The sequence below is a fragment of the Roseivirga sp. AWQ4_251 genome (assembly GCF_056158225.1).
The window spans coordinates 227913-343255 of the sequence record NZ_JBSWSW010000001.1 but is presented as its reverse complement, the minus strand read 5'-3'; the positions used below and the strand labels follow the sequence as shown (position 1 = coordinate 343255).

Here is a 115343-nt window from a genome sequence, read left to right as displayed (position 1 = left end):
ATTCAATATTTCTCACTCCAAATTTTGTGTGATACGTATCTACAAGTTTTTCTCCCAAATACACTTTGGTTTCAGCAGTGTAGAGGTTTGGCGATTCAACATCCCATAATTGAGGAGTTGTAAGCTGAATAGTCACTTCTAAATCAGTCTCTTTTCCTTGCTTCGCTTTTCCAGATTTCGACTTTCTTCCTACTTCTTTGCCTGCAGGATTTAGAATAACCTGCTCAACTTTCACTTCTTGTTCTTGCTTTGAATCATTGACAATCGCAGCACTTAAGCGCACATCAGCATAATTAGGTTTGATGATTGGCGTAGTGATATACGTTCCCCAAACCGCAACGTGAACAGGGTTAGTTACCACCATTTGCACTTTTCGATATAATCCAGCGCCAGGATACCAGCGGCTATCGTGCTGACGGGTGTCTGCGTAAACGGCCAATACATTTTCTCCACCTACATTCAAAAAATCGGTAATGTCTACATGGAAAGAGTTGTAGCCATAGTCCCATTCTCCTGCCAACTTTCCATTGACATACACTTTTGGAAATGCCATTACTCCATCGAAAATCAAGCTGACTTTTTTTCCATTATAACTGGCCGGAATATTCAATTCTTTACGGTACCAACCTTCCCCTTTCCAAGGAAGTTTCCCCGTATTTCCATCTCCATTTACATCAAACGGCCCTGCAATTGCCCAATCGTGAGGAACCTGAACATCTTGCCAATTGGCATCATCAAAGGTAGAATTTGCTGCCCCAGATGGGTTTCCTTTACTGAACTTCCATCCCGTTTGCAGCACATGCGTTTCTCTTTCTTGAGCCTTCAAACTAGAAGAAATAAGCAAAAGAAGTCCCGCTACTGCTATTTGCAGCACATTTTTTATCGTATGGTTCATGAGTTTATCTTTTAGATTTGGGCCGATACGCTACTCTTCCAAAGCAGCATTATAAAACTTCATGCCCATAGTTACTTTGTTGTTATGATCGAAAAGTGTGGCATTGTCCCAATGTGAACCTTGCCCCCATTGCGTTTGGCAGTTTGTTGAAACCCAGGCTGGTTCCCAATACACCAAACCTTCTCCTCCTGCCGATTCAATTACATCTTGAAGTTTATTCAAGTAGCCTAACTGGCCTGCTTGAGTGGCTTGAAAGCCAGAAACCAAAGCATCGGAACCGAGGATGTTATTAGCAGCATCTGCATTTTCTAAAGTGAAAGGGTAGGCAGTTTCTACCACCATTAGCCTCTTTTTATAAGTATTGATTAGAGTTTGAAATGCACCACCTACATTTTCTAAAGTATATTCTGACCAAATTGGATAATAAGAAAGCCCAATCCAATCGAAGTCTGTTACACCATATTGAGTGGCTTGTTCGAACCACCAAAGTCCGTTTTCAGGTTGAGCAATGTGAAGCATTACTCCAATTTCCTTTTCATATTCATCGGAAATATCTCGAACGGCCTTAATTCCTTTATTGATTAAAGTTGAATTTCGAGCCCAATCAATTGGCCATTTCAAATCGCCCTGCTGCAGAATCATTCCGTTGATTTCATTACCAACCTGAACCATATCTGGCAGTAATTCTTCTGAGGCTAAATTCTCTAAAGTTTCATAGGTGTAGTCATAAAGCAAATTCCCCAAGGCAGAAGTATTATTGATTTGGCTCGCCCAAGCTGCAGGAATTTCCTGCGCAGAAGGGTCTGCCCAAGTATCAGAATAATGAAAATCGAGTAGAACTCTGAAACCTTCGTCCTTCGCTCTTTTTATCGTTTTCTTGACATCAGCATAATTGGAATAGTTTGTCCAAGTTGGGTTATGCCAAAGTCTAACCCTAATTAAGTTTGAACCCGCTGTTTGAAATATGCTAAACGGATCTTCAGCTTCCCCCGATTCATTATAATAAATCGCACCACAATCTTCCATTTGATTGACATATGATAGATCGGCACCATAGTAAAAACTAGGTTCGGTTGGTGGTTCAATCACAGGATCAGGAGTGCCTCCCGCACCATCGTTTGAGGTGCAGGAAGCAACAACTAGTAAACTTAATATGGAGAAAATTAGCTTCATGTTCAGTGTTTCTGAAAGTTAAAAGAAGGAGCTCAAAAGCTCCTCCTCTTTACTAACCGTTAAAAACTATTGTAATGTTATGGTTTTCTCTTTTTCGTTGAGCGTAAGCGTATAGCTTCCTGGGGTTCCTACAAATTGGAAATTAAGGTCGCCATCGTTCGCGTTTTCGAAATTAGAATCAATTGTATAACCCAAATCCTCATAGTAAGGAAAGTTATGTCCGCTATTCCAGTCATCATAATTAGTAAAGAAACGGAAAGCTCCAGTACTGAAAGTAAGAGTAGCTGTTCTTACATAAGGAGCCGTTTCGACAACCTCAACAGCATCGGCCCAATTCCATCCATTTGGCACGGCATCGCCTACTAAATAATAAGGAGTAGAAGCATTCAAAGTGATGGTTTTCTCATTTTTGTCGAGTACGATTTCGTAAATACCTGGAGTTCCGATGAATCTGAAGTTGTTGTCGCCATCGGCAGCATCTTCAAAATTGGCATCGATAGTATATCCTTCAGCCACAAAGTATGGGTAGTTTTGGCCAGAATCCCAATTTCCTTCTTGCTCGAAGAAACGGAAAGTTCCATTGGTTAAGGTTAATCTAGCACGCAAAATATCGCCTTCGCATTCCAAAACAACAGGAGTACTCCAAGCCCAACCAGCTTCTACTGCGGCTTCTCCAACAATAAACATTGAAGCACAGCCATCGCCCATTTTCTCAATCCATTTGATGCTCAAAGCTTGAATTGCTGAAACTTGTTCTACAGAATTTGCAGTACCAGAACCCGTAAAAGCTCTCAATCTGAAATAAACGCTTCCGGTGTTATTTGGAGCTCCTTCGTCATCAGTCGAAGAAGGGTCATCATCTAAACCTAGATCTTCAGCAAACTCTAAAAGTTGACCTACGCTTACAGCCACATTGTTTTCGCTGGTAGAACCCACTACTTCGTAGGTAGCAAATTCTGAATCAATTGAAGCTTGAAGTTCATAAGTGATATTCACAGGAGCTCCAAAATCTACTTCGTTCCAAACAAAACGTTCTGCAACGTTATCTTCTGTTTCGGCAGTTAGCAGATATTCCGAAGAAAAAGTATTCGTAAAAGTGATTTGCTCGTCACTCGGTTTTGCAACGAAAATTGGGCCTCCTTCTTCTTCACAGGCCATAAAGCCGAAAAGAGCGGCCAAGAATAATATAATAAGTGATTTATTTTTCATGATATAAGTCTTTAGTAGCTATTAGTAACCTTGATTTTGAGTAAGATTTGGGTTTGCGGCCAAGCTCGCTTCCGGAATTGGGAACACAGAGCGGTATGTAGCGATTGGAATACCATTGGCGGCATTGCCTTTCCAAGACCAATTGTAGCTACTACCTGTGTACTTATTGAAGCGGATCAAATCCTGTCTTCTATGTGCTTCCCAATGAAGTTCAACAAGTCTTTCGTCTAAAATCAAATCCAAATCAAGTTGAGAAGGAGTGATTGTATTTGGGTTGTTGGCTCTGTTTCTCAAATCGTTGATGTAGCCAGCTGCTGTTGTAGCGCTACCTCCACCGCCTCTCAAAAATGCTTCAGCATACATTAGGTAAGCATCGGCCAAACGGAACATTGGAAAATCGGTATCCACAATTTCATTGGCTTTACCGTTTTCACCCGTAGAAGTTTTATTCGACCATTTGGCTATAATGTAACCTGTATCTCGGTTAGCTATATCTGGAATGCTGATGGTTCTATCTTCAGTAATTAAGGTGTTACGATCGTCAGTATCATAATTACCATTCATAAAGATTTCAGAAAACTCCTTGGTTACTCGAATAGCGCCTGACCATCCTCCAGTATTTACACCAAAGTCAGCTCCGTTGGCCTCTTTAGAACCCACTTGACCATTTACCATTACGGTTGTAGGGCCATAGTTCTGAGTAGTTACACCATCTGAAACTACAGGGAAGATGATTTCATTGCGAGCCGCAGTTTTATCATTGTCCGCCATAAAATTCCACAAATAATTTGGCGCTAATTCATAACCCGAACCGATGATTTGCTCGCAATAACCCAGGCAATCTGAGTAACGATTTTCACCAATGTAAACCTCAGCATTCAAGTAAATCTTAGCTAAAAGCATCCAAGCAGCTGCTTTGTCGGCTCTTGCATATTCATTCTGAAGAGGATCTTTTAATTCTGGAAGAATCGCCAACAATTCACTTTCTATGAATTCGAAGAGTTGAGCTCTATCATATTTCGGAGCCTGAAAAGCTCCCACAGCATCATCTTCCGTAACAAATGGCGCCTGACCAAAAAGGTCCATCATGTGGTAATAAGAAAGTGCTCTAAGAAACCTAGCCTCGGCTCTATAAACCTGAACATCAGCTTTAATACTTTCTTCAACACCTCTTGAATCCAAAGCTGACTCAGAAGTTTTCCTCAAATATTCGTTTACGAAGGCTACGGAAATCATAGTTCTTCCGAACATCCCTCTCAAAATCACATTGTTTGCAGACCATGTGTTTCGGTTTAACTCACGAAGACCCGGGTCATTTTCCCATGACCAAACTGCACCATCGGAAGTCAATTCGTTCAGATTCCACAAACCACGGCCATACTGGCTAGTTCCAGCATCTAAACCACTGATAAATGAGCTACCCGCGCCATCTACTCCGGTAATACTGAGGTTGGCATAAATCCCAGCCAAACTCTGTTTGTAAGATTCAGGATTCGCGTAGAAATCTTCATCTAAAAATGCATTAGGATCTGAAGGACTTACATCCATTTGATCGACACAAGCCGTAAACAGAACCAAACAGCATAAACTATATATAATTATCTTTTTCATGTCTTTTGATTTCTCTGTTAAAAGTTCATGTTAAGTCCTAAGAAATAGGTGCGTGCCCTTGGGTAAATCGTATTGTCGATACCATTACCGAATACCTCAGGATCGATACCTGAATACTTCGTGATCACAAAAACATTTTGAACACCTGCGGAAACTCGAACTCCATTAATGCCTTTCCATGGTACATTAATTTTGTAGCCCAAAGTCACGTTGTCCATCTTCAAGAATGAACCATTTTCCATGTAGTAATCGGAAAGGATTACGTTTTCGGTATTGTTGAATTCAGTATCCAAAACCGAAACTGGCATGTTTGAAAGAACAGAATTCAATCTAATTAGGCTCAACTGAGAACGCGAAGAACTCACGTTGTTATAGATGTAATTGCCCAAACTTGCTCTTAAGTTGAATGACAGGTCGAAGTTTTTATAGGACATGTTCGACATGAAACCCATGGTTACATCAGGAGTACCGTTTCGATGCAAATACTTGTCGTCACCATTGATTACGTTATCGCCATTAAGATCTGCGTAAGCTCCTTCAATTGGCTTTCCATTTTCATCATAAACCTGCTTATATAAGAAGAACATAAATGGAGCATACCCTTCTCTATGGATTTGCGCGGTGTTACCTACACCTCCGCCAATTCCTCCAACGTATTGGTCAGCGCCCAAAGCCAAACGCTTCACTTTCTGTCCTAAGAAAGTAGTGTTATAGTTAAAATTCCAAGAGAACCCATCGCCTTGAGATTGAACGATATCGCCATTAATAGCAAATTCAACCCCTTGTGTATTGAAGTCTCCAACATTTTGGTAGCCTGAGTTTCCAAAGTTTGAGCCATCAGAAATCGCAGCAAAAGCCAGTAAGTCGGTTGATGTTTTATGGAAGTACTCTAATGAACCATAAAAACGATCGTTGAATAAGCTATAGTCAATCCCTACGTTTGCGGTTGCAGTTTGCTCCCATTTCAAATCTTCGTTTCTATATTGAGGAACACCGATACCAATTACTTGATTGCCGAACTGGTATTGAGAAGCTGGCTGGCCCGTGGCATATTTTGAAAGGAAAAGATCAGAACTGTTTCGTCCAATATCCTGCTGACCAGTAATTCCATAACCCACTCTCAACTTCAATGAAGAAACCACGGTAGAAGAAGGGAATAATGCATCTCTTACTTGATAAGAGAAAGCTGCAGCAGGGAAATTACCCCATCTGTTTTTAGGGCTAAATCTTGAGCTACCATCTCTTCTATAAGAAAGAGTTAAGAAATACTTCCCATCATAAGATAAGTTTGCTCTACCAAAATAACCTATCAAAACAAGGTCGGTGTCGGCATCATATACTGGCGCTGAATCTTCTCTGTCGTTCATCAATTCGCCAGAGTTCCATCTGTGGCTCTTGAATTTCTGAAAAGAATAACCACCTGTTGCTTCTACACCAAACTTGTTGAATGACTTATTATAGTTAAAGTAAGCATCCATCAATCGGTTTACCTGGTAACTCGTGTATTCCGATGCAGAACCTTGGAATGAACCATCAGGTTGAGAAGTAGGATTATCGGCAGACACTCTGTTATAACCTTTACCAGATTGATCATCGTAACCCAAGTTTACAGTAGCAGAAAGTCCATTTACAAAAGGAATCTCATATTCCAATTTGATATTACCGAACACTCTGTTTACTGTACTTCTATTGTTTCTCTGAAGAAGTTCAGCCACCGGGTTGAAAGGCGCCAATGGTGTTAAGTCATTAACATCGAAAACATCTTCATTACTATCAGGCGTAATATATTGGAAGAAACCGCCAAATGGAGAGTTAGGATCGTAAACTGGCTGAGTAGGGTCAAAAGTGATTGCATTTCCTTCTTGCCCACTCGCAAATCGGTTTTTCTCTAGTGTGTAGTTGGCGTTTACTGTCACTAATAATTTCTCTTTCAACAAAGCAGGCTTTAAGTTGATCGACCCAGTATTTCTTTCGAATTGAGAAGTAAGCCTAATTCCTTCTTGATAAGTTCTACTTGCGGAAGCCCTTACTGGAATTTTCCCGAAAGCGCTACCTTGAGCGGACACGTTTACATTCGAAGAAACTCCCGTTCTGTAAATTTCATCTTGCCAATTTGTATTGGCTGTTCCCAGCTGAGAAACCAAGTCTGGACGATATTCCTGAACAAAGTTTCTGTATTCATCTGCACTAAACACATCAAATTCACCACGCAACTGGCTAATGTTAGTTTGCATGTTCAAGTTGATTTGGAAATCCTTTCCAGCGCTTTTTGTGGTAATGATAATTACACCATTAGAAGCTCTTGATCCATAAATAGCTGTAGCGGAAGCATCTTTCAACACAGTGAAAAACTCAATATCATTTGGATTGATAGAACTCAAAATTGAGCGCGAACCACCTACAGAATTGTTATCAATTGGTAAACCGTTAATCACAATCAAAGGGTCGTTTGAAGCTCCAAGTGAAGCCCCTCCTCTAATTCTTATGGTAGCTCCAGCACCTGGCTCTCCACCTTGATTTATGGTTAATCCTGAAACCCTACCATTCAAAAGATTTTCGGGAGTAACGATGTTCCCTTTATTAAAATCTTTTTGCGAAATAGCCGCTACCGAACCCGTGGCATCTTTAATAGTAGTAGTTCCATAACCAATAACAACTACTTCTTCCAGTTCTGTGGCATCTTCAGACAAAGCCACATTTACCACTGCAGTTGTTACAGTTCTTTCTACAGTTACAAAACCTACATAAGAAAAAACCAAAACATCACCAGAATTCACAGTGACTTGGTATTTACCGTCAGCATCCGTAACGGCTCCCTTTCCCGTACTCTTTACTTGGATGCTCACTCCTGGTAGTGTTTCGCCACCAGAAGCAGAAGTTACAGTTCCTGTTACATCAATGGATTGTGCAAAAGCCGTCCACGACATGAAAAGAAACATGAGTAACCCCAATAATTTCCGCCCATTTAAGCGTCCTCTCATTTTTTCAGTCCTCATACAATTAGTTTTAAAAAAATCCTTTTGGTTCGCAGGTCTTGGCAAAGCCTCTTTAGTTTGAAAAGGCTGTACCTCTCATTTCTTGCAAACGATTGCAGCAATTAACATGAAACAGCCCGCTCAGAGGGGTGAGAAATCCACTTTTAAGGGGGGATAAATTCGTTTAAATAGCGAAGAATGGGCTATAAAGCCTCAAAGAGTCAATTTAGACTGATTAACCTTGATAATATTCGGAAGGGTTCTTGCCAAACTTCTGTTTGAACATTCTGCTGAAGTATTTCCTGTCGGCATAGCCTACTTTGTCGCTAGCTTCTGAAACAGTGTAGTTGTTTTCGGCAATCAATTTTTTGGCCGTATTCAATTTGAAATCGCGCACAAACTCCACAAAAGTCATCCCTGTCAGGGCTTTTGTTTTTTTATAAATAACCGAATGGCTCATACCTAATTCTTTGGCCAAGAAGTTGGCTCCAAGCTCCTCAGAGTCGAGGTTTTCGTGAATGGCTTTGATTAGCTTTTCGATAAATTCTCTATCGGTATTGTTGGTTGTGATTTCTGCAGGAGAAATTATGCCCTCTATCGAGAATTTCTGCCTTAAAATTTCTCTGCTGCGAATCAAATTCTTGATGCGTTGCTTCAATAAAGGTTCATTAAAAGGCTTGGTAACGTAATCATCCGCTCCCGTGTCGTAACCTTCCATTTTATGAACCATAGAGGCGCGGGCAGTCAATAAAATAACAGGAATATGGCTGGTTCGCATATCTGTTTTCAGCTGGCGCGTAAAAGTAACACCGTCCATAACGGGCATCATCACATCGCTTATAATCAGATCAGGCAAATTATCTGCTGCCATTTGCCAACCCAATTTTCCATTTTCAGCTTCTAATATTTTGCAAAAGGGTTCAAGCAACTTCACCAAATATTGCCTGATTTCTGAATTATCTTCTACAACCAGCAAAGTCTTTTCTGCCAAACTCTCAAGCTGAACATCTTCTTGAACAAAGCTCTGAACATTTTCAGATTCAACTTCGCTGAGGTATTGATCTATCAAATCTCCATCTGATGAAACTTGGAGCAATTCATTTTCATTGAAATGGGACCTCCCGAGCTTTAACGAAACTGAAAACGTGGTTCCTATCCCTTTTTCGCTATCCACCGAAATCTCTCCTTTATGCAACTCTACAATAGATTTGCTAATGGAAAGGCCAAGGCCAAATCCTGTTTCCTGAATATTATTCGAATTTTCCGACTGATAGAATCGGTTGAACAGCCTAGAAAGCCTCTTCTCTGTTACCCCAACACCAGTGTCGCGCACCTTTAGAATTGCCAAATCATTTTCATGTGTTAATTCTAAAGAAATCGTACCTCCCTTATGTGTAAACTTAAAGGCATTGGAAAGAAGGTTGTAAATCACCTTTTCCATTTGGTTTTTATCGAACCAAAGCGGCTGGTAAGGCTGATCTGTTTCGAAGACAAGTTGAATTCCTTTTTGATTAGCCAACTCAGTAAATGAAAGGTAAATCTCTTGGCAAAATTGCACCCAATCTCCCTTTTCTACTTTCAAACGAATCTCCTGACTATCGAATTTTCTAAAATCCAAAAGCTCATTTACAAGATTCAAAAGGCGATTTCCGTTCTTTTTAATAATATCTACAGAATCAACCTGATCATATTTAAGGTGAGCCCTGGATTCAGCCAATCGATTAATAGAACTCAGAATTAAAGTGAGCGGAGTCCTGATTTCGTGAGAAACGTTAGTAAAAAACTGCTGTTTTAAATCGTATAGTTCTTTATCCTTTTCATGGGTCAATTTCTCCAATTTCAGATTGGCTTTCATTTGCTCCCATGCCACAATGTATTTTCTAAACAGATAAAAAAGAGCCATAATCAGAAGCGCATACAGGCAGAAAGCCCACCATGTAAGCCAAAACGGTTTCAAGATTTCTATCTGAATCGCTGTAAATTCTGATCCCCAATCGGCCCCAGGCAAACGCGCCTTTACTTTAAAAGTGTAATCGCCTGGTGAAAGGTTGGTGAATGTTGCCGTTCTATCGCGCCCAATGTTCCTCCAATCTTCATCAAAATCTTCCATTTTGATTGCATACTCGCAGTCTGATGAAAATGGATATTGCAAAGCGGCAAATTCAAATGTGATTACGTCTAAATCGTGCTTTAGCTGAATATGATCGGCAATGGAAATGTTCTTTTTCAATACCTGATCTGGCCCAATAGGAAGTGTTTTATTGAAAAGCTTAAAATTGGTGAGCATCACCTTGGGCTGCTTATTTTCAAAAGTTATCTTGACTCGGATCAAACGAAAGCACGCCATTAATTCCTCCAAAATAGAGCATTCCTTGCTCATCTTTAAAAACAGAGTTGATATGAAATTCACCCGATAAATTTGGAAAACTGCTGAAAGAGGCCTTTGCGTAATCGTAGTTAAAAACCCCTTCTTTAGTACTGAACCAAATAGCACCAGAATCATCTTCAGTTATGGCCGTAACGGTAGTGTAACGAACATTTGGGCTGTCATCAAACCGCTCGAAAATCTTAGTTTGAGGATTGTATCGATTAATTCCTTCACCAGAAGTTCCGATCCACAGATAGCCTTTTGAGTCTTTAAACAGGGAGAAAATATTGTTACTGCTTGGGGAATTTGAATTGGATTCTTCATGAGCAAAATGACTGAATTGCCCCGAAAGTGGATCGAAAAGATCAAGTCCTCCACCAAAAGTTGCCACCCAAATTTTTCCATTATCTGGCTGTAAAGAAATTACATTGTCGCTGCTGATGGAGTTCGGATCATCCGCATTTTCTCTGTAGTGAACAAAGCTATTTTTTTGACTATTGAAGTAATTCAATCCACCACCCCAAGTTGCAATCCAAAGATTGTCTCCATCCTTTAACAGAAAGCGAACATCATTGTAGCTGAGTGAATTCGACTTTAGTGGGTCGTATTTAAATTGTTTAAAGCTTCCCGTACTTTCATTGAAATGAATTAGCCCGTTGGAGAACGTCCCCAGCCAGTAATCGTTTGCATTTCCCTCTAAAATATATTGAATGTAATTACCGCCAATAGATGAATTTTCTGATCGATTGAAATATTTTGTTCTATCGGATTTAGTATCGTAAATGGTCAATCCATTTCCATCAAGACCAAAAAGGAGCTTATTGTTCTTTTTATAAAGCGAAAGAACCGGACTGGGATTTTCGCCTCGAATATCGCTAAAGAAGAAACTGAAATTCTGTGTTCTGTTTAACACATCAACGCCATTCCAAGCAGTTCCAATCCAAATATTGGCTTCTCCATCTTCCATTATTTCGTAGACTGCATTGCCGGAAAGCGAAGAAGGCAACTGAGCATTATGTTCGTAATGTGTCAGTTTTGGAGACGTTAAAGGGCTTTCAATTTCATAAATCCCATTTCCATCTGAGCCTACCCAAATCGCGCCATTGTCGGCCTTCATAAGTGACCGAACAATATTCACTTCCTCAGAAACATTCATTTCCGCAGTGAAATAAGGCGAGTAAGTTGAATCTCTCAAATCATACTTTAGAAGTCCTCCTCCGCTGGTGCCAACCAATAGGTGATGTTCATCCAATTGGTTAATGGCATGAATATAGTCAGAAAGTATCCCTTGCTGAGAAGGCGCTTGCCAAAACGAACTTTCTTGCACATTGAAAAGATTCAGCCCTCCCCCAAAAGTCCCCACCCAGAGCTTCCCTTCTTCGTCTTGATAAATGCTAGTGACGCTGTTATGACTAATGGAATTAGCAGGATTTCGATGGGTGTAAGAAACAAAACCTTGCTCTGTGTATTCTGAAAGGCCATTTTCCGTACCCAACCAAATGCGATTAGAGCGATCTTCAAAAATTACATTTACATGATTTGAAGGTAAAGCAGATTGATCATTCGGAACACTTTTAAAAACGATAAATTCATCCCTTTCTCGATCGTAAAGGCTCAATCCTCCTCCCAAAGTGGCAATCCATAAGCGATTTTTACTATCGATAAGCAAATCCGCTATATCGTTAGAGCTGATGTTGCTATTCTGTTTATTGTAAACCCTGAAGTTTAGCCCATCATACCGATTCAAACCATTTTTGGTACCTATCCAAACAAAGCCTCCCGGCTCTTTTACAATACTTGTGACTTTTCCGTTGGAAAGTCCATTGCTCAAATTGATCTTTTTGAACACCGCTTGAGATTGAGCAAAAGATATTTGCCACGCTCCCAAAAGGAGCCATAAAGAGAGCAATATGGAAATAGCGCGGTTCATCATGACTTAAACCAAAGTTATCATCAATCGTTTGCAAAAAATAACTGTATTTTTTACGTTTATAAAAATTTCAGAGAAATAGCTGTTTTTCGTCAATAAATGCACTTTATAGAAATTCTATACTTACATGGACGGCACACAGAATTTTCTTTACCCTAAACTTCCACTCAAAACTTACTGTAATAGAATGGCTACAAGAAAGAATATTTTAAACTTTTTAAAAAGGGCATATCGGCACCAGCTGATTATTATTGCCAGCTTTTCCATGCTCTTTACGAACATCTTGTTGGCTCAAAAGCAGCCCGACCGTGGACAAACTTATGTGGACAACAAAGGGGTAATTCGATGGAAAAAAGACAAAGAAGAAGTACATGGTTTTGGTGTGAACTACACCGTTCCTTTCGCCCATGCTTTTAGATCTGCAAAACGCTTGGGCGTTGACCCGAAAAAGGCAATCGATCAAGACGTTTACCATTTTACACGTTTGGGTTTCGACTTATACAGAGTGCATGTTTGGGATACTGAAATCAGTGATTCTTTGGGCAATTTATTGCAAAACGAACATTTAGACACCTTCGATTATTTAGTCAAACAACTGAAGGACAAAGGCTTAAATTATGTACTTACGCCTATTGCTTTTTGGGGAAATGGATGGCCAGAACCAGATCAAGACACCCCTGGATTTTCCCATAAATATGGAAAAGGAAACAGCCTTACAAACCCCGATGCCATTAAAGCCGGAGCGAATTATTTGGCTCAATTCTTAAATCATGTAAACCCATACACAGGCTTGGCATACAAAAATGACCCAAGTGTAATCGCATTTGAGGTAAGTAACGAACCTCATCACGGAGGTGAAGCCCAAAAGGTAACCGAGTATGTAGAAACTATGGTGAAAGCCATGAAATCCACAGGCACAAAAAAACCGATATTCTATAACATCAGCCATGGCATTCAATATGAAGAAGCTTATTTCAAGGCAGATATTGATGGAGGAACCTTTCAGTGGTACCCAACGGGTTTAACTTATCAGAAAGAACTCTCAGGAAATTTACTTCCAAACGCCAACGACTACAACATCCCTTTCGATGATGTTATCAAGAAGAACAAAGGCGCTAAAATCGTTTATGAGTTTGACGCAGCCGATGTTGGCAAATCTTACATGTACCCTGCTTTAGCAAGAAGTTTTAGAGAAGCAGGCATTCAAATTGCCACTCAATTTGCGTACGACCCTACTTATTTGGCTTACGCAAACACAGAATACAACACCCACTACATGAATCTTTCTTACACTCCTCAGAAAGCCTTGAGTTTAATGATTGCGGGAGAAGTTTTTCATGAAGTACCAATGAATGCCGACTTTGGCAGCTATCCTGAAAATACCCGTTTCGGAGATTTTGAAGTGAGTTACGAAAAGGATTTAGCCCTATATAATGCCGATGACAAGTTCATCTACACCAATGAAACTTCACAAGCTCCAAAGAACGAACAAAACTTAAACCTAATTGCAGGTTACAGCAATTCACCAGTTGTGAGCTACGATGGACAAGGTGCATATTTTCTTGATAAAATTGCTGATGGTGTTTGGAGGTTAGAAGTAATGCCTGATGCCGTTTGGGTAGACAACCCCTTCGGCAAAAACAGCCCTAGAAAAACTGTTGCCGTAATTCAATGGGCAGAACACCAAATGAAAATCAACCTGAACGACCTTAGCGGCAATTTCAACCTAGAAGCTATTAACCAAGGAAATCGTTTCACTTCTACAGTAAGTAGCGGAAGTTTTTCAGTTAAACCAGGCACATACATGCTAACCAAAAGCGGAATCAGCAAATCATGGTCAGTTACGAACTCATTCAAGGCTGGACAATTAAAAGACTTCTACGCACCAGAATCGACTGCAGAAAAAGCATGGTTTAAGCATACTCCTTTGAAAGAAGTTACTGCTGGTGAGCCAGTGAAAATTGAAGTACAATATGTAGCTCCAAATCCAGCACAAAAGCTTCAAATCATGACTTCTGGCTTTAGAGGTGGGCCAATTGAAATGAACCAAGTTGACAATTACCATTATGAAGCCGTCATTCCTGCTGAAAGAGTAAATGAAGGCACTTTGAACTACACCATTCTGGTAACCGATACACAGGGAAATGCCACTACTTATCCTTCGGGCATGAGTGGCCGCTCTTTCGATTGGGACTTCTATGATTTAAGTAGCTACCAAACCAGAGTTATTGCTAGCGAAAAGCCTATTCTACTTTACAACACCAATGAAGATTCAGGAAACCTACTGCTTAGCAGATGGAGCCGCGGCTTCAAAGTTGTTCCTTTAGATAATCCATGGGAATCTGAGTACGAAATGAACATGGGTAAAATTGCTTCGAAAAACGGCCCTAATGATTATACCGTGAAGCATTTCATTTTAGATAGAATCAGCGGGCGAAAAGATGATCTTTCGCACAAATCCAACATTGTATTGAAGGGTAGAAGTTTGAGCAACAAGCCAACAAAAGTGCAAATCGCATTTGTTTTGGATAATGGAGCCGCCTATGGAGCCATTTTAGAGCTTCAACCGGAACTTAAAGAATATTCGGTGAGTTTAGAAAGCTTAAAAATTGTTAAAAATGTTACGATGCCTCGTCCTTACCCGGACTTTTTACCGTACTACCTTGAACATGACATCAATTCCAAGTTTGACATTAACCGCATAGAAAGTCTTCAGATTTCAGTTGGGCCAGGATTAAGCTCCTCAGAACTGGAATCGGAACAAGGAATCGGGCTGGTTAGTGTTTGGCTGAGATAAAGACAAGGTAACCTTTTCAGGTTATTCTTTTTCATACAATCATTTGGAAGATGCAGGAGACGCCTGCATCTTCTTTTTTTTGACCATAATCAAATATCCTTTGCGCAGCGAAAACCCGTATGATTGAAGCCTGAATCTCGGCTTGAGCTCATTCTTCTTGAAACACGGTAGCCACTGCAATAGCTGTCGTTGCAGAGAAATGAGCCTCCACGAATCACATGCTTGGGTGCATTTGGTTCATTCGGATCGAAATAGTGATTAGAGCCTTCAGGATTGCTTACCACGCCTTTATCTTCGTATTCATCGTAAGCTCTGGCATTGTATTTATCGCTGCACCATTCCCAAACATTGCCAGCCATATCGTATAATCCATAGCCATTCGCCTTAAATGACTTCACGGGAGCGGTTCCTTCATAACCATCCAATACATGGTTTTGATACGGAAAAATCCCCTGCCAAAAATTAGCCTTATCCGTTGCTTCCTCAACCGATTCATTACCCCACGGGTATTTTGTGCCTTTCAATCCGCCCATGGCTGCCCATTCCCACTCTGCTTCTGTGGGTAAACGCTTACCCGCCCATTTGGCGTAAGCCTCAGCATCATCCCACGACACATGCACCACCGGATGATCCATTCTGCCTTCAATAGAGCTATCTGGGCCTTCGGGATGTTTCCAATCTGCTCCTATGGTCCACTCCCACCATTGGCTATAATCGTTCAAGTTCACGGGAGCGTCTGTTTTTTTGAAAACCAAAGAACCTGCCATCAGTAAACTATCGGCTGGTTTGGGGGTATTGGGAGGAAGTTGTTTTTTCATTTCATCCCAATCTATATCCTGTTCCGCAGTGGTTTTATAGCCCGTGGCCTTTACAAACTCAGCAAATCCCCGATTGGTTACCTCAGATTCATCCATAAAAAAAGCAGAAACCTTTACCTGATGCACTGGAAATTCATCGTAAGAAGCCTGATCAGATTTACCTCCCATGGCAAACTCACCTGAGGGAATATAGGCCATACCTTTTGGTGCTTGGGTATGCTCTACTTCTTTTTTACTGGAACAGGCCAGCATAAAAAAAAACAATATAAACAGGGATAATTGAGTCTTTGGATTTTTCACTCCGCCAATTTAGAGGAATTGAGCTAAGTTGAAAGCGAAAGTCCATTGATGGAGATTCTAGGTGTTCTAATAAAAAAACCCACCCGGATTAAATCCAGATGGGTTAAAGTGGAGCCGGAGGGGTTCGAACCCTCGTCCAGATAAGGAACACTAAGTGCCTTCTACATGCTTATTTGCTGATTATTTTTCGAGCTTGTTAAGGACAGCAACCACCCTGACCCAAGCCTTATCCGCGATTAATTTCGCACCAAAGTCGCGATATCCTATGGTACTAGTTCCGCGTGTTGATGCCTCGTATTCCCACCCGGCAGAACGAGGGGTGAGAGAGACACATTGCTAACTAAATCTGATTAGGCAGCAAGGGCGTATTGTCTTTCGCCAATTATAAGTGTGAAAGTTTTATTTAAGGGAAATACTCACAACTCCCTGCATGCTTACACTTGCATTTCACCTACTGTCAATTCCAGTCGGCCCCATGTCAAAATAAGTAAAGGCCATTTGCCCTTCTTTAGTCTACAAAACTAAGGCCTTTTTTGTTCATTTCATTATAAAATTAGTCTCCAGGCGCTAAAAGCCTTTCATTCTGAGCCTTGCGCAAACGCTATATCAAACAAGACCACCTTTTTGACATACTCTTCAGATGAAAAGCCTATAAATAGAAAAAGCTGAAAGTTTATGGATGTTTTCACAAATCTAGTCTCTGAACATTGCTTGAATTATCCGCTACATTTCATCACCTTTGCGCTTCGAAAAATCAAATTACACAACATGACTTCAGATCAACTGAAAGATTTAAAGGCCAGAGTAGCGGCCTTGAGGGGGTACCTTTGACTACGATGTCAAAAAGCGTGAAGTAGAAGAAGAAGAACTGGTAACAGCCCAACCAGATTTTTGGAACGACCCAAAAGAGGCTGAAAAAGTACTTAAGCAAATTCGTTTAAAAAAGGTATGGACCAAAAGCTTCGAGGATTTACTCACAGCCTTGGAAGACCTTGAAACCCTTTACGAATTCCTTGAAATGGACGAAGCCACGGAAGAGGAAGTTGAAAAGGAATATAAAAGAACACTGGATATTCTTGAAGAAATTGAGTTCAAGAAAATGCTGAGTGGCGAAGAAGACCAACTAAGTGCCATGATTGAAATCAATCCGGGAGCTGGTGGAACTGAAAGTAACGATTGGGCTGAAATCCTCATGCGTATGTACATTATGTGGGGAGAAAAGCAAGGCTACAAAGTGAAGCAGGTCAACTATCAACCAGGTGAAGTTGCAGGCTGTAAATCCTGTACACTGGAGTTTGAGGGAGAATTTGCTTACGGGCAGTTGAAAGCTGAGTCAGGCGTTCACCGATTGGTGCGTATTTCTCCTTTCGATTCTGGAGGAAGAAGACACACTTCCTTCGCTTCGGTTTTTGCCTATCCTGTGGTAGACGACACCATTGAAATAGACATCAATCCAGCGGATATTTCTTGGGACACATTTAGATCTGGTGGTGCCGGTGGCCAGAACGTTAACAAAGTAGAAACGGGTGTTCGATTGAAGCACGCCCCTTCTGGAATCATCATTGAAAATACTGAATCCAGATCTCAGTTAGCAAATAAAGAAAAGGCGCTTTCTATGTTGAAATCTAGATTGTATCAGATGGAAATGGAGAAACGCAATGCCGAACGTGATAAAATTGAGGGCGAAAAAATGCGGGTAGATTTTGGTTCTCAAATCAGAAACTACGTTTTGCATCCTTACAAACTGATCAAAGACGCGCGAACAGGCTTCGAGCGAACAGACGTTCAAAATGTTTTGGATGGTGATCTGGATGATTATATAAAGGCTTATTTAATGCAGCAATAAATTAAGATGGAGCTTCGGCTCCATTTTTTGTTTACACCAATGACGGAGAAAAAGAAAGTTTATACCCTGCAGTTTTTTCTGCTTTGCTTCAGTTCATTTTTGTTCTTTGGCAGCTTTAATATGATAGTCCCCGACCTCTACAATTACATCACCGATTTAGGAGGTGGAGAGTACAAAGGACTGATCATTTCACTTTTTACTGTTACTGCCGGCCTTTCCCGTCCATTCAGTGGCAAACTTTCCGACACTGTTGGTAGAATTCCCGTAATGATTTTCGGAGCAGGGGTTTGCTTCGTAATGGGTTTTTTATACCCTATGGTTGGTACAGTATGGGCACTTTTACTCCTCCGCTTTTTACATGGTTTTTCCACAGGCTTTAAACCCACAGGAACTTCCGCTTACATCGCAGATATAGTCCCTGCCAACAGAAGAGGAGAAGCCATGGGGCTTTCTGGTTTCTTTGGAAGCCTAGGCATGGCGGCTGGCCCGGCCATCGGCCCAAGAATTGCGGACACATATGGCATCGACTTTATGTTCTACGCTTCTTCAATAGCCGCAATTGGCTCTGTGCTCATTCTAATTGGCATGAAAGAAACTTTGGAAGAAAGGATGAAATTCAACCCTAGACTCTTAAAAATATCCGCAAGTGAAGTAATAGAACCTCGGGTTTTTAATCCTTCTTTCTTATTTCTACTAACTTCTTTCTCCTTTGGGGCCGTACTTACTCTCATCCCTGACTTAAGCGTCAGTTTAGGATATAAAGAAAAAGAAAAAGGTATTTTCATGGGTGTTTTCGTAGTAGCTTCTTTGGTAGTAAGGTTGGTAGCAGGTAAGGCTTCCGATAAATATGGCAGAGTAGTAATCTTGAAAATCGCGGCCTTGGCCATTGCAATTTCCGACTTGTTAATTGCCTTCACTCACACTCAAGAAATGCTAATGATTAGCGCTGTTGCTTTTGGTATTGCTGTGGGCATGAACACACCAACCATTTACGCTTGGACCATCGATTTAAGTCTGGATCATTTGCGAGGCAAAGGATTGGCAACAATGTACATTGCTCTAGAAATAGGCATTGGATTGGGAGCCCTAATCGCGGGATGGATTTACAGCAATCAAATAGAAAATATCAGAGATGTATTTTTACTTTGTGGAGCCTTGTCTTTCATAGGTTTCTTATTTCTTACTTTTGGTTTAAATTGGTTGAAGCGGTTTGTAAAGAGTACGGTTCAATAGAATCGGGCCCTCCAAAAGTTGAGACTAAATTAACCACACCCTTCATTTGACCTGTAACCATTTATTATACAGAACTTTTGGAGGGTTGTCTCAAGAATTATAACACATGAAAACACAAAGACACTGCTCCCATTTTTTGCATTTGCCTTTCTCCATTTGTTGGCCAAGCTTATGGATTTTCCGACCATGGCAGATTTCACCAAACCACTATATAAAAGATATCCAACTGAACTGAAAACATGAAACTACCAAAACAGCTTATTCCATTTGTGGGCTTTTCGGTTGTCCATTTATTATCACATCTGCTGGACATTCCTGTGTTAGCCAATTTCACAAAACCATTGTTAATGGCCAGTTTGATGTTTTATTTCAATCAATCGGTGCCCAAAACACCCTTAAGCAAATTTGTGAATGCCGCTTTGTTTTTCTCCTTACTGGGAGATGTCTTTCTTATCTTTTCCAGTAATGAAAGTATTTTCTTTCTATTGGGCTTAGGCGCTTTTCTTCTCGCCCATCTTACTTATATCTTTCTGAATCTCAACTTAGTAAATACTGAAGACAGAAAAATCAAATTCAAGTGGCACGACCTCCTTTTTGGTGTCTACGGACTTTTTATGTTCAGATGGATAAAACCTGGCCTTGGCGAAATGATGATACCAGCCCTTATTTATACGGTTGTTATCTGCCTTATGGGGATTACGGCTAGTAAGCGATTGGGTAAAACAGACAAAACCAGCTTCTGGTACATTTTAGCAGGAGCAATTGCCTTTATTTTGAGTGATAGCCTTTTAGCCATCAACCAATTTGCCACCACCATACCTCAAGCTGGTTTTCTGATTATGCTCACCTACATTCTAGCTCAGTTTATGATTGTAAAGGGGATTGTAGAGTTTGTAAAGAGATTGGCTTAACCTAATTAGCTCTTCTCACTCTTCCGCTCCCCGCAACACTGGAATTCACTGAAGTTGGGTTACCGCTGTAGTAAACACTACCACTGCCGCTGATACGAGCATCTAAATCGCCATTAACCGTTATATTACCTCTACCCGATCCTGTTATACGAACCTCATAATCGCCAGCATCTAGTTTTTCGCCAATATAGCGGCCAGAGCCACTGATATGCAGTTGAGCCTTTTCGGATTTTCCGCTCAAGCGAATGTTCCCTGAACCAGAAATTCTGGCGTCAGTGTATTCTGCCTCGATGTCCAATTCAATATTACCCGAGCCAGAAACGGCCGCATCAAAGTCTCTTACTTTAAAAGTGCTCTCACCAATAATGTTTCCCGATCCGCTAACATGTGCGCCTTTTAATTCCTTTACAGTAACGTAAACGGTTAGCTTACCACGATTACTATTTCCCCAGAAATTCCAGCCATCTCTTTCTGATTTGATCGAAAGGCGACCACTGCGTACTTCTGTTTCTATTTCGTCCAGCAAATCTTTATCGCCTTCCAAAACTACTTCTGTTTTGTCTCCCTGTTTTACATATACTTTCCCTGAAACGCCCATGGCTATTTCATCAAAGTCGCCCACATTTCGAGTTTCTTTATTTTGAGCAAAAGCTGTAACAGAAAAAAGGAGTAAAAAAGACAGGAGGGTTATTTTATATGCATTCATAATTTTGAGTTTGAAGAAAGACAAACTCATAGCATAAAGGGTTGCATGGCATAGAAAAAGAAAGTCCCTCGCTTTAAAGAGAGATGAGCCAAAGCAACATACTCTTGACGAATTTTTCCAAAAAACATTTCTTTCTAAGCTAGAAAGACAAACTCTTTTGATTGGCTAGTTTTCTAAAGCGGAAAAACAGCAAAATTGCAGCAATTGATAAACCTGTCAACAACCCATACCAAATACCTTCGGGGCCAAAATCCAAAACAAACCCAAACACATAACTAATGGGTATGGCTAATCCCCAGTAAGCAATGAAAGTAATAATCGTTGGGATTTTAACATCCGACATTCCTCTTAAAGAGCCTAAACCAACAACTTGAACTCCATCTGAAAGTTGAAAAAAGCCTGCTACAATAAGCAACGAGCCTGCAATCAGAATAACTTCGGGGTCATCGATATAGAGTGAAGGGAAAAATTGATTGAAAACGATGTAAATCAAAGAGCAACAGGCCATAAAAATCAAGACCATCACAAAACTTGTATTACCTGCCTTCTTAAGGTTTTGAGCATCTCGTTTTCCCAACTGATTACCCACCCTAACGGTAGAGGCAGCAGAAATACCAGTAGCCATCATATAACTCAAAGAAACTAAGCTTAAAGCTATTTGGTGAGCTGCCAAAGGCACTACTCCTAATCTGCCCATAAAAATGGAGGCTATGGAAAAGGCCCCGACCTCGAACACGAACTGAGCCCCACTTGGCACTCCTATTTTCAGCATAGGTTTAAAAAATTCAGCCGAAATTTTATGCAACTGAAGTCCGGATTTGTATTTCTTCATCCGGCCTGACTTCAAAACATACAGCCACATACCTATGGCCATTAAAACCCTAGCCAATAAGGTGGAGTACCCCGCTCCCATTAAACCAAGTTCTGGGAAACCAAACTTCCCATAAATCAGAAGATAGTTAAAAAGAACATTGATCAAATTGGCTCCCACAGTAATAAACATTGTGGGTTTAGTAACTGAAAGACCTTCGGTGAATTGGCGAAAATTCTGAAAGATCATCATCGGGATCAAAGAACTGAGGATCACATAAAAATATGGCGTCCCCATGCTCACCACCTCTTCTGGCTGCGAAAGGTAGCCAAATGCAAATGACAGCGAGAAGCCCAAGATAAACAGCGTAATACCTGCCAAAAGGCATAGCAAAACCCCATGCCTTAAAAGTCGAATAATTTTAGGGGTGTCTCCTTCTCCATCAGCCTGAGCAACCAAAGGGGTAATCCCGTAAGAAACACCGATGCCAAACATTAGAAACACGGCCAACAAGCTATTGCCAAAAGAAGCCGCTGCCAAAGGCGCTGGCCCAATTTGCCCAACCATAATGCTATCGGCAATTCCTACTGCAACATGCCCAACCTGACTGAGCATAACGGGGTAAGCCAAAGTAGCAGTTTTGGCAAAATGCTGTTTATACGTAAGTTCCTTCAATTTACAGACCTTTTAAGCGAGCAAGTTTGTAAATAGCGGCCACACTAAGGCTATCGGTAATTCGTCCGTCCAAAACCATTTCTAGCACTTCAGCAAAAGGAAGTTTCTTAATGGCCAAATCTTCTGTTTCGTCAAAATTGGTTTCTCCCTGAGTAAGTCCTGTGGCTACATAGGCATAGCCAACCTCATCGGTAACGGAATTAGAAGTGTGGATTTTGCACAAGTATTCTAAATTTTCAGCAATGAGCCCTGTTTCTTCCTGAAGCTCCCTTTTTGCTCCATCCTCATTATCTTCATTAGGCGGAACCGCTCCCATAGGGATTTCCCAACTATACTCATTCAAAGTATAGCGATATTGCCCCACAAGCCACGTATTCATATCATCATCGAGCGGAATAACGGCCACAGCCTTCCCTTTAAAAGAAACCTTTCCGTAAATCCCCTTACCACCTGTAGGATTAATGACATTGTATTCATCTACCCGAATCCATGGGTTATCATAAATCATTTTTCCATCAAGGGTTGTCCAAGGATTTTTGTGCTCTTCCATGCTGTAAAATTAGAGATATGTTTCGGCTTCCAAATCAAAGTTTTAAGTTTGAAATCAAATCACATTTATTTCATAGCTTAAAATCAATTATGCTCTTATCGAATTTTGGTTCTGGGAAAATTGAAGCTGGCTGCGATGAAGCCGGTCGTGGACCTTTAGCGGGTCCCGTAGTTGCTGCAGCTGTTATTCTGCCCGCTGATTACAAGAACGATTTACTGAACGATTCGAAGCAATTGAAAAGAAAAGACCGTGAAGCACTGGAAATCCAAATCAAAGAAGAAGCCTTGGCTTGGGCCGTATGTGCGGTGAGTCCGGAAGAAATCGATGAAATCAACATATTGAATGCATCTTTCCTGGCCATGCATCGATCTATCGATCAGCTCGAAACCAAGCCTGAACTGCTTTTGATTGATGGTAATCGTTTCAAAGTTTATCAAAAGATCCCTCACGAATGCATCGTTAAAGGTGATGGAAAATACCTTTCCATTGCAGCCGCTTCAATATTGGCCAAAGTTGAAAGAGATAGAATCATGACTTTGGCGGCTCAGCAATACCCTGGCTATGGCTGGGAAAATAATGCAGGCTACCCTACAAAAAAACATCGTGAGGCCATTCAAAAATTGGGTGTTACGCCACTTCATCGCAAATCCTTTAAGCTTCTACCCGATCAACTAGAACTGTTTTAATCAGAATTTCTCAACTTCCACAGCATGCATCAAGAAGAACTAGAGCTAAACAAAAAGAAAACGCATTTATTAATGCTGCTCATGCTAGCCGAAGCAGATAACGAAGACCACCCTTTGGAGACTTTGTACATCTATAAAGTTGCGGAAAGGCTGGGCATTTCGAAGGAAGAAGTTGACGATATCGATAAAAACCCACAGAACCTCACTTTTGTGATTCCTAAAATGGAATTCGAGCGAATGGAAATCCTTTACGACTTGCTTTTTCTGATGCAGTTCGATCAAAAAGTGAGCAAGGAAGAAGTTGAGCTTATTCATCGTTTGGCATTTCATATGGGTTTCAGTCCTCTGATGACTGCAGAAATGATTAACACTATGACCCTGAGCATTGGCAAACAACTACCCAAAGACGAATTGCTCAATATCATTCGTAAATACATGAACTAACTCATGAGCCTGTATTCTGACCATATTCAGCAATTCAGCTCATTATTCAAAGAAGAGCAACATTTGCTGAATAGAGTAATGTTGGCAAAACGCTTTATGGACACTCATTTTTCAGAAATATTGGGCTTAGAAAATCTCGCACGAACGGCTCAACTCTCTCCTTTCCATTTTATTCGCATTTTTAAAAAATTCTACGGAAAAACGCCTCACAAATACCTTCAAGAAAGAAGAATTGAAGCTGCAAAAGAGCTTTTAAAGGCAAACACCAACGTTTCGGATACTTGCTTTTCTGTCGGTTTCAGCAGCATTTCTTCATTTTCACTTCTCTTTAAAAAGTCAACTGGATTAAGTGCATCTTCTTTTCAGAAGAGATTTTCAACAGCTCAAAATGCAGATCACTCACAACTTCAACCTTTATCTCAACCCGCCCTTCTCAGATTCCCGCAAAAGCAATTAGGTTAACTTGCAAGAGGTCAATCAAAAGCAATTTTCGATAAATGTGGGTCATATAAAATCGCCTTCTTTGTAGAAGATCGAATAAACATTTAATCTTTTCAAATCATGAAAATAAAGCTTTCTAGCATCTTCGTTCAAAATCAAGATCAGGCATTGAAATTCTATACCGAAACCTTGGGCTTTCAGAAAAAAACCGAAATACCAATGGGTGAGCATAAGTGGTTAACCGTAGTTTCTGCTGAAGAACCCGATGGCGTAGAACTCGTTTTGGAACCTTTAGGGTTTGCGCCTGCCACCACATTTCAAGATGAACTTTTCAAGGCTGGAATTCCATTTACGGCCTTTCAGGTAGAAGATGTTGATGCGGAATACGCCAAACTCACAAAACTCGGTGTGGAATTCAGCATTGAACCTAAAGAAGTAGGGCCAACTAAAATCGCTGTGTTCAATGACACTTGCGGAAACCACCTTCAGATTTACCAAATGCTCTGAAAGAATACGCAGCAAAAAACCTTACTAAACAAAAAGAGACTGTTTCGAAAGCCTCATGAATCACTTCATAATTAGGCCTTTGAGACAGTCTCTTCAATAAGTTAATTTGTTTACTATGCAGGCTCTCTCATTCCAACCCAAGTAAATCTTCGATTGATGTAGTCTGGGTTTGTAAATGAGGCATTTCCTGCCGGATTACCTCCCGTGACATGATAATCAGAGAACGCGGCATGTTGGTTCACATAAATACCACCCGTTAGGTTGAACGAAACTGGAGTAGCCACCAAAGACATTTCGTCCGCTATATATTCCTTTGTTTCGGCATCTGTTGTATAAGCGCCACAAGAAATCGCGCCATGCTCTTCCGCCATTTCCTTAGCCAAAGCCACTGATTCCTTAGTGTCTTTTGTCTTTATCAAAAGTGCAATTGGGCCGAAAAGTTCTTTCGAAAACTTGTCCTTGTCAGCAGAACTCAATTCAATAACAGTCGGGGTTTGGGTTCTTGTGGTTTTGAACATTGGGTTTTCAATTGAACAAGTCTCCAACCAGACTTTACCTCCCAAATCAGCAGCTGCGTTTTGGGTTCTTTCGCAAGTGGCTGGGTTTTGAATAGCCCCTAAAACAAATGGACCAGCTTTAGGATTATCGATCAATCCATTGGTGAAGTCCACAAATTTCTGAGCAATTTCATCGAAACTCACGACACCATTGGCCGTTTTGACTCCACCTTCAGGGATAAAGAAGTTTTGAGGAGCCGTACACATTTGGCCGGAATACAAAGAAACCGCAAAAGTAATATTCTGAATTACCTGATCAATATCTTCTACAGAATCCAAAATCATTGAATTCACACCAGTTTTCTCAGTAAAAACGGCTTTAGGTAAAGTTTCCAAGTATGAACCAAATTCAGAATTACCTGTAAAATCAACCAGTTTCACTCTTTTATCCTCTGCCAAATCCTTAGCAATTGGTGCATCAGGCGTATCTACTGCCAGTTGACAAGCATCAGCATCGAAACCAGCATCTCTTAAAGCATTTCGGATTTCAGCAACCATAATGGCCATTGGCAGAATGGCACCTGGATGTGGCTTTACCAAAACAGCGTTGCCAGTAATTAAACTCGCAAAAACGCCTGGCACAGAATTCCAAGTCGGAAAAGTAGAACAACCTATCACCAAACCAATTCCTTTAGGAACGGCTCTCCATTCTTTGTTCAGAACGATATTGAATTTGCCCATTGGCTTATCCCAAGTTGCTTTCGAAGTAAAACGTTTGAGCTCGTCATAACCCGCAGCAACAGCTTCTAATGCGCGATCTGCCGCATGAGGCCCTGAAGCTTGAAAGGCCATCATATAGCCTTGGCCTGTGGTATGCATAGTGGCGTAAGCATTCTCAAAAAAGCATTTTGAAAAGCGTTCAATGGCATCAATCAGCACACCTGCTTTATCGTCTAGTGATACCTTTCTCCAAGAATGAAAAGCTTTGTCAGCTCTATTGATCAACTCATCTTGCGAAAAAGAAGGATAGGTTACGCCCAACTTATCAATAAAATAAGGAGAGGCTTCTTCTCCAATCCAACCACTTTCGCCTTCTTGCTTCAACTCTTCAAACTTTTGGCCTAAATGCGCCTTAAAAGCTTTTTGTCCATCTGCATCGGCTGTTTCGCCATAGATTTTAGGAGAAGGATGTTCTGGATATTGAGCGTGGAAAACACGAGTGTGCAAAGCTTCAACGGCTTTGTTTAATATTTCTTGTTGTGAAGTTGTCAATGCCATAACGAACGTTTGTTTGGTTCGAATTTAAAACAATGGTTTGACAATTAACAATAGCCCGAGGGGAATGTTGGGCACTATGCAATCGAAAGGCATTTTAAACAAAAAATCCGTTGATGATAGCCAACGGATTTTCAAATTCATTTATCTGATTAAAAGTTATAGAGCCTTTTGTAGTATTCATCGGCCATACGAGCAGCCGTAAAATATTTATCTACATCGGCCATACTATTCCAATTTAACTCAACCCACTTGGCTTGATCTTGATAGTACATTGGAACAACTTCTTCTTTCAAAATACGCATCATATGATCTGCATCTTGCTGATCTTGTGCACCTTCAGGCAACGTAGTATCAACTTCAGGAATTACAAAACCATTGACTCCATGTTCTCCGAACTCTAAAATCCAGCCATCGTTGGTAGAAAAATTCAATGAACCGTTCATTGCGGCCGTCATACCGCTGGTTCCTGAAGCTTCCAAAGGAATTCTAGGGTTATTCAACCAAACATCCGAACCTTTCTTCATTAAAGCGGAAAGTCCGAGTTCATAGCCCGTAAGCACGGTGGCATTATGATATTTTCTAGTGAAATGAACGAGCCAATTGAAAGTGCTTACCGCGGAATGATCTAACGGATATGGTTTACCTGCCCAAATAACCTGAACAGGAAAATCCTTATTATTCAAAAGTCTCTCGAATCTTTCCGCGTCTCTTGCAATCAAGTCGGCTCTTTTATAACCAGCAAATCTTCTCGCCCAAACTATAGTCAGAACATTAGGATCGAATATTTTTCCTGTCTGGTCTGCCACTAATTCGAAAAGCTGCTTTTTGAGCTCCTTCTTACGGCTTACAAATTTCTTGTCATTCTTTTTGTCATAAGCCTTTTGAATCTCATTGTCTGTCCAATAAGCTTTATTTTGAGCATTTGTGATTGGAATGATATCACAAATATTCTCGAAGCCTCCCCACATTTCCTTAGAAACCTGTTGGTGCTTTTTAGAAACGGCATTGGCAATTTTTGAAAGCCTCAAAGCCGCCAAAGTATGATTAAACATCCCGTTCTCAAAGCCTACTAATTCTTCCATTTGTTGAATAGAAAAACCATTGAAATAACCGAGCTTCTGCAATAAGTTAGGATCATTCACCTCGTTTCCTGCTTTTACAGGAGTATGCGTAGTAAACACCAAACGTTCCTTTACCTTTTCAACGCTTCCTAATTTCTCCAACAACCTGAAAGCCGCAGGTAGTGCATGAGCTTCGTTGAAGTGATATAAATCAACTTCATGTCCGAGAGCCTCAAGCAGCTTAGCCCCACCTATTCCTAATAAAATGTACTGAGCAATACGCGTAGACAAATTGTTGTCGTAAAGCTTATGCGTTATAGTCTGAGCGAGATAATCATTTTCAGGATGATCTGTGGACAACAAGAAAATTGGAGCCGTTCCAAACACTTTTGGGTCCAAATAGAAAACCTTGACCTTCACTGGGTGATTATCTACACTAATTTCAATATCAATATCGAGTTCTTGAAGGAAGTTATAGTGGCGTTCTTGCCACAGAACATCCAATTCATTGTTGTGCTTGCGCACCTGATCGTAATACCCATACTTCCACAAAATGCCAATCCCAATTACATTTTGCTTAAGATCGTATGCACTTCTCATATGCGAACCCGCCAGAAAGCCCAAGCCCCCAGAATAAATTTTCAAAGGTTGGTCTATGGCAAATTCCATAGAAAAATAAGCTACCGGCTTTTGATAAGCCTCAGCCACTTTATAAGGAAATTTGAATTTCATATCTATACTTGTCTGATTTTTCAGCGTATTCAAAATTACCCTTTCCTAAATTTTTTAAAGATTTCAGAGTATAAAAGTTTTATGCAACCGTTTGAAGATTAGGAAGTAATACATTTTTCTTCCTATATTTGAATAAGGTTGTATTCACCACAATTTTGAGTTTGAAATCCCATTTTAATTCTTCAAACCGCACTTTACCGAAAACAACCTTCTAACCACTACCAAACCACTCGTTTCTTCAGGGCTGTCAAAAATTCATGTTGGAATTTTAGGTGTAGCAGAATGAAGAAAATCTTATTGGTTGAAGACAATCTTATTATCAGGGAAAATGTAGGGGAAATTTTAGAACTGCGAGGTTTTAAAGCAATCCTATCTGCAAATGGTAAGGAAGGGCTCTACAAAGCACATACTGAAGAGCCTGATTTAATCATTTGCGATATAGATATGCCCATTATGAACGGTTATGAGCTACTTCGCTTTATTAAGAGGCACGAAACACTTTCTCAGGTCCCAATTATCCTCCTTTCCGTTCGATGCAATGATGAAGAAAAGAAGCATGGCATTCAAATGGGTGCTGATGGCTATTTAAGCAAACCTTTTGATGTAGGGGAATTGTACGAGGCCATCGATAAATTTTTACCAGCTACCCGCAGAGCCGTTGTTTAGTCAATAAAAAAGGCTTTCCGTTTTCGAAAAGCCTTCATTGTATTTTAGCGGTCTAAATATTAACCGATAGCAACTCTTTTGAAGTCTGAAACAGTTAAACCTTTGTTTACTGAAGTTAAGTAACCTTGAACGGTTTCTTTAGGATCCTTCACAAATGCTTGGCTCAACAAAGTGTTTTCTTTGAAGAACTTGTTCAATTTTCCTTGAGCAATTTTCTCTAGCATTTCCTCTGGCTTACCTTCTTGTCTAGCGATATCTTTACCGATTTCGATTTCTTTCTCAACGATAGAAGCATCAACGCCATCTTTATCAACAGCAACTGGGTTCATTGCAGCAATTTGCATTCCTACGTCTTTACCAGCAGCAGCAACATCAGCACCACCAACGCCAGTTAAAGCTACCAATACACCTAATTTACCAGTAGAGTGGATGTAAGAAACAACTTGCTCAGCAGCTAGGCTTTCGTAAACAGTTACATCAAGTTTTTCACCGATTTTACCAAGAAGCTCAGTTACTTTATCTTGAACAGTTAGTTCACCAAGGCTAAGGGCTTTAAGGGCTTCGATATCTGCAGGCTTGTTAGCGATAGCAGCATCAGCGATTTGATTTCCAAGAGCTTGGAAGTCTTCATTTTTAGCCACAAAGTCAGTTTCACAAGTAAAAGCTACTAGAATTGCTTCAGAACCATCTTCGCTAGTTCTTACAAAAACAGCACCTTCAGTAGTTTCTCTGTCAGCTCTTTTTTCAGATAATTTCTGACCTTTTTTTCGAAGGATTTCGATTGCTTTGTCGAAATCACCTTCAGCTTCTACCAATGCCTTTTTACAATCCATCATACCGGCACCGGTCATTTGTCTTAGTTGGTTAACCTCTTTTGCTGTGATAGCCATTTGTATATGTTTTAAATAATATCCGAAATTATTTTCACTTGCAAAAAGTCCATTTTTATCTAGACTTCAATGCTTTAAAACAAAAATTGAACATCGAAAAAGCTTCAATGTTCAATTTTCTATATGAGTTAATCTTAATCGAATTAAGCTTCTTCTTTTGGAGTTTCTGCTTTGTCTGCAGCGATTTTTTCCTGCTCAGCTTTCTCTCTTTCTCTTTCTTCTTTCTCTTGCTTACGCTCTTGCAGGCCTTCTTCAATAGCTTTACCAATTGCCTTGGTGATGATTTCAATTGATTTGAACGCATCATCGTTACCAGGGATTGGGAAATCTACTTGGTTAGGATCTGAGTTAGTATCTACAAGTGCAAAAACTGGAATACCAAGCTTTTTAGCTTCATTAACAGCAATGTGCTCTCTTTTGATATCAACGATGAAAAGGGCGGCTGGAAGTCTAGTAAGGTCAGTGATACCTCCTAATACTCTTTCTAACTTTTCCTTTTCACGAGTCTTCATTAACCTCTCTCTTTTTGCTAGGTTTTTGTAAGACTCTTCTTTCATCATTTTATCGATGCCCTGAAGTTTCTTCAATGACTTTCTGATAGTAGCAAAGTTGGTAAGCATACCACCTAACCATCTTTCAGTCACGTAAGGCATGTTCAATCTATCAGCCTCAGCAGTCACAATAGTTTGTGCTTGCTTTTTAGTGGCTACGAACATTACTTTTCTTCCTGAACGTACGATGTTCCTAACTGCAGATGACGCTTCTTCGAGGCAGTTTAGGGTTTTGTTTAGATCTATGATATGGATACCATTTCTCTCCATGAAGATATATGGCGCCATACGAGGATCCCACTTTCTCGTTAAGTGTCCGAAGTGAACACCAGCATCAAGTAAGTCTTTATATTCTAATTTGTTAGACATATATAAATTTGAAAATTGATTCGAATTAACGCTTGCTGAACTGGAATGCTCTTCTTGCTTTTCTTCTACCTGGCTTCTTACGCTCAACCATTCTTGGGTCTCTTGTAAGGAATCCTTCTTTCTTCAAAGGAGGTCTGTTTTCAGCATCCACTTCGCATAGTGCTCTAGAGATTGCCAAACGGATAGCTTCTGCTTGTCCTTTTGGTCCTCCGCCATCTACATTTACTTTGATGTCGAAATTTCCAGACACATCAACAAGATTCAATGGCTGCTTCACAATAATTTGAAGTACATCAGAAGGAAAGTAATCCTCTAGTGTTTTGCCGTTGATAGTGATATCGCCATTTCCAAACTCCATGTACAATCTTGCAACAGAGGTCTTTCTTCTTCCAATTTTATTAACTACTTCCATTAATCAGTAATATTATAATTGAACTTCTTTTGGTTGTTGAGCGGCATGTGGATGCTCAGCACCTTCATAAACATACAAGTTATGGAAGATGGCTCTTCCTAATCTTGTTTTAGGCAACATGCCACGAACAGCTCTCTCTACAAGTAGAGTAGAAGATTTAGCCTTCAATTGTCTTGGCGTGGTTTGTTTCTGACCGCCTGGATAACCAGTATAAGTAAGATACACTCTGTTGTCCCACTTATCACCTGTCAGCCTTACTTTATCAGCATTCAGAACAATCACATTGTCACCACAATCCACGTGTGGGGTATAACCAGGCTTATTTTTGCCTCTGATTATCTTTGCAACTTCGCTAGCTAATCTACCTAGTGTTTTTTGACTGGCATCTACGATTACCCAATCTTTCTCTACGGTTGCCTTGTTAGCCGAAACTGTCTTATAACTTAGTGTATCCACTTCGGTATATTTAATTGACTTTTAATACTTTAACTCGTCCTTCCCTTAAAAAGGGACACAAAGATAGATGTTTGCTTTTTTAATTCCAACGTCCATCCATAAATTTATTGACTTTATAGAGCGTGTAACCCCTCTGAGCCGTACCATTTTAGCTATGCCATTAGCTGTAGGCTGCGCCCTGTTCTACTTGGGCATGCAAAAATAAAGGAATAAATCTTTGAAACTATTCCTTGAAACATCTTAGGGAAGATTCATATCTTGCAGCGATGGAAAATTTTGTTGTCTCAGCGCGTAAATACAGACCAGTCGGTTTTGAAGAAGTTGTTGGCCAGGAGCACATCACAACTACCCTGAAAAATGCCATTGACAATAACCAGCTTGCTCAAGCCCTTCTTTTCTGTGGGCCAAGAGGAGTTGGGAAAACCACTTGTGCACGTATTGTGGCTCGTATGATCAATGATCAGAATATCGAGAATCCACTTGCTGGCAACGATACCTTTAATATATATGAGCTTGATGCGGCTTCGAACAACTCTGTAGATGACATTCGAAATTTGATCGATCAGGTTCGATACCCGCCTCAGCAAGGCAAATTCAAAGTATATATTATAGATGAGGTTCACATGCTTTCGAATCAGGCCTTTAATGCCTTTTTGAAAACTTTGGAAGAACCACCATCATATGCCATTTTCATTCTGGCTACTACGGAAAAGCACAAAGTAATTCCAACTATACTTTCACGCTGTCAAATCTTCGATTTTAATAGAATTGAGGTAACAGATATTTCTGGGCAGTTGAAAATGATTGCGGATAAAGAAAGTATCGAAACGGAAGATGAGGCACTTCACCTGATTGCTCAAAAAGCAGACGGTGCCATGCGTGATGCCCTTTCTTTGTTCGACCTTATTGTAACTTTCTCTCATGGGCAGAAAGTTACTTACCAAAACACGATCAAAAACCTCCACATTCTGGACTATGATTATTATTTCAGAATGACGGAGTTTTTATATACTGAAGACACCTCAAATGTTCTTCTGACTTTTGATGACATTCTTAAGAATGGGTTTGACGGCCACAATTTCATTGTTGGTTTGGCTAGTCATTTCAGGGATTTGATGGTTTGCAAAGACACATCTACCATTCAGCTTCTTCAGGTTTCTGACAATATTAAGCAACGCTACAAAGCTCAGGCCGATGGAATCCCATTGTCTTTCTTGCTTACTGCGCTTAACATAGCCAGTGCTTGCGACCTAAATTACAAAGGGAGCAAAAACCAGCGACTCCATGTAGAATTGGCCCTTGTGAAAATGGCCCATCTTAAATCGGCCATTCAATTGGCTCAAGTGGACGTCTCTGACGATTCATCAAAAAAAAAATCCTAGTTGAGGAAAAACCAGAAAGTAAAACTCCTCAGAAAACTGAGGAGCCAAAGCCAGAGGCCCCAACAGAATCTACCATAGCTCATACTTCTTTAAAAGAAGAAGCCGCTCAAACACCAGCCACAGGCTTTGGTAGTGGAACTCGCCCAACTCCTAAAAAAACAGCGGGCAAGTCTCCTTCTAAAACCATAAGTATCCCTTCTCTTTCCGACCTAAAAAACAAAAGCTACCTAAAGGAAGAAAAGACTGAAGAAGTACAAGAAGTTGAAGTTTTTTCATCGAGAAAAAAGGCTTTTACTCCCGATGATGTCCGAAGAGTTTGGAACGACTACACCCGTAAAAAAGAAGAGGAAGGAAAGCCGTTCGAACTGCTCATTCTGAAAGAAGCATACCATTTGGAAGGTTCCGCTGTAACTGTAAACATTCCGAATGAAGCTTCAGAAGCCACCTTCGAACGTTTCAGAGGCGACCTGCTAATTGCATTGCGTGATGGTCTTCAAAATGATTCTATTCAACTGAAATCGAGAACCGTGGAAATCAACCAAGAACGGATGCTCTATACGGATCAAGAGAAATTTGAACACCTGAAAAAGAAATACCCTGCGCTACGAGACTTGCAAGAACGCCTAGGTTTGGATCCAGAATTCTGAAAACCGCAGCTAGAACCCGAAAGTAAAGCCCACGTTTATCACATTCTTAATCTGAATATCCCGTCCCCGCGTACCGTCATTTCGGGTAAGAATAATATCATCGTCATAAATCAATTGTGAGCTGATGTTAGAAGACAGATAGTCGTTCACCTTTAGGTTTAAAGTAGCTTCTAAGTTCACTACTGTGTTCGGGAATTTCTCATAATTAGAGAAGAGGTTGAAGTTTCCTAAAAGGGAAACATTGTCCCAAATGGTCTTTTTATAGCTTCCTGTAAAACTTATACCCGCCTCAGGCCTAATTCGGTCTCCGGGTCGAATACCAAAAGCCCCGGCAGCCGAAAGTGAATCTTCTAACACAAAAGTAAAACGACCCGTAAACGGAGCCAGAGTTGCGGTCAACACATCTCCTTCCCGATAAGAAATACCGAGCGAAGCAATAAGATACCCCGGAGCCATAAAATTGGAAATCAGCACCCTTCGGGTATCATCAGTTCCCGAAATTTTTTCCACCTTATAACCTTCATCCATCTGGGTCTGAAAATTGACGGAAGTAGATAAAAGCACGCTTTCCGAAAACTTCTGGCTGTATTTGGAACTGAGTATAATCTGGTCGTCTGTTTTCACGAAGCGGTTTCTTGCATCGCCATTTCGAATTAAACCATAAGCAATTTTAAACCTGTTTTGCCAAACCGTCCCTTCCTTTTCATAATCTGCGAAGGTCTCGATTTTAGCACCAATGGCCAATGAAGACTGACCTCCAGCTGCCCAATTGGTTAAACTTACTTGTTGAAGGTTGAAGTTGATTCTTCCTCCATCTTTCCAATATTTAATGGTATCGGGCGGAATCTCGGTGGTATCTCTAGGCGGCAGCAACACGACTCCACCTGGATTGACCTGAGCATTTAGGCTGCTCAAACAAACAACTAGTAGAAAAAAGGCTAATAAATAACGGTTCATTTTTGCGCTCTTCACTAAAATCGGCTCAAAACTATTCAATGATTCTTACAGGTTTTAATGGTCTTGAAGAATTTTTAGGCGTTCGCCCAAAGCAAGGTTGTTATCCGTTTTGCTGTTCCATTTAAGGATGTCGTCAACAGTAACGCCATATTGCCTTGAAATGGACCAAAGGGTTTCACCTTTCTGTACTTCATGATAAATTTCTTTCTGTGTTGTTGTTTGAGTTGTTTGAATTCTTTTCTGAAAATAGCCTTTCGGCACGACCAATTGCAACTTTTGGTCAATTTGCAGGCCATCCATTACATTGAGTCCGTTCCAATCTAAAATATCATCCAGTTCGATTCCATATTTTTGAGAAATGGCAAAAAACGATTCTTTAGGCAGTACCACGTGTGTAATAATGGTATCGTTAGCCGAAGCAACCAAAGGCTTTTTTACCGGAGGAACTAGCTGTTGCTCCACTTCCTCTTCAACTTCATTTTCCTGATTCTCAGTTACAGTTTCCTTCTTGGCTGGTTTTGGCTCTTTAACAGTAACGGTTTTTTCAGGAGCTATTACTTCTTTGATCAACTTATCTTCAGGAGTTGGTTGAGTTTTTTCAACCACCACATCGGCATATTCCACAGGCACTTTTGCTGGCCTTATAAACCTTAACCAGAGCACTCTGCCTACTTTCAGTTGTTCCACTTCTCTCATTCTGTTTTTCTGAAGAAGCTTCTTAAGCTTAATGCCATAATCTTGCGAAATACTCCACAAGGTTTCCCCTGGCTGAACAATATGGTAATGAACCTTGCCCCTATTCTTTTTATTCTTTAAGTAATAATAGCGTCCTGCTCTGACATTGCCTTTCGAACCAATGTCATTGTATTTCATAAGCTTAGAAACACTTTTGTCGACTCGAGCGGCTAAGGTTTTCAGATTATCATTTTGGGTTGCTCGAACTGCATTGATTCCATTCACCTCGATTTGGCCAGGCTCATATTCATTTCGCTGATTGCCTGTAATCCGAGGAAAAACACCCGTATTGCCTTCCACAGGCTTAATGTTATCAAAAAGTCTGTCGAACTCCGCTTTGTTTCGTGTTACGCTTCCTGTGTTTTTGGTGGTAGACTTGCTCGGCTGACTAACTGGAGTTTCCTTGCTGGGGTCTGGAGTAGCCTGAACAATAGGCTGCCCAGACTTTACTGGATAAATAACTGGGTAGGATTTTTCGCCTGGAATTCGCGAAGCAGAAAGCCATTTATTGAAGTCTTGCAGATCATTTACATCCACTTTTACTTCTTTGCTGATTTCCTTTAGGCTCTTCCCTTTGCCTTCATAAAAAGCCAACTGAACTTCTGGGTTTCTTCTGCCGCTCCCTACAAAATCTTGAAAAGCCAATTTATGAGCTAAATACTTTTTTACGTACCAATGGGTTTTCCCATCAATCTCCAACCTTTTTGCTCCATACCATTTTTCAGGAACCGACCGTTGCGTTCCTCCTAAACCCTGAAGGTAAGATTGCAACGAAAGCAGCCAGTTGTCGAACACGAAATTGCTCCGCTTAAAATATTTGGTTGCCCCAACAGTAGCAGCAATAATGTGCTTTCTTTCATCAACAGTTCCGTCTACGCGTAAACCTAACTCTTGTGCTGAAGCTTTTTTGAACTGCCAAAAACCTACGGCATTCGAAGTAGAAACCGCATCGGAAATGAATTGGCCTTCTTGAATCGCTAAATATTTGAAATCATCGGGAATCCCTTCTCTTTCCAGAACATCTTCCACAAACCCCATATAGAGGTTCGCGCGATCTACCAACAACTGAAAATGGTATTGACTTCGTGTAAGCAAGTCAAGCGTTTCTTCAATTTCCTTCTTGGCACTGTTGGTAATTTTGAGTTTGATTCCTGCAAACTCCATTTCGGAGGGGACAATCATCGGGGCTTGCGCTAAAGTATTCAACGAAGCCATCAGAATGATGATGATTGACGCTATGTATTTTGTCACGCTTATTTTTTTCTTAACACCATTAAGCCATCCCTGATCGGCAAAAGTACATTTTCAACGCGATCATCTTCATGGGTCAAACGGTTAAAATCCAGGATTGCTTGTGTATCCTTGTCTATTTTCTTTTCATTTTGAACGACTTTGCCGCTCCACAACACATTATCGGCTATAATAAAGCCTCCTGGCCGTACCTTATCGAGCACTAATTTAAAGTAATTGTAGTAATTAATTTTATCGGCATCCACAAAAACCAAATCGAAAGGCCCTTCAATTTCAGGAAGAATATCCAACGCATTCCCTATGCGATAATCGATCATATCAGAAAGGCCCGCCTCTTGAAAATAGCCTCGCACCATTTCTTCAACTTCTTCATTTTTATCTATGGTGAAAAGCTTACCGCCTTCTACCATACCTTCGGCCAAACAAATAGCAGAATAACCAGTATAAGTACCAATCTCTAAAACGCGAGAAGGCCTGAGCATATGGCTAATCATAGAAAGCGTTCTACCTTGCAAATGGCCCGAAATCATTCGGGGTTTCATCACTTTAAGGTTCGTTTCACGATCTAACTGAACCAACAAGTTCGTTTCAGGAGCTGTATGCTGTTCTACATATTTCCGGATAGGATCGGGAATAAAATCCATTAATTCTCTGGTAAAAAGGTTAGATGACTCAATCGGTTTTCCTCTAATTGATCGTTCGCAACTTCAATCAGTTTTTCAGAGCTAAGGCTTCTGATTTTCTCGAAAATACGGTCTAGGCTGTGTATTTTATCCATATCTAAAATACTCTTGCCCATCATCAACATAAGGCTGGTATTATTTTCTTCGGCCATAGCCAACTGACCGATCAATTGCTCTTTAGCCATGTGAAGTTGAAGCGTACCCAAAGGCACTTCTCTCAATTTCTGCAATTCCTTCAACACAAGTTTTCTGCCCTTTTCCAATTGGCTAGGTTCTGTTCCGAAGAAGATGGAAAAAAGGCCTGTATCAGAAAACGGATGATAGCCAGCCTCTATATTATATACGAAGCCATATTTTTCACGAAGCGCCATATTAAGCCTTGAGTTCATCCCTGGCCCGCCTAGAATATTCATAAGCATGAAGAAAGGCAACCTATTTTTGTTCCCGAGTTCATAAGCCGTGGCTCCAATTGCGCAATGCGATTGAGTGATGTTTCTTTTAATTACTTCTCTTCCCGGAATGTAATCACCGAAAAGAACGCGCTCTTTTTGTCCCTCATGATGCGGGATAGGCTGAAAATATTTCTCCGCCAATTTCTTCACCTTTTTTAAAGGCACATTTCCTACGCAGGAAAAAACCACCCTTTCGGTGTTCAAATTGCTTTTGATAAACTGCTTGAAATCGTCTCGGGTAAAGGAATTCACACTACTTGCTGTGCCTAGAATATTCTTGCCCAGCGGATGGTCTCCAAACACAACTCTATCAAATTCATCTTGAATGGCATCTTCTGGGCTATCATGATATAAGGACATTTCTTCCAGAATAACCCCTCTCTCCTTCTCGATTTGCTTTTCAGGAAAAATAGAGTCGAAGGTAATATCCTGAAGTAATTCGAAGGCAGAGTCCATGTGCTTATCAAGCACTGAGGCATAAAAACAGATTTTCTCTTTGGTAGTATAAGCATTCAATTCGCCACCAACGGCATCGAGCTTATTTAGAATATGAAAAGCCTTTCGCTTTTTGGTGCCTTTAAAAGCCATGTGCTCCCAAAAGTGAGCGATCCCCAATTGTTCTTCACGTTCATCGCGGCTTCCAATATCCAAGATAAATCCGCAATGGATGATCTTTGTATTGTTCACCTCCTTGTGCACCACACGAATGCCATTGGGCAAAGTAAAAAGGTTGTAGTCTACCATTACAGAATTAATCAAGCTGCAAAGTTATAAGAATAAGCTGTTGTGCTAACCATATTAATCAGTTAACTATCAAACAACTATTCTTAGTTAAATAAATTAGCTTACTATTAAGAATAAGATTCGAAAAGAAGTTCCTACTCCACTTATCTATGCATTTTCAACCTGAGCAAACTAGAACCCTTATATTTGCTTTCGAATGAGCTACAAGAAAATCCTTATTGTTCAAACTGCATTTATTGGTGATGTAATTTTAGCGACCTCGTTAATCGAGAAGCTAAACCAGTATTACCCTGAAGCGGCTATCGACTTTTTACTAAGAAAAGGAAACGAAGCTCTACTAAAGAATCACCCTAAACTGCAGCAAGTCCTGATTTGGGATAAAAAAGGAGGTAAGTACAAAAACCTTTTTAAGCTTATTAGCCAAATCAGAAAAGAGCAGTACGACTTGGTGATCAATGTGCAACGTTTTGCCAACTCCGGCTTTCTCACCGCCAGAAGTGGCGCCAAAGAAAAAATCGGTTTTGACAAAAACCCGTTTAGCTGGGCGTTCACAAAAAAGGTAAAGCATCAAATAGAAGAAGGTGTTCACGAAGTTCAGCGCAATAATGAACTGATCAAAGACATCACCGATGCTCAAATTCAACGCCCTGTACTCTACCCAAGCGAAGCCCACTTTGCTAAAGTAGAACCGTACAAATCAGAGCCCTTTCTTGTTATGGCTCCAGCTTCCGTTTGGTTCACCAAGCAATTCCCTAAAGAGAAGTGGGTGGAGCTTATTCAACACCTAAATTTTCAGGGGAAGATTTATCTGATTGGTGCGCCAGATGACCAAAAGCTTTGTGAAGAAATTATTGAAACCAGTGGTGCGCCCAATGCAGAAAGCCTCTGTGGAAAACTGAACTTGCTGGAATCGGCCGCACTAATGCGTGATTCCCAAATGAATTACGTAAACGACTCAGCACCCATGCATTTGGCCACGGCAATGAATGCAAAAACCACAGCCATATATTGTTCCACAGTTCCTGAGTTTGGCTTTGGTCCTTTGGCCGATGGCGCTAAAATCGTTGAAGTTTCCGAAAAACTAGACTGCCGTCCTTGCGGTCTTCATGGTTTTAGAGAGTGCCCAAAAAGCCATTTTAAATGTGGAAGAGATATTGAAGTAGAAAAACTGCTTTTAGACTAGTCTGCCACATTCTAACTAGCTTTCGATAAACATTCTCCACCCTTCAACGCTTGGTCTTGTAAACATTTCCTGCTTAATTCGCTCGAAACCAAAAAAGCACTGATCATGAGATACGAAGCTATAGGAAAAGACCTTTTCATAAAAAACAGAGAGAAGCTAAAAGCCAAACTCAAGCCTAATTCCGCTGTGGTGGTTTGCTCGAACGACATTATGCCCACCAATGCCGATGGCACCATGGTTTTCCGCCAAAACAGCAACATGCTCTACCTTTCGGGAATCGATCAGGAAGAATCAACTTTGGTTATTGCGCCCGATTTTCCTGATCCAAAATTCAGGGAGGTTTTATTCCTTAGAGAAACCAACGAGCATATTGCCGTTTGGGAAGGCCACAAATACACTCAAGACGAAGCCACCGAAACTTCAGGTATTACTACGGTAATTTGGAACGATAAATTCGAAAACATTTTCAACACCATTCTGGCCGAAACAGACAATATTTATCTCTACCAAAACGAGCATATTCGCAACGCTACAGAAGTTGAAACCCGAACTGACCGATTCAACAAATGGTGCCATGAAAAATATCCTAACTACGAATATCAAAGGCTAGCACCAACCATTTACGACTTAAGAACTGTAAAAGAAAGTCGTGAAATTGAACTGATGCAAACCGCATGCGACATTACTGAAAAGGCTTTCAGAAGAGTATTAAAATTCACTAAGCCTGGTGTTTGGGAATACGAAATCGAGGCTGAGTTTCTTCACGAATTTGTAAGAAATAAATCGAAGGGTTTTGCCTACACACCAATTATTGGAGGTGGGGCAAATGCTTGCGTGCTCCACTATATAGAAAATAAAGATCAGCTGAAAGATGGCGATTTGATGCTTTTGGATGTTGGGGCAGAATATGCTAACTACAATGCAGACATGACCCGAACAATCCCTGTAAACGGGCGTTTCAGCAAGCGCCAAAGAGAAGTTTACGATGCCGTTTTAAGAGTCAAAAAAGAAGCTACCGCCATGCTGACCCCGGGCAATCGCATTCCTGAATACCATAAAGAAGTAGGCAAAATCATGACCAGCGAACTGATTGGCCTTGGGCTTTTAGATCAAACTGATGTTAAAAATGAAAACCCAGATTGGCCAGCTTACAAAAAGTACTTCATGCATGGCACTTCACATCATATCGGCTTGGACGTACACGATGTAGCAAGCATTTACACCGAATTCAAACCTGGAATGGTATTTACTGTAGAACCAGGCATTTACATTCCTGAAGAAGGCATTGGTTTGAGGCTTGAAGACGATGAACTTATCACCGAAAACGGAACTCATAATTTAATGAGAAATATTCCGCTGGAAGCTGAAGAAATCGAAGAAGTAATGAACTCCTAAACCATGGAGATAGAAATAATAGAGGGCACATTAAAAGATGCCCTCTTTGTTTTAAATCAATTGCCTGAATTCGATCCACTCTTCTCTCCAAGTTATTACGAAGATAAAGTCAAGGGCAAAAACCACCTCATTTTACTAGCCAGAGCAGATGGGCAACTCGCGGGTTGTAAAGTAGGCTATGATAAATACAGAGATGGATCTTTTTATAGTTGGCTAGGCGGGGTTTCTCCGAAGTTCAGAAGACTGGGGATTGCTAAAAAGCTTGCTGTAGAGCAAGAAAATTGGGCAAAGCAAAAAGGCTACGAGAGTGTAAAGTTTAAAACACTCAATCGGCACAAAAAAATGCTAACTTTTGCCATCAATCATGGCTTTAACATCTACAACCTAAAGCCAAAAGATGAGTTAGAGAATTATCGGATTGAACTTATAAAACACCTTTTATGAACGCAGCAGCAGGAGCCGCAGCGCAAGCTGCCATTCAACAAGCCATTAAAGCCTCTGGCGCCATAGTCAAAATCGATCCCAATGATTTCACTCGATTAATAAGCAAAATGGACAACGGCTTGGTAATAGAACATCAAGGCACATTGCTTTTTAAAAGCGTTTTCAAATACAGCACATCTTACAAAGGCTTTATTTTCTATTGCCGAAGTAATGAGAAAATCTCTGTTCCTACAAGGCTAGAAAAAATCTCATCTAAACATTTCTGGGTTCCACAATAAATATCATGAGCAGCAAACTAAACTCTGAAAGAGCTCCCGAGCCAGTAGGCCTTTATCCACATGCTAGAACTGTGGGCAACTTGTTATTTCTCTCTGGCGTAGGCCCCAGAGAAAGAGGAACGAAGAAAATCCCTGGCGTTGAGCTTAATGAAGAAGGCGAAATAATCTCCTACGACATTGAAACTCAATGTCATTCAGTTTTCAAAAATGTAAGACTCATTTTAGAAGACGCTGGCAGTAGCTGGGATCAATTGGTTGACGTAACTGTTTTTCTCACCAATATGAAAGATGATTTTGCCACTTACAATAGAGTTTATGCCGAATATTTTAAAGAAAATCAGCCCTGCAGAACTACTGTAGAAATTAACTCGCTCCCCACACCAATTGCAATTGAACTGAAATGTATAGCAGTAATTTAGCAAACAATAAACAGTAATATTCAACCAAAGAAATCACACCAAGATCTTCTTTTGATTTGAATGTCAAAGTTTTATGAGTAGATTTTGATTCTCATAAATCTGACATGATTCATTTTTTCAAAAAGACGGCTCAAAAGCTAAAAGTATTTTTTCAAAAATTCACACCAGGCAAAAAGGCTTGGAAAGGAGCCAGCAAAGCCGTTGCTACAACAGCCATTGTAGCATGGATTATTGCATCCGCATTCATGTTTATTGTAGAACCCGGCACTTTATCAGGAGTAATACCTGTCATGCTCGGGCCAATCATCGCTTTCTTAATTAGCTGTGGCGTAATTTTGAGCTTATGGCTACTCAACAAACTCCCAAAGAAATTTCTATGGGTTTTACCGGGCAGCATTTTCTTAACCACGTTCTTTTTTGGAGATGAATTGCAATGGAAATTCCCATTACTTCTTATTGCATTTTCAGCTTTGGCCGGTGCAGGAATTTACGCCTTGGCTAAATCAAACCGTTCTGAATTGACTGTCATTCAAAAGCTCACTTCAGTATTTGGAATTTTAGCAGGTTTAGCAGGGCTTATTTGGGGACTCATTTGGATTTTTGACACTGGCAGCAAACCTGAAATCGAACATTTCAATGCTGCTATATTGGCCAATTATCAACCTCCGCACATTGATTATTATCATCCCGGAGAACCCGGAGAATTTGAGTTTGAAACCCTATTTTATGGTAGCGGGAAAGACAAACAAAGAGAAGAATTCTCCGAAAAAGTATCGATAAAAACCGACTCTATCGATGGCTCCAGACTGTTGGATAATTGGGAAGGCTTGTCAGGAAATTTGCGAACCAAATTCTGGGGATTCGATGCAAAAGCACTGCCGTTAAACGGAAGAGTTTGGTTTCCGAAAGGGGATGGAAGTTTCCCTTTGGCGTTAATGGTCCATGGAAATCACGGTATGGAAGATTTTTCTGATCCGGGATACGCCTATTTAGGAGAACTTCTTGCTAGCCATGGAATCATAATGGTAAGCGTTGACGAAAACTTCTTGAACAGTTCATGGAAAGACATGATTTCCGGTGGTTTAGATGAAGAAAACGATGCTAGAGGCTGGCTTTTACTAGAACACTTGAAAAAGTGGCAAAAATGGAATGAAGATTCAACTTCTGTTTTCTACAAAAAGGTTGACATGAAAAACATTGCTGTAATGGGACATTCTCGTGGAGGAGAAGCCGCTGCCATTGCTGCATTTTTCAATAAGCTAGACTATTACTCCGATAATGCGAAACAGAAATTTGACTTCCATTTTAACATTAAATCCGTTGTGGCCATTGCTCCTGTAGATGGTCAATACACTCCGGGAAACACGGGCACTCCGTTAGAGAACGTAAACTACCTCGTTCTTCATGGCGCCAATGATGGTGATGTTCAATCCTTCGCAGGGTTGCGCCAGTATGAAAGAGTTAAATTCACGGATTCACTTTACCATTTTAAATCAGCAGTTTACATATATGGAGCCAATCATGGCCAATTCAACACCACCTGGGGCAACTCAGATTCGCCTCAGCCTTTTGCCTCTCTGTTAAACAAAAAAGCACTAATGCCTATGGAAGACCAGCTGGGTATTGGAAAGACTTATATCAGTGCTTTTCTTCAGGCAACACTTCAGGAAAACAGAGCTTACGAGCCATTTTTCAAGGATTATAGGCAAGGCAGAGATTGGATTAAACCAACCATTTACTTAAATCAATATGAAAATTCTGACTGGCAGATTATAGCTGATTTTGAAGAGGATTTAGACCTTACAACCACTTCTTCGGGAGGAAAAATCAATACCGAAAACCTTACAGTTTGGAAAGAAAAAACTGTCGGAATGAAATGGGGCGATAAGGACACGAGAGCTGTCTACATAGGCTGGGACAGTCTGGCCTATGAAGGTGAAATAGCATCGATAGAGTTTGAAATACCGAAAGAATTGAATTTCACTGGAACTTCTACCTTAACCTTTGAACTTTCCGAAAGCGATGAGAACAGTTACCCTGACAAAGAAAGAGATGAAGAGCTAAAAAATGCGGCCAACAATTCTGAGAATGAAGAATTTACAGAAGAAAATTCAGTAGAAGAAAGTGAAAGCAATAATGAAGAGGATGAGGAAAAAGAAGAAGAAAAAGCACCTTTCCCTATTGACTTCAGCATTCTTTTAACCGATAGGCATGGTAATACGGCCGAACTAAAACTAAGCGATTACAGCTATCTTCAGAGGCAAATCACAGTTGATGTACTTAAAAATCCTGAACTGCAAACAAACGACAGATCGGAAGCTGTTTACAATACTTTTTTTATTGATCCTCGCTACATCGCTACAGTCCACGGACTATTTGATTTTGAGCGACTTCACAAAGTGAAATTCATTTTTGACCAGACCGCTCAGGGGGTAATAATTATCGACAAACTAGCAGTTCATTAGTCCCAATTTAGTCCCATTCAGCAACATTTTTCCCAGTATGGGACATCGCCCAATATATGTAGTATAAAATAAGTCATTCACAACGACTTAAGTAGGGTTTACATACATACATGCGTAGTTGGTACGTTGATTGATATTTTTTGTATCAAAAAACAACAATCTGTCATGAACACCACTACTGAAAAACACTTAGGATTTGGCCAAGACACCATCGTTAACATGGTGAGTGGGCTATTTTTAAGAATCCTGAAACCTTTCAAACAAGGTGACTTCATTGAAATCAAAGGAGAACTTGGTTCCGTTACTCGAAAAGGATGGATTTCTAGCGAAATCAACACTATCGATGGCGAAACCTTAACTGTTCAAAACAGCCGATTTTTCACAGAAAGCCTTCATAACCTTACTTCAAAAAACATTATCAGAATGGATTTCACTTTCAAAGTGAGCTACTCTGCAAATATGACCGAGGTAAAACAAGTGCTTTTCGATGCATTGAAAAAAGAAGAGCTAATCCTTGATGCTCCAAAACCAAAAATTTCTGTAGTCAAACTTCACCCAAACCATTTAGAAATTCAAGTAAGTCCATGGTGCTTACTAGACTACTACATGGATTTGGAAAGCCAATTAGGAGAAACTCTGAATGCGACAATGATTGCTAATGGCTTTGACTTAGACAATCAGGTTTTGAGAGGAATCGCTTAGACAGAGGAATAGAATAACGTTGGCAATTTCATAAGGAGATTGCTCTAAATAATATTGAAATATTGGGGTTGAGCTAAAGACTGCTTCTTCTTGAAAAACTTAAGACAACTTGATTTTACAAAAGCTAAGTGAATTGAGAACTAACGAGTTAGAAGAAAATTAAATTCACAAAAAAGTATGTGAAAAACATTTTTTTGTATATTTGACCGCCTTTCGCATAAACCCAACTCCTCATCCGGAATTGAAAGTGTCCACAGCTCTTTCAATTGAAGTTTCGGAGAGGCTTGACTTAGAATTCCTTTAACCAAAATGTGTGTCAATACAATGGAGAAATCCAATCTAAAGTCTCGCAAAAGACTTTTTTCATTTTTCGCTAAAAACGCTTTAACAGCAATGCTGCTCCTTGCATTGGCTGTTTTCGGCTTTAATGCCAATTCCCAAACTGTACTCAACCTGAACTCACAAGGTGTAGCAACCTTAGATGTTCAGTCATTAGGTTTGGACGATTGCTTATTAGGAAGTACTTACCTTCCAACGGGTGCTATAGGAGATGACCACGCTATGTGGTTAAGCAACAACCCAACTGCTGGAAGTTCAACTGACTTTACTTTTTTACCGGGGGCTGTTTTGACCACAGATAGCAACGGAAGCGCAACTTTGAAAGGGATTTTGGTTAACACTTCAAATTTGACAGACAAATGGAAAGTAACTCTTAACCTAACAGGGGCATACAATTGGAGTGACTGGAGTAACTTAGGAAGAACATACAAAGACGAACAAGGATTAGCGGGCAATAATTATACAGACTGGGCCTACTACATTATCGATCCTAATCAAACTAGCCAAATTGAAGGATTGGCTTTAAACGCAGGAAAAACTATTGAGCTTACACACATGCCTGCAAACTATAACTTAGGCTTTCAGCTTGGAGTTGGCGCTAACAATAAGAATTCAGGTTTTGGAATGTCTGGATGGTTTAGCTATTCTTTTGATGGACAGAATTATCACCAAGGGGATTTCAACTTAGATTTAACTGGTGTAACTCGTGAAATTTCTAGAAGCGCAAGCCAAACTACTTTTGGCTGTAATGATTTAGGACTAAATACCATCATTGTAACTTCTGAAGATCAATTCGGAAACCTATGCACACAAGAAGTTTTAGTTGATGTTAAAGATGTAACCCCTCCAACCGTTGTAACTAAAAACATTACTAAATACTTAAATTCAGTTGGATCAGTAACAATCAGCCCAACTGATGTTATTAATTTCAATTGCTTGACAGGAGGAATTTCAAGCATTAATGGCCCTGAGAAATTTGAATTCGGAAGCTTTATCGAAGCCACTCCAGGTGCTGGTGACGAAATCACATTCTTTGGAGCTCCTTGTACCACAGATAATTGTGGAATAGCTTCTTACAAAATCAGCAAATCCACCTTCTCTTGTAATGATGCGGGCGAAAACATCATTACTGTAACCGTTACTGATAAAAGTGGGAATGTAACTACTGAAACTGCAGTTGTTACTATTAAGGATAGTTCAATCCCTGTTGCTAAAGCGAAAAGTGCCATAATGGTTGAATTGGATGAAAATGGATTAGCCGTTATCACTCCACAGATGATCGACAATGGCTCTTACGATGCTTGCGGAAGCATCGAATTATCTCTTAACAAAACTACATTTGACTGCTCAAACATTGGTTACAACAACGTAACCTTGATCGTAAAAGACCCTAGTGGTAATACTAAAACCGCTACTTCTAAAGTAAAAGTTGTTGACAATATAGCTCCAACTGTAGTAACCCAGAACATTTCAGTTTCGTTAGGAGCCAACGGAAAAGTAGCGATCGATCCTTACAACCTTTTGGTTACATGTGAGAGTTCTTTACCAAATACAGGAACCAATGCAGGTGGTGTAACTCCTGACGGAAGTCAGATCGCTCCTATTGGTGTTCAACCATTCGTAAATGCTGCTGCTTGTACTTCAGACAATTGCTCAATTGCAACGGTTATGGCTAGTAAAGTTCAGTTTGACTGTTCTAATATTGGAGAGAATGTGGTTCAAGTTACAGTAAAAGATGCAAGTGGTAACGCAACTACAGCCACCGCAATTGTAACAATCAGCGATGTAACTCCTCCTGTGGTTAAAGCTAAAAACATTACCGTTCAACTTGATGAAAATGGTTTGGTTACTGTTACTCCAGAACAAGTTGACAATGGTTCTTCAGACAACTGCCAGGTTATTCTTTCTTTGGATCAATCAGCATTTAATTGCTCTGACATTGGAAGCAATTATGTAACTCTTTCTGGTGTTGACCCAAGTGGAAACCAAGCTTTGGCTACTGCCATTGTTACAGTAACTATTGCGGACGACTCTGCTCCTACTATCATCACTCAAGACCTTAATGTATACCTTGACGAAAATGGTCAAGCGAGCATTACTACTGAGCAAATTGACAATGGATCTTACGACAACTGTAACATCACTTTGTCTATTGATCAAACCGACTTCAATTGCTCAAACCTTGGAGCTAACACCGTTACTCTTACAGGAATTGACGCTTCAGGAAACTCGGCAAGCGGTACAGCTACAGTTACCATCTTAGATAGCATTGCACCAAATGCAATAGCTCAAGACATTACTCTTTATTTAGATGAAAACGGTAATGCAACATTAACTGCAGAACAAATCGACAATGGATCTTCTGACATTTGTGGCGTTACTTTATCAGTAGACAAAACTACTTTTGACTGTTCAGATTTAGGAACTCAACAAGTTATTCTCACTGTAACTGATGCAGCTGGCAACACTAGCACAGCGAATGCAAATGTGACTGTGATTGATAACATTGCGCCAACCGTTTCCGCCAAAAACATCACTGTTCTTCTAGATGAAAATGGCAATGCAACAATCACAGCAGATCAAGTGGATAACGGTTCTTCTGACAACTGTAATGTTATTCTTTCACTAGATAAAGTCTCTTTCAATTGTTCTGATATTGGAACTCAGACCGTAACGCTTTCAGGCGTTGATGGCAGTGGAAATGCTGCTTCTGACACGGCTATTATTACGGTAACAATTGCTGATGATACTGCCCCTGTAGTTATCACCCAAGATTTGACAGTGTATTTGGATGCTAATGGAAACGCTTCTATTACTGCGGAACAAATCGACAATGGATCTTACGACAATTGTAATATCACCTTATCATTGGATAAAACTTCTTTCAACTGTTCAGAGGTTGGAAATCAAACGGTGACGCTTTCTGCAACTGACGCGAGCGGAAACACTGCTTCTGCCACTGCTACTGTTACTGTAATTGACAACATTGCTCCAAGTGTAATTACAAATGGAAATATCACCGTAGCGATTGACGAAAATGGTGCGGCAAATATCACGCAGCAAGATGTTGTGGCCTCTATCGCTCCAGACAATTGTGGTGATGTAACCATTTCAATAAGCAAAACATCTTTCGACTGTACTAACCTAGGTCAAAATAGCATTACCGTGACTGCAACTGATGTTAACGGAAATGAAAGCACATACACAGTAATTGTAAATGTAGTAGACAATTCAACTCCGGTTTGGACTGCTCCTGAAGGAGGTTCTACTACACCAACTTCTCTTAGCCCTCTTGCTCCTGCTTTGGACTTTAACGTATTCATTAAAGATGATGCTACTTTAAAACAAAGTGAGACTGAAGGTGCCGTTGCTATCGGTGGTGATATGACTCACGAAAGCAACTACCAAATTTCGACCAACAGTGTTGGAACATTCAAAGTAGATGATGTACCTGTTTCTTTGGTAGTAGGTGGAAAAATTAACTTTGTAAGCGGTTGGGCAATTCAAATCAACCAAAACGGTTACGTAAAAATTGGTGACGCTAGTGGTTCTAAAGTTTGGTATACTGATAACAATGGTGCTTATTCTCCAATCAGAATCAACAAAGCTACTGACAGCTACTGGAGTGGACCACTAATCATGCTTCAAGCAAATGCTCAGCAATTGGGTGTTAACGCAAGTACAAACCCAGTTTTCGAATCAGGAGTTATTGATTTCGATGCTGCTTTTGCTCAGTTAGAAGATAATTCAGAGGCTTTAAGTCAATTGAGCAACAATGCTGAATTGACAAATCCTAATGGACAAGCGATCAGCAATACAAACCTTCCAAATCAGGTTAAAATCAATTTGCACGATGGACTGAATGTATTGAACGTTACAGGTAGTGATTTAAATCAAGTAACAAACTTCACTTTCAACAATCAGCCAAGCCAAAATAGAATCTTGGTTATCAATGTTGATAATCCTGGCACTTTCAACTGGAATGTGTTCAACACTGGTGGAATTGGTGAAAATGTAGCTCCTTATGTGATCTTCAACTTCTACAACACTACTTACCTTCAGGTTCAAGGAAATGGTTCTGTAATTGGTTCTTTATTGGCGCCTTTGGCTCACATTAATAAGACAAGCTGGAATAACATTTCAGGCCAAATCATTGGTAAATCAATGTATCAGGTAGGTGGTGAAAATCACAACTACGGATTTGCAGGAACAATCGAATCTGAAGGAACGGCTCAAGCAGTTATAGACGGAGCAACAGTTTCTAGAGAAGCTGACAATTGCGTTTATACAATTCAAGGTGATGAGTTTACTCCTTCTATTTCTGATAATAGCTGTGGAGATTTGGGACTTACTTACACATTATCAGGAGCTACAACTGGAAGCGGAACTGACCTTTCTGGAGTTCAGCTTAACGCTGGTGAGACCGTAATTACTTGGAGTGCTGGTGACAGCCAAAATGCAACAACTTTCAGTTTCACTGTTGAAGTTGCAGACAATACTGCCCCAACTGTAGTTACTCAAAACATCACTGTAGCTTTAGACGAAAATGGTAACGCTTCTATTACTACCGATCAAATCGACAATGGTTCTTCTGACAATTGTAACTTCACACTTTCTCTTGATAAAACTTCTTTCACTTGTGCTGAAGTAGGAAACAACACTGTAACCCTAACCGCAACCGATGCTAATGGAAACACAGCTTCTGCTACAGCCATTGTAACAGTAGTTGATAATATTGCCCCTTCAATCACGGTTAATAATGAAGTATCAATTGCAATCAATGAGAACGGATCGGCTACATTGACTCAGGAACAAGTAATCACCTCTATTTCTTCTGAAGCCTGTGGCAACGTAACTGTTACTTTCAGCAAAACTAATTTTGATTGCTCTGATCTTGGCGAAAACTTAGTTACTGTTACTGCAACTGATGCCAATGGAAACGCCACTACAGCTCAAGTAACTGTTACTGTAGTTGACAACTCAGCGCCTGTTTGGACTGGACCTGGAGTAAATACCGTTTCTGGTTCTATTAACCCTACTGCTCCTGCAATGGACTTCAACGTTTTCTTGAAAGAAGGAATTACTCTTCAAAACAACGAAACTGAAGGCGCCATGGCCGTGGGTGGTGATTTGACTCTTCAAGGAAGCTACCAAGTTTCCACTAACAGTAAAGGAAGCTTTAACGTAAATAATGTGCCTGTTACATTGGTTGTTGGTGGTAAAATCAACTATGAAAGCGGAAACGCTCTTCAAGTAAACCAAAATGGTTACATCAAAATTGGAAACGCCAACGGTTCTAAAGTTTGGTACACTGACCAAAACGGAGCGTATTCTCCAATTCGAATCACAAAAGACAATAATTATAACAGTAGCCCTTTAACCATGCTTCAGGCTCATGCCAACAGCTTAGGTGTTAGCGCTAACAACAACCCTGTTTTTGAAGCTAACGTAATTGACTTCGCTTCTGCTTTCGCTCAACTTGAAGCAAACTCAGATGCAATCAGCCAATTAGAAAACAATGCTGAATTGACCAATCCTAATGGCCAACCGATCAGCAACACAAGCCTTCCAAATCAGGTTAAAATCAATTTGCATGATGGAATCAACGTATTGAATGTGACTGGAGCAGACTTAAACAATGTTTCTGTGTTCACTTTCAACAATCAGCCAAGTCAAAACAGAATCTTGGTTATCAACGTTGACAATCCTGGCAACTTCTATTGGAATGTTTACAATACAGGTGGAATTGGTGAGCATGTTGCTCCTTATATTATATATAACTTCTACAACACTAGCTTCCTTCAAGTTCAAGGCAATGGATCAATCATTGGTTCTTTATTAGCTCCAAATACTCACATTAACAAAACAAGCTGGAACAACATTTCTGGTCAAATCATTGGCAAGTCTATGTTCCAACAAGGGGGCGAGAATCACATGTTTGGGTTTGCCGGAACTATTGAATCAGAAACTAGCACCAACACTGACCCAATCGCTCAAGGAGAAACTGTTACTAAAGAAGGCTGTAACTATACAGTTTCAGGTTCAGAATTCACTCCATCAATCAGTGACAATAGCTGCTCTGAGCTTAGCTTAAGCTATGCTTTATCAGGAGCTACTACAGGCAGCGGAACAAGCCTTTCTGGTGTAGTATTAAACGCTGGTGAAACTGAAATTACTTGGACAGCAACTGACGGACAAAACGCTACTACTTTCAGCTTCACTGTTGAAGTGGTTGATAGCACAGATCCTGTTATTGCTAACATTCCAAGCAACAAAACATATCAAATTGAAAACGGAGGTTCACAAGTAAATGCTTACTGGACTGCACCAACTGCAACAGACAACTGTGATGTTACACTAACGAGTAACTATAACTCTGGCGATGCTTTCCCAATCGGAACTACAACAGTAACCTACACCGCTACTGACGCTTCAGGAAACAGCACTTCAGCCAGCTTTACCGTTACCGTTAATTCAAGTGCAATGAATGTTGGTCTTCAAACTAAAACCTACAACACCAACTCAGGCATCTTCAACGTAAGTTGTTCAGACGCAACTGATGGTGAGGTTATGTTAGCCGTTTCTGGAGGAACTGCTCCTTATACTTACGCATGGAGCAACGGTTCTACTTCTCAGAATTTAACCAATGTTGGTATTGGCACTTACTCAGTGACTGTTACTGACCACAATGGAACTAGCATTCAGAAAAGCGTTACGCTAACTGCTCCTTCTGCAATCTCAGTAACTACTTCTGCTACCACAGAATATTCTTTGACTGGTTATGGCGATGCTAACACCATTTACTTAGGCTTTGGTGAGCAAACGGCTGTTCTTCAAGCAAACGCTACTGGCGGAAGCGGAGAATACACTTATCAGTGGTACCCAGAAGCAGAAATTGCTTGTGGATCAGGAAACAGCGTAACTGTTGCACCTCAGGCTACCACTACTTACACCGTAGTTGTTACTGACTCTAACGGATGTTCTTCTAGCGAAACTATCACTGTAAATGTGATTGATGTTAGATGTGGTGACTATAACGCTCCTGATGAGTTTGACAACGGCAATGGAGGCAGCGAAACTGAATTTGACTGTCAATGTGAAGGCAAAATGCAGAACTTCACAGTGGTTTATAATGGATTATCAGGTGTAACCATAAAAGCGGTTAAAAAAGATAGAAGCTCTGTGATTACTACTTTCACAAATGTTCAAAATGGAGATGTTATTCAAGTAAGTGGTTTCGACTTTAAAGGCAGATTGGATAGCAAAACTTATTTAGAGATTGATGGTGTACAAACAGAGATTCACACTTCTTGTTCAATCAACATTTTAGGTCAAACATATGGTCCATTCACAGTAACCGCATACACCGATGGTGAAGGTTCTAGCTGCTCAGTTTCTGAGAACGCAGGTTCGGCTAGCGACAGTAACTATGGTGGAGCAGGCAACTTTGGTGGATACACTTACGGTCAAGCTTCTGGTGATGATTATAAGGCCAACGGAGGAGAAAGTACTCAAAACAATACTTCTTCATCTGAAAATACTCAATCAGGAAGCAGCACTAACTCGGAAGGCTGTCAGTGTGAAGGTCGTATGGAAAACTTCACTGTTGTTTACTTAGGTAATTCTGGAGTGACTATTCAAGCTTACAACAAGAAGAAAAACTACCTTATTGCTACATACCAAAATGTGCAGTATGGTGACACAATTAAGGTTAATGGTTTCGATAATAAAGACAGGTTAGAAGCTAAAACTTATTTGAAGATTGACTTTACTTATTATGAAGTTCATACTTCTTGCTCAATCAATATTTTAGGTTCTGAAATCGGGCCATTCAAAGTTACCGCCTACACTGATGGAGAAGGATTTTCTTGCTCTCTTCCTTCTGAAAACAATGATAACGGTGGAAACGACAATAATGGCGGAAACGATAATAGTGGCGGATGTAATATTGAAACAATCCAATGGAGTGGAAATATCAGTATCTGCTTAAACGGAGAGTCTTTCTGCGTTAGCCAAAGTGAAGTAGCTGCATACCTTGCTCAAGGCGCTTATTTAGGCACATGTGATGGTTCTGTCTCTTCAACTTCGGTTTCTTTGAACTTAGGCACTTTAGGTGCTGAACCAGAAGAAGAGAAAGAAATTATCACTCAGAAAGAGGAAATCAAGGTAGAGATCAATGCATATCCTAATCCAACTTCAGATATAGCAAATATCAGCTTTAATGTTAATGTTGACGGCCCAGTTTCCCTAGCTGTTTACGACATGAGAGGTATGCAAATTGGCAAAACCCTTTTCGAAGAAGAGGCTCAAACCAATAGAAATTATGTAGTTGTGTTCGATGGATCTAGTGTAAAAGAAGGTATCTACCTTATTAAACTCAGAACGGCAGGTTACACCGAGACTAAAAAGCTGATGATTAAACGTTAATAGAAAACCAATCAATATAAATTGAAAGAGGTCTGCTACTGGCAGGCCTTTTTTATTGGCTCTACCTCTCTATCCATCATCTTCCTTCATATATACTTTACCCTGTTTCACCTCTCCTATCTACTACCCAAATCGGACTAGGCTGACTTAACTTTTCTTGCTCTTTCTTTTCTACGTTAATTAACAAAACAGCTCCCTGAGTTTTTCCTTGCGATAGAAACTCAACATAGTTGGCCAAAAACATGTCGAGATTCAAAAGCTTCAGAAGTATTTTTAAAAGAGTCATTTTGTTTTCTTTCTTGATATAAAAGTACTTCATCTCAACTTCTCAGCTATCAGCAAATTGCCAGAAGTCAAAAAATAGGTAGTTTTCTATTTTCATTAGGTGAATTACCTAACCACTGAAATGATCCAAAACTTACTTTGGTCAGAGCCCCTTAACAGCACTCAACCCCCAATTTAATTGGGTGACGATTCATATCTCTACGCTCTACATCGAACCAATGGGTTTTCAAATTATATTTGCAGCTCGAAAATTTTAGCAATGGAATTAACTGCAGATAATAGATTAAGAAAACTCATCATTGTTGGAGACAGGGTTTTAGTGAGGCCTAAGAAAAGCCCAGACAAAACAGAAAGCGGCCTATACCTCCCCCCTGGCGTTCAGGAAAAAGAAAAAGTCCAAAGTGGATACATTATTAAAGTGGGGCCTGGCTATCCTATTCCAATGGCTGTGGAAGAAGATGAGCCATGGAAAGAAAATGATGAGAAAGTGAAGTACATTCCTCTTCAGGCGGAAGAGGGTGACTTAGCACTATTTCTACAAAAGGGGGCGATTGAAATTGTATATGAAGGAGAAAAACTCTTTATCGTTCCACAGTCGTCTATCTTAATGTTAGAACGAGACGAAGATTTATAGTCAGTCTTAGATACATTGTTATGTTTCTTTTACGTTAAGAATAGGGAGTTTTAAGGCTCATTGAGATTTATGGCATACGATTTCAAATTAAAGAGTTATCTTACTGCCCAATTCAAATAGATAGTTAAATAGCTTCAATTTTGGTCAACTTTTTTCCATATCACCAATTGGGAAGAGGCTACAAGCTTAGGTCGGAATATATTCTGTCGAAAAGTACCCCCTTTGGAGGCAGAGCTTAATATCGTTTTATGAAATACAAATCCATTAAGTTTTCTAGGAGTAATCAGGCTGAATTTATCAGCGATTTGAGAAAGCGAGTAAAAGAGTACTTTGAAACCAACGAAATTTCCATTTATGGCAATGCCACAATGGTGAGCAAAACAGTTGTAATGTTTACACTCTATTTTGCACCGTATATTTTACTACTCGCAGGAGTTTTCACCAACCCATGGCTCATTTTAGTAATGTGGTCAGTGATGGGCTTTGGAATGTCTGGAATTGGACTTTCCGTAATGCATGATGCGAATCATGGAGCATATTCAAAGAACAAACACGTAAATAAATATTTAGGCTACGTGATGAACGTAATTGGAGCAAGTGCCTTCAATTGGAAAGTTCAACACAATGTATTACACCATTCATTCACCAATATTGAAGGAATGGATGAAGATATTGATCCAGGAAAATTGATGAGGTTATCTCCTCACGCCCCAAGATTAAAGGCCCATAGACTTCAGCACATATATGGCTGGGTTCTTTATGGATTAATGACTTTTTTGTGGTTAACTACAAAAGACTTCAAACAGCTTTATCGCTATAAAAAGTTGGGCTTGCTTAAAGCACAAAAAAGAACTTACACCAGTGTTTTGATAGAAACCATTATATCAAAAATCCTTTATTATGGATACGCTTTGGTGCTTCCTATGATTTTGATCCCTGGCCCTTGGTGGTTAACCTTAATCGGGTTCTTCATTATGCACTTCATCACAGGACTTTCTCTTGGTCTCATTTTCCAACCAGCTCATGTGATGCCAACTGCTGAATTCCCGATGCCTGATGACACAGGAAGTTTGGAGAATAACTGGGCTGTACACCAATTATTTACTACTACCAACTTTTCACCAAAAAGCAGAATTTTCTCATGGTATGTTGGTGGATTAAACTATCAAATTGAACATCACTTGTTCCCCAACATCTGTCATGTTCACTATAAGAAAATATCTAAAATCGTAAGAGCTACGGCTGAAGAATACGGACTTCCTTATAATTCAGAGAAGAACTTTGTAACAGCAATTATCAGTCATGGCAAAATGTTGCGAGCTCTCGGAAAAGGAGATCTGGCTTAACATATAAAGCTGAGAGAATTAATAAAAAGGCCATCTGAAAATCCAGATGGCCTTTTTATTTGCGTTTAGTGGCTTCCGAATTTTTCGGCAAATTCCTTCGCGTGATACGTTAGGATGATATCAGCTCCTGCCCGCTTAATACTCAAGAGCGTTTCTGCCATCACTCTATCATAATCCAACCAACCTCGCTCTCCGGCAGCATTAAGCATGGCATATTCCCCACTCACATTATATGCAGAAATCGGTTGAGCGTAATTATCCTTCAACAATTTAATGACGTCTAAATAAGCCAAAGCAGGCTTTACCATCAAAAAGTCTGCTCCTTCATCCACATCCAAATCAGCCTCTATCAAAGCCTCCCGTTGATTGGCTGGATCCATTTGATACGTTTTCTTATCTCCACTCTTTGGTGCGGAATCTAAAGCATCGCGGAAAGGGCCATAGAAAGCACTGGCATATTTAGCCGAATAACTCATAATGGAAACATCAGTGAAACCATGATCATCTAAGACCTCTCTGATGTAGCCCACTCGCCCATCCATCATATCCGATGGCCCTATAATATCTACACCCGTTTCGGCCTGAGCCAAAGCCATTTTCCCAAGAACCTCAAGAGTTTCGTCATTCAGAATCTTACCATCTCTGACAATTCCATCGTGACCATCGGAATTATAAGGGTCCAGAGCTACATCAGTCATTATTGCAGCTTCTGGAAATTCAGTTTTTATGCGTCTAAGTGCGGTTTGGTAAAAGAAGTCAGGATCGTAACTTTTTGTTGCCGTTTTATCTTTATAGTGTTCAGGCACTACTGGAAAAACATCGAAAGCCTTAATTCCCAGTTTCATACACGCTTCAATTTCAGGAAGCATTTTCTCGATTCCTAAACGAAATATCCTAGGCATTGAATCCACCTCAATCCTTCCATTTTCATCTTCTAACAAGAATAAAGGAAATATAAAATCCTTTACCCCTACTTGTGTTTCTTCCACCATTCTTCTAATGGCTTCCGACTTTCTATTTCTTCTTGGGCGTATATTCATCCATCAAATCTTTAGGCCTTCAACAGCATTCAAAACTAAGAAATAAGAGGCTATAAAAAGAAAAATGAGGCATTGAATCAAGCCAATTAGACTTCATCTTCCTGGTATTCCAAAATATCACCAGGCTGGCAATTCAATGCAGAACATATAGCCTCCAATGTGCTAAACCTAACAGCTTTGGCCTTTCCTGTTTTTAGTATAGAAAGATTGGCTAGTGTAATACCCACCTTATCAGCCAGCTCCTTACTTTGCATTTTTCGCTTGGCCAACATCACATCCAAATTCACAATTATTGCCATGTTTAAATGGTTAGTTTTTGATCTTCACAAAGCTGTGTCCCCTTCTTAAAGGCCTCCGCCAATATCATAAACAAAAAGCCAATGATGACATTCCAAATTTTATTAAAACCCATAAGATTAAAACTTAAAGCTCTTACAGCATCAACCAAAACTGCCACTACCAAGAAAACGCCAAAACCGAACATAATTTTTGAAACCTTCATGTTTTCCAAATTTCCTACAATTTAACATTTTTATTGATTATCAATAAAAATTAACCTAAAAACGATAATAAAATTCATTAAACCTTTTTTATGATTTATTATCAAATGGGCACTATGAAAAGACTCCACGCTAAGACATTATTTGTCTTTGTTTTATTTCTAGCGCTTATCAATAGCGCAAATGCTCAGTACTGGGTGGTTAAGGGAGCTGTAAAAGACAGTGCCGATCACATCCCAATGTTGGCAGCCACAGTCAGTCTTTTAAACCAAACAGACTCTACGCTAAAAGCCAAAATCACTGACCAACTTGGCCAGTTTCGTATTACAGGAATTACCAATGGAAATTATACACTCCGAATCACTTTCGTGGGCTACAGAGACATTAAACAAACCGTAAAGGTTGACGGAACCAGTGTTGATCTCGGAGAGATTTTTATGTCGGAAGACATTAAGCAACTTGACGGTGTTACCGTTGAAGGAGTGGTTGATCGGGTAGAACAAAATGGAGACACTACGATCATGAATGCAGCGGCCTATAAAGTTAATCCCGATGCAAACGCTCAAGATTTACTTGAAAAAATGCCTGGTATTGTTATTCAAAACGGCCAAGTACAGGCTCAGGGTGAAGCCGTAAAAAAAGTTTTAGTTGATGGCCGAGAATTCTTCGGTAACGACCCGAACGCAGCCCTAAGTAATCTCCCCGCTGAAATCATTGAAAAAATCCAGGTTTATGATGAATCCAGCGACCAAGCACAATTCACAGGTTTCAATGATGGAGAAACTTCTAAAGTATTGAACATCATCACCAAGGCCAGTATGAGAAATGGCGAATTCGGAAAGGTTTACGCAGGCGCAGGAACTGATGAAACTTATAATCTTGGCGGAAGCATCAACCTCTTTAGAGAAAAAAGCCGAACCACAATTTTAGGTCAAATGAATAACATCAACATTCAAAACTTTGCTACCAGTGATTTACTCGGTGTTGTAGCTGGCGGTGGACGCAGAGGCGGTGGCGGTGCCGGGGGAGGCCGTGGTGGCGCTGGAGGAGGAGGCTTTGGCGGTGGTGCTGGCGGTGGATTTTCCAATGGAGGCAATGCCAGTGATTTTATGGTAAGCCAACAAGGAGGTATTTCAAAAACTAAGGCTTTCGGCTTAAACTACACTTATACACCTAATCAAAAAATCAATATATCAGCTAGCTACTTCTTCAATAAGTCGAACAACAATTCGGACCAAAGCATCTACAAGCAGTTCACTTTACCTCAAAATGAAGGTCAAACTTATTCAGAAACCAATTTGGTGCCTTCAACCAATACGAACCATCGCTTTAGCGCTAAAATTGATTATAAAATAGACGATAAAAATTCGTTTGTTATACGTCCACAATTAACGCTGCAAGAAAATAACGGAGCCTCACTTCTAGAAGGGATTACCCGATCTAATGGAGACTTGTTGAACACAACCAGTACAAATCAGATCAGTGAACTTTTAGCATATTCATTCTCAAATAACCTGTTATTTAGACATGCTTTTGACAAACGAGGAAGAACATTTTCAATCAACGTAAACACCGGATTTAACGGAAATACAGGATTGAGCAACCTTTATTCTCAAAACGAATTCTATCAAAATCAGAATCAACAAAGCCAAAACTTGAATCAGCAATCCGACTTGGATCAATCTGGACTTTCTCTTTCGGCCAATGCTACTTATACAGAACCCATAACCGAAAAAAGCCAATTGCTTTTCACATATAATTATGGCTATCAATTCAATGATTCAGACAAGCAAACTTATGACTACAGTGAAGCTACTGGAGATTATACTGATTTGAATATTCCTTTGACGAACACGTTCAAAAACGATTATAGCACTCATCAGACTGCAGTCGGCTATAATTTGAGAGGAGAAAAAGCAACCACAACTTTAAGAGCCAACTACCAATGGGCAAAGCTTGACAACGACCAAACTTTCCCTACTGAAGACCAAGTAGTTCGTACTTACAGCAACTTTTTACCTTCATTAAATTACCGTTACAGAATTGGAAGAACAGAAAACATTAACATTTCGTATCGAACTTCTACGCAAGCGCCATCTGTATCTCAATTGCAAAATGTGATTGACAATTCGAATCCTTTGTTTATCACCGCGGGTAATCCTGATTTGGATCAGAATTATCAGCACACAACCACATTCCGATATACAAAAACAAACATAGAGAAGTCAACCACATTCTTCGGTATGATGAACGCGAGCTTCTCCAACAACTATATTGGCAACCGCACCATTATTGCTTCTAGAGAAACCAGAAATGTTAACGGCATAGAATTGCAGCCGGGCGCTCAGTTCTACCAACCTTATAATTTAGAAGGGTACTGGAATGTGAGAGGTTTCATTTCTTATGGTTTGCCATTTACTGCTCTAAAATCCAATGTAAACTTCAACTTAACAGGAAATTATAGCCGCACACCTAGCATGATCAATGAAGAGATTAATTACGCAGAATCTCCATCGTTCGGCATGGGTGTAGTTTTCAGCAGCAACATTAGCGAGAAAGTGGACTTCACTATTTCAAGCAACTCCAATTATAGCAAAGTGAATAATACGCTGCAAGGCCAAAACAACACCAATTATTTCACTCAATCTACTCGCTTAAGACTGAACTGGATTTTTGGTCCAAACTTGGTTTTAAGAAGCACAGTAAACCACACCGCTAATCCAGGCTTAAGTTCTGGTTACAACAAGGGCTATTTGGTTTGGAACATGGAACTGGGCAAGAAATTATTGAAAGAAAAAGGCGAATTGAAACTTACCGTATTCGACTTGTTAAAGCAAAATCAAAGTATTTCCAGAACAGTGACTGGTTCTTACATTCAAGATACAAACACACAAATTCTAACTCAATATTTCATGCTTACCTTCACATACAACATCCGAAGCTTTGGCTCAGGATCAGCTCCTAATGTTGATGAGGACAGAATGAACCGATTCCAACAGATGAGAGGCGGTTTTGGTCGTGGAGAAGGAGATTTGAACTAGAAAAACCAAAAGAAGTACAAAAGCCTGTGGAGTATTCAACTTCTCAGGCTTTATTTTTTCTCTGTTATAAAACTCTCAGGAGCATAAAAAAAGCAGGCCCTCCGGCCTGCTTTATCGAACAAACTACCATAAACACAGCCCAAACTTCCGGGGCTCACGCTCTTTAAAGTGTCTCTTTTATGTATATCCTGATGTCCTGGGGGGCCGTTTCATCCCCTCCGAAATATGGGTACAGCAGGTAATAGATGCCGCGGTCGCAGTCCGCTCCGCGCTTAACGGTACGCACGTTGCCGTCAAAGTTGAACTCGTACTCGTCACCCATCAGCAGTATCGAAAGGTCCCGCTTCTCCCCGATGGGCATAGACCCCATCTTCTCGTACTCTCGCTGACCTTGCGCATAAACGTACCAGTAAATGTCTATCTCCTCCGTCTCAAGGTTGTAGTTCCAACCGAACCTTGCGCTGTTCTCGTGGTGAAGGCTGTTGCAGTCAGCAAAGCCGAAGAGCTTGTTGATGTCCCCCTGGTCATTGTTCTTCAGGTCGTAGCGGGCCGTTTCATCGAACCATACCGAGATCGTCATCTGGGTCGACTTCAGTGTCCTTACCCCCTTGCTGATGCCTCCGGCCACTTGGCTCTCGTGGTTACCCTTCTTGATCAGGTACACCGTGTTCGCTGGCTCGAACACTTCTGCGCAGGATGTCGCCAGCACAGTGGCCAGTACCATTACCATTACCGTCAGTCCCCTGTTCATGGCCGTATCAATAAAGGTTCACGATAAGTTTAAGGCTTGTCGCCTTGTGGTCGCCAGAAAAGCCCTGTTCGTAGGCGATCCTAAGCTTGTCGTTGAACTTGTAGCGGATCTCACCCCCATAGTGCATCTTCTGCCATTCCATGTTCAGGGTGCCCTTTCTTACCCCGCCACCGATCTCGAAGCCCCCGCATACTGGGAACACAAGGCTGGCATAGACCCCGGCAAAGCGGTTGTCCATATAGGTCTCCTTGGTGTCGTAGTCCCTGGTGTGGAAGTAGTTAAGGCTAAAGATCTGCTTGTAGTTCATGCCGATGCCAAAGCCGTACTTAAGCCCCTTGTAGTCGATGGCAGTGGCGGCAACCTGAAAGCTGAGCGCCTTCATCTTTACCTGTGGCCTTGCCCTTGGCACGAATTCGTAGACGGTGGAGTTGTATTTCGATATCTCGATCTGTTGTGAAAATGCAAAGCTGCATACCGTCATTAAGAGCCCGATGAGTAGAAGTTTTTTCATTTGAGTTGCGTTTTAAGGTTTGTTTGTTTCGATACTCAAAGGTGGCGGAAAGGGCGTTCTTATAAATCGGGGTATCACCAGAATCCAAAATATGGGCACATCTCTGAATACCAATGGGTGATTCACCTAGTAGCAGTACTAGGTACGCTTAAAACCGCATTTCACAGACAAAAAACACACAATGAAAGGCAGTTTTGATTTTGCATAAAACCATGGAGGACAAATTCTAATATCAAAAAATGGCCATTAAAACCTATTGAAAGCGTTTATTGATTATCCCAGGCCCGACAAACCGTCCTCCCTTCCCTTTAAATTTGAGCCACAGCTTAACGCGGAAGAAAACCAGTTTTAAGCAGATGGGCAGAAAAAAAGAGTTCTTCAAGTCCGTATATTTTTTAACACACCAAAACAACCAACTTGGAATCATTATATTTTTAGGATTCACCCCAATAATTCTCTTCTGGCATTTTCATTTTTTAAGTAGAAAAATTCAGCCAGAAGAAAGATAAACCAATCACTATCAGCGCATATCTGGAATGTGAACATTAAAGAAAATCAGCTACCAAAGAGGGTGTTTAATTTAGAACAGTATGGAATTTTACAATTTAAAAATAGTATATTCATTTTCAATCTGATTCATGAGGCTGGTCACCCTATTTTTTTTGCTTCTTGTAAGTGTCAATTTTTGCTTTGGCCAAAAGCTTTCCGTGGAAGGGCAAGTGCTTGACAGTACCGAACAGCGCCCTATGTTTTTAGCCAACGTTGTACTTACTGACTCTCAGGACTCTCTCATTAAAGCTGCCACCACAAATGAAAAAGGTCAATTCCAGCTTTCCCCCTTAACTAAAGGGAGCTATAAGCTCGTGGTTTCCTTTGTTGGGTTTAAGAGCTATGAGAAAATGCTCAAACTTGAAAATAACCCCATTAAACTCGATTCTATTTTCCTTATTGAAGACTTAACCGAACTTGATTCCTTTACAGTCGAATCACAAGCTCCTCCCATTGTTGTTAAGCAAGACACGCTAGAATTTAATTCCTCAGCATTTAAAACTACAGCTGATGCCAACCTTGAAGAGCTGGTAAAAAAGCTACCAGGTTTGGAAGTTAAAGATGGCAAAGTGCTTATTCATGGTGAACCCATTTCAAAAATCATTGTCGATGGCAAACCATTTTTTCAAACTGACCAGGATTTTACATTGAAGAATCTTCCTGCTGAAATTGTAAATAAAATTCAGGTGATTGATGAAAAAAGCAAGGAAACACGATTTACAGGACATGACGATGGTAAGCGCGAGAAAGTTATAAACGTGGTTACCAAACCAGAAAGAAGAAAGGGATATTTGGTTTCCATCAACTCTACTTATAGCCACCCCAAAAGACATTCTATTGGAGGCAGCTTGAATTTCTTGAAAAATAAGGAGCGATACTCGATTTCTGCAAACCACAGCAATTTAGGCCAAGGAGGAGCTCAACCCATAACATTAAGCCCCTCCAGAACCATATCATATAGTTCGCTTGCTAACGGTTCCGGGGGCATTTCGTCTACTTCGAGACTAGGCGGATATTTTTATACCGAACTCAACAAGAAGCTAAAAGTGAATATGAATTATTCATTCTCCAATTCGCAAAGTGAAATGGAAAATGAAACCTCAAAACAATTTATTCAGGCTTCTGACCAAGGGCGAGTTTACAATGAATCCAGCAAACAAGAATCTACCAACAGTAGTCATGAGTTTTTTATGAACCTGGATTACAGCGTTAACGACAAAAACCAAATCTATCTAGACCAAAGATTCTCCTTCAATAATTCTTTATCATTTTCCGACCGACAGGGAGAAACAATACTGGACGGAGAAGAACTTAACAGTACGAAAAACAAAAACTACTCAAGCTCAGAAAGGCTGGGATGGAACAATTCGCTTCATTGGCTCCACCGTTTTGCAAAAAAGGGCAGATCATTGAGCCTTTCTGCATACACACATTTAAGCCAAAGCAATGGTCAAGACTCTGTATTGTCCATAAACCGTTTTAGCACAGGAAGTATCAGCGAACAGTACTTTGATCAAATTTCAAATCCTAGCGGAAAATCCATCTATCTCTCTAGCAGTATTGGATTCACCGAGCCTTTAGGAGAGAAGAAGAGCCTCAAGATTTCATATCAAAACAATTATCAGCGGGGAATTCAGGAGCGAAAGCTACTTTCTGCGAACCAAGAAGATGGAGTTTATGAAATTTTGGATTCGTTAAGATCTAACGACTATTCAAACATCAATATTTCGCACACTATTAAAACGGGCATTCAACTTCCTATAGGGAAAATGCGCTTTTCCGGTTCTGTCAATTTCGAAAACCAATCGATAAAAAATGACCAATCGTTACCGTTCTCATATGAGATTTCAAAAAGCTTTTCTGGGCTCACACCAAACCTTTCTCTAAACTATTCTGAAAAGGGAAAAGCAAGCTTTAAATTTTCATTAACAAGAAGAATGAATGCCCCGAGTGCCAATCAGCTTCAAAACAACATTGACAATAGTAACCCACTTTTTATTCAAAGGGGAAATCCAAACTTGAATCAGAGTTTTGTCAATAGTTTACAAGCAAGTTATAATCTCCGCTTTATGGACTCAAAGGCTTATGCCAATTTCAACCTTTCAGGTTCACTTACAGAAAATATGATTGTGAGCAACACCATAGTTGGAAACGGAGATAATTCACCTGAAGATATTGAATTGCCCGTGGGCGCCAGATATACTACGCCCGACAATATAAATGGAAAGCGTTCATTTAGCTTCAGAACAAGTATATCGAAGCCAATAGAAAAGTTAAAGTTGAATGTGGGAACAAACTTCAATTATAGTTTCAACAGAACTCCTCAATACCTTAATAACTCCATCCAAATTGCAAACCGAAACAATTATGGAGCATCATTAAGTATCACTAGCAACTTTAGCGAAAAGCTTGATTTAAGATTTGATGTTCGACCAAGTATTTCTTCAGTTAAGAATAGTAGCCCCGAAAACGAAAGTTACAAATATTCGAATTTAAGTAGCTCTCTAACTTTAAGATGGCTCTTTGGAGACGGGTTTTCATTCTCCTCGATGATGGCTTACTCAAAAAATGGAAGCGTTAGAAATATTGAAGAAGTGGACCAATTTATTTGGAGTATTTCTGCTGGCAGAAAATTCTTTAAGAAGAGACTCGATTTCAGGATAAGTGCCAATGATATATTAAAGCAAAATTCCTTAATCAACAGAAATGTCACTTCAGAATACATCCAAAACTCTCAAACCAACCTTTTAAGACAGGTTATAAGATTTAGCCTTAGCTATAAATTCAACAAATTGGGAGGAAGCTCCAAATAGAAATCAATCTTTAATCCAAACCAACTTGGGTTTTACTCTGATTGACCTTAGAAACTGTTATAGGAGAAATATGGTCTTCTTTGTTAACCACTTCTACATTTTGTATTTCCTTCTTTCTATGTCTTTCAATTAAACCAACAACCATCGCGGCAATGGCTAGAAATACAAAAACCAAGTTTACTATCCTTCTCATACACACAAATAAATACACCTTCTTAATCAACAACCCTGCCACTAAACCATAATACACATTATAGTTCAATCAGCTCAAAAATCATTTATACTGAAAGTCTCTGCTAGACTTTATAAACGAGGTTGTTTCGTAGCCCTTTTTTATTCTGATGAGCTTTCGAACCAAAGCCCAACTCACAAAAACGCAGCCCATAAAAACTAAAAGCAAATCAGTAGAAAGACCATTGATCATCATTAATCTTAAATCGTATAAACACACACACGATACGATCAAGGTTAATGTCACGATAGAAATTCTAATCATTCCGAAGTACTTTTTTTGATCTTTCATCAGTTTTGAAGATGATTAAGTGTATTAAAAATCATATGAGATTATGTATAACAAGAACCACAAGTCTCCAACAATGCCAACTACGATTTGTTTTCCAAAAAACGGCAAATGCCTTTACATCATTTTCAAGCATCATTTAAGAGATTGTTAATAAAAACGAAGACACATCAACTAATCTTAATGCCTTCAAATCGACTCACATTCTTCTTTATAAATTCCATACTTTATTAGTATTGCAAAAGCTGCTTTCTTTAGTACACTTTTCAACTTCACTGAAAAGATTCCTAAAATTATCACCTCATCAACTGCTTTGTAATACCGACAAATAGTGGTTTTTCTGTGCTAGCAAATCGACTAATTAGTTCTTCCAAAGTTCGAAATAGGCACTCTTTGCGATGAAAAAAAATACTGGAAAACCATGGTTTTCAACTCCGTACTAGCAGGTAGTTTTAATAAAAGTGTCTAGATTAAATTATTAGCGTATGCAAACTTTATTAGCCCAACCAGAGAGTTGGTTTGGGTTTTTCTGAAAATGTTCTTCCTATGGGTTTCAACTGTTCTTTCGCTAATAAAAAGCTCTTCAGCAATTCTCTTATTAGAATATTCTTTTGAAATCAAGGTCAAAATTTCTCGTTCTCGGGGCGTCAGCAATTTTGCTTCTCCTGGCTCATACAATCCTTTCACCAACATGGCATTGATGTCGTTGGAAAGATAAATTTTACCAGAACGCACTGCATAAATGGCCTCCATTAGCTCTTCGGTCGTATCCTTCTTCAGTACATAACCATTGATACCCTCTTTTAAAACCTCCTTCACTAAATGAGGCTCATCATGCATGCTAAGCACAATAATTTTCAATTCGGGAAATAGCCTTTTCGCCTTTTGAACTAGTGTAAGACCATCTTCATCACCGAGACTATAGTCTGTTATTACCAGATCGGGTTGTTTTGTATTTATAGCACGAAAAGCTTGTTCTATGTTGTTGCAACAGCCTACCACACGCAGTTCTTCTTTCTCCTCGATTAACCTTTTCACTCCATCCATTAGAATGGCATGATCATCCACAAGCAAAATTCCCATATATAAACACATTGAAGGCTTGCCGATTAGTGTAGATATCCACTTCATGTTGGCAAGGTACACTTCCTAAAATACCAAAAATATCCTAAGAAACCGTGATTTGCCTTTCCGTACTGGAGGGTATGTTTTTGATCTGATTATAATCGAGGTTTATCGTAATCATCGATCCCTTTCGGCCTGACTGAGTGTCCAAATCGAAATCTGCTTTTACGAGGTTAAGCCTCGTTTGAATGTTTTTCCAACCATTCCCCTTTCCTTCAAAAAAAAGGTTTGAATCAAACCCAATCCCATCATCTTCTATGGTCAAAGTTATTTCCTCTAAGTCTCGGGTAAGCTGAATAATGATGTGGCTTGCTCCCGCATATTTCAGAATGTTGTTAACCCATTCTTGGCAAATTCGAAAAAGGGATATTTCTACCCTTTCGGTTAAGCGTTCTTTGTTTGCAAAAACCATGACATCGCAAGTCACTTTTTTGGTTTGATTGATTCTATCACCAAATTCTCTCAGGGCTATGGTTAGTCCTTTTTTAATGAGCGCTTGAGGCATTAAATCGAAACATACCGTGCGAAGTTCTGCATACATATCGTTGATCACGGATTCACCATTTTTAAAAACTTCCATTCGCTTTTCTGGCAAGGCCGCATCGCTATCTTTCAGCGAAGCTATATTGAGCTTCAATACCGAAATCAATTGTCCAAAACCATCGTGCAAATCGCGCGCAAAACGATTCCTTTCCTTTTCCTGAGAATTGATTACAGCGGTCAATTCCGCTTCGCGAAGCTTGAGTTCGCTTTCTTGCCGAAGCAATTGCACTTTCTTTCTTGCTCGATTTCTATTTAAAAGAATAACCGCTGCTAAAAGCACTGCTACCACAATAAGGGCGATCAAGAAAATTCTATTTCTCTGAAGCTTAAAATCCTTTTCTTGAAGAAGCGCATCTTGAAGAGCTATTTGTTGCTCTTTTTGCTCCGTTTCATATTGAATTTGAAGTTCTTCCAACACCTTTCTTGAAGAGAGATTGAACATTAAGTCGGAGACTACTTTATAGGCTTTAAATTTCTCTAGCGCTACCCGATAGTTATTTCTACGTTCTTCAAATAAGCTTTCGAGCAAAAGGGCTTGTTGAACAGCCTCTTTAAAACCTATTCTGCCGGCAATGTTCCTCCCTGTTTCAAAAAACTCGAAAGCCTTGCTGACATTGCCTTGTTCTCCTAAAACACGACCAATATTAATGTAAGCTGAAGCAATTCCAGTGCTATCGGCCAAGGCCAATCTCAACTCTTTACATTGACCATAATACTGAAGCGCTTTTTCGTATTCCCTCAAATCAAAATAGCAGTTGGCCAAATTTTCATATCCATTTGCCATTCCTCGTTTATCATTAAACTTCTCTTTGATCGCATTGCTTTTCAAAGTGTATGCTATGGCCGAGTCATACTTTTGTTCTGAGTAATAAATTGTGGCCAAATTGGCAAAAATGTAGCCTTTGTTTAAAGTAGAATTTCCTTTTTCAGCTAGCTGTGCAGCGGCATTATAAACCTCAATGGCTCTATCAAAATCGTTCATTCCGAACTGATTGATAATACCAACCCAAATCAGCGCGCTGGAAGCTCCGGCATAATTTTCATTCTGAAGGTATAATTCGTAGGATTTCTGATAATGGGGCAAAGCTTCAGCATAATTCGAGCGATCATATTCAATATTCCCTAAAGACATATAGGCGTAGGCTTCTATGTTGCGCTTACCAAGCTCTTCAGCCAAGTCAATCACTTCTTTCAATACAGTTTTAGCTTTTTCGCTTTGGCCAAGAAGGCTGAGTGCAACGCCATAAAATTGCCCAGATTTAGCAACACCTTCTTTCCATTGACTCCTTTTCGCTAGAACATAAGCGCTATCGGCATATTTTGCCGCCAGGGCAAAATCAGAAAGTTTGAGTGCATCGTGCAACTTCAAATAAGAATTGATTCTAACCGAATCACTTTCGGCATACTCCAATTCAGACTTTAACAGCGCTATATCTTGAGAAAAAAGCAAATGCCCTTTGGCCAAAACACACAAAACCAAAGCGCACCTCATTATAAAGGAATACATACACACAAATTGTAGTATAAATTACTAAAACGTAATACTATAAAAAAACCCCTTCATTACTGAAGGGGTCGGCATAGCCAATATTATTTACAATTGATTAGTTCAACTTTTCGAAATTAGAGATAGTTCTTTCAATAATATCGCAGCATTCATGAAGTTGTTCTTCTGTCATTACTAAAGGAGGCGCAAAACGGATGATATTACCGTGAGTTGGTTTGGCTAGCAATCCATTCTCTTTTAAGGCCACACAAATATCCCAAGCAGTAGAGCTGTCTTCAGAATCGTTAATCACGATAGCGTTCAACAGACCTTTGCCTCTTACAAGGTTCACTAAATCTGTTTTTTCAATCAACGCATTCATTCTATCTCTGAAAATACCCCCCATCCTTTCAGCGTTTTCAGCAAGCTTTTCATCTTTTACTACTTCTAAAGCGGCAATAGCTACTTTAGCTGCCAAAGGATTTCCACCAAATGTACTTCCGTGTTGTCCTGGCTGAATCACTTCCATGATTTCATCATTGGCCAAAACAGCTGAAACTGGGTAAACACCGCCCGAAACAGCTTTACCTAAAATCAAAACATCTGGCTTTACATTTTCATGATCGCAAGCCAACAGTTTACCCGTTCTTGCAATTCCTGTTTGCACTTCGTCTGCTATAAAGAGAACGCCATGTTCCTTACACAAATCGTTGGCGGCAGCCAAATAACCATCATCTGGCACAAATACACCCGCTTCACCCTGAATCGGCTCAATCAAGAAACCTGCAACATTTTCCTCGTTCAGAGCAGCCCTTAAAGCATCAATATCGTTGTGAGGGATTTTAATGAAGCCTTTGGTATAGGGGCCAAAATTCTTTCTCGCATCAGGATCGTTGGAAAAAGAAATAATAGTAGTTGTTCTTCCGTGGAAGTTATTTTCGCAAACAATAATTTTTGCTTCATTCTCTTCAATCCCCTTCTTCTCATAAGCCCATTTTCTACAGAGCTTAATAGCAGTTTCTACAGCTTCAGCTCCAGTATTCATTGGCAAAATTTTATCGAAGCCGAAGTATTCGGTCATGTACTTTTCGTACATCCCCAATACATCGTTATAAAAAGCGCGTGAAGTTAAAGTAAGGGTTTCGGCCTGAACCTTAAGCGCCTGCACAATGCGCGGATGGCAATGCCCTTGATTTACGGCACTATATGCTGAAAGAAAATCATAGTATTTTTTACCCTCAACATCCCAAACATAAACTCCTTCACCTTTAGATAAAACCACTGGCAAAGGATGGTAATTGTGAGCGCCATACTTGTTTTCCAGTTTGATCGCTTGATTACTACTTTGTACTATTTCCATTCCATTTATATTTTAACTTGCCGCGCAAAAACACGGTTAAACCAAAGGTACTGAAACAAAACAAGCCTTAAAAAAATGGCGAAAAATTCTAAATCGAAAAGCGAATTTGCCGTAGAAACGGAAGATTACTACCTTAACGAACAGGGCTTATTGGTATTTACCAAAGCCTATCACTTAAAGCGTGGGTACTGTTGCCAAAACGGATGTAAACATTGCCCATACGGTTTCAAAAAATGACAAAACACTTTGAGAATTTATCGGTAGATCCGTCTGATTTGCCTGCTTTAGAAGATATTGGCTTTAAACCGATTCAAAAAAGCTACCTAAAAGTCACGCTGTGGAGTTCGGCTTTCTTCTTTTTGATTTTATTGGCAGCCCCTATCCTTATTATCTATTTTTCTGATACAGAAGAAAAAACCTTAGGCTATATTATCTCTTCGGGTGTTGTCCTTCTTTTAGCAGCTGTCAATATTTCGGTAGCCATTTTAGGGTTTAAGAAAAAGAAATATGCTCTCCGGCAATTCGACATCATATACAGTAAAGGCCTAATCTGGGCTGTAAGAACCACTATTCCTTTCAACAGAATTCAACATGCTGAATTAAAACAAGGCCCAGTTGAACGGCTTTACAAACTCAACAGTTTAAAGATTTACACAGCAGGAGGCCAAAGCAGCGACTTGGTGATTCCGGGCTTATCAGAAGATGAAGCCTTAAGGATTAAGGATTATGTTCTGAAAAAAACCGAAGAAGATGGAAGCACAGAATCAGCATGATTTTTCGGATCCACAGCGACAGTCTTCGGTTGCCATTGGAATTATCCTGATCAAGTTTTTCAGAATGACAATCAGAGCATTTTGGCCCTTGCTACTCAGTTTTTTCATTGGCAAACGAACCAGCTCTTCTTTTGAAGACATTATTGGCTACGCTGCCATAGGTTTTGCAGCTTTCAACTTGCTAGGCTCCATCTTAACTTATTTCAGGTTTTTCTTCCACATTGAAGGCAATGCCATTGTGATAGATAAGGGCGTTTTAAAACGCACCAAGACTAACATTCCTTTTGAACGCATTCAAACCATAAACTTCACCCAAAACCTACTTCACCAAATATTTGGCGTAGTAAGCGTAGAAATTGACTCAGCAGGTGCAAAAAAGTCGGAAATCAGCATTGATGCCCTTAGCAAAGAAAGGGCAGAAGCTCTTCGCGAATATATTTTAGCTGAAAAAGAACACCTCATCAATGAAAAATCAGACAATCCTGAAATTGTTAACAAGGAAGAGGCTACACCTTCAGAACTTTTATTAAAGCTAAGCATTGCCGACCTTTTTAAAGTTGGAGTGAGTCAAAACCATTTTCAATCGATGGGCATTATTTTCGCCTTCGTATTTACGACCCTGAACGAACTTACTCAAAATATTGGCGATGTAATTAACGATCAATTCGACCAATATGAGTTGTATTTAATCAACAATACACTCTTTGCCTTTCTGGCATCTATCATAATTGTGGGCGTCATTTCGTTCTTGTTTTCGCTCATCAACACGGTTTTAAAATACTTCGATTTAAAACTATGGATAAGTCAAAAAGGGCTGAAATTAGTTAGAGGATTGCTGAACAGAGAAGAATTGACCATCAACAAACATAAGGTTCAAACCGTGGCCTGGTCTACCAACCCTATTCGCAAAATTTTCGGCATTTACACATTGACTTTAGAGCAGGCTTCGAGCACAGAGGCGTCTCATCTAAAATCTAAAATCAAGGTTCCTGGCTGCTATAAAGAGCAAATATCAAAAGTGATTCGGATGGTTTTCCCTACTGAATATTTGGGTAACGAGCCTAAACATTCGATCAATGCGGCTATCAAGCAAAGAATCGTCCTTTTTTATGGCGTACTCCCATCCTTCCTTGGTCTCTGCGCTTATTTTCTTATTGAAGATGCCGCTTTTTACTTTCTATTGACACTTCCTTTATCCTTCTACTTTGCTCATCTGTATTATAAAAAGAGAAGCTATGAGATAAACGAAGAGTTGATCAGAAGCAACGGAGGAACAATTGGCACCGAAAATTTATTGACACAGATTCACAAAATTCAAGTAGTGAAAATAAAACAGAGCTGGTATCAGAGAAGAAAAAACCTCGCCACGCTGAAATTATACACTGCCGCGGGAGAAATGAGTATTCCGTACATAACGATCTCCGAAGCTGAGCAATTAGAACGTTTCATCCTTTATAGAGTAGAAACCGACAAAAGAGAATGGATGTGAAACATTTTAAGCACAACACTTTATCAAAATTTACCACTCAAATATTCCTTCAAGTTTTTTCTTACCAGTATTGGGGTATTTCGAAATAATTTCGATATTTGCAGTCCGTTTCAAAAAGCGGCTTAAAAAATCTATCATGGCAAGAGTTTGTGACATCACCGGAAAGAGAGCACGCGTAGGAAATAATGTTTCTCACGCTAACAATAAAACTAAAAGAAAATTCTATCCGAATCTTCAGAAAAAGAGATTCTTCATTCCTGAAGAAGACAAGTGGATCACTTTGAAAGTTTCTACATCAGCTTTGAGAACCATTAACAAAAATGGTATTACCGCTGTATTAAAAAAGGCAAAAGAAAACGGTAACATTTTGGTATAATAGCGTTGCAAAACGTTATTGTACTACCATGAAAATTACCTTTAAGACATTTTCAATCCTGATGACGTTTATGTTTTCAGGATTTTTCTTTTTACAGGCTCAAGAGGAAGTTAGAAAGGACTATTTAGGTTCTGAATTCCACAAAGGGCGCAGAGAGGCCCTTCGCGAAAAGCTTCCTGCCAATTCCGTAGCAGTTTTCTTTGCTAACCCAGTGCGCAACCGCGCCAATGATGTAGACTTCATCTACCATCAAGATCCCGATCTTTATTATTTGACTGGCTATAATGAGCCACATGCTGTTCTGTTGGTTTTCAAAGACAACCAAACCGACAAACAAGGCAACTCTTACAATGAGATTTTCTTTGTTCAAACCAGAAACGCCCAAGCAGAAATGTGGACAGGCCGAAGATTAGGCTTTGGTGGTGTTCAAGAAAAACTAGGCATTCTAAACGCCTACAACAATACAGACTTCAAGGACTACAATGTAGACTTTGAAAAATTCGACAAGATTCTTTTCTACGATTTCAACAACGATGTTAGAGACAATGCAAGAGACGAAGGTGACTTATTTAGCCTGATTCAACAATTCAAAACCAAGGTAGGTTACGGAATGGAATCAAGCGCATTAGGTGCCGAACCAAAGAAAAACAATTTAGATGTAAGAGGCCTAGACAACATCATGGCCGAATTAAGAGGAATTAAAACAGAAGAAGAACTCGACTTATTAAGAAAGGCCGTTTTCATTTCCACTGTAGGTCAAGTAGAAGTAATGAAAGCCATGAAACCTGGCATGAGCGAAACTGAAATTCAGGGAATTCACGAATTTGTATTCAAAAAATATGGTTCAGAATACGAAGGCTATCCTTCTATCGTAGGAGCAGGAAACAATGGTTGTATTCTTCATTATATTGAAAACACCGAAATCGACATTAAAAGCGACAAAATGATTTTAATGGATTTGGGCGCTGAATACCACGGTTATACTGCCGATGTAACCAGAACCATTCCAATTGACGGTCAATTTTCTAAAGAAGAAAAAGCCATTTATGACCTTGTTTACAAAGCACAAGAAGAGGCCATTAAAATGGCTAAGCCAGGTGTAACCATGGGATCAATGGGCTCTGTAGCCTCACAAATCATTAACAAAGGACTTGCAGAATTAGGCGTTATAGCCAATGAGAAAGAAAGACACATGTACTATCCTCACGGACTTTCTCACCACATTGGCTTAGATGTTCACGATAAAGGCCCAAGAAGTGCGCTTCAAGAAAATATGGTGATTACGGTTGAACCAGGAATCTACATTCCAGAGGGCAGCAAGTGCGACCCTAAATGGTGGGGAATTGCCGTAAGAATCGAGGATGATATTTTAATCACTAAAGATGGAGCAGAATTACTATCTGGATATGCACCAAGAAAATCAGAAGACATTGAAGCTTTAATGAAGCAAAAAAGCCCACTTGAGCAATTCACTTTACCAGAGCTAAAAGGCAAACCTGCTAACAAATAAAAATCTTCCAATCCCATAAAAGAGCCAACTAAAACTTGGCTCTTTTCTTTTAGCCCAGATTAAAACCACTCAACATCAAAGCTTATTGATATTAAGTTAATAGCGCATATTTTAGCTTTACTACCTATAAACTTAAAACTCATGATGTTCAACAAAGGCAAAAAAGCAAAAGTCGGCCTATTATTCACAGGGCTGTTCATAACCATCTTTAGTCAAATCATCTCTAGATATACAGAATTACCAGACTTCGCCTATGGAGCTTTAGTCGGGGCTGGTATTGGGGTAATGATTACTGCATTTCTTCCTCAAAAGCCAAAACCCGCCCACTAAGCATTCGATTTATCCCGAATTAACCCGCAAAACCTTACCACTTTTCGCAAAAAAAGTGTGTCCAAAAAAGGGAAGTGCGTTATATCTAGTAAAAAGGCATAAAGCCAGCTGATCTGTTTTTATGCTGAGGTGGACAAAAAAACCACCTATCACAACATCACCGAAATTATCACAAACCTCTTTGTAAAAAAAAGCTCCTTACATACCTTTCCTAGGTATGTTTAATTTTTAAACTTTTCAAAGAGAAAAATAAACATATGAAATCTCAATAGATTTTTTTCATAAAAAATATATGAAACTACTTACTTTTTTATTTCTAGCCTTGATATTCAGTGTTTCACTGAATGCTCAAAAAATCTCTATAAAAGATTTAAGCCTAGAAGCTAACGTCAATACTTGGTACAGCGCCAAGTTCGACACATTCAACATCAAGCCATTGGTTGGCCCTCTCGCCAATGTATCTGCTCCAGGCACTTCAACTAATGCCTACTTTATGCAGAACAGCCTAAACTGGAATGAGTCCACATTAATGTATGATGGACAGACCTATTCTGGGATGAAAATAAAATATGACATAGCGAAACAACAGGCATATGCGCTTCATCCTAGATTTTTCGAGCCAATCATTCTTAATCAAAGTTTAGTAGAATGGTTTAAAACCCCTATAGGCACTTTTAAACCACGACCAACCGAAGACGGATACTTTTTGCTTTTATATGAAGGTTCCGAAATCTCTTTTATAAAAGAGAGCCTAAAACGCTTGATCATTGATAACCGAGATTTCGAATATTCAAGAGAAGACCACTTTTATGTCACTTCTGGTAGTAAAAAACACAGAATAAGAACTGCCAAATCATTTCTGAAACTGTACCCCAACTACAAAAAAGAAATTAAAAGATTTATGAGATCAAAAACGTCTCGATCGATCAAAAGAGAGAGTAAAGATGCATTCCTGACACACATAGCAGAATACTGCGATAATCTTCTTTCCAAATGAAAAGGATCGTATCACTAACTTTCTTTCTTTGCTTTTTAAGCATCAAAAGTTTTGCCTTTCAGAACCCTACTTTTTCTGGTAACTACCAAAATGCTGCCGTTGAAAAAGTGATTTTAGATATAGAATCTAAACTGCCCTATGATTTCTATTTTAAGCGCGAATGGATCAACTCTTTAAAGTTTTCAGGCTCCTTTAACAATGCTACTATAGATACTATTCTCCCCAAACTTTTTGAAGAAACACCAATACGCTTTTTTGTTCAAGGAGAAAAAATATACCTCACTAACGGAATCACAATCATTGACACGCCTGAAATTGAATTGCAATTGCGCGCTCAATACTCTAAAAAAGAAGAAGAAATCAGCGTGGATGAATCTACAGGAAAAGAACTTCTCTTCACCAAAGAGTACAAGGGCGAAACTCAAAACAATAAGGATTTGGAAAACTTTGTTTTTGAGGTAGGTAGCCGAGCTAAATTTGAATCAAACAGTTCAGCTACGTTAGCTGGCTACATTAAAGACCAAAGCACAGGAGAACCTATTGAGGGCGCTTTGGTATACACGCCAAACGGAAGCAAATCTGCAGTTTCTGGCCCTGACGGATTCTATTCCCTAAACCTTAAAAGCGGCAGACACGAAATTCAAGTTCAGTACACTGGAATGAAAAGAACGAAAAGAAATTTGATCCTTTTCTCAAGTGGCCAGTTAAATATCGACATGGAAGTAGACATCATTGCTTTGAATGAGGTAATTGTTGAAGCTTCCAGAAGAGCCAACATTGAGCAAGTAAGCACAGGTGTTGAGCGTTTAGGAATTGAAGAATCCAGAACCGTTCCCGTTGTTTTAGGTGAAAAGGACATTCTGAAAGTTGCTACCACATTTGCGGGAGTTCAAACCGTGGGTGAAGGATCAGCTGGATTTAACGTAAGAGGTGGTAAATCAGACCAGAACCTATTCTTATTCGAGGGCGCAACAGTTTATAATGCTTCTCACTTCCTAGGATTCTTTTCCGTTTTTAACTCTGACGCCTTGGATGGCCTGAATATTTATAAAAGTGGTGTGCCTGCTAACCGAGGTGGAAGATTATCTTCTGTTTTTGAGATTACTGCGAAGACCGCCAACAAAGAAAAAGTTACTGTAGAAGGAGGCATTTCCCCTATTACTTCTCGCTTAACAGCTGAAATTCCGATTATAAAAGAAAAAGCCTCTTTATTGGCCAGTGGAAGGCTCACCTATTCCAACTGGATATTGGAGACCTTAAACCATTCAGACTTCAAAAACAACAAGGTTGCCTTTAGCGACTTTATTGTGAAGTATGATCACGAGATTGATCAGGAGAACAGACTTACTTTATCCGGATATTTCAGTAAGGATGATTTCAGATTGAACTCTGACACATTATTCTCATTCTCTGACTTTTCCTACATCAATGAAATGGGTTCTGCGAAATGGCTACATACGTTTAACCCAACTTTTGACGCCTCTCTCACAGCGACCTACAGCAGCTACAATTACGACTTTTCATCTTCACCACTTCCCAAAACGGCCTTTGGTCAAGACTTCGGAGTGAAAGAAATTGGAGCTAGACTTGATTTCAACAAAGAATTAGAAAGCCCTCACCAAATCAACTTCGGGCTAGAAGCCAAACGCTACGACATAAACCCCGGCTCAAAATATCCAATTGGCTCAGAATCATTGGTAGCACCCATTGATTTAGCTTCAGAACAGGGCATTGAAGGGGCAATATACGTTTCTGACAAACACGAAATCAGCGAAAAGCTAAGCCTCAATTACGGATTAAGGTATAGTTTCTTCACATACTTAGGGCCAGGTGTAACCAATCTATATTTAGATGACGCACCAAAAAATGGCGACACTAAAATTGGAGAAGAAGTTCACAGCAAAGGTGATTTCATTCAAACTTATGGAGGGCCTGAAATTCGTTTAGCGGCCAGATATCTTTTGGACGAGAGCAGCTCTGTAAAGCTTAGCTACGACAGAAGCAGGCAATATTTGCATGCGCTTTCCAACAGCTCTTCTCTATCTCCTACCGACATCTGGCGCTTATCAAATAGCTACATAAAGCCTCAAACCGGACATCAAATATCTTTAGGTTACTACCACGATTTCTTGAGTGGGGAAATTGAAACTTCAATTGAAGTATATGGCAAAAAGCTAGACAACCTGGTTGACTTTAAAACTGGCGCCAACTTCCTTCTCAACGATAGAATTGAATCTATTGCACTTCAAGGGCCCGGCAAATCTTACGGTGTTGAGTTTTCAGTAAAGAAAACATCAGGCCGTTTGAACGGATGGTTCAACTACTCTTATGCTAGAACATTCATAAAATTGGATGGTCCATTTGAAGAAGAAACGGTAAACAGCGGCTCTTACTTCCCTACTAATTACGACAAACCGCATATCATAAATTTGGTGAGTAATTACGAGGTAACTAAGCGATTCACGGTATCCTACAATTTGGCATACAACACTGGCCGCCCCATTACTTTCCCAACGGGAATGTACGAATTGAACGGAATTCAAATTCTCAATTACTCTGATAGAAACAAGTTTAGAATCCCTGATTACATCCGAATGGATATTGGTGGAACTTTAAAATGGGGGCATAGAAAAACCAAAGATGCTCATTCCTTCTGGTCGTTCTCTGTATACAACGTTTTGGGCAGAAGAAACCCATTCTCGCTTTATTTTGATTTGGACAATGGACGTGTAAAAGGCTATAAACTTTCCGTATTTGGGTCGGCCATTCCAACCATCTCTTACAACTTTAAATTCTGATGGAGATGAAATTGACTTACAAAAATATCACCTGCTCAATCGCTTTCCTTCTAGGTTTATTTCTGGCAAACAACACCAATGCCCAAACCTCAGATGTTAAGGAAACCATTTTTATAGACGTAAATACTCACGACCTTTTGGTTGGCGAAACACTTCAGTATTCTGCTTTTTGTTTGAGCGAAAGGACAAAAAAGCCATCTCCTCTCAGCAAATACATCTACGTAGAGTTGATCGGAGAAAACGGTGTTGTTTTTCAGAGAAAACACGAATTGGACAGTTCGAATGCCAGTGGAGAGTTTTTCATTCCCTCGAATATTGAAACGGGGCAATACTACTTGGTTGCCTATACGCGATGGATGCGCAATTTCAATGATGAAACCATAGTACCGCTGATTTTCATCAATCCTTATAAAGGCCATTCTAATGCTGATAGCCTTGAAAGTTCAATTGATGTGGAATTCAAAACGCTTTCGGGCGAACTTGTTGCGAATGAGGCCAATCAAGTTACTTTTAAAAGCAAAGAAGGAAGTCGCGCAAAAGCCATCAAAGGCAGAATTGTAAGTGACGGAAAAAACATTGCTGACATCAGAAGCGGCCAAAACGGAATTGGCAATTTTGAACTTACTCCCGAAAATGGTAAAAACTACCAATTGGTTATTGAAAAAGAAGAAGGCGGCTTTGAATTCTTCGATTTGCCAAAAGTATCTACCAATGGAGTGGGTTTAAACATTACCCATCATGAAAATTTGATTGAGCTAAAACCTCTCGGAAATGTGGTTAATGGAAAAATTGAAATTTCACATGCAGGAGAAGTAGTTTTCAACCAAGCAATACAAACTCACGACCCTATAAGAATAAAAAGGGAAGATTTACCTGAAGATGTTTTATGGATTTCATTCAAGTCACCTCAAGGACCGACTAAATACACAGCTCGATTATTCAATACGAGTTTGAAAACTGATGCTTCGAAATTGGCTTTTGAAACCAGAACATCAGCATCAATTGAACAAAATTTGGCAAAAGGAAAGTACAGTGTTTCTATAAGAAAAACCTTTCCCTATCAAGCTGCATCATCGCATGCTTTTGCTTTTGAGGAAGATTTGAGTAATGCTGGAACTATGACTTATTCAGAACTTCAGAGTGCTTCTAACTTTATGAATGAACCTGAAGTGAAACCTATTCCTCAGGAAGTTTCTCTTCTTCCAGAGTATAGATATCAGCTGCTTTCAGGAAAGTTAATTGCAGAAAATGATTCTGCAGTTGTAGAAAACCAGAATGTGGTGCTAAGCATTACAGGAGAATCGACTATGAACATAGCTTTTGCCAGAGCAGATGCTGAAGGAAATTTCGTGATAGAATACAAAACCGTGAATCGAGGAAAAGAAGCTCCAGCACACATGGTTGCACCAAATTTCGATGGACATTTTTCATTTGAGCTTTTCAATAATTTCAAAGAATCTCATGATCTGGATTTTTCTCCCGTTCATATCGATACGGCTCAGCTGAAAGGAATCAAAGAAAGGAGCATTATAAGCCAACTAGAAAACGCCTACTTTACTCCGAGTGTGGACACTTTGGGCATTGAAAACAAGATCACCCCAACCTTATCTTCATTCAACCAAAGTTATTTGTTCGATGACTATGTGAGATTCCGCTCACTTAAGGAACATTTCGTTGAATACATTCCTGGTGCTGGCGTAAGGGAAAAGCGTGGCCAAAAACGATTTGTGGTATATAGCTTAGAGCCAGGAATAGACTTACGTACCGAGCCATTAATTTTACTTGATGGAGTACCCGTAAACGGAGCAGATTTATTGGACTTCAGCCCTTACAGAATTAAAGGCGTTGACGTTTCAAATAAACGCTACTTTCTTGGGCCATTTGAAGTGGATGGACTCCTAAGCTTCCATACGATCAGAGGTGATTTGGATGGGTTCAAACCTCAAACCAATCATTTGCCTTTCGAACTTCTAACCCCTCAACCTATTGAAAAAAACGAAGCTAACAAGCTGGAAGAAAAGGATGATTTAAGAATTCCCAATTCTAAAATCCAGCTTTTGTGGATTCCTGATTTGAAAGTGAACGGCAATGGTATTCAGCAAATCAATTTCAACACATCGGATATTGAAGGAGAATTTGAATTAGTGATAGAAGGCTTTACACAGGAGGGTATTCCTGTTTCAATCGTAAAGAAATTCACAGTAAAAGAGAGCATTAATGAAAAAGGATAATCATAAATGGCTAGCGCAGTTTTGTCTATTATGCCTGCTTGTTTTTACACCAGCATGTATAGAGGAGATTGAAACAAAAAGCCTAACATATGACAGGTTACTTGTTGTTGACGGCAATATATCTGACGAAGTCAAAGAACATGAGGTTCGGATATTCTATACCATTCCTATTGAAAGGGAGGGAATAACTCAAGCTTCACCTGTTGAGGGAGCTAATGTTTGGTTAGAAGATGACTTAGGCAACAGGACAGACTTCACAGAAAAGGAAGCGGGACTATACGTATCTCCAAATAATTTCGCGGGAACCTTAGGCCAAAGCTACGCGCTCTTTTTTACAACAAGAGAGGGCAAAAGATACCAATCATCTTTCGATAAACTTGTCCCTGCTCCAGAAATATCATCCATTTATAATCAATTTTCTAGTGAATCTATTGATCAAACAGGAACAACAGAACCTGGTGTTCAATTTTTTATCGATTCAGAAAATTCAGGACAAAGCACTCAATTCTATAGATACGAATGGAATGACACGCATCAAATTATTGCTCCTTACCCTAAAAAGTTTGACGCCACTCCAAATGCAGGCGGAGGCTACGATATTACCCCTTTTGACGGAGATGTAGAAGAATGCTATAGAGAAAGGCACTTCTCTGAACTTATACTAGCAACCTCTACCAGTAACACAAATGGTCAATTAAGAGAAATACCAATCAAATTCTCTTTAGCTTCTGATTTTGAAGTCACTACCATGTACTCCATTGAAGTGACTCAAAGAGCAATATCCTCTCAGGCATATAGTTATTACCGAAAGATTGAGCTATTCAATGAATCCAACGGCTCCTTATTTGATAAGCAGCAAGGCATGGTTGTTGGAAACATTATCTCTTTAGAACCTGATGGAGAACCAGTGCTGGGTTACTTTGAGGTGTCAGGAGCAACCAGCAAAAGAGTCTTCTTAAATATTAGAGACCTAGCACCAGAAGTTCTACCCTACATATTTTTTCCCTGTGTGAGGTATCCTCCTTTGTCATTTGAAGGAAGTCTAAATGACTTTTATAATGCTCTAGATGTAGATGAGGCTAGCCGTCCTACCGCTATTGGACAACGCATGGAATATCAACTGTACAATATTGACTTCACCGGAGAAAAACTATTAGCCCACAGGCTCTGCGTTGACTGTACAAGAAGAGGATCGCTTGGAAAACCTGATTACTGGCCTTAAAGCCAACTAAAAAAACATCTACCAGCCCAATTGCGCAGATGCCAGTTGGGCTGTTTTTTTTATGAGGTATTCATTTTTCTATACAAGAAGTCCGACCAAACAACTCTTATAGATTAGCATTTCCAGATTTATAAATCAGTATAAGCTAGATAAATTCGTCCCACTCTAAACGAATCCGGGCTTTCTAATCTTTAATCTTTTAAGACTGGATTACGAAAGCGGCTTCAATTCCTAAACCGTTTTAAATGCCTTTTTTAAGCGATAAAAGGACACAACTCCAAGCAACTGGGTGAAAAAACATCGATTGAAACGCCCTTAATCAGTATTTCAAAAAGTACGGAATTCCATTAAAAGGTTCGCAAATATAATGGCGGACGCTTGGTGCTAAGCCATACCCCATCTTTGTCTCATCATTAACTCAAAAACAAACACAACGATGAAAAAGACAAAGAAAATTTTAGTACTCGCATTCTGTTTATTCAGTTTCAACACATTTGCACAAAACACTTATTTCGACATTCTACTGAATTATTCTCCATCGCACTTTAACTATGGCGATGCAAATGATGAACTGAAGGACTACCGAAAAAACCTAAATGGTATTCAGGCAGGTTTTTCGTTTCAAGCTGGAGTTTCTAAACACTTCACCGCAGTTGCGGAACTGTACTACATGCAAAAAGGAAGTCAGTTTAAGGAGAACAACCCCATAACGCACGCAAAAACCAAAACCAGACTTCATATGATTGAAATGCCTGTGTTAGGTAGAGTTCACCTAGGCAGATTTTATGTAAACGCTGGCCCTACTTTAGCTTACCAGATGTCGGGAAAAGTAACGATTGATGCCACAGAAGCCACTCAAAAAACCACAACTAAAATCGACTTTGGTAAAGATGCTGATCAATTGAAAAGATGGGACGCAGGAATTGACATGGGAGGCGGATACGAGCTACCTGTTAAAAATCTTCGTTTAGTATTTGATGTGCGTTATCACGTAGGTTTGGTGAATATTTCAAACGTATCACAAGTTTACAACCGATCTCTACTATTCAACATCATGATCTCAAAGCCTTGGAAAACTAACCCACTGGCTAAAAAGTAAAAAGCAGTTCGTCAAAACTCAAAACAACAAATGAAAAACTTATTTTATACACTTACCCTAATCGCTGCAGCTTCTATTTGGAGCTGTAGCGATGATGACACAAGTCCATCTAACCCAACAGGAGAATACACTACAGCCGAAGAATTCTTCACAGCACTTAATTACCAAGGATCAGTAATCATCAGCAAAAATGGTTCGGAAGTATTAAGTAAAGGCTTTGGTAAAGCGAATTTAGAAACCGAGGAAATGAATGACGTTCATACGAAGTTTCGGTTGGCTTCAGTAAGCAAAACCATTACATCCATGGGCGTGGTTCAATTGAAAAGAGATGGCTTGATTGAAAGTTTCGATCAGAAACTCAGCGATTTCGATGATGAGTTTCCGAATGGTGACCAAATCAGCATTCGCCAATTATTGACGCACCAAAGCGGAATCCCTGATTATGTTGGAGGCATAGAGCCTTTAGCAAAAGATGGGCAGGATTTTAGCGCAGAGGAAATCTACGAAGTCATAAAAGAGGAAATAGAAGAGAATGGCTTAGATTTCACGCCAGGTTCATCCCTTTCTTACAGCAATTCCAACTTTTTAATTGCCGCCCTTTTGATAGAACTCTTAACGGAAGACAGTTACGAAACCTACATTCAGCAAAATATACTTACTCCACTTGGATTGAACGAGACCGAAATGGGCCAAGATGAAATCAGTGCTGAAGGTTATGCCCATGGCTACAGCGGAAATACAGATGTTTCAGCCTATCCCATGGAAATTGCTCTAGGCGCAGGAAGCTGGACAAGCACCGCTTCAGATATGATGAAATGGTGCGAAGCTGTAATGGGGAATAATTGGCTTACTGAAGCTGAAAAATCAGAGATCTTTCAAGGAGAGGTTCCTGCAGAATCCACGCTATTTGGAATGGGCTGGTTTAAAAGCAACATTAGCGGAAAGCTCTATTATTGGCACGGTGGTGATATCGATGGTTTTACCACCATGATCGGCTTTATTCCAGAATCTGAAGGCGTAATTGTTACCTTAAGCAATCAGGAAGATGCCACAGGAAATACCAGAGCCGCAATCATAGAAACGCTTTTAAAAGAAGAATTTTAAAAAATGGGGGTTGAGAATCACATCTCACACAATGTGCACACCAAAGTTCGCCTTTTACAGGCGCTTTGGTTGCTCTTCATTGTTTTCCATCTTCTAGTTCTCTTCAAAATCATCTCCTTTGAACATATGGCTGGCGGAATGTTAACTTCTCAAAAGCAAGTTCCCCGACATGTTAGCCTAGCAATTACAGTATTGCTATTGTTCATTTTTCTTACTGAATTATACCTTAGAAGAAGAGGAAATTGGCTGAGATGGTCCATTCTGATCATTGGGGTTTACTTCGTATTCAACACTTTGGGAAACTTGCTTTCTCCTTCTTGGGTAGAAAACTTCATTTTTTCTCCAATCACCGCTCTTTTCTCTTTTGTATGCTTGCAGCTATTTTTCAATAGACTGGAAGAAAAGGTTTAAGAGTTGGTTTAGTCACACTCAAACAACACAACAATGAATCAAAAAATCTATAAAATGGGGGCTTGGGCTGCCTTTGGCCAATCCTTCATATACATCATAGGCTTTGTATTATTGGTTTCGGTTTTGAATCCCGAAAATGCAGGAGCTTTTTCAGCCATAGAAAGACTCAGCTTTCTAACAGAGAATAAACAGCTCTACCAAACATGGATTCTAATTATCTATGTCGTATTCGGTGTTATTCTCGTTTCACTCACCTATTCCCTGCTCTCCCTTTTAAAAGAAAACCAAAGCCCAATGGCCGGAATCGCAAGTATTTTCGGATACATATGGTCTGTATTGGTAATTGCTTGCGGAATGGTGACAAACATAGGCTTAGATTCAGCCATAAAAATCAGTAGCGAAAATCAAGAACAAGCTGCCCAGCTTTGGCTTACCATAGAAACATTTCAAAATGGACTTGGAGGAGGCGTGGAAGTTGTAGGGGGAATTTGGGTGTTTCTGGTAAGCCTGGCAGCTCTAAAAGCTAATCAATTGGGAAAAGGGTTGAATATTCTCGGTTTAGTTGTGGGATCAGCTGGTATTCTAACTGCGATTCCAGGCCTTAGCGAATTGGGAGCTATTTTCGGATTGCTTCAAATTGTTTGGTTCATTTGGTTGGGAATACATTTCAAGCTGCAAGCCAAATCAAGCACATAACAATCTTACTTTCCCTATTAAGAATTCATTGTTCGGTTATACTGAACAATGAATTCCTTTTCTGTTTTTCAGAAGAACTGGGTCAACCCAAATAATTTGTATATTCAAAATCGGCTTGTGACCGCCTGCCGCTTTTTCAGCAGAGGTCAGCCATATTTTGTTTTACTGCAGGTTGATTTTTATGCAAACTTTAAAAACTCGCTACCTTTCTCTCGATGTTTTCCGTGGCTTAGATGTAGCCTTAATGATTATCGTGAACTCTCCTGGAAGTTGGAGTACCACTTACGCCCCGCTTCTACATGCCAATTGGCACGGCTTCACTATAACAGATTTAGTTTTTCCTACTTTTCTATTTGTTGTGGGCAATTCCATGAGCTTCAGCTTACATAAATATGAGCAATTAGGCAACTCTGCCTTTCTCATTAAAATTTTTAAGCGAGCCGCAATAATTTTTCTGCTTGGCTTTTTAATGTATTGGTTTCCATTTTTTGAAGGAGGCGAATTAAAGCCACTAGGCAATACGCGAATTTTCGGAGTACTTCAAAGAATTGCACTTTGCTACCTCTTCGCTTCTATAATTATCCACTATTTCAAATCTAAAGGAGCACTAGTCTTTAGCATTGGAGCACTAATACTTTACCATGCTATTCTTTTAGCCTTCGGAAACCTTTCACTCGAAGGGAATGCCGCTACTCAACTCGACTTATGGTTAATTGGCGCTGATCATATGTATCATGGAGAAGGTATCGCCTTCGACCCTGAAGGATTATTAAGCACTCTGCCCGCGATTGTCAATGTGATTGCTGGATTCATGGCGGGAGTATTTCTTCAAAAGAATGGGCAGAACTACGAAACCATCGCCAAAATGCTCATGGCAGGTTTTGCACTTATATTCATCGGTTTTGCATGGGATATTTTCTTGCCCTTTAATAAAAAGCTATGGACAAGCTCCTTCGTTCTACTCACTGTCGGCATCGATTTGGTTGCTCTTTCCACTTTGGTATATATTATTGATATGCTAGGTAAAAAAAACTGGACCTACTTTTTCGAAGTATTTGGCAAAAATCCGCTCTTCATCTATCTGTTTTCTGAAATATTCGTCATCACCCTATTTTCAATTCCAGTGGGCAATACTTCGGCTTATGGATGGATCGCGCGTAACGTTTTTATGTCTTGGGCGGGCAATCATATGGGCTCGTTTCTATTTGCCCTTTGGGTAATGCTAACCTGTTGGGTGTTGGGTTACATTTTAGACAAGAGAAAAATATACATTAAAGTTTAATCAGAAGTGGGCCAACAGGAACCAAACCACCTGAAAAACACTTAACTTTATTGTGCAACAACGAAGGCTTCAACCCACTGAAAAACAGATCAATTAAATTGAATAATTTTTCAGGCAACCATTTTAAAATCAAAAAGGCATTCGTATATTTGCAGTCCGAATTTTAGAAGCACAGAGAAATGGCTAAGAAAGGCAATAGAGTTCAAGTGATTATGGAGTGTACCGAACACAAGGCTACCGGTATGCCTGGCACTTCTAGATACATCACAACTAAGAACAGAAAGAATACTACCGAAAGATTGGAGTTGAAGAAGTACAACCCGATTTTGAAGAAATATACTATTCACAAAGAAATTAAGTAATCATGGCTAAGAAAGTAGTTGCAACCCTGAAACAACAAGGTGGTGTAAAATACGCCAAGGTAATCAAAGCAGTGAAATCTTCTAAAACAGGTGCTTACACCTTCAAAGAAGAAATCGTAACTGAAGATATGGTAAAATCAGTACTTGCCGATAAATAAGAATTTGCTTTTAAAGTAATATATTAAAGTCCCCGTAGAGGGACTTTTTTGTTGATCATTACACAGAAACACCATGGGCTTATTTGGAATCTTTTCGAAAGAAAAAAAAGAATCACTCGATAAAGGATTAGAAAAAACTAAAGAAGGTTTTTTCTCCAAACTTGGCCGTGTCGTTGCCGGAAAATCAAAAGTAGACGATGAAGTTCTTGATGAACTGGAAGAAGTATTGATCACCTCTGATGTTGGGGTAGAAACCACCATCAAAATTATTGAACGTATCGAGGAGCGCGTAGCCCGCGACAAATATTTAAATACCACAGAACTCGATCGTATTTTAAGAGAAGAAATTGCTGAGCTTCTTTCTGAAAACAACACAGAAGATTTAGCAGACTTCAATTTACCTTCTGCCCACAAACCTCACGTTATTTTGGTTGTTGGGGTAAATGGTGTAGGCAAAACTACCACAATCGGCAAGCTTGCCGCTCAATTCAAAAACAAAGGCAAATCAGTAGTGCTTGGCGCAGCAGATACCTTCCGCGCTGCCGCTGTAGACCAACTTAAACTTTGGGGAGAACGCGTTGGTGTTCCCGTAGTTGCTCACGGTATGAATACCGACCCTTCTGCTGTTGCTTTCGATGCAGTTAAAAAAGGCGTTGAAGATGGCGCAGATTTGGTAATTGTAGATACCGCAGGGAGACTTCACACCAAAGTGAACCTAATGAACGAGTTGAGCAAAATCAAAAGGGTAATGCAAAAAGTAATCCCTGACGCTCCTCACGAAATCATGTTGGTTTTAGACGGTTCAACAGGCCAAAACGCTTTTGTACAAGCTACTGAATTTACAAAAGCTACTGAAGTAAGCGCTTTAGCCATAACAAAACTAGATGGAACCGCTAAAGGTGGTGTAGTAATCGGGATTTCAGACCAATTCAAAATTCCAGTGAAGTACATCGGGGTTGGTGAAAAAGTAACAGACCTTCAGGTTTTCAACAAATCTGAATTCGTAGATTCTCTATTTAAGAAGTGATAGGTAAGGTTTTCATTCTTGAAAATCATGCATTTCACAACTTTTACCTAAAACCTCTTTTAATAAGCGGAAACCTGTGAAAACATTCTTTCGGACGAGAATTGAGTACGTATTGAAATAACCGTCCTTCACAGCATTTGTGCTCATTCCTACATTTGTATTTGATACTCTCGATTTTATAGCGGATAATAGAGACCACTAAATGAAGAGACTTGTTTAAAAGATCGGTTGTTGTCTTACTTCTTCCGCTTTATGTCCTAACCTCGTTGGGCTCGCTTGCTCCCTATTGGACACTCTTCCACCGTACCTCTTTCCGTTTAAGAATTAATAAAGGAGAATTCGAAGACCTTGCCGTTTTCAACCTTACTCATAAAGAATTCAACGATTTAGATTGGACTGAAAAAGGCCGTGAATTCCTTTGGGAAGAAAAAATGTTCGACATTGCTTCCATACAAGAAACCCCAACAGGTTTCCGAGTTACAGCCAAACACGATGAAGCCGAGAGCCTAGCTCGAAAACTGTTTCCGAAAGCTCACGAAAAACAAAAGCGAAACAGCCAGACAAAAAAACGACCTAGCAGCAAACTCTACAACAAGCAAAACTTTAATAAACTGGCGTTTTCGGCCTTATTAGCCGAACATCAGTCTCTTTGGAAAAACAACAACCCACAACTAAGTCTTCCAGAGATCTACTATGACATAGAATCTCCTCCACCAGAAACCATCTTTTTCATTTAAAATCCAAACTATTATCTGTGTCGACCCTGTCATTCCATTGAACATGGGCTATTCGGCACACCCTAAATTTTAATGAAAGATCATTGTCTTAGCAATCCTCCACCAACTAAAAGTGGAGCAAGAGACGCTATGAGCCATGATTTGGATTACACAAAACTTAATTCTTAATGAAAAAGATATATTATACCTTTTTAGGGCTTCTTATTGGCTTTTCTGTTTTGGCTCAGTCGGGTCGAATTTCAGGAAAAGTTGTAGATGCCACTACAAATTCTCCTTTGGCTTCTGCAAATATTAGAATAGCAGGTTTAGGAGGAACTTCGTCAGATAGCGAAGGAAATTTCTCTATCCCATGTTTGGGCTCAACCACACTTACAGTCTCTTTTGTAGGCTATAAAACCCACATCTTACAATTAGAAAGTTGCGAACAAGGATTAACCATCGCTCTCACCCCAACCAATTTAGTACTAGACGAAGTAGAAATCACGGCTACTTCAAACCCAAATCGTTCGCTTTTATACTTACCAACGGCTATTACGAAACTGAATGAAGCTGAAATGACAAGAGGCACTGGCCTTTTCTTAGATGATGCCATCAATGCCAACGTCCCTGGTGTTTACATGACACGCAGAGCAGTTTCTTCAGGTCAGCAGTTCAACATTCGTGGATACGGAAGCGGAGTTGGATTTAGAGGGGCTAGCAACAACTTTGACGGCCAAGGCTACAAAGTTTACTTGAATGGAATTCCTGTAACTGATGCGGAAGGAATCACCTTAATGGACGATATCGACTTCGGTTCTATCGGAAATGTGGAAGTGATTAAAGGCCCTGCCGGTACTCTTTACGGACTAGCGATTGCAGGCGTTGTGAACCTTGAAACCAAAAAAGCAGAAGCAGGTCAAACTTCAATCAGCCAAAGTGCCCTTATTGGAAACTATGGATTGAGCCGATATACTACGCAAGTTCAAATCGGAGGAGAAAGATCTTCTGTCTTGGTGAATTATGGTCGTCAACACTCTGATGGTTTCATGCCTCATAACGAGTTTGACAAAAATTTCTTCAATTTTATGGGAGACTTCACACCAAACGAGAAGCAAAAAATCTCTGCGTATGTAGCCTACAGCAACAGTTACGATCAGCGTGCTGGTGAATTAACTATCGATCAGTTCGAAACAGGTGATTTTAGCGGAAACGCGCGATACATTAAGAATGATGCTCATTCAGAAATTATCAGCTTTAGAGCAGGTTTAAGCCACACTTATAAATTCTCAAGCCATGTGAAAAATACAACTACTGTATTTGGCTCTGGAATGGATAACAATTCAAGCTCTGCAGGTGGCTGGACAGATAAAAGCCCAACAAACTATGGATTCAGATCTACCATTGATATGAACTTCGATTTGGATGGCTCTACTCTTAGCGGAATTGTAGGTTTAGAAGCACAGAGACAAAATGCTTTTATTCTAGGTTATTCCATGACTGAAAATTCAGCAGATCCAAATGGCTACAATGTAATTGGCAACATGAAAAGTAACCAGGCAGCTACCACAAGTACTGGTTCTTATTTCACAGAATGGACATTGTCTCTTCCTAGCGACTTTTCTATTACAGGTGGTTTAGGTTTCAGCACCATGGCCATTGATCTTGAAAACAGAACGTACGACAACACTAATAACAGACCTGGTGCGGATTACCATATTGATTATAAAAACATGGTTTCTCCTCACTTGGCTATCAACAAAGTTTTCAGCAACCAACTTTCTGCCTATGCATCATATAGCAAAGGATACAAAGCTCCTGTGAGTGGAAATATTGTAATTTCTGCCACTGGCGAATTGAACACAGGATTGAAACCAGAAGAAGGTAATCAGTTTGAAATAGGAACTAAAGGTTCTTTACTAGAAAGCAAATTCAACTATCAAGTAGCATTGTTCAGCACTGAGTTCAAAAATAAAATGACTTCAGTAGCAGTACCATTGGATGCCAACACTACAGCCTACACTTACATCGCTAATGGTGGTGGCCAAGTAAATAAAGGACTGGAAGTAGCCGTTAACTACGAAGTTTATAAGTCGAGCACAGGCCTTTTCAGCAGTGTAAAGCCATTCGCAAACCTGACTTACTCAGATTTCACTTATAAAAACTTCAGCTATCAATCTCTTAGCAACGGATCTCCGGTTACCGCTGAATACGATGGCAATGATGTAGCAGGTGTTTCTCCAGTAGTGGCCAATGTTGGTATTGATGCTAATACGCATATCGGTCTTTATGGAAACATAAACTTCCAATACAAAGACGCTATGCCTATTACTTCTGATGGAAACAATCAGTCTGCGGATTACAGATTGTGGAACACAAAAATTGGCTATAGAAATAACCTTTCAAGCCACGTCAATCTTGATGTTTACTTTGGCGTAAACAACATTTTTGGCGAGAAGTACTACTACATGGTTTTCATCAACCAATTGGCCGATGCTTACATTCCAGCCCCTAAAAAAGCTAATTATTTTGGAGGCTTTCAACTGAAGTACATATTCTAATCTAATTGAAGCTGGTATTGAAAAGTCGTATTGAAACCGTTTCAAAGACACTTTCGATACCAGCTTCTTTCAACCTTTACGCTATGAAAAAATCATTTTTAACCTTAGCCAGTTTACTCTTGCTTTTCAGTTGTGGGCGTTTTTCTAACAAGGATGAAAAACAAGCAAACGAAGAACGAATTGTTTGCATCGCTAAGCAATACAACGAAATCATCTATGCTCTAAATGCTGAAGATAATTTGGTAGCGGTAGACCTTTCGAGCACTTACCCTCCTCAAATCAAAGAATTACCAACAGTTGGCTATCATAGAGCACTCAGCACAGAAGGTATTCTTTCTACAGAACCCACCATTATTATTCACGACAATAATGTAGGACCTGAGCAAGTGATGCAACAAATGGAAGAATTGAAAATCCCGATGAAGGTTTTTGAGAATCCTGGCAACGACATTCCAAGTACTAAAGCCCTAATCACTGAAATGGGTAAATACTTTGGCCATGAAAAGGAAGCCGATTCATTGAACGCGAAAATCGATCGTGAAATGGAAGTGGCTTTAAGCAGAACCAACAATTATGACGAAAAACCAAAAGTGGTGATCATTCACTATGGAAGAGCCAGCAATATTTACCTAACCATGACAGAGTTGAGCAATGCGGCCCGATTGATAGAATGGGCTGGCGGGGAAATGGCAATTGACGGAGAAAGAGGCATGATGCAACTTTCTGCTGAAATTATTGCCCAGTCAAATCCAGATGTAATTCTGCTTACAGATTTTGGTTACGACCGATTAAACGGCTTGGAAGATGTAAAAGCCTTGCCGGGTGTAGCTGCAACCAAAGCGGCCGCCAACAATCGCATTTTCCGAGTTGAAGAACACGATATGGTGTATTTCGGACCAAGAACTGGTGAAATCGTAATGAATCTTCAAGAACTAATCCATAAGGATGGACAGGTTCAATAACAAAAACAGAATTTGGTTACTGACCATGCTTATACTCATGGTCGTAACCTTTTTCTTCTCCATGAAACTTGGAGCGGTCTCAATCTCTTGGGCTGAAGTTCAATCCAGTCTTGCTAAGTCATTTTCAGGAGAAGAAATGGATTTAACCGAGCGGATTTTTATGCAAATAAGGCTACCTCGCGCTTTCGCTGGTATTTTTGTAGGCGCTAGTTTGGCCATTGCCGGTGTATTAATGCAGGCTCTTTTCCGTAACCCTATAGTAGAACCCGGCCTAATTGGCACTTCTAGTGGAGCTGCTTTTGGAGCATCACTATACTTTGTGCTAGGTGCAACTTTCGAATTTCACGCTGGCCCTTGGACACTGCCCATTGCGGCTTGTATTGGAGGTACACTTTCTACCGTATTAGTTTTTATGTTGGCTCAGAATCGCTCTACAGGAAAAAGTTCTGTTGTTGCTCTTTTACTTACGGGTATTGCCATTAATGCGCTCTTTTTAAGCGGGGTTGGCTTTCTTTCCTACTTGGCCCGAGATCCTCAAGCCAGAAGTATCATTTTCTGGAATTTAGGAACGCTTTCAGGCGCTAACTGGATTTCTATCAGCATAATTGGAGGCATAACAGCCATTTGTCTCTTCATTTCATTGCGCTATGCTAAGCCACTGAACGCACTTATGATGGGTGAAGATGAAGCCGTTTTCTTAGGCGTCAACCTTAAAAGACTACAGATTACCATTATCGCATTAAACGTACTTTTGGTTGCCGTAGCCACTGCATTTGTAGGGGTAATAAGCTTTGTCGGCTTAGTTGTTCCTCATTTATTAAGGCTGATGAAAGGTTCTGACAACCGCTTTCTTTTATTGGGAAGTGCACTTTTAGGCGCCATTTTGCTCAGCCTTGCCGATTTAGCTTCTCGCTTACTTCTAGCCCCTGCCGAATTGCCTATTGGCATTGTTACTTCTTTGGTTGGCGTTCCCGTTTTCATCGCCTTGCTCCGTAAAAAACAATACTTCTTTTAACATGCTCGAAGCTAAGAACATCACCGTCCAGCTGGGAGAAAAGGTCCTTGTAGACAATATTTCGCTAAAGTTTGAGCCCGGAAAACTCAATTTGATTATTGGCCCTAATGGTGCCGGGAAGTCTACCTTGATTAAGGTAATCAGTAGACAGATGCAAAACCATCAAGGCGAAGTTTTCTATAATCGCAGCAATTCACAGGAGTTGACGGAAAGAAAAATGGCTCAAATGCGTGCCGTTCTTTCCCAGAATATTGACTTGGCCTTTCCTATGAAGGTTTGGGAAGTGGTAATGATGGGACGGTATCCGCATTTTCAAGACACAGCCAGAAAAGAAGACAAAATAGCTAGCGAAGCCGCTATGGATTTCTTTGACATTACAGAAATGGCCGATCGAAACTACCTCACATTAAGCGGTGGAGAAAGACAAAGGGTTCATTTTGCGCGCGTGCTTACCCAAATTTGGTATTCCAAACCTGATCAATGCCGATATCTTCTTCTTGACGAACCCTTGACATTTTTGGACGTTCAATATCAATTTCAGTTTATGCACAAACTGAAAGACTTACTGAAAAGCAAAGATTTGGTGGTAGTTGGCGTAGTACACGATCTCAACTTAGCCGCTAGGTTTGGTGATGAAGTACACCTAATTCAGCATGGAAAATTAGTAGCCAGCGGACCTAAACTGGAGGTATTGAATAAGGAAAATATCAGAAAGGTTTTTCAGTTGGAACCTGTGATTTACAGAGATGAAGAAAAAGATCTTGTCCATTTATTCTTTGAATAAGACTTTTAAAAACCTGAACGTAACCGAACATTTTACTGCTCTTAATCGGTCAAAAAATACACAACAACAAAACAAGCACCTAAAAATCAAACAGTTACCACACTGGCACTCATATTGCCTATTCAAAACTGAATAGAAAACATTTGTAACAAAAACGCACAGCTTATGGGAGCCATTGCTATTCAAATCCCTCAAGTTTCTGGCGAACAGGACATTGAGGTAGAAGTAAAAATCAACGGGGAGCGTAAATCTTACAACTACCGTGTTGAAGTTTTTCACTGGGCCGACTGTGAAAACCCAAGTGATGACCGTGTGGATTGTATCAGGCAGATTTTAGCCAAGTACGATCCAGAATGGGAGCTTTACCAAATTGGTATGCCTACCGATCAGGTGGTTCCCATTACATTTCGAAAAAGAAGAGGTTGAATTCAATAAGTCGTTGAAGAAATTTTGACAACTCACTCAATTCTCTATCAAATCCATCTTCACATTTCTTAGGTGCACTTCTTCGTGGAATGAATTATTTGGCCTTAATATTCATTACCTTTGCAGATCAATTTGCATTGAGATGAAAACGAAGGGACTGAAAAAGGATAAGGTTAACATTGTTACGCTAGGTTGCTCCAAGAACTTGGTGGATTCTGAAGTAATGCTAACCCAATTACGAGGTAACGGTATCGATACTACTCATGAATCGGCCAAAGATGATTCCAATATCATCATCGTAAATACTTGCGGCTTTATTGACAATGCCAAGCAAGAATCCATTGACACCATTCTGAGATATGCCGATGCAAAAGAAGATGGTGTAATTGATAAGCTCTATGTTACCGGCTGCCTTTCTCAGCGATATAAAGACGATTTAGAAACTGAAATTCCTCAGGTAGATGCTTTTTTCGGTACCATGGAATTGCCAGCCCTTCTCAAAAAATTCAAGGCAGATTACAAGCACGAATTGGTGGGAGAACGCATCATCACCACTTCAAATCATTATGCTTACCTAAAAATATCTGAAGGCTGCGATAGGCCGTGTTCTTTCTGTGCTATTCCTTTGATGCGTGGCGGACACAAATCTCGCCCAATTGAAGAACTTGTGCTTCAAGCGAAGAACATGGCGAAAAACGGTACTAAGGAATTGCTTCTCATCGCTCAAGATTCCACTTATTACGGCTTAGATCTTTACAGAAAAAGAAACCTAGCCGAGTTGATGAAGCATCTTTCTGATGTTGAAGGCATTGATTGGATTCGACTTCACTACGCATACCCAACAGGTTTCCCTATGGACGTTTTGGATGTAATGGCTGAGCGCGAAAACATCTGTAACTACATCGATATTCCTCTACAACATGGTTCCACCAAAATGTTGAAATTGATGAGAAGAGGAACCACAAGAGAAAAGACCGAAAATCTGATCACCGATATCAGAAACCGTGTTCCTGAAATTGCTATTCGTACTACATTGATTGCTGGCCACCCTGGCGAAACAGAAGCAGACTTTGAAGATATGGTGGATTTTGTGGAGAAAACCCGTTTCGACCGCCTTGGCATTTTCACCTATTCTCATGAAGAAAACACTCATGCTTACTCTTTTGAAGATGATGTTCCTGAAGAGGTGAAACATGAAAGGGCTAATCACGTAATGCAGATACAGGAAGAAATTTCGAACGAAATCAACCAGAATAAAATCGGGAAAGTCTTCAAAACCCTAATCGATAAAAAAGAAAGCGGAAGCTATTTTGGACGAACTGAACACGATTCTCCAGAAGTAGACAACGAGGTGATTATCAACGCGAAAGACCACTATTTAAGGGTTGGAGATTTTGCCAATATTAAAATTACTGATGCCACAGAGTTTGATTTGTATGGAGAGCCCGTGTGAGACTGAGTGTTTAATTGCATTGCCCGACATGCTTGTAGTTCGAAAAAGTGATTTTTGCCTCAAAAATCCCATCACCTTTGAACCATTGTCTACCTTTTGTAATTAATACCCTATGGCTGTTCAGCAACTCTCATCAATACTATTAGGCAAAATTCCATTTGATAAAACGAACAGCTTCTCAAAGTCCTTTTTGGATTATATAGGTGGTGAAGCCAAGCTTGAACCTTTCTATAATAGACTTCCGAAAATTGAAAATTTCGAACAGCAAATTGCTGAGAGAAACTTCGACACCAACACTCGCCAAATTCTAAGTGAGAGTTTACAAAATCAATATCAAGGTTTTGATATTTCCGAAGCCACAGCCAACAATATTCAACTGCTTCGTGATGACAAAACCTTTACCATTGTTACCGGGCATCAGCTTAATATTTTCACAGGGCCATTATACTTCATCTACAAAATTGTAACGGTAGTTAATGCCTGTAAAGTCTTAAAAAAGAATTACCCTGAATATAATTTTGTACCTGTTTACTGGATGGCTTCAGAAGATCACGATTTCGAGGAAATCAGTTATTTCAGATTCAACGGGAAAAAATTCACTTGGCAAACCGATCAAACAGGTGCTGTTGGCCGGTTCAATCCCAAAAGTTTAAAGCCCATTTTTGATGAAATCCTGAACATTCCAGCATTTTTTCAAGAGGCTTATTTAAAGAAAAAGACTTTAGCAGAAGCGGCACGACATTATGTAAATGCCCTTTTTGGAGAAGAAGGTTTGGTAATTGTTGATGCGGATGATAAATCACTCAAAGAAGTTTTAAAACCCGTAATGATGGATGATGTCTTCCATCATACACCCAATGATTTAGTAAATGAAACTTCGGAAAAACTAGACAAAGCTGGTTATGCAACTCAGGTATTTCCTAGAGAAATTAACTTCTTCTATTTAAAAGAAAATCTGCGTTCGCGCATCGTAAAAACAGAAAATGGATTCGAAGTATTAGATACTGAAATTCAATTTACTGATGAAAGTTTAAAAGAGGAGATTGAAAACCACCCTGAAAGATTCAGTCCAAATGTGGTTTTAAGACCTTTATATCAGGAATTGGTTTTACCCAACTTGGCTTATGTTGGCGGCCCGTCAGAGCTGGTTTATTGGCTACAATTGAAAGGTGTTTTCGATCATTTTCAAACGGCCTTTCCAATGTTGATGCCTCGCAATTTCGCAGGCGTACTGACTCCACGAGTTTTAGATAAAATTGAAAAGTGCGAGCTCACTTTCGAGGAAGTCTTCGAACCAGAAGACGCACTGATCAAGAAAAAAGTGAAAGCTAATTCGACAAACGACTTAAATCTGCAAAACACGCTGAACGAACTCAACACACTTTTTACCTCGGTGATTCAGCAAGCCAAAAACATTGATTCGAGTTTGGAACAAATGGTGAGCGCAGAAAATAAACGAGCTGAAAACTCTATTCGCAAAATTGAGAAGAAGATGCTCAGAGCAGAAAAGAGGAATCAACAGATTCTTGTCGATCGTATTTCGGCTATCAAGGAAAAGCTTTTTCCGGGCGGATCTCCCCAAGAAAGAAAGGACAACTTTTTGAACTTCTATCTTTCCGACCCTCAGTTTGTGCAAAACTGCCTTCAATCTTTTGATCCCTTCGACTTCCAATTCCATCTGATAAGCGCTCATGAATAAACAGGTTTTGCGAACCATGTTTCTTGAAAAACGCAAAACGCTCACCGCCCAAGAGCATGCGTTTAGAAGCGAAATGGTTTGTCAACAAACCAAAAAGTATATTCAGGAAAAGGACTTTAAAAACATTCATCTTTTTTTGCCTATTCTTCGCCAAAAGGAAGTAAACACTTTACCCATTTTTGAATGGCTTGTCGAAACAAATCAGCACACGGTTATTCTTCCTCGCGTAAATAAATCTACTGGTCATTTGGAGCATGTGGCCGTTAATTCACTTAAGGATTTAACCAAAGGCAACTTTGGCATTTTAGAACCAACAGGCGAGCCTCTTTTAGATATTGAAAACATTGATTTGGTTCTAGTTCCGTTGATCAGTTTTGATAGAACTGGCCACCGAATTGGTTATGGTGGTGGCTTTTACGATCGCTTTTTTGAAATTCTTCCTACTAAAACCATCAAGCTAGGGTTGGCTATTACGCCTCCGTTAGACCTTATGCCCTATTCCGAACCACACGACATTCAATTGAACGGATGTGTGAACCATCACGGGTTCTATTGGTTTTGACCTAGAGCACCAACACAGGAGAAATGATATTATCGGAGCAACAGCATAGATTACTTGAATTTGTAAAAGAAAAGCACGGGGAACAAAAGCGAAAATACAGTTTCGAACCTTATTGGAATCATGTTTTTTCCGTTGCCCAGCGAGTGGCCCGCTATGAACCTTCGGGCATAGAACCAGCCCTTTGCCACGATCTTTTGGAGGATACGAACTGCACTCAGGATGAGCTCCTTAACTTTTTGGAGGAAATCCATTATTCACCAGAAGATGCCGAATTAATTTGCTCTGTAGTTCAAGAACTAACCGATGAGTTCACCCATGAGAATTATCCTGAACTGAATAGGGCGGAAAGAAACAAACTTGAAGCAAAAAGGCTAGGCCAAGCGAGCTATTTGGCGCAAAGCATAAAATATGCTGACATTGCCGACAACGTTTCTTCAGTTGCTGAGCATGATCTGAAGTTTGCACAAACCTATGTTCCCGAGAAACTAGAGGTAGTGAATCAGATGAGAAATGGGCATGTACATTTACTTATAGAGTGCTGTGCCATTCTGAAAAACGCCATTGATAAGTTAGGTTAAGCTATGAAGTAATTACTTCATCTTGACCTTTCAGAAAGACACAGCCTTTCTTCAGAATCTTACAAAAATTCGTTTTTCAGCAATTCCTCTAATATCAGATTGAATATTCTCTTGATCAGTTCAAAATTCGCCAGTCAAGCTTAGTAGTTCGGGCTTCGAATCTACCCGGAGCTTTGTAAACATATTTCACCTGTCCCACAAAGGTTTCCTTTTGATATTGCGTATACAAAACTGATTCGACAGCATTTTGCAAGCTTTTATAGTCGCTATCATATTCAAAATAATCTTGCTTCAAATCGATAATTACCGATATATAAGCCATATCGCTATCGCCTTCAATCTGATCATAAACCCGAACATCGGCAGAAAGATTATTGCCATAGTTTTCTTCCAATATGGTTGTAATTCTTCGAGCAGCAGATTCATTGATTGAGCTTTCCACTACAACGACATCAGGTTTCGCGAATTGATTCATGGCCGCGTTAACAGGAAGTATAACGATAAGCAGCATAACGTAAGCAATAACTACAGACAGCAAAGCTTGAGCAAACTTCGGTTTTGGCTGATCAATTTCAGCATTATAAACCTCCACGCTCGTTCCTGCAACAAAATCGCCAATACGCCTCGAAGGATTTACAAGAGCCACAATCACTTCAATAGGCCAAAAGACACAGAAGATATTTCGCACAAAACACTTTAGTGGAGAAGCTACAGCGCCAGTTTTATAATCAACCACTTGAAGGTTCAAAGCTCTTTTTGCAACGCTTCTTCCATTGATGCAATCTTTACAAAAATATAGGGCAAATCCAATCAGAATCAGGTACATCCACGAACCGAACATATCATATGATTGCGGCACATGGCTCATATTCATCGAGCGGGAGAAAGTCGAAATAAAAACGGGTATAGAGAATGGAAAAATAGCAAAAGTCATGACCACATGGTCGAGAAGCATAGAGCCAATTCTAACCAGTGGCTTGGGTTGAGTATTCGTCATGTTGGATGTTATTCTGAAAGCTTAGATGAAAAAATGGCCCCAATGGTTTATTCAAGATTGGGGCTAATCACACCGAATTTTAATCTGTATTTCATATGCTTTTATTAATTGGACAAAATTGCTTCGATATCCTTAAGCTCTTCCTCTGAGAATTCAGATTTATCAACTGCTTCCAAGTTATTCTTCAACTGTTCTTTTGAACTTACACCAATCAAAACACTGGTTATTCGGCTATCTTTCATGAGCCAAGAAATAGCCATTTGAGCCAACGATTGACCTCTTTTAATAGCAATTTTATTCAGTGCTACAATTTTAGATCTGGTTTTTTCATCAATTCCAACTTTGCTGAATTCGGTATATGATTTTGAAGCTCGAGATCCATCAGGTATTCCCTTAATATAGCGATCCGTCAAAAGCCCTTGCGCCAAAGGTGAAAATGGAATGCAGCCCACTCCTTCCTTTTCCAACAAGTCCAACAGGCCCTCTTCAACCCATCGCACAAACATGGAATATTTTGGCTGGTGAATAAGACATGGCGTACCATTTTCCTTTAAAATCTGAATGGCTTTGGCTGCTTCCTCAGCCTTGTAGTTAGAAATACCCACATAAAGCGCCTTGCCCTGTTGAACAGCCGAACTCAAAGCACCCATAGTTTCTTCCAAAGGTGTTTCTGGATCGGGCCTATGCGAATAGAAAATATCCACGTAGTCCAAATTCATCCGTTTCAAGCTCTGATCTAAACTGGAAAGCAAATATTTTCTGGATCCGAAATCACCATAAGGGCCATCCCACATGGTGTAACCTGCCTTCGTTGATATCACCAGTTCATCCCTGAGGTTTCCTGAAAAATCCTTCTTCAATATCTGTCCGAAATTTTCTTCAGCCGAACCAGGAGGCGGGCCGTAATTATTGGCCAAATCAAAATGAGTAATCCCTTGATCGAAGGCATAGCGGATAGTTTCTCTTCCCTTTTCGAAGTTATCGACACCACCAAAGTTTTGCCAAAGCCCCAAAGAAATTGCCGGCAACTTCAAACCGCTTCTTCCACAGCGTACATATCGCATTTTGTCGTATCGGGTACTCGAAAAATTCTCTGACATGAAATTCATTTTTGATTGTGAACAGGAAAAATATAATACAGAAAAATTAAACTCAACCTAAATATTATGTAAGGCAATTCTATTCCTTTCCATTGAAAAGCTTACCTGCCCTTATAACATAAAGCAGACAATAAAAAAGGCTTTAGTTCTATTCTAACATAGAGCCTGAAAAACTTTACTTGGTGTATAGAATTTCACTTCGGGTGGAAATACCGTTTTCGTTAAAGGCCTCCACTTGATAATAGTAGCCCTGATCGGTATTTAATGCACGAAGCTCATAATTTGGCTGCTCATACATGAGTGCCGATAGATTCAGTTTATCCTTAGCAATGCCCCAATAAATCACATAACCAGTAGCGCCTTCAACTTTATCCCAAGTCAAATCTGTGTTTCTTCTATCACTTTGGCGCTTCGCTGAAAAATTAGCTGGTGTAGCAGGTTTAGCTTCTTTGCCTTTTCCGAAAACTCTGAATTCAGAAATTGACAAATACTCATTTGTGCAATACACATGGTTATATCGAATATATCTTGCTTCTGCTGATTCTTCCAATTCAATATAGGCATGAGGCATATCGCGCTCATTTTTAGAATAATCGGCTATTACATCCCAGTTTTTACCATCCAAAGAACCTTCAATTACAAATTGTTGCTTCAAGGTATCTGGGCGGCCAAAAATCTTGCTGTTGAAATCTTGAAAATTAATCTGGATCGCCTTCACATCCATCGGCTTTTGAAGGTCGACCTCCACATAAATTGAATCATTATTGGCTTCAGAAACCCAGTATGATCTGATTTCTTCATCGTTGATTTTATCAATGTTGAAATCTTTGATTTGGCCTAGCATATAACCTGATTCACTTTCATCAACCACGTTAATATCCTTTTTCACCACTGGTGAATTTGTTTTCACAGGCTTTTTGTACGAAAGCAACATCCAACCCGTAAACCTTTCCTTATGATCTTCCACTTCAGCTCCTGGCAAATAATGAGGGTAATCTCCATAAGCGGTGTTTACGTACATTTGTCCATTATCTTCAAAACCAGCCGGATACATCCCTATTCTACGTTCGAACTTATAATTCACAGAGATGGCCATGGTTGAATAATGCCAGTAATTTCCGTTGTTATCTTTCACCGTGCTACCGTGGCCAGAACCTTTCAAGAATCCACCAGGTTTATAAGAAATTGGATTGTAAGGCGCATATTCAAAAGGGCCTAACGGACTTTTACTGGTATAGACTCCATCAGCGTACACATTCCACTGAGTTCCTGGCGCTCCATATTCCAAGTAGTAAGTATCGCCATGTTTTACCATCCAAGGCCCTTCAATAAATGGCCCAATATCCGATCTGTGATCTTGTCCAAAACGCTCCCAACCATGCTTTTCTGGATCAAGGAAAAACAAATCAGTTTCTCCGCCTTTTGGCACATAATAATTGTCCGCATCAAGTTCTACCGCACGAATAGGATTTACATTTGAAGACTCTTCATACAGATACACCTTATTATCATCGTCCACAAATAGATCGGGATCTTGAATTCCGTTTGGCGTATTAAGCACCGCAAAATTGGTTGTCCAATTGCCTAACTCTGGATTATCGGTTTCAATCACGGCTCCTCTTCCGGATGGATCTCCATAAACAATGATTTTTCCGTCTCGGACAGCCGCTGCCGGAGCATTACTCCCATTGAAATACCAGCTCTGAGGCCTGATAAATCGCCAATTGCTCATATCATCGGAAGCCCAATAACCATGAGAACGCGTCACAAACATGTAATACTTCCCTTTAAAATTGACTACGGCCGGATCGGCTCCAGAACGGTACGATACATTATTTTCCGCACGGTAATGCGACATGTAAGAATAGTCGATATCGATGGGGTTACAGTAAGTGCTAAAATCTTTCAAAGATTGATCTTTTGAGACACTTGCTACTTCTTGGTTTTCGGGTTTTGCACATGAGAAAAGGCAGGCCAAAGCCAATGTGCTTAAGGTGATTCGTTTCATTATGATATGCGTTAATCCAGAACTCAAAATGGAGTTCTTGAAAAGCTAAATTACGCATCTGCAAACCAAAGCCAACACAATGGTTTATGAAAGGAGAAATTCACCGTTCGATCATGATATTCGGTTTCATTTCAATTAATTTTTCTAAAATTAGTTCTTCATAAACGCGCCTCACATGAAAAATCTATTCTGCTTTTTATTCCTTCTTTCGATTTCAGTTTCAGCACAAGAAGTTGTTCAAATCACTTCTGGAAAAATCAGGGGCGTTCAATCTTCAGATGGCCAAATCAACATCTACAAAGGCATTCCATTCGCAGCACCACCATTGGCCGATTTACGGTGGAAAGAACCTCAACCAGTAACACCATGGAAAGACGTTTTATCATGTACTGACTTTGGGCCAAGTCCAATGCAAGGGAAACCTGCACCTTTCAGTATGTGGAGCGAAGAGTTTTTGATTCCTGTCGAACCAATCGAAGAAGACTGTTTATACCTGAATGTTTGGTCTTCTTCCAACCAAAAGAACAAACCTGTTTTAGTTTGGATTTATGGAGGCGGTTTTATGACAGGAGGCAGTGCAGTTCCCATTTATAACGGAGAAGCGATGGCCAGAAAAGACATTGTTTTTGTAAGCATAAATTACCGTGTCGGCATTTTTGGATTTTTGGCTCACCCTGAATTAAGCAAAGAGTCGGAACACAATGCTTCCGGAAATTATGGCTTAATGGATCAGATTGCAGCTTTAAAATGGGTAAAAGAAAACATTGAAGCTTTTGGAGGCGACCCAAGCAATGTTACCATTGCAGGGCAATCAGCAGGCTCTATGAGTGTAAATGCGCTGGTTGCTTCCCCTTTAGCCAAAGGGCTTTTCAAAAGAGCTATTGCGCACAGCGGAGCCAATCTTTCAGGCGGACAAATGACTTTGAAAGAGGCTGAGAAAATTGGCCAAACAGCCGCCATTGCTCTTAATGCTCCAGATCTAAAAACTCTGCGATCGCTACCCGATCAAGAACTTATGAGAGCCCAAGTAAGTAGAGGACCAATTGTAGATGGCTATGTTTTGCCCGAACAAATTCTTGACATCTTCCAGAAGGAAAAGCAAAATCCTGTGGATTTGTTGACTGGTTGGACGGAAGATGAAGGACTGATGCTTTCACCCGTTGTAAATGCGCAACAATATAAGCAGCGAATGAAAAGTCAATATGGAGAGACAGCTGATGACCTACTTTTATTTTACCCCGCTACGAATGATGATGTTGCCGAAAGATCACAGTTAGAATTCTCAAGAGATGTGATGTTTGGAGTTCAGAATTACGCTTGGGCAAATATTCAAGCTGAACAAGCCAATCGACATACATATGTTTATCGATTCAAAAGAAAAGTACCCGGAGAAGGTGAATACGCCAACTACGGGGCCTTCCATACTGGTGATGTACCTTACGCTTATAATAATTTAGAGTTTGTGAATAGACCATGGCAAGCGGCCGATCATGATTTGGAAAAAGCCATGTCTACCTACTGGGCTAACTTCATAAAAACAGGCAACCCAAATGGCAAAGAGCTGCCTATTTGGCCCCAATATGACTTGAAGAACTCTAATATTATGATTCTGGATTCAGAAGTAAAATCTGTTTCTCTACCCGATAAAAAAGCGTTGGATTTGGTTTACTCTATTATCAAAAACTAGCCTAAGCCTTATTCTTTAAAAAAGAATAGAAATCTCTTTGGCACCGTACCGGACTTCCAGGAAGTTCCACTTTATGGTGGTTCAATTCAGAATCTAAAAGGCGAGCCTTTGTATTATCCTTAAGTTGAAGTTCCAGAACCGTCTCTATTTCCTCTCGAATTTCATTATCGTAAATCGGGAAATTCACCTCGATACGATTGTGCAAATTTCGATGCATCCAATCCGCAGAACCTAGATAAAGCTCTTCGTTTCCATTGTTATGAAATTTGAAAATCCGGGCGTGTTCCAAGAAACTATCAACCACACGAACTGCTCGAATATTCTCGCTGTAGCCTAACATTTGAGGTCTTAACCTACAAATCCCGCGAATGATCAAGTCGATTTGAACACCAGCTTGACTGGCCTCATACAACTTCTGAATCATATGTTCTTCTTCCAGATTATTCAACTTTATTGTAGCATGAGCCTTTAAGCCTAGCTTCGCATTTGCTATTTCACGATCCAGTTTGAACGACATTTCTTCAAGCATATTCACCCTTGCCACCATCAAATGGTAAAGAGGCGTCTGAATTTCCCTTCCATATTGAAGAAAATCAAATACACGATAGAGCTCTTCCGTCATTTCAGAATGACAAGTAAGCAAACCTTGGTCTGCATACACGCCAGCGGTATTTTCGTTGAAGTTGCCAGTTCCAAAATAGGCATAGCGCTTTTCTTCTCCATCCATTTTCCGCGTAACCACAGCTACTTTGGCATGAACCTCCAACTCTTCCATGCTGTACGTCACTTTTACACCAGCATCTTCCATTTTTTGAGCCCATCGGATATTGTTGATTTCGTCAAACCGGGCCTTCAGTTCTACAAAAACTTCAACCCTCTTCCCATTTTTAGCGGCTGTAATAAAGGACTGCGCCACGGTGGAATTTGCCGCAATTCGATATAATGTGGCGCGAATTTCAGTTACTCGCGGATCGGTGGCCGCTTCGTTGAAAAACCTAAGAATGTAATCGTATGATTGATAAGGAAAATGAAGCATTCGATCACGCTTGTCGATGGCATCGAAGAGGTAACGCTCACTTTCTAGTCCAGACAAACTGATAGGCGCTAATCCTTTTGTCTTCAGCTCAGCACCTTTCGGATTCGGCAATTTAAAAAGGTCGTTCAGGTTGTGATACCTGCCACCAGAAACCAATTCTTTTTTCTTTAGGTTGAACTTTTCTGTGAGTAAAGCCAGCAATTCGTCAGGCATTTCCGCATCGTATAGAAAGCGCGTTGGCACACCCACTTTTCGCTTTTCCAACTGCCTCTTGATTCGTTCCACCATGCTCACTTTGATCTTCTTTTCAAGGCTGACATCTTGATCGCGATTCACCTTTACGCTAAAGCAGCATTCAATTTGATAGTGTTCAAAAACAAAATCTAGATTTTCACGAATTATGTCGTCCAGAAAAATGATGTGCTCCAAGCCATTCTGAGCGGATAAAACCTTGAATCTTGAAACCTCATCCGCAGGAATTTTCACATGCGCATATTCCTTTCCGCCTACTTGATTTCGCAAGCAAACCACAAAATAAAGCCTGTTGCTTTCTAGAAAAATATGTTCGGCAGTGTGGAAGAATACGGGTTGGATATTTGCTAACACTTTGGTTTTAAAAAAGTGCGTCACTTCATCTCGATGCGTCTCCAAAAGAGGTTCATTATAATATAAATGAATACCATGAGCTTGAAGAGCTGGCAATATTTCTGCCCTAAAAATGCTTCCGAACTGATTCAACTGACAGTTTACTTCTTCCAGAATATCTTTAAGTAGAGCACGCGGATCGAAGTCCAGCTCTTTTTCAATCTTCTTCTTTCCCAAACCTGCCAAAGTACGAATGGCAGCTACGCGAACACCAAAAAATTCATCGAGGTTTGAAGAATAAATGGCCATGAACTTTATACGCTCGTAAATGGGCAAATTGGTATCGAGGGCTTCTTCCAAAACTCTTTTATTGAAAGAAAGCCAACTCAGGTCACGGTCTATCAGTGGTAGTTGGGTTAGCATGTAAACGTTGGTTTTCCTTTGAAAATAAGGATTAAAGACGAAGCTTAGTTCGTCTTTAATGTCAAGATTAGGTTAATCTTTGCAATTGATTTTGGGAAGTGTGGCCGCCAAACCTAAAGAAGTCTCGCCTCCAGAAACTATAGCTTGGTCGCCTTCCAGCTCTATTTTAATTGAAGCCACATCTTCAACACCTTCTTGACTAAAAGTATATTTTGCAGAAATCACATTATTGTGGATGGTTCCTTTCAAAGTACCCTTTCGCTGATCTTTAAAAGCTGGTAGCCAATTGTAATTACCTGTCACATTTTCACCATCAATACTCAACTCCAGGCTCAAAACATCTTTGGTATTGGGTTCATCTTCAAAAAATGTTTCACTCTGGAAACACAGTTGTTCATTGGATGTGCTTTTGCCTTTTTCACTTTGACAGCCCACCAAAACGAAAACCAAGGCCATTAAAAACATGGCTATTTTAAAATAGAACTTCTTCATAGGTTGATGATTAGGAGCCAAAATCATGACTACCGAAAAGAAAACCTGAAAACTCATTCTTTGTTCATAAAGCCAGGCCATCGGAAAGCTTTCAATACCTAAAAAGTGGTATTGAATGATTCATCCTTTCGCTCGATTTCTCTTCCAAGAAAAGAACCCAAATTTGAATCAAGACAAACGAGAGACTCACACACTCATCAACAAGACAGACCTCAACTAAAGCCACACACAATGAATGGACATGTTCTAGATCACAAAATGGAGATTTCCTCCGAAACTACGAAAGGGTGTTTTCCTCCTACGTACAGTACGGTTGAAAACGATCAGGTAACCCTGAAAGACTATTATGTGCTTTACACGCATTATGCTTATAGCACAAAGTTACCGGTTGATTTTCCTACTAACATTTTGGAGGAATTTCCGAGCAAGAATTATAAACAACAACTCAAAGCCGCTATTTCCGAGCTTACAAATACGGTTAATGAGCTGATTGAATCGCAAAATGAATATTTAAAAAACTACTATGCGCTTTACATGCACTACTATTTTGGTGCAGCATTGCCCTCTGGTTTTCCAACCTGCATAGTTCAGCGATTCCCGAATGATAGTTATAAAGAAGAATTGAAAGCGGCCATCGCTAATCTTCAGAATGAAATAAATCACGAGAAAGCAACTCAGAGGAGTTAAGCTGATCGCTCTATTTATGTTTAGGTGAAGGGGGCCGGGCGGAGGATACGTTTCCGCCCATCCTTATTTTTTCAACTAATGCCGAATTTTTTTCCGTGCCCCTTTCATAAACTACCTTTCCTTTCAGTTAACAGAAATGTAACCTCAATTGCCTTGACTAATAAAGCATCTTGGTTATCTTTGCCCCTGATGTTGAAAAACTCACATATCGTTTTCACTTCTGCACATCACGTGCATCATTTCCATCATCTCTCGTAAGAGAGATTATTATATACCCCTGCCCGGCAGTTACTGTCGGTACATACGATCAAATCAAATTTCATTCAAAATAAATCAAGACATTTAAGCGTGGCTTGAAAAGGATTGACCTCTTGGCATTTAATTCATTCATCCTGAGCTTGTTTCAGGATCTGTAGAAACACTAATTGCCATTACAAAAGAGGTCTTCAGCAAGTTCAGAATGATATTCTTCCGAGAAATTTCGTTCGATGGCTAAACCCTTTTTCAATCATTCTTAGCAAGAGAAATCATGAAAAACACATTACGTATTGCCATTCAGAAAAGCGGCCGATTGAGCGAAGACTCACTTTCCTTAATCAAAGAATGCGGCATTAAAGTAAACAACGGCACAGGCAAATTGAAGGCCGAAGCCTCTAACTTCCCTATGGAATTCCTTTTCCTTCGCGATGATGATATTCCAGGTTATGTGCAAGATGGTATTGCCGATATTGGCATTGTTGGCGCCAACGAAGCTGAAGAAAAAAACAAAGAAGTTGAATGGGTGAAAAAGCTCGGCTTTTCCAAATGCCGCCTTTCGTTAGCCATCGATAAAAGCGAGACTTATAACGGTATTCAAGATTTTGAAGGAAAAAGCTTGGCTACTTCTTACCCAAAAATCCTTGGCGATTACTTGGCTAAAAACAATGTAAAAGCTGACATCCATGAAATTAGCGGCTCGGTTGAAATTGCACCGAGCATCGGCCTAGCTTATGGCATTTGCGATATCGTGAGTTCTGGTTCCACCTTATTAAGCAATGGCTTAAAGGAGGTAGAAGTGATTTATAAGTCGGAAGCTGTGCTTTTAGCCAATAAAGGCTTAAGCGAAGAAAAAAGAGTGATCTTGGAACGCTTATTATTTCGCATTGATGCTGTTCAAAAGGCTAAAAACAACAAGTACATTTTGCTGAATGCGCCAAATGATTCACTGGATGACATCATTGAAATTCTGCCTGGCATGAAAAGCCCAACCGTTCTACCGCTAGCCACAGAAGGCTGGAGTTCGGTACATTCCGTAATTCAGGAAGATGATTTTTGGCAAATCATTGAAGACTTAAGAAATGCGGGAGCGCAGGGCATTTTGGTTGTTCCAATCGAAAAAATGATTCTATGAAAATTGTAATCAATCCTGATCGCAGCTCATGGGAAGAGCTGCTAAAACGGCCAACATTGGATCTGGAAACCATTGAAGCCATTGTGAAGCCCGTGATGGAAGAAGTAAAAACGAATGGTGATTCGGCATTAAAAGCTTTCACTCAAAAATTTGATGGTGTTGAAATAGAAACTTTCAATGTTTCTGAAAAGGAAATTGAAGAAGCCATTCAGCAAGTTCCTCAAGAACTGAAAGACGCAATTCAAATTGCCAAACAGAACATTGAAGCATTTCATTCAGCACAAAAAAGTGAGACACTTCAGGTAGAAACCATGCCTGGAGTTAATTGCTATCGAAAATCCGTGGCAATTGAAAAAGTCGGGCTGTACATTCCCGGAGGAACTGCTCCTTTATTTTCAACCGTTTTAATGCTGGCCGTGCCTGCAAAAATTGCTGGTTGTAAAGAAATTGTACTGTGTACACCACCCGATAAACAAGGAAAAATCAATCCTTCGATTCTCTTTACGGCACAACTGGTTGGCGTTACTCGAATCTTCAAAGTTGGCGGAGCACAAGCCATTGCCGCATTGACATTCGGTACGGAGTCAATCCCTAAAGTGAACAAAATTTTCGGCCCAGGAAATCAATACGTTACCGCGGCAAAGCAATTATCCACCAAGTATGGCATTGCCATCGACATGCCTGCTGGCCCATCTGAAGTTGCCGTTTATGCTGATGACTCTGCGGTTCCCGCTTTTGTCGCTGCCGATTTGCTTTCGCAAGCTGAGCATGGCGTGGATTCTCAAGTGGTTCTTGTCGCTTCTAATCAAACGATCATTGATGAAGTTCAAGCCGAACTGAAAGATCAACTTTCCGTTTTACCACGCGCAGAATTTGCTACCAAAGCTTTGGAAAACAGCGTAGCAATTGTGATGGAGAATCAACAATCAGCCATTGATCTATTAAACGAATACGGAGCTGAACACTTGATTTTATCCGTGGAAGAACCTTGGAAAGCAGCCGATCAAATTATCAATGCAGGTTCTATTTTCTTAGGAAATTACACACCGGAATCAGCAGGTGATTATGCTTCTGGAACCAACCACACGCTACCAACCAACGGTTATGCAAAAATGTATAGTGGTGTTTCTTTAGATAGTTATGTAAAGAAAATCACCTACCAACAAATCACTCCTCAAGGCCTAGAGAAATTAGGGCCAGTGGTTGAAAAAATGGCAGAAGCAGAAATGCTTCAAGCGCACAAAAATGCTGTGAGGTTAAGGCTTAAATCTTTGAGAGATGTTTGATCCAAACGCATTATTAAGGCCGCACCTTCGCAATATGGTGCCGTATTCATCGGCCAGAGATGATTATAAGGGCAGTGAAGGTATTTTTCTAGATGCCAATGAAAACCCTCTTGGATCGATTACTGCTGAAAAATGGAACCGTTATCCTGATCCTTACCAAAAGGAACTAAAACTGAAGATTGCTGAGCTGAAGAAAACCCAAGCGGAAAACATTTTTCTTGGCAATGGAAGCGATGAACCCATCGATTTACTTTTCAGGGCGTTCTGCGATCCAGGCAAGGACAATGTAATTATCAATCCACCCACTTATGGCATGTACAAAGTGAGTGCAGACATCAACAATATTCAGGTAAAAGAAGTACTTCTGACCCCAGAATATGATTTGGATGTGGAAGCTATTAAAGCTTCGATAGACGAAAACACCAAACTGATTTTCATTTGTACGCCCAACAACCCAACCGGGAATGATGCTTCACTCGAAAAGATTGAAGAGGTAATTCGCAGTTTCAATGGCATTGTGGTAGTGGATGAAGCCTACGTGGATTTCACCCAAAGGGAAAGTTTTATTCAGAAACTGAAGGTTTACCCCAACCTGCTAGTACTTCAAACCTTCAGTAAAGCTTGGGGCTTGGCCGCTTTAAGGGTAGGAATGGCATTTGCTTCTGCGGAAATTCTCGGCATTTTGAATAAAATCAAAGCACCTTATAATTTGAGCGGATTGGTACAAAAAACCGTTTTAGAAGCGCTGGAAAATTCAGTAGCTAAAGATGAAATGGTGGATGAGATTCTCGAGAACAGAGCAATTTTAGGCAAAGAACTCGCAAGCCTAAGTCTGATCAAAGAGGTTTGTCCAACGGATGCAAATTTCTTCTTGGTGAAAGTGGAGAAGGCTACAGAGGTTTACAATCAGCTGATCAATCAGAAAATCATTCTGCGCGATAGATCAAGAGTAGCGCTTTGCGAAGGAGGAATCAGAATCACTGTTGGCACTAAGCAAGAGAATAGAATATTAATTGAGGCAATGAGGGGAGTAATGCAGTCACCCTGAACTTGTTTCAGGGCCTCATTTACTTTTGCCGTAATTGACGGATACTGAAACAAGTTCAGTATGACCTCTAAAAGAAAGACTGAAGTTATAACTGAATCAATCACTCGTCAACCATACTAAATCAGAAACCAAACCATGAAAAAGAAAATATTATTTATAGATCGAGATGGCACCATCATCGTTGAACCAGTTACGGATCAGCAAGTGGACTCTCTGGAAAAGCTAGAGTTTTTACCAAGCGCCATTAGCAACCTCAGAAAAATTACCGAACTGCTAGATTATCTGTTGGTAATGGTAACCAACCAAGACGGTTTGGGAACGGATTCTTTCCCTGAAGAAACTTTCTGGCCAGCCCACAACAAAATGCTCAAAACGCTGGAAAACGAAGGGATTGTTTTCGATGAGATTTGCATTGATAAAACTTTTGCCCACGAAAATGCTCCAACGCGAAAACCTGGTACAGGCTTACTGACACACTATATGAATGGGGAATACGATCTGGAAAACTCTTATGTTTTTGGAGATCGAGAAACTGATATTCAGCTTGCAGAAAACTTAGGTGCAAAAGCGATTTATATTGCCGAAGAAGCGAACGAAAGAGCTGCGTTAACCACGACAAGCTGGGATGAGATTTTTGAGTTTCTTCAAATGCCTCCACGTACTTCAGAAATTCACCGCGTAACCAAAGAAACCGATATTCTGGTTCAGCTTAATTTAGATGGTTTTGGCCAATGCAACAATGAAACGGGACTTGGCTTTTTCGATCATATGCTCGATCAGTTGGGGAAACATTCCGGTTCGGATTTGACGGTTAAGGTGAAGGGTGATTTACACATCGATGAACATCATACCATTGAAGATACTGCTTTGGCTTTGGGCGAAGCTTTCGCGAAAGCCATTGGAGACAAAAAAGGAATCAATCGTTATGGTTTCCTTTTGCCAATGGACGAAGCCTTAGCACAAGTCGCCATTGACTTTAGCGGAAGGCCGTGGCTGGTTTGGGAGGCTGAATTCAATCGTGAAAAAGTGGGTGACATGCCAACCGAGATGTTTATGCATTTCTTTAAATCATTTAGCGATGCTGCCAAATGCAACTTGAACATTAAGGTAGAAGGCCAAAATGAGCATCATAAAATTGAAGCCATTTTTAAAGCGTTCGCCAAAGCCATTAAAATGGCCGTGAAGCGGAACCCCGATGAAATGGATGTGCTCCCCAGCACGAAAGGAACTCTTTAAGAATTCGAGACAAAAAATAAGGCCCGACTTACTGAAAATCGGGCCTTTATATTTTAGAGAGAAGTTCGGTTAAACCGCGTGAACGAATAACCCTTCTTCTGTTTTTTCAACTTTGGCAACTCCATTTTGAGTTAGCTCTTTAATCGACTTATCCCATTTTTTGTTCGAAAGGCCAGCCTTCTCTTTTAATGCGGCTAGCTCCATCGTTCCTTCCTTCTTCAAATCTTCTAGAATTACTTTGGCATCTTCGCTCAATTCTATGTTCAAATTTTTCTCTGGCTTCATTTGAGGGAAGAACAATACATCCTGAATCGATTTTGAATTCGTCATAATCATTGATAACCTATCAATTCCTACTCCCAACCCAGCAGTTGGAGGCATTCCGTATTCCAAAGCTCTCAAAAAGTCTTCGTCCAGAACCATGGCCTCATCGTCTCCTCGTTTGCCTAGCTCAAGTTGTTCTTCAAAACGCTGGCGTTGGTCGATTGGATCGTTCAATTCAGAGAATGCATTACAGATTTCTTTACCATTACAAATGGCTTCGAATCTTTCTACCAAACCTTCTTTGTCAGCATGCTTTTTAGCCAATGGCGACATTTCCACAGGATAATCCGTAATGAAAGTAGGCTGAATCAATTTAGGCTCGCAGTGCTCTCCAAAAATCTCATCAATCAATTTACCTTTTCCCATAGTGTCGTCCACATCTACTTTCAGTTCCTTGGCAGTAGTTCGTAGAGCAGCTTCATCCATTTCAGAAATATCCACACCTGTGAAATGTTCAATCGCCTCGAACATGGTGAAACGCTTCCACGGACGCTGGAAATTAATTTTGTTTTCTCCAACCTGAACTTCAGTAGTTCCATGAAGGTCCATCGCCACTTTTTCGATCATGGCCTCCACCAAATCCATCATCCAATTGTAATCCTTATAGGCAACATAAAGCTCAACTTGGGTAAACTCTGGATTATGGAATCGAGACATTCCTTCGTTTCTGAAATCTTTTGAGAATTCGAAAACGCCATCGAAACCACCCACAATAAGTCTTTTCAGGTAAAGTTCGTTGGCAATTCGCAAGTAAAGCGTCATGTCCAAAGTATTGTGATGCGTTTTGAACGGACGCGCTGCAGCACCACCATAAAGCGGCTGAAGAATTGGTGTTTCAACTTCCAAATAGCCTTTTTCAGCCAAGAAGTTTCTCATTGAATTCACCAATTGTGTACGTTTTACGAATGTATCTTTAACATGAGGGTTCACCACCAAATCCACATAGCGTTGTCTGTAGCGCTGTTCTGGATCTGTAAAAGCATCATGCACTTTTCCTTCTGCATCGGTTTTTGGCAATGGAAGCGGTTTCAAGGACTTTGAAAGCACAGTAAGTTCGGTAACGTGTACCGAAATTTCTCCTACCTGAGTTTTAAAAACATAGCCCTTAATCCCTACGAAGTCACCAATACTCAATGTTTTCTTGAAAACGGTGTTGTAAAGTGTTTTATCATCGCCCGGGCTAACCTCGTCACGAGCTATATAGAATTGGATTCGCCCTTGTGAATCCTGAATTTCTGCAAAAGAAGCAGATCCCATAATTCTACGGCTCATCATTCTACCGGCCAAACTTACTTCCTTAAAGCGATCAGGCTCTTGTTCAAAACCTTCCTTTATTTCCTTAGAATAGGCGGTTACTTCAAAAGTTTCTGACGGGTAGGGATTGATTCCCAAATTTTGGAGCTCTTCTCTTTCCTGTCTCCTGATTTTTTCCTGTTCGCTTAAGATTTGCATCGTCTCAAATTTTCGGAGCGCAAGTTAGTGATTCATGCACATTTATTAAACAATTAACCACGATGTGTTTAAGTCAGAAAAATTTACTCCTAAAAAATTAGGATTACTCCGAATCATTTCGGATTTTTCCTAAATAATTAGGAACTATGAAAGACTTAACCAAAGCAGA

96 protein-coding genes and 1 other RNA gene (2 of these 97 cut by a window edge) are annotated in these 115343 nt (G+C 40.0%); 58 read left to right on the top strand and 39 right to left on the bottom strand.

The window, feature by feature from the left end; genetic code table 11:
• From ACXACJ_RS01635 to ACXACJ_RS01605, 7 genes are all read right to left on the bottom strand, one after another.
• Positions 1 to 895 carry the 5' end (the start) of a glycoside hydrolase family 2 TIM barrel-domain containing protein gene (locus tag ACXACJ_RS01635; RefSeq protein WP_475132518.1) on the bottom strand. The gene continues 1553 nt to the left of window position 1, outside the view, so only the first 895 of its 2448 coding nucleotides appear in the window; its start codon is at positions 893 to 895; its stop codon lies off the left edge, out of view.
• A 30-nt stretch (positions 896 to 925) separates the two neighbouring features.
• Complete coding sequence (locus ACXACJ_RS01630) at positions 926 to 2068, bottom strand: glycoside hydrolase family 53 protein (protein WP_475132517.1); 1143 nt, start codon at positions 2066 to 2068, stop codon at positions 926 to 928.
• Positions 2069 to 2134: 66 nt separating this feature from the next.
• The gene (locus ACXACJ_RS01625) at positions 2135 to 3277 is read right to left on the bottom strand and encodes a SusF/SusE family carbohydrate-binding protein (protein WP_475132516.1); all 1143 of its coding nucleotides are present in this window, start codon (positions 3275 to 3277) and stop codon (positions 2135 to 2137) included.
• A gap of 21 nt (positions 3278 to 3298) precedes the next feature.
• Positions 3299 to 4888 carry a RagB/SusD family nutrient uptake outer membrane protein gene (locus ACXACJ_RS01620; protein WP_475132515.1) on the bottom strand — a complete coding sequence of 530 codons (1590 nt, stop codon included), beginning with the start codon at positions 4886 to 4888 and terminating at the stop codon, positions 3299 to 3301.
• 17 nt (positions 4889 to 4905) lie between these two features.
• Entirely contained in the window at positions 4906 to 7884 is a 2979-nt protein-coding gene (locus ACXACJ_RS01615; RefSeq protein ID WP_475132514.1) for a SusC/RagA family TonB-linked outer membrane protein, read from the bottom strand.
• 214 nt (positions 7885 to 8098) lie between these two features.
• Positions 8099 to 10150, bottom strand: coding sequence for a hybrid sensor histidine kinase/response regulator transcription factor (locus ACXACJ_RS01610; protein ID WP_475132513.1), 2052 nt, complete (start codon positions 10148 to 10150; stop codon positions 8099 to 8101).
• Positions 10151 to 10169: 19 nt separating this feature from the next.
• Positions 10170 to 12164: a ligand-binding sensor domain-containing protein gene (locus ACXACJ_RS01605; RefSeq protein ID WP_475132512.1), complete on the bottom strand. Its 1995-nt coding sequence runs from the start codon at positions 12162 to 12164 to the stop codon at positions 10170 to 10172.
• 184 nt (positions 12165 to 12348) lie between these two features.
• Here ACXACJ_RS01605 and ACXACJ_RS01600 point away from each other — a divergent pair, with 184 nt between their 5' ends.
• A complete protein-coding gene (locus ACXACJ_RS01600) occupies positions 12349 to 14958 on the top strand; it encodes a cellulase family glycosylhydrolase (RefSeq protein ID WP_475132511.1) in 2610 nt (869 codons plus the stop codon).
• A gap of 89 nt (positions 14959 to 15047) precedes the next feature.
• Here the strand turns inward: ACXACJ_RS01600 and ACXACJ_RS01595 are convergent, their stop codons facing one another.
• Entirely contained in the window at positions 15048 to 15974 is a 927-nt protein-coding gene (locus tag ACXACJ_RS01595; protein ID WP_475132510.1) for a formylglycine-generating enzyme family protein, read from the bottom strand.
• Between the two features lie 208 nt (positions 15975 to 16182).
• Positions 16183 to 16551, bottom strand: a transfer-messenger RNA (tmRNA) gene (ssrA, locus tag ACXACJ_RS01590).
• A gap of 293 nt (positions 16552 to 16844) precedes the next feature.
• Here ssrA and prfB point away from each other — a divergent pair.
• The 3 genes from prfB to ACXACJ_RS01575 all read left to right on the top strand — a co-directional run bounded on the left by prfB (position 16845) and on the right by ACXACJ_RS01575 (position 20066).
• Positions 16845 to 17922, top strand: a protein-coding gene (gene prfB, locus ACXACJ_RS01585; RefSeq protein WP_475132509.1) for a peptide chain release factor 2 whose coding sequence is annotated in 2 segments (ribosomal slippage) — positions 16845 to 16904 and positions 16906 to 17922 — 1077 coding nt in all. Because the reading frame shifts where the segments join, the coding sequence is not laid out codon by codon here.
• Positions 17923 to 17928: 6 nt separating this feature from the next.
• Positions 17929 to 19155 (top strand): MFS transporter, encoded by a 1227-nt coding sequence (locus tag ACXACJ_RS01580; RefSeq protein ID WP_475132508.1) that lies wholly within the window; start codon positions 17929 to 17931, stop codon positions 19153 to 19155.
• A 239-nt stretch (positions 19156 to 19394) separates the two neighbouring features.
• Positions 19395 to 20066 carry a lysoplasmalogenase gene (locus ACXACJ_RS01575; RefSeq protein ID WP_475132507.1) on the top strand — a complete coding sequence of 224 codons (672 nt, stop codon included), beginning with the start codon at positions 19395 to 19397 and terminating at the stop codon, positions 20064 to 20066.
• Between the two features lies 1 nt (position 20067).
• On the opposite strand, the gene ACXACJ_RS01570 is transcribed toward ACXACJ_RS01575, so the two are convergent.
• From ACXACJ_RS01570 to ACXACJ_RS01560, 3 genes are all read right to left on the bottom strand, one after another.
• A complete protein-coding gene (locus ACXACJ_RS01570; RefSeq protein WP_475132506.1) occupies positions 20068 to 20772 on the bottom strand; it encodes a head GIN domain-containing protein in 705 nt (234 codons plus the stop codon).
• Between the two features lie 139 nt (positions 20773 to 20911).
• Complete coding sequence (locus ACXACJ_RS01565) at positions 20912 to 22258, bottom strand: MATE family efflux transporter (RefSeq protein ID WP_475132505.1); 1347 nt, start codon at positions 22256 to 22258, stop codon at positions 20912 to 20914.
• Between the two features lies 1 nt (position 22259).
• Positions 22260 to 22808, bottom strand: coding sequence for an NUDIX domain-containing protein (locus ACXACJ_RS01560; protein WP_475132504.1), 549 nt, complete (start codon positions 22806 to 22808; stop codon positions 22260 to 22262).
• Positions 22809 to 22897: 89 nt separating this feature from the next.
• Between ACXACJ_RS01560 and ACXACJ_RS01555 the strand changes: the two genes are divergently transcribed.
• The 4 genes from ACXACJ_RS01555 (at position 22898) to ACXACJ_RS01540 (ending at position 24886) form a co-directional block, all read left to right on the top strand.
• Positions 22898 to 23494, top strand: coding sequence for a ribonuclease HII (locus tag ACXACJ_RS01555; RefSeq protein ID WP_475132503.1), 597 nt, complete (start codon positions 22898 to 22900; stop codon positions 23492 to 23494).
• A 24-nt stretch (positions 23495 to 23518) separates the two neighbouring features.
• Positions 23519 to 23938 (top strand): hypothetical protein, encoded by a 420-nt coding sequence (locus tag ACXACJ_RS01550; RefSeq protein WP_475132502.1) that lies wholly within the window; start codon positions 23519 to 23521, stop codon positions 23936 to 23938.
• Between the two features lie 3 nt (positions 23939 to 23941).
• The gene (locus ACXACJ_RS01545; RefSeq protein WP_475132501.1) at positions 23942 to 24400 is read left to right on the top strand and encodes a helix-turn-helix domain-containing protein; all 459 of its coding nucleotides are present in this window, start codon (positions 23942 to 23944) and stop codon (positions 24398 to 24400) included.
• Between the two features lie 99 nt (positions 24401 to 24499).
• The gene (locus tag ACXACJ_RS01540) at positions 24500 to 24886 is read left to right on the top strand and encodes a VOC family protein (RefSeq protein ID WP_475132500.1); all 387 of its coding nucleotides are present in this window, start codon (positions 24500 to 24502) and stop codon (positions 24884 to 24886) included.
• Between the two features lie 113 nt (positions 24887 to 24999).
• On the opposite strand, the gene paaN is transcribed toward ACXACJ_RS01540, so the two are convergent.
• Entirely contained in the window at positions 25000 to 26661 is a 1662-nt protein-coding gene (gene paaN, locus ACXACJ_RS01535) for a phenylacetic acid degradation protein PaaN (protein ID WP_475132499.1), read from the bottom strand.
• A gap of 149 nt (positions 26662 to 26810) precedes the next feature.
• Positions 26811 to 28454: an alpha-glucan family phosphorylase gene (gene glgP / locus ACXACJ_RS01530; RefSeq protein WP_475132498.1), complete on the bottom strand. Its 1644-nt coding sequence runs from the start codon at positions 28452 to 28454 to the stop codon at positions 26811 to 26813.
• A 282-nt stretch (positions 28455 to 28736) separates the two neighbouring features.
• Between glgP and ACXACJ_RS01525 the strand changes: the two genes are divergently transcribed.
• Positions 28737 to 29120: a response regulator gene (locus tag ACXACJ_RS01525; RefSeq protein WP_475132497.1), complete on the top strand. Its 384-nt coding sequence runs from the start codon at positions 28737 to 28739 to the stop codon at positions 29118 to 29120.
• Between the two features lie 59 nt (positions 29121 to 29179).
• On the opposite strand, the gene tsf is transcribed toward ACXACJ_RS01525, so the two are convergent.
• The 4 genes from tsf to rplM form a co-directional block, all read right to left on the bottom strand.
• Positions 29180 to 30010, bottom strand: a complete 831-nt coding sequence (gene tsf, locus ACXACJ_RS01520; protein ID WP_475132496.1) for a translation elongation factor Ts — start codon at positions 30008 to 30010, stop codon at positions 29180 to 29182.
• Positions 30011 to 30153: 143 nt separating this feature from the next.
• Positions 30154 to 30930 carry a 30S ribosomal protein S2 gene (gene rpsB, locus ACXACJ_RS01515; protein ID WP_475132495.1) on the bottom strand — a complete coding sequence of 259 codons (777 nt, stop codon included), beginning with the start codon at positions 30928 to 30930 and terminating at the stop codon, positions 30154 to 30156.
• A 25-nt stretch (positions 30931 to 30955) separates the two neighbouring features.
• Positions 30956 to 31342, bottom strand: a complete 387-nt coding sequence (gene rpsI / locus ACXACJ_RS01510) for a 30S ribosomal protein S9 (RefSeq protein WP_475132494.1) — start codon at positions 31340 to 31342, stop codon at positions 30956 to 30958.
• 12 nt (positions 31343 to 31354) lie between these two features.
• Positions 31355 to 31798, bottom strand: coding sequence for a 50S ribosomal protein L13 (rplM, locus tag ACXACJ_RS01505; protein WP_475132493.1), 444 nt, complete (start codon positions 31796 to 31798; stop codon positions 31355 to 31357).
• A 266-nt stretch (positions 31799 to 32064) separates the two neighbouring features.
• On the opposite strand from rplM, the gene dnaX reads away from it, so the two are divergent.
• Complete coding sequence (dnaX, locus tag ACXACJ_RS01500; protein ID WP_475132492.1) at positions 32065 to 33180, top strand: DNA polymerase III subunit gamma/tau; 1116 nt, start codon at positions 32065 to 32067, stop codon at positions 33178 to 33180.
• 392 nt (positions 33181 to 33572) lie between these two features.
• Entirely contained in the window at positions 33573 to 33827 is a 255-nt protein-coding gene (locus tag ACXACJ_RS01495) for a hypothetical protein (RefSeq protein WP_475132491.1), read from the top strand.
• A gap of 9 nt (positions 33828 to 33836) precedes the next feature.
• On the opposite strand, the gene ACXACJ_RS01490 is transcribed toward ACXACJ_RS01495, so the two are convergent.
• Genes ACXACJ_RS01490 through ACXACJ_RS01475 form a run of 4 tightly spaced genes read right to left on the bottom strand, consistent with a single transcriptional unit; the run spans position 33837 to position 38649 of the window.
• On the bottom strand, positions 33837 to 34784 hold the full coding sequence (locus tag ACXACJ_RS01490) for a DUF3078 domain-containing protein (protein WP_475132490.1): 948 nt from the start codon (positions 34782 to 34784) through the stop codon (positions 33837 to 33839).
• Between the two features lie 54 nt (positions 34785 to 34838).
• Positions 34839 to 36770, bottom strand: coding sequence for a LysM peptidoglycan-binding domain-containing protein (locus tag ACXACJ_RS01485; RefSeq protein ID WP_475132489.1), 1932 nt, complete (start codon positions 36768 to 36770; stop codon positions 34839 to 34841).
• A 2-nt stretch (positions 36771 to 36772) separates the two neighbouring features.
• Positions 36773 to 37414 carry an O-methyltransferase gene (locus tag ACXACJ_RS01480; protein ID WP_475132488.1) on the bottom strand — a complete coding sequence of 214 codons (642 nt, stop codon included), beginning with the start codon at positions 37412 to 37414 and terminating at the stop codon, positions 36773 to 36775.
• Positions 37414 to 38649: a M16 family metallopeptidase gene (locus tag ACXACJ_RS01475; protein WP_475135062.1), complete on the bottom strand. Its 1236-nt coding sequence runs from the start codon at positions 38647 to 38649 to the stop codon at positions 37414 to 37416. The genes ACXACJ_RS01480 and ACXACJ_RS01475 overlap by 1 nt, the downstream gene beginning before the upstream one ends.
• A 196-nt stretch (positions 38650 to 38845) precedes the next feature.
• On the opposite strand from ACXACJ_RS01475, the gene ACXACJ_RS01470 reads away from it, so the two are divergent.
• From ACXACJ_RS01470 to ACXACJ_RS01435, 8 genes are all read left to right on the top strand, one after another.
• Complete coding sequence (locus tag ACXACJ_RS01470) at positions 38846 to 39832, top strand: glycosyltransferase family 9 protein (protein ID WP_475132487.1); 987 nt, start codon at positions 38846 to 38848, stop codon at positions 39830 to 39832.
• A 105-nt stretch (positions 39833 to 39937) separates the two neighbouring features.
• Positions 39938 to 41227: an aminopeptidase P N-terminal domain-containing protein gene (locus ACXACJ_RS01465; protein ID WP_475132486.1), complete on the top strand. Its 1290-nt coding sequence runs from the start codon at positions 39938 to 39940 to the stop codon at positions 41225 to 41227.
• Positions 41228 to 41230: 3 nt separating this feature from the next.
• Positions 41231 to 41671 (top strand): GNAT family N-acetyltransferase, encoded by a 441-nt coding sequence (locus ACXACJ_RS01460; protein WP_475132485.1) that lies wholly within the window; start codon positions 41231 to 41233, stop codon positions 41669 to 41671.
• Positions 41668 to 41949 (top strand): hypothetical protein, encoded by a 282-nt coding sequence (locus ACXACJ_RS01455; RefSeq protein WP_475132484.1) that lies wholly within the window; start codon positions 41668 to 41670, stop codon positions 41947 to 41949. Before ACXACJ_RS01460 ends, ACXACJ_RS01455 begins: the two co-directional genes overlap by 4 nt.
• Positions 41950 to 41954: 5 nt before the next feature.
• Entirely contained in the window at positions 41955 to 42368 is a 414-nt protein-coding gene (locus ACXACJ_RS01450; protein WP_475132483.1) for a RidA family protein, read from the top strand.
• 104 nt (positions 42369 to 42472) lie between these two features.
• Entirely contained in the window at positions 42473 to 44833 is a 2361-nt protein-coding gene (locus ACXACJ_RS01445; protein ID WP_475132482.1) for an alpha/beta hydrolase family protein, read from the top strand.
• Positions 44834 to 44998: 165 nt separating this feature from the next.
• Positions 44999 to 45535: a mechanosensitive ion channel family protein gene (locus tag ACXACJ_RS01440; protein ID WP_475132481.1), complete on the top strand. Its 537-nt coding sequence runs from the start codon at positions 44999 to 45001 to the stop codon at positions 45533 to 45535.
• Between the two features lie 393 nt (positions 45536 to 45928).
• A complete protein-coding gene (locus tag ACXACJ_RS01435) occupies positions 45929 to 54301 on the top strand; it encodes a collagen-binding domain-containing protein (protein ID WP_475132480.1) in 8373 nt (2790 codons plus the stop codon).
• A gap of 97 nt (positions 54302 to 54398) precedes the next feature.
• On the opposite strand, the gene ACXACJ_RS01430 is transcribed toward ACXACJ_RS01435, so the two are convergent.
• Positions 54399 to 54620: a hypothetical protein gene (locus ACXACJ_RS01430; RefSeq protein ID WP_475132479.1), complete on the bottom strand. Its 222-nt coding sequence runs from the start codon at positions 54618 to 54620 to the stop codon at positions 54399 to 54401.
• Positions 54621 to 54845: 225 nt separating this feature from the next.
• Between ACXACJ_RS01430 and ACXACJ_RS01425 the strand changes: the two genes are divergently transcribed.
• Entirely contained in the window at positions 54846 to 55220 is a 375-nt protein-coding gene (locus ACXACJ_RS01425) for a co-chaperone GroES (protein WP_475132478.1), read from the top strand.
• 248 nt (positions 55221 to 55468) lie between these two features.
• The gene (locus tag ACXACJ_RS01420) at positions 55469 to 56566 is read left to right on the top strand and encodes a fatty acid desaturase family protein (protein WP_475132477.1); all 1098 of its coding nucleotides are present in this window, start codon (positions 55469 to 55471) and stop codon (positions 56564 to 56566) included.
• Between the two features lie 65 nt (positions 56567 to 56631).
• On the opposite strand, the gene hemB is transcribed toward ACXACJ_RS01420, so the two are convergent.
• The 3 genes from hemB to ACXACJ_RS01405 form a co-directional block, all read right to left on the bottom strand.
• On the bottom strand, positions 56632 to 57606 hold the full coding sequence (hemB, locus tag ACXACJ_RS01415; protein ID WP_475132476.1) for a porphobilinogen synthase: 975 nt from the start codon (positions 57604 to 57606) through the stop codon (positions 56632 to 56634).
• 86 nt (positions 57607 to 57692) lie between these two features.
• Entirely contained in the window at positions 57693 to 57905 is a 213-nt protein-coding gene (locus ACXACJ_RS01410; RefSeq protein ID WP_475132475.1) for a helix-turn-helix domain-containing protein, read from the bottom strand.
• 2 nt (positions 57906 to 57907) lie between these two features.
• A complete protein-coding gene (locus ACXACJ_RS01405; RefSeq protein ID WP_475132474.1) occupies positions 57908 to 58108 on the bottom strand; it encodes a hypothetical protein in 201 nt (66 codons plus the stop codon).
• Positions 58109 to 58222: 114 nt separating this feature from the next.
• On the opposite strand from ACXACJ_RS01405, the gene ACXACJ_RS01400 reads away from it, so the two are divergent.
• Entirely contained in the window at positions 58223 to 61147 is a 2925-nt protein-coding gene (locus ACXACJ_RS01400) for an outer membrane beta-barrel protein (protein ID WP_475132473.1), read from the top strand.
• A gap of 163 nt (positions 61148 to 61310) precedes the next feature.
• On the opposite strand, the gene ACXACJ_RS01395 is transcribed toward ACXACJ_RS01400, so the two are convergent.
• Together ACXACJ_RS01395 and ACXACJ_RS01390 are read right to left on the bottom strand one after the other, a co-directional pair.
• A complete protein-coding gene (locus ACXACJ_RS01395; RefSeq protein ID WP_475132471.1) occupies positions 61311 to 61898 on the bottom strand; it encodes a hypothetical protein in 588 nt (195 codons plus the stop codon).
• 7 nt (positions 61899 to 61905) lie between these two features.
• Entirely contained in the window at positions 61906 to 62409 is a 504-nt protein-coding gene (locus ACXACJ_RS01390) for a hypothetical protein (protein ID WP_475132470.1), read from the bottom strand.
• A gap of 638 nt (positions 62410 to 63047) precedes the next feature.
• Here ACXACJ_RS01390 and ACXACJ_RS01385 point away from each other — a divergent pair.
• Positions 63048 to 65771, top strand: a complete 2724-nt coding sequence (locus ACXACJ_RS01385; protein WP_475132469.1) for a TonB-dependent receptor — start codon at positions 63048 to 63050, stop codon at positions 65769 to 65771.
• A 10-nt stretch (positions 65772 to 65781) separates the two neighbouring features.
• Here ACXACJ_RS01385 and ACXACJ_RS01380 read toward each other — a convergent pair whose 3' ends face one another.
• The 5 genes from ACXACJ_RS01380 to rocD all read right to left on the bottom strand — a co-directional run bounded on the left by ACXACJ_RS01380 (position 65782) and on the right by rocD (position 70805).
• The gene (locus ACXACJ_RS01380; protein WP_475132468.1) at positions 65782 to 65964 is read right to left on the bottom strand and encodes a hypothetical protein; all 183 of its coding nucleotides are present in this window, start codon (positions 65962 to 65964) and stop codon (positions 65782 to 65784) included.
• Positions 65965 to 66045: 81 nt separating this feature from the next.
• Positions 66046 to 66294, bottom strand: a complete 249-nt coding sequence (locus tag ACXACJ_RS01375; RefSeq protein WP_475132467.1) for a hypothetical protein — start codon at positions 66292 to 66294, stop codon at positions 66046 to 66048.
• A gap of 462 nt (positions 66295 to 66756) precedes the next feature.
• On the bottom strand, positions 66757 to 67374 hold the full coding sequence (locus tag ACXACJ_RS01370; RefSeq protein ID WP_475132466.1) for a response regulator: 618 nt from the start codon (positions 67372 to 67374) through the stop codon (positions 66757 to 66759).
• Between the two features lie 85 nt (positions 67375 to 67459).
• Positions 67460 to 69466, bottom strand: a complete 2007-nt coding sequence (locus ACXACJ_RS01365) for a tetratricopeptide repeat-containing sensor histidine kinase (protein WP_475132465.1) — start codon at positions 69464 to 69466, stop codon at positions 67460 to 67462.
• Between the two features lie 97 nt (positions 69467 to 69563).
• Complete coding sequence (rocD, locus tag ACXACJ_RS01360; RefSeq protein ID WP_475132464.1) at positions 69564 to 70805, bottom strand: ornithine--oxo-acid transaminase; 1242 nt, start codon at positions 70803 to 70805, stop codon at positions 69564 to 69566.
• Positions 70806 to 70880: 75 nt separating this feature from the next.
• Here rocD and ACXACJ_RS01355 point away from each other — a divergent pair, with 75 nt between their 5' ends.
• From ACXACJ_RS01355 to ACXACJ_RS01220, 28 genes are all read left to right on the top strand, one after another.
• Positions 70881 to 71042 carry a DUF5522 domain-containing protein gene (locus ACXACJ_RS01355; RefSeq protein ID WP_475132463.1) on the top strand — a complete coding sequence of 54 codons (162 nt, stop codon included), beginning with the start codon at positions 70881 to 70883 and terminating at the stop codon, positions 71040 to 71042.
• Positions 71039 to 71578, top strand: coding sequence for a PH domain-containing protein (locus tag ACXACJ_RS01350; protein ID WP_475132462.1), 540 nt, complete (start codon positions 71039 to 71041; stop codon positions 71576 to 71578). Before ACXACJ_RS01355 ends, ACXACJ_RS01350 begins: the two co-directional genes overlap by 4 nt.
• Positions 71556 to 73067 carry a PH domain-containing protein gene (locus ACXACJ_RS01345; protein WP_475132461.1) on the top strand — a complete coding sequence of 504 codons (1512 nt, stop codon included), beginning with the start codon at positions 71556 to 71558 and terminating at the stop codon, positions 73065 to 73067. Before ACXACJ_RS01350 ends, ACXACJ_RS01345 begins: the two co-directional genes overlap by 23 nt.
• A gap of 136 nt (positions 73068 to 73203) precedes the next feature.
• Complete coding sequence (gene rpmB, locus ACXACJ_RS01340; protein ID WP_475132460.1) at positions 73204 to 73443, top strand: 50S ribosomal protein L28; 240 nt, start codon at positions 73204 to 73206, stop codon at positions 73441 to 73443.
• A 70-nt stretch (positions 73444 to 73513) separates the two neighbouring features.
• Complete coding sequence (locus ACXACJ_RS01335) at positions 73514 to 74953, top strand: aminopeptidase P N-terminal domain-containing protein (protein WP_475132459.1); 1440 nt, start codon at positions 73514 to 73516, stop codon at positions 74951 to 74953.
• Positions 74954 to 75094: 141 nt separating this feature from the next.
• A complete protein-coding gene (locus ACXACJ_RS01330; protein ID WP_475132458.1) occupies positions 75095 to 75283 on the top strand; it encodes a hypothetical protein in 189 nt (62 codons plus the stop codon).
• Positions 75284 to 75575: 292 nt separating this feature from the next.
• Positions 75576 to 76280: a hypothetical protein gene (locus ACXACJ_RS01325; protein ID WP_475132457.1), complete on the top strand. Its 705-nt coding sequence runs from the start codon at positions 75576 to 75578 to the stop codon at positions 76278 to 76280.
• Positions 76277 to 79078 carry a TonB-dependent receptor gene (locus tag ACXACJ_RS01320; protein ID WP_475132456.1) on the top strand — a complete coding sequence of 934 codons (2802 nt, stop codon included), beginning with the start codon at positions 76277 to 76279 and terminating at the stop codon, positions 79076 to 79078. Before ACXACJ_RS01325 ends, ACXACJ_RS01320 begins: the two co-directional genes overlap by 4 nt.
• A 5-nt stretch (positions 79079 to 79083) precedes the next feature.
• On the top strand, positions 79084 to 81309 hold the full coding sequence (locus ACXACJ_RS01315; protein ID WP_475132455.1) for a hypothetical protein: 2226 nt from the start codon (positions 79084 to 79086) through the stop codon (positions 81307 to 81309).
• A complete protein-coding gene (locus ACXACJ_RS01310; protein ID WP_475132454.1) occupies positions 81296 to 82531 on the top strand; it encodes a DUF4249 domain-containing protein in 1236 nt (411 codons plus the stop codon). The genes ACXACJ_RS01315 and ACXACJ_RS01310 overlap by 14 nt, the downstream gene beginning before the upstream one ends.
• Positions 82532 to 82967: 436 nt before the next feature.
• The gene (locus tag ACXACJ_RS01305; protein ID WP_475132453.1) at positions 82968 to 83630 is read left to right on the top strand and encodes a porin family protein; all 663 of its coding nucleotides are present in this window, start codon (positions 82968 to 82970) and stop codon (positions 83628 to 83630) included.
• Positions 83631 to 83660: 30 nt separating this feature from the next.
• Positions 83661 to 84734 carry a serine hydrolase domain-containing protein gene (locus ACXACJ_RS01300; RefSeq protein WP_475132452.1) on the top strand — a complete coding sequence of 358 codons (1074 nt, stop codon included), beginning with the start codon at positions 83661 to 83663 and terminating at the stop codon, positions 84732 to 84734.
• Between the two features lie 3 nt (positions 84735 to 84737).
• Positions 84738 to 85145 carry a hypothetical protein gene (locus ACXACJ_RS01295; protein ID WP_475132451.1) on the top strand — a complete coding sequence of 136 codons (408 nt, stop codon included), beginning with the start codon at positions 84738 to 84740 and terminating at the stop codon, positions 85143 to 85145.
• A 33-nt stretch (positions 85146 to 85178) separates the two neighbouring features.
• Positions 85179 to 85841, top strand: a complete 663-nt coding sequence (locus ACXACJ_RS01290) for a hypothetical protein (protein ID WP_475132450.1) — start codon at positions 85179 to 85181, stop codon at positions 85839 to 85841.
• 181 nt (positions 85842 to 86022) lie between these two features.
• A complete protein-coding gene (locus ACXACJ_RS01285) occupies positions 86023 to 87123 on the top strand; it encodes an acyltransferase family protein (RefSeq protein ID WP_475132449.1) in 1101 nt (366 codons plus the stop codon).
• A 179-nt stretch (positions 87124 to 87302) separates the two neighbouring features.
• Positions 87303 to 87485, top strand: a complete 183-nt coding sequence (gene rpmG / locus ACXACJ_RS01280; RefSeq protein ID WP_475132448.1) for a 50S ribosomal protein L33 — start codon at positions 87303 to 87305, stop codon at positions 87483 to 87485.
• Between the two features lie 2 nt (positions 87486 to 87487).
• Entirely contained in the window at positions 87488 to 87643 is a 156-nt protein-coding gene (locus ACXACJ_RS01275) for a DUF4295 domain-containing protein (protein ID WP_475132447.1), read from the top strand.
• Between the two features lie 73 nt (positions 87644 to 87716).
• The gene (gene ftsY / locus ACXACJ_RS01270) at positions 87717 to 88670 is read left to right on the top strand and encodes a signal recognition particle-docking protein FtsY (RefSeq protein WP_475132446.1); all 954 of its coding nucleotides are present in this window, start codon (positions 87717 to 87719) and stop codon (positions 88668 to 88670) included.
• 212 nt (positions 88671 to 88882) lie between these two features.
• Positions 88883 to 89407 carry a hypothetical protein gene (locus tag ACXACJ_RS01265; protein ID WP_475132445.1) on the top strand — a complete coding sequence of 175 codons (525 nt, stop codon included), beginning with the start codon at positions 88883 to 88885 and terminating at the stop codon, positions 89405 to 89407.
• Positions 89408 to 89574: 167 nt separating this feature from the next.
• Complete coding sequence (locus tag ACXACJ_RS01260; protein WP_475132444.1) at positions 89575 to 91944, top strand: TonB-dependent receptor; 2370 nt, start codon at positions 89575 to 89577, stop codon at positions 91942 to 91944.
• 83 nt (positions 91945 to 92027) lie between these two features.
• A complete protein-coding gene (locus tag ACXACJ_RS01255; RefSeq protein WP_475132443.1) occupies positions 92028 to 92906 on the top strand; it encodes a heme/hemin ABC transporter substrate-binding protein in 879 nt (292 codons plus the stop codon).
• Positions 92890 to 93921, top strand: coding sequence for a FecCD family ABC transporter permease (locus ACXACJ_RS01250; RefSeq protein ID WP_475132441.1), 1032 nt, complete (start codon positions 92890 to 92892; stop codon positions 93919 to 93921). Before ACXACJ_RS01255 ends, ACXACJ_RS01250 begins: the two co-directional genes overlap by 17 nt.
• Position 93922: 1 nt before the next feature.
• On the top strand, positions 93923 to 94705 hold the full coding sequence (locus ACXACJ_RS01245; RefSeq protein WP_475132440.1) for a heme ABC transporter ATP-binding protein: 783 nt from the start codon (positions 93923 to 93925) through the stop codon (positions 94703 to 94705).
• A gap of 165 nt (positions 94706 to 94870) precedes the next feature.
• Positions 94871 to 95131 (top strand): hypothetical protein, encoded by a 261-nt coding sequence (locus ACXACJ_RS01240; protein WP_475132439.1) that lies wholly within the window; start codon positions 94871 to 94873, stop codon positions 95129 to 95131.
• Between the two features lie 142 nt (positions 95132 to 95273).
• Positions 95274 to 96584 (top strand): 30S ribosomal protein S12 methylthiotransferase RimO, encoded by a 1311-nt coding sequence (rimO, locus tag ACXACJ_RS01235; RefSeq protein ID WP_475132438.1) that lies wholly within the window; start codon positions 95274 to 95276, stop codon positions 96582 to 96584.
• Between the two features lie 112 nt (positions 96585 to 96696).
• Entirely contained in the window at positions 96697 to 98283 is a 1587-nt protein-coding gene (bshC, locus tag ACXACJ_RS01230) for a bacillithiol biosynthesis cysteine-adding enzyme BshC (protein ID WP_475132437.1), read from the top strand.
• Positions 98276 to 98845, top strand: coding sequence for a 5-formyltetrahydrofolate cyclo-ligase (locus ACXACJ_RS01225; RefSeq protein ID WP_475132436.1), 570 nt, complete (start codon positions 98276 to 98278; stop codon positions 98843 to 98845). Before bshC ends, ACXACJ_RS01225 begins: the two co-directional genes overlap by 8 nt.
• Positions 98846 to 98868: 23 nt before the next feature.
• Positions 98869 to 99423, top strand: a complete 555-nt coding sequence (locus ACXACJ_RS01220; protein ID WP_475132435.1) for a metal-dependent phosphohydrolase — start codon at positions 98869 to 98871, stop codon at positions 99421 to 99423.
• A 115-nt stretch (positions 99424 to 99538) separates the two neighbouring features.
• Here ACXACJ_RS01220 and ACXACJ_RS01215 read toward each other — a convergent pair whose 3' ends face one another.
• The 3 genes from ACXACJ_RS01215 to ACXACJ_RS01205 form a co-directional block, all read right to left on the bottom strand.
• Positions 99539 to 100420, bottom strand: a complete 882-nt coding sequence (locus tag ACXACJ_RS01215) for an RDD family protein (RefSeq protein WP_475132434.1) — start codon at positions 100418 to 100420, stop codon at positions 99539 to 99541.
• A 104-nt stretch (positions 100421 to 100524) separates the two neighbouring features.
• Positions 100525 to 101520: an L-glyceraldehyde 3-phosphate reductase gene (gene mgrA / locus ACXACJ_RS01210; protein WP_475132433.1), complete on the bottom strand. Its 996-nt coding sequence runs from the start codon at positions 101518 to 101520 to the stop codon at positions 100525 to 100527.
• A gap of 175 nt (positions 101521 to 101695) precedes the next feature.
• The gene (locus ACXACJ_RS01205) at positions 101696 to 103528 is read right to left on the bottom strand and encodes a family 43 glycosylhydrolase (RefSeq protein WP_475132432.1); all 1833 of its coding nucleotides are present in this window, start codon (positions 103526 to 103528) and stop codon (positions 101696 to 101698) included.
• A 175-nt stretch (positions 103529 to 103703) separates the two neighbouring features.
• Here ACXACJ_RS01205 and ACXACJ_RS01200 point away from each other — a divergent pair, with 175 nt between their 5' ends.
• On the top strand, positions 103704 to 105215 hold the full coding sequence (locus ACXACJ_RS01200) for a carboxylesterase/lipase family protein (protein ID WP_475132431.1): 1512 nt from the start codon (positions 103704 to 103706) through the stop codon (positions 105213 to 105215).
• Between the two features lies 1 nt (position 105216).
• Here the strand turns inward: ACXACJ_RS01200 and ppk1 are convergent, their stop codons facing one another.
• Positions 105217 to 107259 (bottom strand): polyphosphate kinase 1, encoded by a 2043-nt coding sequence (gene ppk1, locus ACXACJ_RS01195; RefSeq protein ID WP_475132430.1) that lies wholly within the window; start codon positions 107257 to 107259, stop codon positions 105217 to 105219.
• 72 nt (positions 107260 to 107331) lie between these two features.
• The gene (locus tag ACXACJ_RS01190) at positions 107332 to 107832 is read right to left on the bottom strand and encodes a hypothetical protein (RefSeq protein ID WP_475132429.1); all 501 of its coding nucleotides are present in this window, start codon (positions 107830 to 107832) and stop codon (positions 107332 to 107334) included.
• 150 nt (positions 107833 to 107982) lie between these two features.
• On the opposite strand from ACXACJ_RS01190, the gene ACXACJ_RS01185 reads away from it, so the two are divergent.
• The 5 genes from ACXACJ_RS01185 (at position 107983) to hisB (ending at position 113398) form a co-directional block, all read left to right on the top strand.
• Positions 107983 to 108438, top strand: a complete 456-nt coding sequence (locus ACXACJ_RS01185) for a hypothetical protein (RefSeq protein ID WP_475132428.1) — start codon at positions 107983 to 107985, stop codon at positions 108436 to 108438.
• A gap of 529 nt (positions 108439 to 108967) precedes the next feature.
• Positions 108968 to 109828 carry an ATP phosphoribosyltransferase gene (hisG, locus tag ACXACJ_RS01180; protein ID WP_475132427.1) on the top strand — a complete coding sequence of 287 codons (861 nt, stop codon included), beginning with the start codon at positions 108968 to 108970 and terminating at the stop codon, positions 109826 to 109828.
• On the top strand, positions 109825 to 111114 hold the full coding sequence (gene hisD / locus ACXACJ_RS01175; protein ID WP_475132426.1) for a histidinol dehydrogenase: 1290 nt from the start codon (positions 109825 to 109827) through the stop codon (positions 111112 to 111114). The genes hisG and hisD overlap by 4 nt, the downstream gene beginning before the upstream one ends.
• Positions 111107 to 112162, top strand: a complete 1056-nt coding sequence (hisC, locus tag ACXACJ_RS01170; RefSeq protein WP_475132425.1) for a histidinol-phosphate transaminase — start codon at positions 111107 to 111109, stop codon at positions 112160 to 112162. Before hisD ends, hisC begins: the two co-directional genes overlap by 8 nt.
• A 135-nt stretch (positions 112163 to 112297) precedes the next feature.
• The gene (gene hisB / locus ACXACJ_RS01165; protein ID WP_475132424.1) at positions 112298 to 113398 is read left to right on the top strand and encodes a bifunctional histidinol-phosphatase/imidazoleglycerol-phosphate dehydratase HisB; all 1101 of its coding nucleotides are present in this window, start codon (positions 112298 to 112300) and stop codon (positions 113396 to 113398) included.
• 69 nt (positions 113399 to 113467) lie between these two features.
• Here the strand turns inward: hisB and lysS are convergent, their stop codons facing one another.
• Positions 113468 to 115174 carry a lysine--tRNA ligase gene (gene lysS, locus ACXACJ_RS01160; protein ID WP_475132423.1) on the bottom strand — a complete coding sequence of 569 codons (1707 nt, stop codon included), beginning with the start codon at positions 115172 to 115174 and terminating at the stop codon, positions 113468 to 113470.
• A gap of 146 nt (positions 115175 to 115320) precedes the next feature.
• Between lysS and ACXACJ_RS01155 the strand changes: the two genes are divergently transcribed.
• A protein-coding gene (locus tag ACXACJ_RS01155; protein ID WP_475132422.1) for a BlaI/MecI/CopY family transcriptional regulator crosses the window boundary here: on the top strand, positions 115321 to 115343 show its 5' end (the start). Its footprint extends 337 nt past the window's final position; the window shows 23 of its 360 coding nt (coding positions 1-23); its start codon is at positions 115321 to 115323; its stop codon lies beyond the right edge, outside the window.

What these genes read in the sequence shown, in the direction of transcription:
- ACXACJ_RS01630 (WP_475132517.1), bottom strand. Translation starts at nt 2,068, where the DNA reads ATGAAGCTAATTTTCTCCATATTAAGTTTACTAGTTGTTGCTTCCTGC.
- ACXACJ_RS01625 (WP_475132516.1), bottom strand. Translation starts at nt 3,277, where the DNA reads ATGAAAAATAAATCACTTATTATATTATTCTTGGCCGCTCTTTTCGGC.
- ACXACJ_RS01620 (WP_475132515.1), bottom strand. Translation starts at nt 4,888, where the DNA reads ATGAAAAAGATAATTATATATAGTTTATGCTGTTTGGTTCTGTTTACG.
- ACXACJ_RS01615 (WP_475132514.1), bottom strand. Translation starts at nt 7,884, where the DNA reads ATGAGGACTGAAAAAATGAGAGGACGCTTAAATGGGCGGAAATTATTG.
- ACXACJ_RS01610 (WP_475132513.1), bottom strand. Translation starts at nt 10,150, where the DNA reads ATGCTCACCAATTTTAAGCTTTTCAATAAAACACTTCCTATTGGGCCA.
- ACXACJ_RS01605 (WP_475132512.1), bottom strand. Translation starts at nt 12,164, where the DNA reads ATGATGAACCGCGCTATTTCCATATTGCTCTCTTTATGGCTCCTTTTG.
- ACXACJ_RS01600 (WP_475132511.1), top strand. Translation starts at nt 12,349, where the DNA reads ATGGCTACAAGAAAGAATATTTTAAACTTTTTAAAAAGGGCATATCGG.
- ACXACJ_RS01595 (WP_475132510.1), bottom strand. Translation starts at nt 15,974, where the DNA reads ATGGCCTATATTCCCTCAGGTGAGTTTGCCATGGGAGGTAAATCTGAT.
- ACXACJ_RS01580 (WP_475132508.1), top strand. Translation starts at nt 17,929, where the DNA reads ATGGAGCTTCGGCTCCATTTTTTGTTTACACCAATGACGGAGAAAAAG.
- ACXACJ_RS01575 (WP_475132507.1), top strand. Translation starts at nt 19,395, where the DNA reads ATGAAACTACCAAAACAGCTTATTCCATTTGTGGGCTTTTCGGTTGTC.
- ACXACJ_RS01570 (WP_475132506.1), bottom strand. Translation starts at nt 20,772, where the DNA reads ATGAATGCATATAAAATAACCCTCCTGTCTTTTTTACTCCTTTTTTCT.
- ACXACJ_RS01560 (WP_475132504.1), bottom strand. Translation starts at nt 22,808, where the DNA reads ATGGAAGAGCACAAAAATCCTTGGACAACCCTTGATGGAAAAATGATT.
- ACXACJ_RS01555 (WP_475132503.1), top strand. Translation starts at nt 22,898, where the DNA reads ATGCTCTTATCGAATTTTGGTTCTGGGAAAATTGAAGCTGGCTGCGAT.
- ACXACJ_RS01550 (WP_475132502.1), top strand. Translation starts at nt 23,519, where the DNA reads ATGCATCAAGAAGAACTAGAGCTAAACAAAAAGAAAACGCATTTATTA.
- ACXACJ_RS01545 (WP_475132501.1), top strand. Translation starts at nt 23,942, where the DNA reads ATGAGCCTGTATTCTGACCATATTCAGCAATTCAGCTCATTATTCAAA.
- ACXACJ_RS01540 (WP_475132500.1), top strand. Translation starts at nt 24,500, where the DNA reads ATGAAAATAAAGCTTTCTAGCATCTTCGTTCAAAATCAAGATCAGGCA.
- paaN (WP_475132499.1), bottom strand. Translation starts at nt 26,661, where the DNA reads ATGGCATTGACAACTTCACAACAAGAAATATTAAACAAAGCCGTTGAA.
- glgP (WP_475132498.1), bottom strand. Translation starts at nt 28,454, where the DNA reads ATGAAATTCAAATTTCCTTATAAAGTGGCTGAGGCTTATCAAAAGCCG.
- ACXACJ_RS01525 (WP_475132497.1), top strand. Translation starts at nt 28,737, where the DNA reads ATGAAGAAAATCTTATTGGTTGAAGACAATCTTATTATCAGGGAAAAT.
- tsf (WP_475132496.1), bottom strand. Translation starts at nt 30,010, where the DNA reads ATGGCTATCACAGCAAAAGAGGTTAACCAACTAAGACAAATGACCGGT.
- rpsB (WP_475132495.1), bottom strand. Translation starts at nt 30,930, where the DNA reads ATGTCTAACAAATTAGAATATAAAGACTTACTTGATGCTGGTGTTCAC.
- rpsI (WP_475132494.1), bottom strand. Translation starts at nt 31,342, where the DNA reads ATGGAAGTAGTTAATAAAATTGGAAGAAGAAAGACCTCTGTTGCAAGA.
- dnaX (WP_475132492.1), top strand. Translation starts at nt 32,065, where the DNA reads ATGGAAAATTTTGTTGTCTCAGCGCGTAAATACAGACCAGTCGGTTTT.
- ACXACJ_RS01490 (WP_475132490.1), bottom strand. Translation starts at nt 34,784, where the DNA reads ATGAACCGTTATTTATTAGCCTTTTTTCTACTAGTTGTTTGTTTGAGC.
- ACXACJ_RS01480 (WP_475132488.1), bottom strand. Translation starts at nt 37,414, where the DNA reads ATGGATTTTATTCCCGATCCTATCCGGAAATATGTAGAACAGCATACA.
- ACXACJ_RS01475 (WP_475135062.1), bottom strand. Translation starts at nt 38,649, where the DNA reads ATGGTAGACTACAACCTTTTTACTTTGCCCAATGGCATTCGTGTGGTG.
- ACXACJ_RS01470 (WP_475132487.1), top strand. Translation starts at nt 38,846, where the DNA reads ATGAGCTACAAGAAAATCCTTATTGTTCAAACTGCATTTATTGGTGAT.
- ACXACJ_RS01465 (WP_475132486.1), top strand. Translation starts at nt 39,938, where the DNA reads ATGAGATACGAAGCTATAGGAAAAGACCTTTTCATAAAAAACAGAGAG.
- ACXACJ_RS01460 (WP_475132485.1), top strand. Translation starts at nt 41,231, where the DNA reads ATGGAGATAGAAATAATAGAGGGCACATTAAAAGATGCCCTCTTTGTT.
- ACXACJ_RS01455 (WP_475132484.1), top strand. Translation starts at nt 41,668, where the DNA reads ATGAACGCAGCAGCAGGAGCCGCAGCGCAAGCTGCCATTCAACAAGCC.
- ACXACJ_RS01450 (WP_475132483.1), top strand. Translation starts at nt 41,955, where the DNA reads ATGAGCAGCAAACTAAACTCTGAAAGAGCTCCCGAGCCAGTAGGCCTT.
- ACXACJ_RS01445 (WP_475132482.1), top strand. Translation starts at nt 42,473, where the DNA reads ATGATTCATTTTTTCAAAAAGACGGCTCAAAAGCTAAAAGTATTTTTT.
- ACXACJ_RS01440 (WP_475132481.1), top strand. Translation starts at nt 44,999, where the DNA reads ATGAACACCACTACTGAAAAACACTTAGGATTTGGCCAAGACACCATC.
- ACXACJ_RS01435 (WP_475132480.1), top strand. Translation starts at nt 45,929, where the DNA reads ATGCTGCTCCTTGCATTGGCTGTTTTCGGCTTTAATGCCAATTCCCAA.
- ACXACJ_RS01430 (WP_475132479.1), bottom strand. Translation starts at nt 54,620, where the DNA reads ATGAAGTACTTTTATATCAAGAAAGAAAACAAAATGACTCTTTTAAAA.
- ACXACJ_RS01425 (WP_475132478.1), top strand. Translation starts at nt 54,846, where the DNA reads ATGGAATTAACTGCAGATAATAGATTAAGAAAACTCATCATTGTTGGA.
- ACXACJ_RS01420 (WP_475132477.1), top strand. Translation starts at nt 55,469, where the DNA reads ATGAAATACAAATCCATTAAGTTTTCTAGGAGTAATCAGGCTGAATTT.
- hemB (WP_475132476.1), bottom strand. Translation starts at nt 57,606, where the DNA reads ATGAATATACGCCCAAGAAGAAATAGAAAGTCGGAAGCCATTAGAAGA.
- ACXACJ_RS01410 (WP_475132475.1), bottom strand. Translation starts at nt 57,905, where the DNA reads ATGGCAATAATTGTGAATTTGGATGTGATGTTGGCCAAGCGAAAAATG.
- ACXACJ_RS01405 (WP_475132474.1), bottom strand. Translation starts at nt 58,108, where the DNA reads ATGAAGGTTTCAAAAATTATGTTCGGTTTTGGCGTTTTCTTGGTAGTG.
- ACXACJ_RS01400 (WP_475132473.1), top strand. Translation starts at nt 58,223, where the DNA reads ATGAAAAGACTCCACGCTAAGACATTATTTGTCTTTGTTTTATTTCTA.
- ACXACJ_RS01395 (WP_475132471.1), bottom strand. Translation starts at nt 61,898, where the DNA reads ATGAACAGGGGACTGACGGTAATGGTAATGGTACTGGCCACTGTGCTG.
- ACXACJ_RS01390 (WP_475132470.1), bottom strand. Translation starts at nt 62,409, where the DNA reads ATGAAAAAACTTCTACTCATCGGGCTCTTAATGACGGTATGCAGCTTT.
- ACXACJ_RS01385 (WP_475132469.1), top strand. Translation starts at nt 63,048, where the DNA reads ATGAGGCTGGTCACCCTATTTTTTTTGCTTCTTGTAAGTGTCAATTTT.
- ACXACJ_RS01380 (WP_475132468.1), bottom strand. Translation starts at nt 65,964, where the DNA reads ATGAGAAGGATAGTAAACTTGGTTTTTGTATTTCTAGCCATTGCCGCG.
- ACXACJ_RS01375 (WP_475132467.1), bottom strand. Translation starts at nt 66,294, where the DNA reads ATGAAAGATCAAAAAAAGTACTTCGGAATGATTAGAATTTCTATCGTG.
- ACXACJ_RS01370 (WP_475132466.1), bottom strand. Translation starts at nt 67,374, where the DNA reads ATGGGAATTTTGCTTGTGGATGATCATGCCATTCTAATGGATGGAGTG.
- ACXACJ_RS01365 (WP_475132465.1), bottom strand. Translation starts at nt 69,466, where the DNA reads ATGTATTCCTTTATAATGAGGTGCGCTTTGGTTTTGTGTGTTTTGGCC.
- rocD (WP_475132464.1), bottom strand. Translation starts at nt 70,805, where the DNA reads ATGGAAATAGTACAAAGTAGTAATCAAGCGATCAAACTGGAAAACAAG.
- ACXACJ_RS01355 (WP_475132463.1), top strand. Translation starts at nt 70,881, where the DNA reads ATGGCGAAAAATTCTAAATCGAAAAGCGAATTTGCCGTAGAAACGGAA.
- ACXACJ_RS01350 (WP_475132462.1), top strand. Translation starts at nt 71,039, where the DNA reads ATGACAAAACACTTTGAGAATTTATCGGTAGATCCGTCTGATTTGCCT.
- ACXACJ_RS01345 (WP_475132461.1), top strand. Translation starts at nt 71,556, where the DNA reads ATGGAAGCACAGAATCAGCATGATTTTTCGGATCCACAGCGACAGTCT.
- rpmB (WP_475132460.1), top strand. Translation starts at nt 73,204, where the DNA reads ATGGCAAGAGTTTGTGACATCACCGGAAAGAGAGCACGCGTAGGAAAT.
- ACXACJ_RS01335 (WP_475132459.1), top strand. Translation starts at nt 73,514, where the DNA reads ATGTTTTCAGGATTTTTCTTTTTACAGGCTCAAGAGGAAGTTAGAAAG.
- ACXACJ_RS01330 (WP_475132458.1), top strand. Translation starts at nt 75,095, where the DNA reads ATGATGTTCAACAAAGGCAAAAAAGCAAAAGTCGGCCTATTATTCACA.
- ACXACJ_RS01325 (WP_475132457.1), top strand. Translation starts at nt 75,576, where the DNA reads ATGAAACTACTTACTTTTTTATTTCTAGCCTTGATATTCAGTGTTTCA.
- ACXACJ_RS01320 (WP_475132456.1), top strand. Translation starts at nt 76,277, where the DNA reads ATGAAAAGGATCGTATCACTAACTTTCTTTCTTTGCTTTTTAAGCATC.
- ACXACJ_RS01315 (WP_475132455.1), top strand. Translation starts at nt 79,084, where the DNA reads ATGAAATTGACTTACAAAAATATCACCTGCTCAATCGCTTTCCTTCTA.
- ACXACJ_RS01310 (WP_475132454.1), top strand. Translation starts at nt 81,296, where the DNA reads ATGAAAAAGGATAATCATAAATGGCTAGCGCAGTTTTGTCTATTATGC.
- ACXACJ_RS01305 (WP_475132453.1), top strand. Translation starts at nt 82,968, where the DNA reads ATGAAAAAGACAAAGAAAATTTTAGTACTCGCATTCTGTTTATTCAGT.
- ACXACJ_RS01300 (WP_475132452.1), top strand. Translation starts at nt 83,661, where the DNA reads ATGAAAAACTTATTTTATACACTTACCCTAATCGCTGCAGCTTCTATT.
- ACXACJ_RS01295 (WP_475132451.1), top strand. Translation starts at nt 84,738, where the DNA reads ATGGGGGTTGAGAATCACATCTCACACAATGTGCACACCAAAGTTCGC.
- ACXACJ_RS01290 (WP_475132450.1), top strand. Translation starts at nt 85,179, where the DNA reads ATGAATCAAAAAATCTATAAAATGGGGGCTTGGGCTGCCTTTGGCCAA.
- ACXACJ_RS01285 (WP_475132449.1), top strand. Translation starts at nt 86,023, where the DNA reads ATGCAAACTTTAAAAACTCGCTACCTTTCTCTCGATGTTTTCCGTGGC.
- rpmG (WP_475132448.1), top strand. Translation starts at nt 87,303, where the DNA reads ATGGCTAAGAAAGGCAATAGAGTTCAAGTGATTATGGAGTGTACCGAA.
- ACXACJ_RS01275 (WP_475132447.1), top strand. Translation starts at nt 87,488, where the DNA reads ATGGCTAAGAAAGTAGTTGCAACCCTGAAACAACAAGGTGGTGTAAAA.
- ftsY (WP_475132446.1), top strand. Translation starts at nt 87,717, where the DNA reads ATGGGCTTATTTGGAATCTTTTCGAAAGAAAAAAAAGAATCACTCGAT.
- ACXACJ_RS01260 (WP_475132444.1), top strand. Translation starts at nt 89,575, where the DNA reads ATGAAAAAGATATATTATACCTTTTTAGGGCTTCTTATTGGCTTTTCT.
- ACXACJ_RS01255 (WP_475132443.1), top strand. Translation starts at nt 92,028, where the DNA reads ATGAAAAAATCATTTTTAACCTTAGCCAGTTTACTCTTGCTTTTCAGT.
- ACXACJ_RS01250 (WP_475132441.1), top strand. Translation starts at nt 92,890, where the DNA reads ATGGACAGGTTCAATAACAAAAACAGAATTTGGTTACTGACCATGCTT.
- ACXACJ_RS01245 (WP_475132440.1), top strand. Translation starts at nt 93,923, where the DNA reads ATGCTCGAAGCTAAGAACATCACCGTCCAGCTGGGAGAAAAGGTCCTT.
- ACXACJ_RS01240 (WP_475132439.1), top strand. Translation starts at nt 94,871, where the DNA reads ATGGGAGCCATTGCTATTCAAATCCCTCAAGTTTCTGGCGAACAGGAC.
- rimO (WP_475132438.1), top strand. Translation starts at nt 95,274, where the DNA reads ATGAAAACGAAGGGACTGAAAAAGGATAAGGTTAACATTGTTACGCTA.
- bshC (WP_475132437.1), top strand. Translation starts at nt 96,697, where the DNA reads ATGGCTGTTCAGCAACTCTCATCAATACTATTAGGCAAAATTCCATTT.
- ACXACJ_RS01225 (WP_475132436.1), top strand. Translation starts at nt 98,276, where the DNA reads ATGAATAAACAGGTTTTGCGAACCATGTTTCTTGAAAAACGCAAAACG.
- ACXACJ_RS01220 (WP_475132435.1), top strand. Translation starts at nt 98,869, where the DNA reads ATGATATTATCGGAGCAACAGCATAGATTACTTGAATTTGTAAAAGAA.
- ACXACJ_RS01215 (WP_475132434.1), bottom strand. Translation starts at nt 100,420, where the DNA reads ATGACGAATACTCAACCCAAGCCACTGGTTAGAATTGGCTCTATGCTT.
- mgrA (WP_475132433.1), bottom strand. Translation starts at nt 101,520, where the DNA reads ATGTCAGAGAATTTTTCGAGTACCCGATACGACAAAATGCGATATGTA.
- ACXACJ_RS01205 (WP_475132432.1), bottom strand. Translation starts at nt 103,528, where the DNA reads ATGAAACGAATCACCTTAAGCACATTGGCTTTGGCCTGCCTTTTCTCA.
- ACXACJ_RS01200 (WP_475132431.1), top strand. Translation starts at nt 103,704, where the DNA reads ATGAAAAATCTATTCTGCTTTTTATTCCTTCTTTCGATTTCAGTTTCA.
- ppk1 (WP_475132430.1), bottom strand. Translation starts at nt 107,259, where the DNA reads ATGCTAACCCAACTACCACTGATAGACCGTGACCTGAGTTGGCTTTCT.
- ACXACJ_RS01190 (WP_475132429.1), bottom strand. Translation starts at nt 107,832, where the DNA reads ATGGCCTGGCTTTATGAACAAAGAATGAGTTTTCAGGTTTTCTTTTCG.
- ACXACJ_RS01185 (WP_475132428.1), top strand. Translation starts at nt 107,983, where the DNA reads ATGAATGGACATGTTCTAGATCACAAAATGGAGATTTCCTCCGAAACT.
- hisG (WP_475132427.1), top strand. Translation starts at nt 108,968, where the DNA reads ATGAAAAACACATTACGTATTGCCATTCAGAAAAGCGGCCGATTGAGC.
- hisD (WP_475132426.1), top strand. Translation starts at nt 109,825, where the DNA reads ATGAAAATTGTAATCAATCCTGATCGCAGCTCATGGGAAGAGCTGCTA.
- hisC (WP_475132425.1), top strand. Translation starts at nt 111,107, where the DNA reads ATGTTTGATCCAAACGCATTATTAAGGCCGCACCTTCGCAATATGGTG.
- hisB (WP_475132424.1), top strand. Translation starts at nt 112,298, where the DNA reads ATGAAAAAGAAAATATTATTTATAGATCGAGATGGCACCATCATCGTT.
- lysS (WP_475132423.1), bottom strand. Translation starts at nt 115,174, where the DNA reads ATGCAAATCTTAAGCGAACAGGAAAAAATCAGGAGACAGGAAAGAGAA.